The 112,219-nt window shown below is 72.1% G+C and carries 108 protein-coding genes, 3 pseudogenes and 2 riboswitches (1 of these 113 running past the window's edge); of the genes and pseudogenes, 51 read left to right on the forward strand and 60 right to left on the reverse strand.

The window, feature by feature from the left end:
- Nucleotides 1-41 carry the 3' end of a DUF5667 domain-containing protein gene (locus tag ACGFIQ_RS15910; RefSeq protein ID WP_393244708.1) on the forward strand. Its footprint begins 832 nt before the window's first position, so only the last 41 of its 873 coding nucleotides appear in the window; its start codon lies beyond the left edge, outside the window; its stop codon occupies nucleotides 39-41.
- Between the two features lie 96 nt (nucleotides 42-137).
- Nucleotides 138-1,043: an HAD family hydrolase gene (locus tag ACGFIQ_RS15915; protein ID WP_393244710.1), complete on the forward strand. Its 906-nt coding sequence runs from the start codon at nucleotides 138-140 to the stop codon at nucleotides 1,041-1,043.
- Nucleotides 1,044-1,049: 6 nt separating this feature from the next.
- On the opposite strand, the gene ACGFIQ_RS15920 is transcribed toward ACGFIQ_RS15915, so the two are convergent.
- The 9 genes and pseudogenes from ACGFIQ_RS15920 to ACGFIQ_RS15960 form a co-directional block, all read right to left on the reverse strand.
- On the reverse strand, nucleotides 1,050-1,907 hold the full coding sequence (locus ACGFIQ_RS15920; protein ID WP_357558694.1) for a lysophospholipid acyltransferase family protein: 858 nt from the start codon (nucleotides 1,905-1,907) through the stop codon (nucleotides 1,050-1,052).
- Nucleotides 1,908-2,128: 221 nt separating this feature from the next.
- The gene (locus ACGFIQ_RS15925; RefSeq protein ID WP_393244136.1) at nucleotides 2,129-3,205 is read right to left on the reverse strand and encodes an NAD-dependent epimerase/dehydratase family protein; all 1,077 of its coding nucleotides are present in this window, start codon (nucleotides 3,203-3,205) and stop codon (nucleotides 2,129-2,131) included.
- Nucleotides 3,206-3,320: 115 nt separating this feature from the next.
- Nucleotides 3,321-3,422 (reverse strand): 30S ribosomal protein bS22, encoded by a 102-nt coding sequence (locus ACGFIQ_RS15930; protein WP_007465623.1) that lies wholly within the window; start codon nucleotides 3,420-3,422, stop codon nucleotides 3,321-3,323.
- Nucleotides 3,423-3,637: 215 nt separating this feature from the next.
- Nucleotides 3,638-3,847 carry a helix-turn-helix domain-containing protein gene (locus tag ACGFIQ_RS15935; protein ID WP_110563213.1) on the reverse strand — a complete coding sequence of 70 codons (210 nt, stop codon included), beginning with the start codon at nucleotides 3,845-3,847 and terminating at the stop codon, nucleotides 3,638-3,640.
- Nucleotides 3,848-4,059: 212 nt separating this feature from the next.
- The gene (locus ACGFIQ_RS15940) at nucleotides 4,060-5,244 is read right to left on the reverse strand and encodes an ABC transporter permease (RefSeq protein ID WP_393244138.1); all 1,185 of its coding nucleotides are present in this window, start codon (nucleotides 5,242-5,244) and stop codon (nucleotides 4,060-4,062) included.
- A gap of 116 nt (nucleotides 5,245-5,360) precedes the next feature.
- A pseudogene (locus ACGFIQ_RS15945) lies at nucleotides 5,361-6,197 on the reverse strand (ABC transporter ATP-binding protein); the annotation flags it as partial.
- On the reverse strand, nucleotides 6,194-7,585 hold the full coding sequence (locus ACGFIQ_RS15950) for an efflux RND transporter periplasmic adaptor subunit (protein WP_393244140.1): 1,392 nt from the start codon (nucleotides 7,583-7,585) through the stop codon (nucleotides 6,194-6,196). The gene ACGFIQ_RS15950 and the pseudogene ACGFIQ_RS15945, both read right to left, overlap by 4 nt.
- A gap of 42 nt (nucleotides 7,586-7,627) precedes the next feature.
- Complete coding sequence (locus ACGFIQ_RS15955; protein ID WP_393244142.1) at nucleotides 7,628-8,920, reverse strand: hypothetical protein; 1,293 nt, start codon at nucleotides 8,918-8,920, stop codon at nucleotides 7,628-7,630.
- Nucleotides 8,921-9,021: 101 nt separating this feature from the next.
- Complete coding sequence (locus ACGFIQ_RS15960) at nucleotides 9,022-9,942, reverse strand: proline dehydrogenase family protein (RefSeq protein ID WP_393244144.1); 921 nt, start codon at nucleotides 9,940-9,942, stop codon at nucleotides 9,022-9,024.
- Nucleotides 9,943-10,049: 107 nt separating this feature from the next.
- On the opposite strand from ACGFIQ_RS15960, the gene ACGFIQ_RS15965 reads away from it, so the two are divergent.
- From ACGFIQ_RS15965 to ACGFIQ_RS15975, 3 genes are read left to right on the forward strand one after another with little or no spacing between them, the layout of a single operon-like run.
- A complete protein-coding gene (locus ACGFIQ_RS15965) occupies nucleotides 10,050-10,322 on the forward strand; it encodes a hypothetical protein (RefSeq protein WP_357068307.1) in 273 nt (90 codons plus the stop codon).
- A 1-nt stretch (nucleotide 10,323) separates the two neighbouring features.
- Entirely contained in the window at nucleotides 10,324-11,490 is a 1,167-nt protein-coding gene (locus ACGFIQ_RS15970; RefSeq protein ID WP_393244146.1) for a glutathionylspermidine synthase family protein, read from the forward strand.
- A 19-nt stretch (nucleotides 11,491-11,509) separates the two neighbouring features.
- On the forward strand, nucleotides 11,510-12,115 hold the full coding sequence (locus tag ACGFIQ_RS15975; RefSeq protein ID WP_393244148.1) for a CGNR zinc finger domain-containing protein: 606 nt from the start codon (nucleotides 11,510-11,512) through the stop codon (nucleotides 12,113-12,115).
- Nucleotides 12,116-12,147: 32 nt separating this feature from the next.
- On the opposite strand, the gene ACGFIQ_RS15980 is transcribed toward ACGFIQ_RS15975, so the two are convergent.
- Together ACGFIQ_RS15980 and ACGFIQ_RS15985 are read right to left on the reverse strand one after the other, a co-directional pair.
- Complete coding sequence (locus ACGFIQ_RS15980) at nucleotides 12,148-12,954, reverse strand: sugar phosphate isomerase/epimerase family protein (protein ID WP_393244150.1); 807 nt, start codon at nucleotides 12,952-12,954, stop codon at nucleotides 12,148-12,150.
- A 75-nt stretch (nucleotides 12,955-13,029) separates the two neighbouring features.
- Entirely contained in the window at nucleotides 13,030-13,974 is a 945-nt protein-coding gene (locus ACGFIQ_RS15985) for a Ppx/GppA phosphatase family protein (protein WP_393244151.1), read from the reverse strand.
- A gap of 80 nt (nucleotides 13,975-14,054) precedes the next feature.
- On the opposite strand from ACGFIQ_RS15985, the gene ACGFIQ_RS15990 reads away from it, so the two are divergent.
- The 3 genes from ACGFIQ_RS15990 to ACGFIQ_RS16000 are packed head-to-tail and all read left to right on the forward strand — an operon-like array spanning nucleotide 14,055 to nucleotide 15,471.
- Entirely contained in the window at nucleotides 14,055-14,852 is a 798-nt protein-coding gene (locus ACGFIQ_RS15990; RefSeq protein WP_393244712.1) for a hypothetical protein, read from the forward strand.
- A gap of 35 nt (nucleotides 14,853-14,887) precedes the next feature.
- Nucleotides 14,888-15,088, forward strand: a complete 201-nt coding sequence (locus ACGFIQ_RS15995) for a hypothetical protein (protein WP_393244153.1) — start codon at nucleotides 14,888-14,890, stop codon at nucleotides 15,086-15,088.
- Between the two features lie 32 nt (nucleotides 15,089-15,120).
- Nucleotides 15,121-15,471, forward strand: coding sequence for a type II toxin-antitoxin system death-on-curing family toxin (locus tag ACGFIQ_RS16000; protein ID WP_393244155.1), 351 nt, complete (start codon nucleotides 15,121-15,123; stop codon nucleotides 15,469-15,471).
- A gap of 259 nt (nucleotides 15,472-15,730) precedes the next feature.
- Here the strand turns inward: ACGFIQ_RS16000 and ACGFIQ_RS16005 are convergent, their stop codons facing one another.
- Both ACGFIQ_RS16005 and ACGFIQ_RS16010 read right to left on the reverse strand, forming a co-directional pair.
- Nucleotides 15,731-16,414, reverse strand: a complete 684-nt coding sequence (locus tag ACGFIQ_RS16005) for a response regulator transcription factor (protein ID WP_039906992.1) — start codon at nucleotides 16,412-16,414, stop codon at nucleotides 15,731-15,733.
- A gap of 23 nt (nucleotides 16,415-16,437) precedes the next feature.
- Nucleotides 16,438-17,721: a sensor histidine kinase gene (locus tag ACGFIQ_RS16010; protein WP_393244157.1), complete on the reverse strand. Its 1,284-nt coding sequence runs from the start codon at nucleotides 17,719-17,721 to the stop codon at nucleotides 16,438-16,440.
- 206 nt (nucleotides 17,722-17,927) lie between these two features.
- Between ACGFIQ_RS16010 and phoU the strand changes: the two genes are divergently transcribed.
- Entirely contained in the window at nucleotides 17,928-18,581 is a 654-nt protein-coding gene (phoU, locus tag ACGFIQ_RS16015) for a phosphate signaling complex protein PhoU (protein ID WP_393244159.1), read from the forward strand.
- A 49-nt stretch (nucleotides 18,582-18,630) separates the two neighbouring features.
- Here phoU and ACGFIQ_RS16020 read toward each other — a convergent pair whose 3' ends face one another.
- Complete coding sequence (locus ACGFIQ_RS16020; protein ID WP_357068292.1) at nucleotides 18,631-19,398, reverse strand: phosphoglyceromutase; 768 nt, start codon at nucleotides 19,396-19,398, stop codon at nucleotides 18,631-18,633.
- Between the two features lie 152 nt (nucleotides 19,399-19,550).
- Here ACGFIQ_RS16020 and ACGFIQ_RS16025 point away from each other — a divergent pair, with 152 nt between their 5' ends.
- Both ACGFIQ_RS16025 and ACGFIQ_RS16030 read left to right on the forward strand, forming a co-directional pair.
- Nucleotides 19,551-20,834, forward strand: coding sequence for an MDR family MFS transporter (locus ACGFIQ_RS16025; protein WP_393244161.1), 1,284 nt, complete (start codon nucleotides 19,551-19,553; stop codon nucleotides 20,832-20,834).
- Between the two features lie 75 nt (nucleotides 20,835-20,909).
- Nucleotides 20,910-22,175, forward strand: coding sequence for an MFS transporter (locus ACGFIQ_RS16030; RefSeq protein WP_393244163.1), 1,266 nt, complete (start codon nucleotides 20,910-20,912; stop codon nucleotides 22,173-22,175).
- 372 nt (nucleotides 22,176-22,547) lie between these two features.
- On the opposite strand, the pseudogene ACGFIQ_RS16035 reads toward ACGFIQ_RS16030, so the two are convergent.
- From ACGFIQ_RS16035 to mshA, 3 genes and pseudogenes are all read right to left on the reverse strand, one after another.
- A pseudogene (locus ACGFIQ_RS16035) lies at nucleotides 22,548-22,940 on the reverse strand (hypothetical protein); the annotation flags it as partial.
- A gap of 1,075 nt (nucleotides 22,941-24,015) precedes the next feature.
- Entirely contained in the window at nucleotides 24,016-24,531 is a 516-nt protein-coding gene (locus ACGFIQ_RS16040) for a YbjN domain-containing protein (RefSeq protein ID WP_357525642.1), read from the reverse strand.
- A 299-nt stretch (nucleotides 24,532-24,830) separates the two neighbouring features.
- Complete coding sequence (mshA, locus tag ACGFIQ_RS16045) at nucleotides 24,831-26,195, reverse strand: D-inositol-3-phosphate glycosyltransferase (RefSeq protein ID WP_393244165.1); 1,365 nt, start codon at nucleotides 26,193-26,195, stop codon at nucleotides 24,831-24,833.
- Nucleotides 26,196-26,398: 203 nt separating this feature from the next.
- On the opposite strand from mshA, the gene ACGFIQ_RS16050 reads away from it, so the two are divergent.
- Nucleotides 26,399-27,166, forward strand: a complete 768-nt coding sequence (locus ACGFIQ_RS16050) for an SDR family oxidoreductase (protein WP_393244167.1) — start codon at nucleotides 26,399-26,401, stop codon at nucleotides 27,164-27,166.
- Between the two features lie 138 nt (nucleotides 27,167-27,304).
- The gene (locus tag ACGFIQ_RS16055; RefSeq protein WP_393244169.1) at nucleotides 27,305-28,084 is read left to right on the forward strand and encodes a class I SAM-dependent methyltransferase; all 780 of its coding nucleotides are present in this window, start codon (nucleotides 27,305-27,307) and stop codon (nucleotides 28,082-28,084) included.
- A 199-nt stretch (nucleotides 28,085-28,283) separates the two neighbouring features.
- Here the strand turns inward: ACGFIQ_RS16055 and ACGFIQ_RS16060 are convergent, their stop codons facing one another.
- Nucleotides 28,284-29,366 (reverse strand): UDP-N-acetylmuramate dehydrogenase, encoded by a 1,083-nt coding sequence (locus tag ACGFIQ_RS16060; protein WP_393244171.1) that lies wholly within the window; start codon nucleotides 29,364-29,366, stop codon nucleotides 28,284-28,286.
- 69 nt (nucleotides 29,367-29,435) lie between these two features.
- Here ACGFIQ_RS16060 and ACGFIQ_RS16065 point away from each other — a divergent pair, with 69 nt between their 5' ends.
- The 4 genes from ACGFIQ_RS16065 to ACGFIQ_RS16080 all read left to right on the forward strand — a co-directional run bounded on the left by ACGFIQ_RS16065 (nucleotide 29,436) and on the right by ACGFIQ_RS16080 (nucleotide 32,863).
- The gene (locus ACGFIQ_RS16065) at nucleotides 29,436-30,194 is read left to right on the forward strand and encodes a maleylpyruvate isomerase family mycothiol-dependent enzyme (protein ID WP_393244173.1); all 759 of its coding nucleotides are present in this window, start codon (nucleotides 29,436-29,438) and stop codon (nucleotides 30,192-30,194) included.
- Nucleotides 30,195-30,473: 279 nt separating this feature from the next.
- Nucleotides 30,474-31,481, forward strand: coding sequence for a LacI family DNA-binding transcriptional regulator (locus ACGFIQ_RS16070; protein WP_393244175.1), 1,008 nt, complete (start codon nucleotides 30,474-30,476; stop codon nucleotides 31,479-31,481).
- 70 nt (nucleotides 31,482-31,551) lie between these two features.
- A complete protein-coding gene (locus ACGFIQ_RS16075; protein ID WP_393244177.1) occupies nucleotides 31,552-31,965 on the forward strand; it encodes a RidA family protein in 414 nt (137 codons plus the stop codon).
- Between the two features lies 1 nt (nucleotide 31,966).
- Nucleotides 31,967-32,863, forward strand: a complete 897-nt coding sequence (locus ACGFIQ_RS16080) for a GNAT family N-acetyltransferase (RefSeq protein WP_393244179.1) — start codon at nucleotides 31,967-31,969, stop codon at nucleotides 32,861-32,863.
- A 114-nt stretch (nucleotides 32,864-32,977) separates the two neighbouring features.
- Here the strand turns inward: ACGFIQ_RS16080 and ACGFIQ_RS16085 are convergent, their stop codons facing one another.
- Together ACGFIQ_RS16085 and ACGFIQ_RS16090 are read right to left on the reverse strand one after the other, a co-directional pair.
- Entirely contained in the window at nucleotides 32,978-33,493 is a 516-nt protein-coding gene (locus ACGFIQ_RS16085) for an O-acetyl-ADP-ribose deacetylase (RefSeq protein WP_393244181.1), read from the reverse strand.
- Between the two features lies 1 nt (nucleotide 33,494).
- The gene (locus tag ACGFIQ_RS16090) at nucleotides 33,495-34,286 is read right to left on the reverse strand and encodes an EI24 domain-containing protein (protein ID WP_393244183.1); all 792 of its coding nucleotides are present in this window, start codon (nucleotides 34,284-34,286) and stop codon (nucleotides 33,495-33,497) included.
- Nucleotides 34,287-34,349: 63 nt separating this feature from the next.
- On the opposite strand from ACGFIQ_RS16090, the gene ACGFIQ_RS16095 reads away from it, so the two are divergent.
- Nucleotides 34,350-35,318, forward strand: coding sequence for a helix-turn-helix transcriptional regulator (locus ACGFIQ_RS16095; protein WP_393244185.1), 969 nt, complete (start codon nucleotides 34,350-34,352; stop codon nucleotides 35,316-35,318).
- On the opposite strand, the gene ACGFIQ_RS16100 is transcribed toward ACGFIQ_RS16095, so the two are convergent.
- From ACGFIQ_RS16100 to ACGFIQ_RS16125, 6 genes are all read right to left on the reverse strand, one after another.
- Nucleotides 35,309-36,223: an SDR family oxidoreductase gene (locus tag ACGFIQ_RS16100; protein ID WP_393244187.1), complete on the reverse strand. Its 915-nt coding sequence runs from the start codon at nucleotides 36,221-36,223 to the stop codon at nucleotides 35,309-35,311. The two genes, ACGFIQ_RS16095 and ACGFIQ_RS16100, sit on opposite strands and share 10 nt — an antisense overlap.
- A gap of 46 nt (nucleotides 36,224-36,269) precedes the next feature.
- Nucleotides 36,270-37,007: an alanyl-tRNA editing protein gene (locus ACGFIQ_RS16105; protein ID WP_357068259.1), complete on the reverse strand. Its 738-nt coding sequence runs from the start codon at nucleotides 37,005-37,007 to the stop codon at nucleotides 36,270-36,272.
- 11 nt (nucleotides 37,008-37,018) lie between these two features.
- On the reverse strand, nucleotides 37,019-37,906 hold the full coding sequence (locus ACGFIQ_RS16110) for an alpha/beta fold hydrolase (RefSeq protein ID WP_393244189.1): 888 nt from the start codon (nucleotides 37,904-37,906) through the stop codon (nucleotides 37,019-37,021).
- On the reverse strand, nucleotides 37,903-38,217 hold the full coding sequence (locus ACGFIQ_RS16115) for a DUF2516 family protein (RefSeq protein WP_357068255.1): 315 nt from the start codon (nucleotides 38,215-38,217) through the stop codon (nucleotides 37,903-37,905). The genes ACGFIQ_RS16110 and ACGFIQ_RS16115 overlap by 4 nt, the downstream gene beginning before the upstream one ends.
- A 71-nt stretch (nucleotides 38,218-38,288) precedes the next feature.
- The gene (locus tag ACGFIQ_RS16120) at nucleotides 38,289-39,023 is read right to left on the reverse strand and encodes a hypothetical protein (RefSeq protein ID WP_393244191.1); all 735 of its coding nucleotides are present in this window, start codon (nucleotides 39,021-39,023) and stop codon (nucleotides 38,289-38,291) included.
- Entirely contained in the window at nucleotides 39,020-39,715 is a 696-nt protein-coding gene (locus ACGFIQ_RS16125) for a helix-turn-helix domain-containing protein (protein ID WP_393244193.1), read from the reverse strand. The genes ACGFIQ_RS16120 and ACGFIQ_RS16125 overlap by 4 nt, the downstream gene beginning before the upstream one ends.
- Nucleotides 39,716-39,826: 111 nt before the next feature.
- Between ACGFIQ_RS16125 and ACGFIQ_RS16130 the strand changes: the two genes are divergently transcribed.
- Nucleotides 39,827-40,624 carry an alpha/beta fold hydrolase gene (locus tag ACGFIQ_RS16130; protein WP_393244195.1) on the forward strand — a complete coding sequence of 266 codons (798 nt, stop codon included), beginning with the start codon at nucleotides 39,827-39,829 and terminating at the stop codon, nucleotides 40,622-40,624.
- 136 nt (nucleotides 40,625-40,760) lie between these two features.
- Here the strand turns inward: ACGFIQ_RS16130 and ACGFIQ_RS16135 are convergent, their stop codons facing one another.
- The 4 genes from ACGFIQ_RS16135 to ACGFIQ_RS16150 all read right to left on the reverse strand — a co-directional run bounded on the left by ACGFIQ_RS16135 (nucleotide 40,761) and on the right by ACGFIQ_RS16150 (nucleotide 44,203).
- On the reverse strand, nucleotides 40,761-41,720 hold the full coding sequence (locus tag ACGFIQ_RS16135; RefSeq protein ID WP_393244197.1) for an asparaginase: 960 nt from the start codon (nucleotides 41,718-41,720) through the stop codon (nucleotides 40,761-40,763).
- Nucleotides 41,721-41,814: 94 nt separating this feature from the next.
- Entirely contained in the window at nucleotides 41,815-42,642 is an 828-nt protein-coding gene (locus tag ACGFIQ_RS16140) for a 3-keto-5-aminohexanoate cleavage protein (RefSeq protein ID WP_393244199.1), read from the reverse strand.
- A gap of 23 nt (nucleotides 42,643-42,665) precedes the next feature.
- On the reverse strand, nucleotides 42,666-43,778 hold the full coding sequence (locus tag ACGFIQ_RS16145) for a YgfZ/GcvT domain-containing protein (RefSeq protein ID WP_393244201.1): 1,113 nt from the start codon (nucleotides 43,776-43,778) through the stop codon (nucleotides 42,666-42,668).
- Nucleotides 43,775-44,203 carry a Fur family transcriptional regulator gene (locus ACGFIQ_RS16150; protein ID WP_393244203.1) on the reverse strand — a complete coding sequence of 143 codons (429 nt, stop codon included), beginning with the start codon at nucleotides 44,201-44,203 and terminating at the stop codon, nucleotides 43,775-43,777. Before ACGFIQ_RS16150 ends, ACGFIQ_RS16145 begins: the two co-directional genes overlap by 4 nt.
- 69 nt (nucleotides 44,204-44,272) lie before the next feature.
- On the opposite strand from ACGFIQ_RS16150, the gene ACGFIQ_RS16155 reads away from it, so the two are divergent.
- On the forward strand, nucleotides 44,273-45,151 hold the full coding sequence (locus tag ACGFIQ_RS16155) for an aminotransferase class IV (RefSeq protein WP_393244205.1): 879 nt from the start codon (nucleotides 44,273-44,275) through the stop codon (nucleotides 45,149-45,151).
- Nucleotides 45,152-45,211: 60 nt separating this feature from the next.
- Here ACGFIQ_RS16155 and ACGFIQ_RS16160 read toward each other — a convergent pair whose 3' ends face one another.
- Entirely contained in the window at nucleotides 45,212-45,799 is a 588-nt protein-coding gene (locus tag ACGFIQ_RS16160) for an FABP family protein (protein ID WP_393244207.1), read from the reverse strand.
- A 55-nt stretch (nucleotides 45,800-45,854) separates the two neighbouring features.
- On the reverse strand, nucleotides 45,855-45,959 hold the full coding sequence (gene mtfM / locus ACGFIQ_RS16165) for a small membrane protein MtfM (RefSeq protein WP_030327764.1): 105 nt from the start codon (nucleotides 45,957-45,959) through the stop codon (nucleotides 45,855-45,857).
- Nucleotides 45,960-45,971: 12 nt separating this feature from the next.
- Here mtfM and ACGFIQ_RS16170 point away from each other — a divergent pair, with 12 nt between their 5' ends.
- The 3 genes from ACGFIQ_RS16170 (at nucleotide 45,972) to ACGFIQ_RS16180 (ending at nucleotide 48,857) form a co-directional block, all read left to right on the forward strand.
- Complete coding sequence (locus tag ACGFIQ_RS16170; protein ID WP_204942287.1) at nucleotides 45,972-46,346, forward strand: DsrE family protein; 375 nt, start codon at nucleotides 45,972-45,974, stop codon at nucleotides 46,344-46,346.
- Between the two features lie 79 nt (nucleotides 46,347-46,425).
- Nucleotides 46,426-46,806 (forward strand): SCP2 sterol-binding domain-containing protein, encoded by a 381-nt coding sequence (locus ACGFIQ_RS16175; RefSeq protein ID WP_393244210.1) that lies wholly within the window; start codon nucleotides 46,426-46,428, stop codon nucleotides 46,804-46,806.
- Nucleotides 46,803-48,857, forward strand: a complete 2,055-nt coding sequence (locus tag ACGFIQ_RS16180; RefSeq protein ID WP_393244212.1) for a glycogen debranching N-terminal domain-containing protein — start codon at nucleotides 46,803-46,805, stop codon at nucleotides 48,855-48,857. Before ACGFIQ_RS16175 ends, ACGFIQ_RS16180 begins: the two co-directional genes overlap by 4 nt.
- Nucleotides 48,858-48,876: 19 nt before the next feature.
- Here the strand turns inward: ACGFIQ_RS16180 and ACGFIQ_RS16185 are convergent, their stop codons facing one another.
- The 6 genes from ACGFIQ_RS16185 to ACGFIQ_RS16210 form a co-directional block, all read right to left on the reverse strand.
- Nucleotides 48,877-49,740: a hypothetical protein gene (locus tag ACGFIQ_RS16185; RefSeq protein WP_393244214.1), complete on the reverse strand. Its 864-nt coding sequence runs from the start codon at nucleotides 49,738-49,740 to the stop codon at nucleotides 48,877-48,879.
- Nucleotides 49,741-49,931: 191 nt separating this feature from the next.
- Complete coding sequence (locus tag ACGFIQ_RS16190; RefSeq protein ID WP_393244216.1) at nucleotides 49,932-50,252, reverse strand: DUF1416 domain-containing protein; 321 nt, start codon at nucleotides 50,250-50,252, stop codon at nucleotides 49,932-49,934.
- A gap of 2 nt (nucleotides 50,253-50,254) precedes the next feature.
- Nucleotides 50,255-51,103, reverse strand: a complete 849-nt coding sequence (locus ACGFIQ_RS16195; protein ID WP_393244218.1) for a sulfurtransferase — start codon at nucleotides 51,101-51,103, stop codon at nucleotides 50,255-50,257.
- Nucleotides 51,104-51,306: 203 nt separating this feature from the next.
- Nucleotides 51,307-51,384, reverse strand: coding sequence for an Ms5788A family Cys-rich leader peptide (locus tag ACGFIQ_RS16200; RefSeq protein ID WP_310503780.1), 78 nt, complete (start codon nucleotides 51,382-51,384; stop codon nucleotides 51,307-51,309).
- Between the two features lie 92 nt (nucleotides 51,385-51,476).
- Entirely contained in the window at nucleotides 51,477-52,265 is a 789-nt protein-coding gene (locus tag ACGFIQ_RS16205; protein ID WP_393244220.1) for a DUF2993 domain-containing protein, read from the reverse strand.
- A gap of 102 nt (nucleotides 52,266-52,367) precedes the next feature.
- Complete coding sequence (locus tag ACGFIQ_RS16210) at nucleotides 52,368-53,429, reverse strand: hypothetical protein (protein ID WP_393244222.1); 1,062 nt, start codon at nucleotides 53,427-53,429, stop codon at nucleotides 52,368-52,370.
- A 241-nt stretch (nucleotides 53,430-53,670) separates the two neighbouring features.
- On the opposite strand from ACGFIQ_RS16210, the gene ACGFIQ_RS16215 reads away from it, so the two are divergent.
- From ACGFIQ_RS16215 to pstB, 7 genes are all read left to right on the forward strand, one after another.
- On the forward strand, nucleotides 53,671-54,390 hold the full coding sequence (locus ACGFIQ_RS16215; RefSeq protein WP_192580148.1) for a response regulator transcription factor: 720 nt from the start codon (nucleotides 53,671-53,673) through the stop codon (nucleotides 54,388-54,390).
- A gap of 154 nt (nucleotides 54,391-54,544) precedes the next feature.
- Complete coding sequence (locus tag ACGFIQ_RS16220; RefSeq protein WP_393244224.1) at nucleotides 54,545-55,408, forward strand: polysaccharide deacetylase family protein; 864 nt, start codon at nucleotides 54,545-54,547, stop codon at nucleotides 55,406-55,408.
- Between the two features lie 58 nt (nucleotides 55,409-55,466).
- Complete coding sequence (gene mshD, locus ACGFIQ_RS16225; protein WP_393244226.1) at nucleotides 55,467-56,393, forward strand: mycothiol synthase; 927 nt, start codon at nucleotides 55,467-55,469, stop codon at nucleotides 56,391-56,393.
- A gap of 288 nt (nucleotides 56,394-56,681) precedes the next feature.
- The gene (gene pstS / locus ACGFIQ_RS16230) at nucleotides 56,682-57,788 is read left to right on the forward strand and encodes a phosphate ABC transporter substrate-binding protein PstS (protein WP_393244228.1); all 1,107 of its coding nucleotides are present in this window, start codon (nucleotides 56,682-56,684) and stop codon (nucleotides 57,786-57,788) included.
- A gap of 34 nt (nucleotides 57,789-57,822) precedes the next feature.
- The gene (gene pstC, locus ACGFIQ_RS16235) at nucleotides 57,823-58,914 is read left to right on the forward strand and encodes a phosphate ABC transporter permease subunit PstC (RefSeq protein ID WP_393244230.1); all 1,092 of its coding nucleotides are present in this window, start codon (nucleotides 57,823-57,825) and stop codon (nucleotides 58,912-58,914) included.
- Nucleotides 58,911-59,999, forward strand: coding sequence for a phosphate ABC transporter permease PstA (gene pstA / locus ACGFIQ_RS16240; protein ID WP_393244231.1), 1,089 nt, complete (start codon nucleotides 58,911-58,913; stop codon nucleotides 59,997-59,999). The genes pstC and pstA overlap by 4 nt, the downstream gene beginning before the upstream one ends.
- A gap of 17 nt (nucleotides 60,000-60,016) precedes the next feature.
- Entirely contained in the window at nucleotides 60,017-60,793 is a 777-nt protein-coding gene (gene pstB / locus ACGFIQ_RS16245) for a phosphate ABC transporter ATP-binding protein PstB (protein ID WP_393244714.1), read from the forward strand.
- Nucleotides 60,794-61,013: 220 nt separating this feature from the next.
- Here the strand turns inward: pstB and ACGFIQ_RS16250 are convergent, their stop codons facing one another.
- Nucleotides 61,014-61,847, reverse strand: a complete 834-nt coding sequence (locus tag ACGFIQ_RS16250) for an NUDIX hydrolase (protein ID WP_393244232.1) — start codon at nucleotides 61,845-61,847, stop codon at nucleotides 61,014-61,016.
- Between the two features lie 197 nt (nucleotides 61,848-62,044).
- On the opposite strand from ACGFIQ_RS16250, the gene ACGFIQ_RS16255 reads away from it, so the two are divergent.
- Nucleotides 62,045-63,013 carry a Gfo/Idh/MocA family protein gene (locus ACGFIQ_RS16255; protein WP_393244234.1) on the forward strand — a complete coding sequence of 323 codons (969 nt, stop codon included), beginning with the start codon at nucleotides 62,045-62,047 and terminating at the stop codon, nucleotides 63,011-63,013.
- 53 nt (nucleotides 63,014-63,066) lie between these two features.
- On the opposite strand, the gene ACGFIQ_RS16260 is transcribed toward ACGFIQ_RS16255, so the two are convergent.
- The 3 genes from ACGFIQ_RS16260 to ACGFIQ_RS16270 form a co-directional block, all read right to left on the reverse strand.
- Nucleotides 63,067-64,080, reverse strand: a complete 1,014-nt coding sequence (locus ACGFIQ_RS16260; RefSeq protein ID WP_393244236.1) for an anion permease — start codon at nucleotides 64,078-64,080, stop codon at nucleotides 63,067-63,069.
- Nucleotides 64,081-64,084: 4 nt separating this feature from the next.
- A complete protein-coding gene (locus ACGFIQ_RS16265) occupies nucleotides 64,085-64,711 on the reverse strand; it encodes a DUF47 domain-containing protein (protein WP_053655020.1) in 627 nt (208 codons plus the stop codon).
- A 128-nt stretch (nucleotides 64,712-64,839) separates the two neighbouring features.
- Nucleotides 64,840-65,781: a PPK2 family polyphosphate kinase gene (locus ACGFIQ_RS16270; protein WP_393244238.1), complete on the reverse strand. Its 942-nt coding sequence runs from the start codon at nucleotides 65,779-65,781 to the stop codon at nucleotides 64,840-64,842.
- On the opposite strand from ACGFIQ_RS16270, the gene ACGFIQ_RS16275 reads away from it, so the two are divergent.
- Entirely contained in the window at nucleotides 65,772-65,975 is a 204-nt protein-coding gene (locus ACGFIQ_RS16275; RefSeq protein WP_393244242.1) for a hypothetical protein, read from the forward strand. The genes ACGFIQ_RS16270 and ACGFIQ_RS16275 overlap by 10 nt on opposite strands.
- A gap of 13 nt (nucleotides 65,976-65,988) precedes the next feature.
- Here ACGFIQ_RS16275 and ACGFIQ_RS16280 read toward each other — a convergent pair whose 3' ends face one another.
- Complete coding sequence (locus ACGFIQ_RS16280) at nucleotides 65,989-66,495, reverse strand: DUF402 domain-containing protein (RefSeq protein ID WP_357068192.1); 507 nt, start codon at nucleotides 66,493-66,495, stop codon at nucleotides 65,989-65,991.
- Nucleotides 66,496-66,605: 110 nt separating this feature from the next.
- Here ACGFIQ_RS16280 and ACGFIQ_RS16285 point away from each other — a divergent pair.
- Nucleotides 66,606-68,801 (forward strand): annotated as a pseudogene (locus tag ACGFIQ_RS16285) (ATP-dependent DNA helicase); the annotation flags it as partial.
- Nucleotides 68,802-68,814: 13 nt separating this feature from the next.
- Here the strand turns inward: ACGFIQ_RS16285 and ACGFIQ_RS16290 are convergent.
- The gene (locus tag ACGFIQ_RS16290) at nucleotides 68,815-70,179 is read right to left on the reverse strand and encodes an AI-2E family transporter (protein ID WP_393244245.1); all 1,365 of its coding nucleotides are present in this window, start codon (nucleotides 70,177-70,179) and stop codon (nucleotides 68,815-68,817) included.
- A gap of 94 nt (nucleotides 70,180-70,273) precedes the next feature.
- Here ACGFIQ_RS16290 and ACGFIQ_RS16295 point away from each other — a divergent pair, with 94 nt between their 5' ends.
- Together ACGFIQ_RS16295 and ACGFIQ_RS16300 are read left to right on the forward strand one after the other, a co-directional pair.
- Complete coding sequence (locus ACGFIQ_RS16295) at nucleotides 70,274-70,612, forward strand: co-chaperone GroES (protein WP_145778711.1); 339 nt, start codon at nucleotides 70,274-70,276, stop codon at nucleotides 70,610-70,612.
- A 93-nt stretch (nucleotides 70,613-70,705) separates the two neighbouring features.
- On the forward strand, nucleotides 70,706-70,873 hold the full coding sequence (locus ACGFIQ_RS16300) for a hypothetical protein (RefSeq protein ID WP_393244247.1): 168 nt from the start codon (nucleotides 70,706-70,708) through the stop codon (nucleotides 70,871-70,873).
- Between the two features lie 16 nt (nucleotides 70,874-70,889).
- Here ACGFIQ_RS16300 and ACGFIQ_RS16305 read toward each other — a convergent pair whose 3' ends face one another.
- Nucleotides 70,890-72,371, reverse strand: coding sequence for a PrsW family intramembrane metalloprotease (locus ACGFIQ_RS16305; RefSeq protein WP_393244249.1), 1,482 nt, complete (start codon nucleotides 72,369-72,371; stop codon nucleotides 70,890-70,892).
- A 22-nt stretch (nucleotides 72,372-72,393) separates the two neighbouring features.
- Nucleotides 72,394-72,514, forward strand: a riboswitch (SAM riboswitch).
- Nucleotides 72,515-72,560: 46 nt separating this feature from the next.
- On the opposite strand from ACGFIQ_RS16305, the gene ACGFIQ_RS16310 reads away from it, so the two are divergent.
- Nucleotides 72,561-73,829, forward strand: a complete 1,269-nt coding sequence (locus ACGFIQ_RS16310) for an aminotransferase class V-fold PLP-dependent enzyme (RefSeq protein WP_393244251.1) — start codon at nucleotides 72,561-72,563, stop codon at nucleotides 73,827-73,829.
- A 25-nt stretch (nucleotides 73,830-73,854) separates the two neighbouring features.
- On the opposite strand, the gene ACGFIQ_RS16315 is transcribed toward ACGFIQ_RS16310, so the two are convergent.
- The gene (locus ACGFIQ_RS16315) at nucleotides 73,855-75,057 is read right to left on the reverse strand and encodes an aromatic acid exporter family protein (protein ID WP_393244716.1); all 1,203 of its coding nucleotides are present in this window, start codon (nucleotides 75,055-75,057) and stop codon (nucleotides 73,855-73,857) included.
- Nucleotides 75,058-75,269: 212 nt separating this feature from the next.
- Here ACGFIQ_RS16315 and ACGFIQ_RS16320 point away from each other — a divergent pair, with 212 nt between their 5' ends.
- Nucleotides 75,270-75,932 carry a metal-dependent phosphohydrolase gene (locus ACGFIQ_RS16320; RefSeq protein WP_393244253.1) on the forward strand — a complete coding sequence of 221 codons (663 nt, stop codon included), beginning with the start codon at nucleotides 75,270-75,272 and terminating at the stop codon, nucleotides 75,930-75,932.
- Here the strand turns inward: ACGFIQ_RS16320 and ACGFIQ_RS16325 are convergent.
- Entirely contained in the window at nucleotides 75,898-76,188 is a 291-nt protein-coding gene (locus ACGFIQ_RS16325; RefSeq protein WP_393244255.1) for a DUF4031 domain-containing protein, read from the reverse strand. The two genes, ACGFIQ_RS16320 and ACGFIQ_RS16325, sit on opposite strands and share 35 nt — an antisense overlap.
- A 56-nt stretch (nucleotides 76,189-76,244) precedes the next feature.
- Between ACGFIQ_RS16325 and ACGFIQ_RS16330 the strand changes: the two genes are divergently transcribed.
- Complete coding sequence (locus ACGFIQ_RS16330) at nucleotides 76,245-77,645, forward strand: FAD-binding oxidoreductase (RefSeq protein ID WP_393244257.1); 1,401 nt, start codon at nucleotides 76,245-76,247, stop codon at nucleotides 77,643-77,645.
- A 12-nt stretch (nucleotides 77,646-77,657) separates the two neighbouring features.
- On the opposite strand, the gene ACGFIQ_RS16335 is transcribed toward ACGFIQ_RS16330, so the two are convergent.
- Complete coding sequence (locus ACGFIQ_RS16335; protein WP_393244259.1) at nucleotides 77,658-78,191, reverse strand: hypothetical protein; 534 nt, start codon at nucleotides 78,189-78,191, stop codon at nucleotides 77,658-77,660.
- A gap of 88 nt (nucleotides 78,192-78,279) precedes the next feature.
- Nucleotides 78,280-80,094, reverse strand: coding sequence for a glycerol-3-phosphate dehydrogenase/oxidase (locus ACGFIQ_RS16340; protein ID WP_393244718.1), 1,815 nt, complete (start codon nucleotides 80,092-80,094; stop codon nucleotides 78,280-78,282).
- A gap of 193 nt (nucleotides 80,095-80,287) precedes the next feature.
- Between ACGFIQ_RS16340 and ACGFIQ_RS16345 the strand changes: the two genes are divergently transcribed.
- The 3 genes from ACGFIQ_RS16345 to ACGFIQ_RS16355 all read left to right on the forward strand — a co-directional run bounded on the left by ACGFIQ_RS16345 (nucleotide 80,288) and on the right by ACGFIQ_RS16355 (nucleotide 84,120).
- Entirely contained in the window at nucleotides 80,288-82,792 is a 2,505-nt protein-coding gene (locus tag ACGFIQ_RS16345; protein WP_393244261.1) for a S8 family serine peptidase, read from the forward strand.
- A gap of 68 nt (nucleotides 82,793-82,860) precedes the next feature.
- Nucleotides 82,861-83,793, forward strand: coding sequence for a GNAT family N-acetyltransferase (locus ACGFIQ_RS16350; RefSeq protein ID WP_393244263.1), 933 nt, complete (start codon nucleotides 82,861-82,863; stop codon nucleotides 83,791-83,793).
- A 78-nt stretch (nucleotides 83,794-83,871) separates the two neighbouring features.
- A complete protein-coding gene (locus ACGFIQ_RS16355; RefSeq protein WP_393244265.1) occupies nucleotides 83,872-84,120 on the forward strand; it encodes a hypothetical protein in 249 nt (82 codons plus the stop codon).
- Between the two features lie 58 nt (nucleotides 84,121-84,178).
- Here ACGFIQ_RS16355 and groL read toward each other — a convergent pair whose 3' ends face one another.
- The 3 genes from groL to ACGFIQ_RS16370 all read right to left on the reverse strand — a co-directional run bounded on the left by groL (nucleotide 84,179) and on the right by ACGFIQ_RS16370 (nucleotide 87,521).
- Nucleotides 84,179-85,801 (reverse strand): chaperonin GroEL, encoded by a 1,623-nt coding sequence (groL, locus tag ACGFIQ_RS16360; RefSeq protein ID WP_030490078.1) that lies wholly within the window; start codon nucleotides 85,799-85,801, stop codon nucleotides 84,179-84,181.
- 272 nt (nucleotides 85,802-86,073) lie between these two features.
- A complete protein-coding gene (locus tag ACGFIQ_RS16365) occupies nucleotides 86,074-87,222 on the reverse strand; it encodes a hypothetical protein (protein ID WP_393244267.1) in 1,149 nt (382 codons plus the stop codon).
- Nucleotides 87,223-87,317: 95 nt separating this feature from the next.
- On the reverse strand, nucleotides 87,318-87,521 hold the full coding sequence (locus ACGFIQ_RS16370) for a cold-shock protein (RefSeq protein ID WP_393244269.1): 204 nt from the start codon (nucleotides 87,519-87,521) through the stop codon (nucleotides 87,318-87,320).
- 284 nt (nucleotides 87,522-87,805) lie between these two features.
- Here ACGFIQ_RS16370 and ACGFIQ_RS16375 point away from each other — a divergent pair, with 284 nt between their 5' ends.
- Nucleotides 87,806-88,336: a GNAT family N-acetyltransferase gene (locus ACGFIQ_RS16375; RefSeq protein WP_393244271.1), complete on the forward strand. Its 531-nt coding sequence runs from the start codon at nucleotides 87,806-87,808 to the stop codon at nucleotides 88,334-88,336.
- A gap of 166 nt (nucleotides 88,337-88,502) precedes the next feature.
- Here ACGFIQ_RS16375 and paaN read toward each other — a convergent pair whose 3' ends face one another.
- The 4 genes from paaN to ACGFIQ_RS16395 form a co-directional block, all read right to left on the reverse strand.
- Entirely contained in the window at nucleotides 88,503-90,176 is a 1,674-nt protein-coding gene (gene paaN, locus ACGFIQ_RS16380; RefSeq protein ID WP_393244273.1) for a phenylacetic acid degradation protein PaaN, read from the reverse strand.
- A 67-nt stretch (nucleotides 90,177-90,243) separates the two neighbouring features.
- Nucleotides 90,244-91,263 (reverse strand): GNAT family N-acetyltransferase, encoded by a 1,020-nt coding sequence (locus tag ACGFIQ_RS16385; protein WP_393244275.1) that lies wholly within the window; start codon nucleotides 91,261-91,263, stop codon nucleotides 90,244-90,246.
- A gap of 502 nt (nucleotides 91,264-91,765) precedes the next feature.
- Complete coding sequence (gene thrC, locus ACGFIQ_RS16390) at nucleotides 91,766-93,052, reverse strand: threonine synthase (protein ID WP_393244720.1); 1,287 nt, start codon at nucleotides 93,050-93,052, stop codon at nucleotides 91,766-91,768.
- Nucleotides 93,053-93,063: 11 nt separating this feature from the next.
- Nucleotides 93,064-93,199: riboswitch (SAM riboswitch) on the reverse strand.
- Between the two features lie 100 nt (nucleotides 93,200-93,299).
- Nucleotides 93,300-94,268 carry a DMT family transporter gene (locus ACGFIQ_RS16395; protein WP_393244277.1) on the reverse strand — a complete coding sequence of 323 codons (969 nt, stop codon included), beginning with the start codon at nucleotides 94,266-94,268 and terminating at the stop codon, nucleotides 93,300-93,302.
- Between the two features lie 91 nt (nucleotides 94,269-94,359).
- Here ACGFIQ_RS16395 and ACGFIQ_RS16400 point away from each other — a divergent pair, with 91 nt between their 5' ends.
- Nucleotides 94,360-94,665: an ArsR/SmtB family transcription factor gene (locus ACGFIQ_RS16400; protein WP_393244279.1), complete on the forward strand. Its 306-nt coding sequence runs from the start codon at nucleotides 94,360-94,362 to the stop codon at nucleotides 94,663-94,665.
- A 97-nt stretch (nucleotides 94,666-94,762) separates the two neighbouring features.
- On the opposite strand, the gene ACGFIQ_RS16405 is transcribed toward ACGFIQ_RS16400, so the two are convergent.
- Nucleotides 94,763-95,218, reverse strand: coding sequence for a DoxX family protein (locus tag ACGFIQ_RS16405; protein ID WP_393244281.1), 456 nt, complete (start codon nucleotides 95,216-95,218; stop codon nucleotides 94,763-94,765).
- 421 nt (nucleotides 95,219-95,639) lie between these two features.
- On the opposite strand from ACGFIQ_RS16405, the gene ACGFIQ_RS16410 reads away from it, so the two are divergent.
- Nucleotides 95,640-96,296, forward strand: a complete 657-nt coding sequence (locus tag ACGFIQ_RS16410) for a DUF4232 domain-containing protein (protein ID WP_393244283.1) — start codon at nucleotides 95,640-95,642, stop codon at nucleotides 96,294-96,296.
- Between the two features lie 45 nt (nucleotides 96,297-96,341).
- On the opposite strand, the gene ACGFIQ_RS16415 is transcribed toward ACGFIQ_RS16410, so the two are convergent.
- The 3 genes from ACGFIQ_RS16415 to ACGFIQ_RS16425 form a co-directional block, all read right to left on the reverse strand.
- Nucleotides 96,342-99,611, reverse strand: coding sequence for an FG-GAP-like repeat-containing protein (locus tag ACGFIQ_RS16415; RefSeq protein ID WP_393244285.1), 3,270 nt, complete (start codon nucleotides 99,609-99,611; stop codon nucleotides 96,342-96,344).
- A 177-nt stretch (nucleotides 99,612-99,788) separates the two neighbouring features.
- Nucleotides 99,789-100,655 carry an ABC transporter permease subunit gene (locus ACGFIQ_RS16420; protein WP_357068151.1) on the reverse strand — a complete coding sequence of 289 codons (867 nt, stop codon included), beginning with the start codon at nucleotides 100,653-100,655 and terminating at the stop codon, nucleotides 99,789-99,791.
- Nucleotides 100,655-103,519 carry an alpha/beta fold hydrolase gene (locus ACGFIQ_RS16425; protein WP_393244287.1) on the reverse strand — a complete coding sequence of 955 codons (2,865 nt, stop codon included), beginning with the start codon at nucleotides 103,517-103,519 and terminating at the stop codon, nucleotides 100,655-100,657. The genes ACGFIQ_RS16420 and ACGFIQ_RS16425 overlap by 1 nt, the downstream gene beginning before the upstream one ends.
- Nucleotides 103,520-103,891: 372 nt before the next feature.
- Here ACGFIQ_RS16425 and ACGFIQ_RS16430 point away from each other — a divergent pair, with 372 nt between their 5' ends.
- From ACGFIQ_RS16430 to ACGFIQ_RS16460, 7 genes are read left to right on the forward strand one after another with little or no spacing between them, the layout of a single operon-like run.
- On the forward strand, nucleotides 103,892-105,070 hold the full coding sequence (locus ACGFIQ_RS16430; RefSeq protein ID WP_393244289.1) for a hypothetical protein: 1,179 nt from the start codon (nucleotides 103,892-103,894) through the stop codon (nucleotides 105,068-105,070).
- A complete protein-coding gene (locus ACGFIQ_RS16435; RefSeq protein ID WP_393244291.1) occupies nucleotides 105,057-107,582 on the forward strand; it encodes an ATP-binding protein in 2,526 nt (841 codons plus the stop codon). The genes ACGFIQ_RS16430 and ACGFIQ_RS16435 overlap by 14 nt, the downstream gene beginning before the upstream one ends.
- Entirely contained in the window at nucleotides 107,579-108,052 is a 474-nt protein-coding gene (locus ACGFIQ_RS16440) for a roadblock/LC7 domain-containing protein (RefSeq protein ID WP_393244293.1), read from the forward strand. Before ACGFIQ_RS16435 ends, ACGFIQ_RS16440 begins: the two co-directional genes overlap by 4 nt.
- A complete protein-coding gene (locus tag ACGFIQ_RS16445) occupies nucleotides 108,049-108,537 on the forward strand; it encodes a DUF742 domain-containing protein (RefSeq protein WP_393244295.1) in 489 nt (162 codons plus the stop codon). The genes ACGFIQ_RS16440 and ACGFIQ_RS16445 overlap by 4 nt, the downstream gene beginning before the upstream one ends.
- Complete coding sequence (locus tag ACGFIQ_RS16450; protein ID WP_393244297.1) at nucleotides 108,515-109,261, forward strand: ATP/GTP-binding protein; 747 nt, start codon at nucleotides 108,515-108,517, stop codon at nucleotides 109,259-109,261. Before ACGFIQ_RS16445 ends, ACGFIQ_RS16450 begins: the two co-directional genes overlap by 23 nt.
- A gap of 38 nt (nucleotides 109,262-109,299) precedes the next feature.
- Nucleotides 109,300-109,902 carry a hypothetical protein gene (locus tag ACGFIQ_RS16455; RefSeq protein ID WP_393244298.1) on the forward strand — a complete coding sequence of 201 codons (603 nt, stop codon included), beginning with the start codon at nucleotides 109,300-109,302 and terminating at the stop codon, nucleotides 109,900-109,902.
- 36 nt (nucleotides 109,903-109,938) lie between these two features.
- Nucleotides 109,939-112,164: an AAA family ATPase gene (locus tag ACGFIQ_RS16460; protein ID WP_393244300.1), complete on the forward strand. Its 2,226-nt coding sequence runs from the start codon at nucleotides 109,939-109,941 to the stop codon at nucleotides 112,162-112,164.
- Nucleotides 112,165-112,219 lie beyond the last annotated feature (55 nt).

Raw genomic sequence — 112,219 nt, forward strand, 5'->3', positions numbered from 1 at the left:
CCCTCGGCCCCGACCCGAGCACCTGCCCCGGTGCTCGCTGACGGCACGCCCCTATACCGCACCTCCGACCGGCCGCGCCGCAGTTCACTCTGTGCCCGGCCGGTCGACCGTGCGCGGCGGCTACCCTCGCTGGAGGCATCCGTCGTACCGGTGAGGAAGGGAGTCACGTGGCGCGCAGCCGTAAGGTGACGGTCAGCACCGACGCCGCGGGACACACCGCGGGCTGGGCGGAGACCGACCTGGCCCCGGCCGTCGCCCCCGCTCCGGACCCGACCGCCGCGGCCTTCTTCGACGTGGACAACACGATGATGCAGGGCGCGTCGATCTACTGGTTCGCCCGTGGGCTCGCCTCCCGCAACTACTTCACCACGAGCGACCTGGCCCGGTTCGCCTGGCAGCAGCTCCGGTTCCGGCTGTTGGCCCGGGAGCACGCCGGCGACATGTCCCTGGCCAAGGAGGCCGCGCTGGCGTTCGTCGAGGGCTGGCGGGTCGACGACGTGGAGCGCCTCGCGGAGGAGATCTTCGACGAGATGATGGCTCCCCGGATCTGGGCCGGCACCCACCAACTCGCCCAACGGCACCTGGACGGCGGCCAGCGGGTCTGGCTGGTCAGCGCCGCCCCGGTGGAGATCGGCCGGGTGATCGCCACCCGACTCGGTCTGACCGGTGCCATCGGCACGGTGGCCGAGGTCGTGGACGGGGCGTACACCGGGCGGTTGGTGGGTGAGCTGATGCACGGGCCGGCGAAGGCCGAGGCGGTCACCCAGCTCGCCGCGGTGGAAGGGCTCGAACTGGCCCGCTGCGCTGCCTACAGCGACTCGGCAAACGACCTGCCGCTGCTCTCCGCCGTGGGCCGGGCCGTGGCGGTCAACCCGGACGGCACCCTGCTGCGGCAGGCCCGCCAGCACGGCTGGGAGGTACGGGACTTCCGCACCGGCCGGCGGGCGGTCAAGATCGCCGTACCGTCCACGGCGGCGGCCGGGCTGGTCGTCGGCGCGGTCACCGCCGGGCTGGCACTACAGCGCCGCCGCCGCGGAGGCTGAGACGCGTTACGGGCCGAACGGGTCGGGCCGCCGCTCCAGCAGCGTGTGCACGGTCTGCTGGATCGTCTCCCGCACCTGGTCGGCGAGGTTGAAGACCACAAGCGGGTCGTCCGCCGAGTCGGTCAGGTGCGTGGTGGGGATCGGCGGACAGAACTCGATGAGCCACTTGCTGGGCAGCGGCACCATCCCCAGCGGCCCGAGCCACGGGAAGGTCGGCGTGACCGGGAAGTAGGGCAGCTTGAGCAGCCGCGCCAGGGGCTTGATGTCGGCGAGCATCGGGTAGATCTCCTCGCCACCGACAATCGCGACCGGCACGATCGGGGTGCCGGTGCGCAGCGCCGCCGACACGAAGCCGCCCCGCCCGAACCGTTGCAGCTTGTACCTGTCGGCGTAGAGCTTGCCGATGCCCTTGAAACCCTCGGGGAACACCCCGACCAGGTCGCCGCCGCCGAGCAGCCGCTCAGCGTCCGGGTTGCAGGCCACCGTGCCGCCGGTCTTGCGGGCGATCTCGGACACCACCGGCATCCGGAAGACCAGGTCGGCGCCGAGCAGCCGAAGATACCGGTGCGCGGGGTGCTTGTCGTGCAGCGCCGCCGAGAGGATCAACGCGTCCAGCGCCACAGTCCCCGAGTGGTTGCCGACCACCAGGGCCGGCCCGTCGACGGGCACATGTTCGAGGCCGCTGACCTCGGTGCGGAACCAGTCCCGGTAGAGCAGCCGCAGCAGCGGGTGGAAGACCGCGTCGGTCAGCTCCGAGTCGAACCCGAACTCGTCGACCTCGTAGTCGCCGGACAGACGCCGACGCAGAAAGGCCAGGCCGTTCGCGACCTTGCGGTCCCAGTGGTCCCCCGGCCGGTCCGGCACCGCCGGCCCGGTGCCACCAACCGGCGCGTCGACCCGGCCACCCGCGACCGCGGCGGATGGTGGCACCGGGTCGACCTCGTCGGTCGGCGTCGGCGTCGGCGCGACCTGGGCAGCCGGTCGATGTCCGTTACGCCGCGCCGGCTCCACGTCCACCACGGGCGGCTGCGGCGGTACGTCGAAACGCCCGACCCCCTGCGGGTCGCGCCCCTCCCCCGGCCCGGTCAAGATGACCGCTCCCGGACCGCGGAACGGACCTGCCGGATGCCGTCCAGGACGAGTTGCTCGGCGGCGGCCAACTGCCCCCGCGTGACCACCACCCCACCGTGGTGGGCGCGGATGAAGTCCTCGAACGCCTCGGCGGTGGAGCGGGGCGTGAAGTCGTACTCCTGCTCCAGTCGGGTGGTGTCGACCACCCGGCCGTGCACGAAGAGGTCGACCTGGTCCAGGCCGTAGCGGCCGAAGCCCATCGTGCGGGCCAGCGCGGCGGCCCCGGAGAGACCCGGCTCCAACACCGGCACGGCGACCCGGCCGGCCCGTCGGATCGCCTGGGACAGCGACAGCACCCCCGGACCGGCGACGTTGTAGGTGCCGGGGTGGTCCTCCACGATCGACAGGTGCAGCACCTCCAACGCGTCGTCGAAGTGCAGGAACTGCAGACGGGGGTCGCGGCCGAAGACGGTTGGCACGAACGGCTGCGCGAAGTAACGGGTCAACGTGGTGTCGGCGGTCGAACCGATGAACGGGGCGAAGCGCAGCACCGTCGCGGTGACGTCGGGCCGGCGGCGCCGGAAGCCACGGACGTACCCCTCAAGGTCGAGGATGTCGCGGCCGAAACCACCACGCGGCACCTCGCGGGGCTCGGTCTCCTCGGTGAAGACCGCCGGGTCCCGGAACGACACCCCGTACGCGGCGGTCGACGAACGGACCACGAGCTTGCGCAGCCGGGGTGCCCGTTGGCAGGCGGCGAGCATCTGCATGCTGCCGATGACGTTCTGGTCCTTCATCGCGGACCGGCCCCCGTGCTGCGGATCGGGGGAACTGACCAGGGCGAGGTGCACGACGGCGTCCACGTCCAGGTCGGCGAGGAGGCCACCGAGCGAACCGGTGTCGACGCGGATGCGTTCGACCCGGTCCAGGATGTCGGTGAACTCGGTGCCGGAGTCCGGTGCGTCGACCCCGATGACCCGTTCGATACGCGGGTCGGCGGCCAGTCGGGCCGCCACGTGGGCACCCAGGTAGCGACCCACCCCGGTGACGAGGACGACCCCCGGAGCACCTGAGGTGCCACCGGGGGTCATCTGACGCACCTACCCCGGCAGGAAGGACCGAGCCGGGACGACCACGGCCTGATCACCTGAGCCTCCGGGGGTCGACAGTTTGGCAGGTGACGCCGGGCTCAACGCCCGGCGGCGATCACTTGCCGAGACGGCGACGCTGGACGCGGGTCTTGCGCAGCAGCTTGCGGTGCTTCTTCTTAGCCATGCGCTTACGGCGCTTCTTGACCACCGAGCCCATACGACAGCCTTTCGATACAACGTGCGGGGCGGACCGGATGACACCACGCAGGTGGCGACGGCGACCGCTTGCGGACAACGGACCGGACCAGTCTGGGCGGCAGGACGCACCGGTGGGGTCTCGGTCGGGCTCCAGGGTAGCCGCAGGGCCGCAGCCGGACCAACGCGCCCCCGTCGATGCCGGTTAGGGCGGCACCGGGAGGGCGGAACTGTGGCTCAGGCGGTCTCCTGGAACGCGCCCCGCAGATATTCGTGCACCGCATGCTCGGGCACCCGGAATGACCGGCCGACCCGGACGGCGGTGAGCTCACCGCTGTGCACCAGGCGATAGACAGTCATCTTCGACACCCGCATCACCGTCGCCACCTCCGCGACGGTCAGGAACCTGACCTCCGACAGTCGCCCGTCGGACTGTGACCCGGCCATGGCTCACCAACCCATCCCATGCCCGGCGCGTGCCAACCCGACGGATGCTCCGGGTCGGGCGGCGACGCGCGTGTTACCAGTACGGTAGCGGGACGGCTGTGACCGGCGCGATCCCTTCGTACAACTGATCATGTTTCTCCTCGCCGTTCACCCGATCCACGCTCCCGAAATCGCCCCGCCCGCGCCCGGCGTCCCGATCGCGCCGACGCCGCTCACTCGGCGCGGAGCGCGACCACCGGGTCGAGTCGGCCGGCGCGCTGCGCGGGGACGACTCCGAAGACGATGCCCACCACCGCGGACACGCCGAAGGCCAGCGCCAACGACCACCAGGTGATCGCTGCGGGGATCGGCGACAGCGCGTCGATCAGCAGGGCGGCGCCCACACCCAGCGCCATCCCGGCCAGCCCACCGATCGTGGTGAGCAGCACCGCCTCCAGCAGGAACTGCACGCCGATGTCGCGCGGGCGGGCCCCGACGGCCTTGCGCAGCCCGATCTCCCGGGTCCTCTCCCGAACGCTGACCAGCATGATGTTGGAGACACCGACCCCGCCGACGAGCAGGGAGATGCCGGCGATGGCCGCCAGCACGCCGGTGAGGACGCCGAGGATGTCGCCGAGCACGCCGAGGATCTGCTGCTGGGTTACCGCGCTGAACTCGGTGTCCGGGTGCCGGCGGTTCAGCTCGGCGACGATCCGCTCACCCAGCTCGTCGATCCGTTCCCGGTCTGGGGCCTTCACGGCGATGCCGTCCACCCGCTGGGTGCCCCAGAGCCGCTGCGCGGCGGTCACCGGCACGTGCACCTCGTCGTCCCGGTCGACACCGAGGCTCTGGCCGAGGGGCGCGAAGATGCCGATCACCCGGAACCGCACCCCGGCCAGCGTCACCTGCTGGCCGAGCGGGTCCCGGTCGGGGAAGAGCGTGCGGGCCACCGAGTCACCGAGCACCGCCACCCGCCGGCTGGTGTCCACGTCGGTGCCGGTGAGGTAGCGGCCCCGGGCCAACGACCGCGTGAACACCGTCGGGGTGGTCTCCAGCACCCCCTGGACGGTGGTGAAGTCGGAGCGGGCACCGGCTCGCGCGGTCGCTCCGGAGGCGACGGTGACCGCCACCAGGTCGGGGTCGCCGACCACCCGGCTGACGGCGTCGACGTCCTTGAGGGTCAGCGGCGAGACCACCGGCGCGTTGCCCACCTCGATCCGGCCGGGGACGACAAGCAACAGGTTGGACCCGAGGCCCTCGACCTGCTGTTCGACCTTCTGTTTGGTGCCGGTGCCGATGGCCACCAGCAGGACCACCGAGGCGACCCCGATGATCACCCCGAGCATGGTCAGCGCGCTGCGCAGCCGGTTGGCCCGCAGGGCGTCCAGCGCGACCCGCCATGCTTCGGCGACCCTCACGCCGCGCCTCCCGGCCGCTCGACCCCGACCGCACCTGAAGCGACATCATGCGGAACGGCCTCGGGCGGAACGGCCTCGGGCGGAACGGCCTCGGCCGGGGCTGTCTCGCGCGGAAGGCGCCCGGTGGCTCCGGCGGCGCCACCGGAGCCACCGGACGGGTGCCCCGGGCCGCTTCCGGACGCGGACCGGGGCTCCGCGCTGGGAGCGGAGACAAGTGTCGCAGGTCGACCGAGATCGACGGACGGCGGTCGATCATGAGGGGTGTCGCTGTCCGCGACGACCACCCCGTCGCGCATCGTGATCCGGCGCTGAGCTCGGGCCGCCACCTCCTGGTCGTGGGTGACCATCACCAGCGCCACCCCGGACTCCACGTTCAACTGCTCCAACAGTTCCAACACCGCCGCGCCGGTGACGCTGTCCAGGTTGCCTGTCGGTTCGTCGGCCAGCAGCACCGTCGGCTCGGTGACGAGCGCGCGGGCGATCGCCACCCGTTGCTGCTCACCGCCGGACATCTGGTTGGGCCGGTGGTCCAGGCGGTGCCCGAGGCCGACGCGGCCGAGCATCGCCGCCGCCCGCGCCCGACGCTGCCGCGCCGGCACACCCCGGTAGACGAGCGGCAGGGCCACGTTCTCCACGGCCGAGGTACGCGGCAGCAGGTGGAACGCCTGGAAGACGAAGCCGATCGTCTCGTTGCGCAGGGCTGCCATGTCCGGCGGGGCGAGGGTGTCGACGTCCCGTCCGCCGATCACCAACCGGCCACCGGTCGGCCGGTCCAACCCACCGAGGAGGTGCATGAGTGTCGACTTGCCCGAGCCGGACGGGCCGACCAGTGCCACGTAGTCCCCCGGTTGCACGACAAGCGACACCCCGCGCAACGCCTCGACGGACACCCCGTCGAGTTGGTACGTCCGGGACACCTCCACCGCCTCGATCGCCGGTGGGGTGCCGGTCACCGCACCTCCTGGCCGTCGCGCACCTGGTCGGTGCCGCGCACCACGATCCGGTCGCCGGGCTGTACGCCGTTGAGGATCTGCACCAGATCCGACCCCTGGACGCCCACGCTGACCGCCGCCCGGTCGGCCCTGCCGTCGCGGACCACCCAGACCGCGTCCCGGCCGTCGGCGGAGAACACCGCCGAGGCGGGTACGGTCACCGCGTCGGCGGCCTCGCGTACCCGTAGGTGCACGATCGCGTTCATGCCCGGCCGGGGGCTCGGTGCCGGCTCGCCCTCGGCCAGCTTCCCGGCGCCCAACGCGAGGCGCACCCGGTAGCTCACCCCGCCCTGGGCGGAGTTGGTGGGCAGCACGTCCACCGAGCGGACCGTCGCGTCGTAGCTGGCGCCGCTGACCGCGTCCAACTCGACGGTGGCGGTCACGCCGGCCTTCACCAGCAGCACGTCTGTCTCGTCCACCTCGGCGAGCAACCCCAACTGCCCGGTGTCCACCACGGTCAGCACCGGTGTGCCGGCGGTGACCTGGGCGCCTACCGTGACCGCGTCGTCCACCCCGGCGGGCGGCCCGCCCTGGCCGGACGTCAGCACGGACGGGTCGATGCCGGCCGCCTGGGCGCCACCGGTCTGCTCCAACAGCCCCGCGAGGCCGCCGGTCGAGCCACCGCCGGCCCGGGTGCCACCCGGCTGCACGACACCGGCGATCGGGGCGCGCAGGGTCAGCGCGTCGACTGTCGCCTTCGCCAGGTCGTACGCCTGCTGGGACTGGAGCCGTTGCGCGGCGGACAGCGCGCCGACGGCGGAGCTCAGCCCGTCGATCCCCCGCTGCACCGCGCGGACGGCCTGGTCGGCGCTGCGCGCGGCGGCGGCGTACTGCCGCTGCGCGGACGTCACCTGGGCCCGCAGAGCGTCCCGCACCTGCGGGTCGGCGATCTTCTCGGCGGCCCTGCGGGCGGCGTCGAACGCCTCGTCGGCCGCCTTGTCGGTGCCGCGTCGACTGCTGGTCAGGTCACCCGTGGAGGCACCCCGACCGGCGCGCTTCGCGGCGGTCAGCGCATCCTTCGCCTGCCGCAGCCGCTGCTGGGCCGAGGGCGAGTCGACCACGGCGAGGACCTGACCACGCTTGACCCGCTGCCCCGGCTGGACCCGCAGGCTGGCCAGCGTGCCGTCGGCGGGAGCGGTGAGCGTGGCGGCGGCCCGGGCGGTCACCGTCGCCGGAGCGTCGATCACCTCGCTGACCTGGTTGCGGGCGGCCGAGGCGAGCGCCAGGTCGGGGTCTTCGTCGCCACAGGACGCGGCGGTGGTGGTGATCAGGACGGCGACGGCGGTCAGGGCGACGAGCAGGCGAGGCCGGATGGTGCGGCCCGGCCGAGGTGACTGAGGGCGGTGCACCCATCGATGGTACGGCGGACCGGCACACCACCCGCGGACCCGTCAGGCGGCGGCGGCGCGCACGTACGCGACGCACTCGTCGTGCAGCGTCGACCACTGCTCGCCGAACGCCTCCTCGGCGGCCACCTCGAGAGTCTTGCGCTCGTGCACCACGGCCTTGAAGAAGGTGAGCAACCGCTGTGGCCCGTACCTGTCGACGAGGTGCCGGACGGCCAGGTAGCCGACACCGTAGCTGCCGCTGACCTGCTCGGCGGACGCGTCGTCGGCCGGGTTGACACCGGACAACTGACCGTCCCATTTGGCCTTGACCAGTTTGCGCACCTCGGCGAGCCCCTCGTACCGGTCGACCGCCTGGCCGCCGGTGCCGGCGAACTCGGCCAGCCCTTCCACCAGCCACCAGGTGGTCTTGCCCGGGTAGCCGCGCTCCGGCAGTGAGGCCGCATGGGTCAGCTCGTGCCGGAGCAGGTCGTCGGTGCCGCTGCTGGGCAGCCCGTCGGCGTTGAGCACCACCTCGTGGTGGCCGCCCCCCACGGTCACCGCGTAACCGCCGGTCCACTCCGGTCGGTCGCCGCCGTACCAGCGCTTCCACTCGGCGCGACCGGCGTAGAAGATCCGGTAGCGGTCCGGCGGCGACGACCCGGCGACCACGTACCCGTCGGCGATCCTGGCGGCCGTCTCGGCCTGGGCGAGCAGGCCCGGCAGCTTGCCGCGCAGCGGCCGGGTGGTGGCGACGATGGTCCGCGCGCCGACGGCCACGACCAGGTCACTGACCTCCCACGGTCGGGTGCCGGTCTCCACCGACTTGGACTCCTCCATGGCGATCAACCGGGGCTGGTCGCCGGACTCCCGCCAGCGGGTGCCGATCAGCACCGGGCTGGGCCGGCAGTTCGGTGCGACGAAGCAGTACTGGAAGCGCACCAGGAGCCGCCACTCCCCCGGCTTGCCGACGATCGGCGCGGGCAGGCCACTCGGCTCGGCCCGCCAGACGGTGACCTTGAGCTCGCGTAGCGCGGCGAAGCGTCGGCGCAGCTCGGTGTGCGCGGCGGGGTCGGCGATGGCGAGGAAAGCAGCGCGGTCACCGCCGAGCAGCGCCGTGGACTGCCGGTCGAGCTGGGCGGTCATCCGGTCGGCCAACCCTCGGGCCAGCGCGGTGGCCGGGTCGTCAGCCGTCGAGGCACCGGCCCGACTGATCGTGGACCGGGCGCCGTTCTCCCGGACCACGCCGGCGACGAGCAATGCCGGCAGGCCGCAGCCCAGCAGCAGGAAGACCACCACGAGCACCGTCCACAGCGGCCAGAGCCGCCGTGGTGCGGGCCGCTGCACCCCGTCAGTCACCCGCCGAAGGGTACGACCATCCGGTGGACGGGGCGAGGCCGCCCCCGGGCCGGCGGTGACCCCGGAAGGTCAGCGCCGGCCCGTCGGCCGAGCCGGAGCTGTTACTTCTTGGAGATCAGGGCACGGCCGAAGAAGACCAGGTTGGCCGGGCGCTCGGCGAGCCGGCGCATCAGGTAGCCGTACCACTCGTCGCCGTACGGGACGTAGGTGCGCACGGTGTAGCCCTCGGCGGCCAGGCGGGCCTGCTCCTCCGGGCGGATGCCGTAGAGCATCTGGAACTCGAAGCGCTCCGGCCCCCGGTCGAACCAGCGGGCCCGGTCCTCGCCGATCGCGATCATCCGGGGGTCGTGGGTGGCCAGCATCGGGTAGCCGCCGCCGGACATCAGGATGTTCATGCAGCGCACGTAGGACTTGTCGACCTCACGGGCCGACTGGTACGCCACCGACTCCGGCTCCTTGTACGCACCCTTGCACAGCCGCACCCGCGACCCGGCCGAGGACAGCTCCCGACAGTCCGACTCGGTCCGGCGCAGGTACGCCTGGAGCACCGCGCCTGTCGACGGGAAGTCCTTGCGCAGCTTGCCCAGCACCTCCAGCGTCGAGTCGGTGGTGGTGTGGTCCTCCATGTCCAGGGTGACGGTGGTGCCGACCGCGTCGGCCGCCGTGCAGATCGCCCGGGCGTTGTCGTACGCCAACTGCTCGTCGAACATCTGGCCGAGGGCGGAGAGCTTCACGCTCACCTCGGCGGCCGGGGTGAGCCCGGCGGCACCGAGCATCTTCAGCAACCTCAGGTATTCGTCGCGGGTGGCGACGGCCTGTTCGGGGGTGACGGTGTCCTCACCGAGGTGGTCGAGGGTGACCGCGAGACCGTCGTCGACGAGCCCGCGGGTCGCGCGCAACGCGTCGTCGGTGGTGGCGCCGGCGACGAACCGGCGAACGACGTCCCGGGTGTACGGGGCGGTCGCGACGAGCCGCTCGACCTGGGTTGACCGGGAGGCGGCGAGGATGACGGAACGGAGCATGAGCCGAGCGTATCGCCCCTGCCAGGGGCCCCGCCGAGGGGCGGGGAGGACCGCTTCCCGGCGGGGGCGGGGCGGCGGTGGTGGCGCCGATCGGCTACAACGATGCCGTGGACCCACGCCCCCGCCGCCGGCTACGGTCGGCCTCCGTGCAGCTCGGCGCGCTCACCGCTCTCGCGCTCGCCCTCTCCGGCTGCAACATGACCTCGGACGACGACGATGACGACGACTGTGCCCTCGGGCCGGTCGGCGGCGGCGACACTGTCGCGCTGGCGATGCGGGTCCCCGACCCGGCCGCCGGCCGTGCCGCCCCGGAGCCGACCACGGCCGCCCTGCCCGATCGCGGCGGGTTCGGCACCCACCTCGCCTCCTGCGGCGGCTGAGGTGCGCCGCGAGACTGTCGCGCCCCGACCCGACTGGGACACCACCATCCGGGAGCAGGGGCTCGTCTACGTCGACACCGAGCTGCCCGACGGCGAGATCATGTCGTACTGGGACGAGACCGGCGCGTACGCCTTCGACCTCGACGAGGTGCTGCGGCTGGAGGAGGCCACCGAGGAGCTGCACCGGATGTCGGTGGCCGCCGCCGAGCACGTGGTGGCACAGCGCCGGTACGCCGAGTTCGGCATCCCGGACTGGGCGGCCGAGGCGGTGGCCCGGTCGCTGCGGGAGACGCCACCCACCCTCTACGGGCGTTTCGACCTGGCGTACGACGGCACCTGGCCGCCGAAGATGCTGGAGTACAACGCGGACACCCCGACCGCCCTGGTCGAGGCGAGCATCATCCAGTGGTATTGGCTGGAGCAGACCCGGCCGGAGCTGGACCAGTGGAACAGCCTGCACGAGCGGCTGGTCGGCGCCTGGGCCAAGATCGCGGCCGGGCTGCACGACCCACGGGTGCACGTGCTCTGGTCGAACGAGGAGGAGTCCGGCGAGGATCACATGACCGCCGGCTACCTGGCCGAGACCGCCCGACAGGCCGGTCTGGACGTCGAGTTGCAGCCCATCCAGCAGATCGGCTGGGACGGCCGGCGCTTCCTCGACGCCGCCGACCGTCCGGTGACCACCTGCTTCAAGCTCTACCCGTGGGAGTGGATGCTGGCCGAGCCGTACGGGCCGCCGGCCCTGGCCCCGGGCACCCCGACCACCTGGATCGAGCCGGCCTGGAAGCTGCTGCTGTCCAACAAGGCGCTGCTCGCCGTCCTGTGGGAGCTGTACCCCGACCACGAGTACCTGCTCCCGGCGTACCTCGACTCGCCGCGCGGCATGACGGAGTACGTGGCCAAGCCCCTGCTCGGGCGGGAGGGCGGTTCGGTACGCATCGTCACCGCCGAGCAGGAGATCACCAACCCGGGCATCTACGGCGACGAGGGCTGGTGCTACCAGGAGTTCCGGGCGTTGCCGCAGTTCGCCGGCAACCGGATGGTGCTGGGGAGCTGGATCGTCGACGGCGAGTCGGCCGGCGTGGGTGTGCGGGAGAGCGCAAGTCTGATCACCGACGGCTACGCGCGGTTCCTGCCGCACTACATCGACGCGCCGCGCACCCCGTGAGTCGTCTACCGTTGGGGGCGTGAACTTCGACGCGTACGCCCGGACCGGCGTTGACCTGGTCAACGCCCGCCTGGACGACCTCGACGACCTGCGGGCCCTCTTCCCCGACGACAACGCCTGGATGCGCGACGAGGTCGCGGACCGGGACGTCGCGATCTTCCGGCGGGCCCAGAAACGGTTGCGCGACGTCTTCGAGTACGGCACCTCGGGGCGCGACGGCCAGGCGGTCACCGAGCTGAACGCGCTGCTCGAGGCGTTTCCGGTGCAGCCGCGCATCTCCGGGCACGACTCCAGCGACTGGCACATGCACGTGACCAGCCGGGGCGCCTCGGTCAGCGCGGAATACCTGGCCGGCGCGGTCTGGGGGCTGTCGGTCTGGCTCTGCGAGTACGGCAGTGCCCGATTCGGGGTCTGCGCCGACGAGCGGTGCGGCAACGTCTACCTGGACACGTCGTCCAACTGCTGCCGGCGGTTCTGCTCGGAGCGCTGTGCCACCCGGTCGCACGTGGCGGCACACCGGGCCCGCAAGCGGGCGGCCGTCGGCGAGCAGGTGACTGTCGGTGAGCAGGTGACCGTCGCCGCACAGCCGACCGTGGGCGCCGACTCACTCTCGCCGGTGAGCTGACCCCGCCGCCGCCCGGTCGCGGGGCGGACGGGTCAGGCGTCGACCGGGGACGGCGCGGTCAGGTGCTGGCGGGCAAACTCCAACGCGGCGCGTAGGTCGGCCTCGCGCACCGCGCGGCTCTTCGCGCCCCGGGTGGCGACCTCCACCGCCACCGCCCCGGTGAATCCGCGCCCGGCCAGCGAGGAGAGCAGCTCCCCGCAGGGCTGGGTGCCGCGCCCGGGCACCAGGTGCTCGTCGCGGCCCTCGCCGGTGCCGTCACCGAGGTGCACGTGCGCCAGCCCGGCGCCCATCCGGTCGGCCATCTCCAGCGGGTCGCTGTGCGAGGCCGCGCAGTGCGACAGATCCAGGGTGTACGACGGGTAGCCGGTGTCGGTGGGATCCCACCCCGGCACGTACGGGACGAACTGTCGACCCGCCATCCGCACCGGGTACATGTTCTCCACGGCGAACCGCAGCCCGCTGAACCGGTCCGCGACGGTGGCCAGCCCCTCGGTGAAGTTGCGCGCGTAGTCGCGTTGCCAGGTGAACGGCGGGTGCACCACGACCGTCGGCGCCTCCAGCGTCTCGGCCAGCTCGGCGGCCCGGCGCAGCCGCTCCCACGGGTCCGGGCTCCACACCCGCTGGGTCACCAGCAGGCAGGGCGCGTGCACCGAGAGCACCGGCACCCCGTAGTGCGCCGACAGGCCGCGCAGCGCGCCCGCGTCCTGGCTGACCACGTCGGTCCAGACCATCACCTCGACCCCGTCGTAGCCGAGCGCCGCGGCCAGTTGGAACGCCGCCGCGGTCGGCTCGGGAAAGACCGACGAACTGGACAGGAGCACGGGAACGCGGGAAGTCACGTCAGCCAGCGTAGCCCGGCAGCGCCGGTGCCATCGTGACGAGTGCCAGCAAACAGGCCGAAACCGGCCGCCCGGTCAGATCGGTTCGAGTTGATCGAGTCGACGGAGGATGACGCCTTCGCGCAGCGCCCACGGGCAGATGTCCAGTGAGCCCAGATCCAGGCGGCGCATCGCCGCCTCGGCGACCACGGCGCCGGCCAGCAACTGGTGCGCCCGGCCGGCGCTGACCCCCTCCAACTCCATCAACTGGGCCGGTGGGATGTGCCGGATGAACCCGATGACCTGCCGCAGACCTGCCCGGGTCAGGCTGCGCCGTGCCCAGAGCCCGGCACCGGAGGGCGCGGCCCCGGCCAGCCGGGCCAGGGTCCGGAACGTCTTCGAGGTGGCCACCACGCGGTCCCAGCCGACCTGGGTGATCTGGTCGACCACCTTGTCCAGCCGCCCGTCCACGTACTCCCGGAGCTTCTCGATGGTCTCCGCCGACGGCGGGGCCGCGCTGGCCGGATCGACCCGCAGCCGCTCCCGGGTCAGCCGGCCGGCCCCGAGCGGCAGTGAGACCGCGAGGTCCGGGTCCTCGTCGATGCCGGCGGCGATCTCCAGCGAGCCACCGCCGATGTCCAGCACCAGCAACCGCCCCGCCGACCAGCCGAACCAACGCCGCACGGCCAGGAACGTCGACCGCGCCTCGTCCGCCCCGGAGAGCACCACCAGCTGTACGCCGGTCTCGTCCCGGACCCGGGCCAGCACCTCGGCCGCGTTGGTGGCGTCGCGCACCGCGGACGTGGCGAACGCGATCAGGTCGTCCGCCGCCAGGCCGGTGGCCGCCGCCTTGGCCATGCCCACGGCCTTGACCAGGCCGTCCGCACCCGCCTCGGTCAGCGCGCCGTCGGGGCCGATCTGCTCGGCCAGCCGGAGCACCACCTTCTCGGAGTGCGCCGGCCAGGGGTGCGCGCCGTGGTGCGCGTCCACCACGAGGAGGTGCACGGTGTTGGAACCGACGTCGAGGACACCCAGTCGCATGATGAAGACCATAGGTCCAACACGTTTGCGCGGCTCGCCGGCCTGCGGACGTCACCGCGCGTACGCTGGGCCGGGTGACGATGGAGCTCCGTGTGCTGGTGGACGACCCGGGCGATCCGCGCAGTCGCGAGGTGCCGCTGGACTTTCCCCGGGAGTGGATCGAGTTCACCGATCCGGCCGACGAGACGCACCTGATCCGCGCCGACCTGACCTGGCTGCTGTCCCGCTGGACCTGCATCTTCGGCAAGGGTTGCCACGGCATCATCGCCGGCCGGGCCGCCGACGGTTGCTGCTCGCACGGGGCGTTCTTCACCGACTCCGACGACGAGAAGCGGGTTCGCAACGCCGTCAAGCGGCTCACCCCGTCGACCTGGCAGCACTTCCAGCGCGGCTTCAAGAACTGGACCGCCGAGGACAGCATCGACGGCAAGAATCCGGCCCGCCGCACCGCCACCCAGGGCCCCGACGGCCCGTGCGTGTTCCTCAACGACGCCGACTTCGCCGGCGGAGGTGGCTGCGCCCTGCACGGCCAGGCGCTGCGCGACGGGGTGCACCCGCTGGAATACAAGCCGGACGTCTGCTGGCAGTTGCCGATCCGCCGCGATCAGGACTGGGTGAAGCGTCCGGACAACTCCAAGGTGTTGGTCTCCACCCTGTCCGAGTTCGATCGGCGCGGTTGGGGTGCCGGCGGGCACGACCTGGACTGGTGGTGCACCTCCTCGACGGACGCGCACGTCGGCACCGAGCCGATGTACCTGTCGTACGGGCCGGAGTTGACCGCGCTGATCGGCGCTGCCGCGTACGAGCGGCTGGCCGAGCTGTGCGCGGCGCGGGTCAAGCAGGGCATGGTCGCCCCGCACCCCGCCGACGAAATCTAACCGATCTTGGTAGCAATCTTGCTACCATTTGCGGCATGGCTATGACGCTCCGACTCGACGACGACCGCGAACGGCAACTCCGTCTCGCCGCGGACGAAGAGTCGCGCTCGATGCACGCCGTGGTCGTCACCGCGATCGACGACTACCTCGCACGGCGCAACGCCAAGGAGTTCGGCGGCCTCGCCGACGAGATCATCGAACGCCACGCCACCCTGCTCGCTCGCCTGGCGGAGTGATGTCGGAGGTTCGTTATCCCACCCTGGCGGACGTGGCGAGCATCGCTCGAAAGATCGGCGTCGGGATCAGGGACGCCGGCCTCGTGGAGTCGGCGGTGGCTCGGCCGCAGACGAGCGTTTTCGGGGAGGACGCCTACCCCGACCTCTGGACGAAAGCGGCCGCGCTGCTGCACTCGCTGGTCAACAACCACCCATTCGTGGACGGCAACAAGCGGATCGGCTGGATCGTCGCCGTCGCCTTCCTGCTCCAGAATCACGCCGTGACCATCGCTCAGCTCGACGAGGTCGACCAGAACATTGCGTACGACCTGGTCATCAGCGTTACGGAAAGCCGGCTGACGGAGGTGGCCGACATCGCGGCCGCCTTGCAGAAGTTGTCCTGAGGGCCCCCGACCGCGTCCACCTGGGTGTTTTGCGGGAGAGCCAGACCGAGCCGTGCAACCGGACGTACCGCGTTCATGAAAGTCGGGGCATCCGGTACGCCCGGACGCCCCGATATCAAAGAACCCGAGTCGATCACGAGCCCAGCAGCCACTCGAAGCCGGTACAGAATGGGCATATCGATCTTATTGGACAGGCTGGGCCAGCCGGGCAGGCCGAAGGGGGCCCGCGCCGAGCGCAGACCCCCTTCGGGTACGCCGATCACGGCTCGAACTTGTAGCCCAGGCCCCGGACGGTGACGATGAAGCGCGGTGCCGACGGCTCCGGCTCGATCTTGGAACGCAGCCGCTTGACGTGCACGTCCAACGTCTTGGTGTCACCGACGTAGTCGGCGCCCCAGACCCGGTCGATGAGCTGGCCGCGGGTGAGCACCCGGCCGGCGTTACGCAGGAGCAGCTCCAGCAGCTCGAACTCCTTCAACGGCAGCTGCACGGCCCCGCCCTCGACGGTCACCACGTGCCGTTCGATGTCCATCCGCACCGGGCCGGCGGCAAGCGTCGGAGCGCCCGCCTCGGCCACCTCCGGGCTCTGCCGGCGCAGCACCGCCCGGATCCGGGCGACCAGCTCCCGCGGCGAGTACGGCTTGGTGACGTAGTCGTCGGCGCCGATCTCCAGCCCGACCACCTTGTCGATCTCGCTGTCCCGGGCGGTGACCATGATGATCGGTACGGCCGACCGCTGCCGCAGTTGTCGGCAGACCTCGGTCCCCGACATCTCGGGCAACATCAGGTCGAGCAGCACGATGTCGGCGCCGGTTCGGTCGAACTCGGTGAGGGCATCGGTGCCGGTCGCAGCGACCGAAACCTCGAAGCCCTCCTTACGGAGCATGTACGACAAGGCGTCGGAGAACGACTCCTCGTCCTCGACCACCAGAACGCGGCTCAACGGGGATTTCCTTTCCATTGCTGTCAGACCTGCCGTAGCCCAGCCGGACCGGACTCGATCCCAACCGGCGGCAGTGTCGCCAGCAGGTCGTCCGGTGGGCTGGCGGGCAGCCGGAGGGTGAACGTCGATCCACCACCAAGAGTGCTCGACACCTCGACCCGTCCGCCATGGTTGCTCGCGATGTGTTTCACGATTGCCAGGCCGAGCCCGGTGCCGCCGGTGGCCCGTGACCGGGCCTGGTCGGCCCGGTAGAACCGCTCGAAGATCCGGTTCACGTCGGTCGGGGCGATGCCGATGCCCTGGTCAGCGACGGCGACCTCGACGTGCTCGTCGTCACCGCGCAGGGTGACCCGCACCGTGGTGTCCTCGCCCGAGTAGTTGATGGCGTTCTCGACCAGGTTCGCCACCGCCGTGGCGAGTTGGGAGTCGCTGCCGTAGGCGGTGAGGCCCCGTTGACCGTCCACGGTCACCTCGACACCCCGGGCGGAGGCCGTGGTGCGGGTCCGGTCGACCACCTCGGCGATCACCCAGTCCAGCGCTACCGGCTCGGGTGGCGGCTGTGGTTCGGCGCCCTGCAACCGGGTCAACTCCAGCAACTCCTGCACCAGACGACCCAGTCGGGTCGACTCGTGCTGGATCCGCTCGGCGAACCGGCGGGCGGCCACCAGGTCCTCGGAGAGGTCGGGCGCCGCCGCGTCGGCCGGCTCGGTCGCGTCCAGCAACGCCTCGGCGAGCAGTTGAAGCGCCCCGATCGGCGTCTTCAGCTCGTGGCTCACGTTGGCCACGAAGTCGCGTCGCACCCTGGTCAACCGGTGCGACTCCGTCACGTCGACCGCCTCCACCGCGATGAACCCGTTGCCGAGGCCCATCGCCCGCAGGTGCACGCCGAGCGGGTTCTCCCCCGCACTGTCGCGACCCCGGGGCAGGTCCAGCTCGATCTCGCGCCGCACCCCGGTGCGTCGCACCTGGCCGGCAAGGGTACGGATCAGCGGGTGCGCGGCGATCGAGCCGGGGGTGCTGCCGGTACGCAGAAGCCCCATCGCGCGGGCGGCCGGGTTGATCAGCACCGGCACGTCGTCGTTGTCCAGGACCACGACACCGGCCCGGAGCGAGTCGATCGTCCGGCGGCCGAGCCCGGCCTGCTGCTCGTCGGCGATCGCGGGCCTCCCCCTGCTCCAGCGGGGGCTCGCGCCGCCCGTCGACGTGGAGCGACCGTCCCGCGCGGGCAGGAACCGGGGCAGCAGGAGGCCGGCGGCCAACCCGGCCACCAACGCCACGGCCACCACGACCGCCACCGCCCACTCCACCCGGCGATCGTAGGGTCATTGTTAACCTGGCTACCACACAGAACGGGACGAACCACCCGCACTTCGAGAAGTGTTCACCCCCACGTCTGGCGTCGTTCACCGTGGTTCATCCGCGATCCGCCCGCGCCCCCATACCGTTGGCGTCGCACCTGCTCAACCCCCCTGCGCCGGCATCCGTCGGCGGCGACCGACCACAGGACGTGATGATGCGCGACGAGTTCCGGGCCGACCTCCAGATCGTCAGCCAACTGCTGGTGGACATGGCGGAGGGCGTCCGCGCCGCCATGCGCCAGGCCACGCGGGCCCTGCTCACCGCCGACCGGCAGTCCGCCGAGACGGTCATCGAGCGGGACGCCGAGATCGACGACCTCTACCGGCACGTCGAGGAGCGGGTCTGTGACCTGCTCGCCCGACAGGCGCCGGTCGCCTCCGACCTCCGGGCGATGATCACCGCGCTGCACGTGGCCGCTGATCTGGAACGGATGGGCGACCTCGCCGAGCACGTGGCGAAGACCGCGTTGCGCCGGCACCCCTCCCCCGCCGTCCCGGCCGAGTTGCGGACGGTGTTCACCGAGATGTCCGAGATCGCCGACCGGATGGCCGTGAAGATCGGCTCGGTGCTGGCGAAGCCCGACGCCGACCTGGCCGGCGAACTGGACCGTGACGACGACGCGATGGACGAGCTGCACAAGAACCTGTTCGCGGTGCTGCTCGGCGACGACTGGCCGTACGGGGTGGAGACGGCGATCGACGCCACCCTGCTGGGCCGTTTCTACGAGCGCTTCGCCGACCACGCGGTCAACGCCGGCGAGCACGTGATCTACCTGATCACCGGGCAGAGCACCACCTCGGCGAGCTGATCCGCGGCACGACGAAGCCCCCGGGAATCCCGGGGGCTTCGTCGTCGGCTCAGCGGCCCTGGTTGGCGACCGCGGCAGCGGCTTCCTTCGCCGCCGTCGGGTCGAGGTAGGTGCCGCCCAGGGTGAGCGGACGCAGCTGCGGGTCGAGGTCGTAGCGCAGCGGGATGCCGGTCGGGATGTTGAGCTTGGCGATCGCCTCGTCGGAGATCTGGTCGAGGTGCTTGACCAGGGCGCGCAGCGAGTTGCCGTGTGCGGCAACCAGCACCGTCCGGCCGGCCAGGATGTCCGGCACGATCGAGTCGTACCAGTAGGGCAGCATCCGCTCGACGACGTCCTTGAGGCATTCGGTACGCGGCATCAGCTCGGTCGGCAGCAGCGCGTAGCGGGGGTCGCCGACCTGCGACCACTCGTCGTTGTCGTCGATCGGCGGCGGCGGCGTGTCGTACGACCGGCGCCAGAGCATGAACTGCTCCTCGCCGTACTCGTCGAGGGTCTGCTTCTTGTTCTTGCCCTGCAGGGCGCCGTAGTGCCGCTCGTTGAGCCGCCACGACCGGCGCACGGCGATCCAGTGCCGGTCGGCGGCGTTGAGCGCCAGCTCGGCGGTGCGGATCGCACGGCGCATCACGCTGGTGTGCACGACGTCCGGCAGCAGGCTGTGCTCGCGCATCAACTCGCCGCCGCGCCGCGCCTCGCCCTCGCCCTTCTCGGTCAGGTCGACGTCCACCCAGCCGGTGAAGAGGTTCTTGGCATTCCAGTCGCTCTCACCGTGTCGCAGCAGGACCAGCGTCCCGACGGTGGGCCCTTCGCTCGCAGTCATGCCGATCATCCTGCCTCAACCGCCGCGGGGACACGCGGGCAGCCGTCGTGACGACCACCACGTGAAAAAGCGGGTGACCAGCGGATCGGCCCGCCACTAGGGTTGTAAGGCACCACAGTCATACCGGTCATTACTTGCAAGCGGGGCGCCAGATGCGGACGATGCGGAGTTGGTTCCGGGACACCACCGGCGGCCTGCCGACCACCTTCTGGTACCTGTGGTCCGGCACCCTGATCAACCGGCTCGGCTCGTTCGTCCTCGTCTTCCTCGCCATCTACCTCACCCAGGAACGCGGATTCTCGGCCTCGCAGGCCGGGTTGGTGATCGGCCTGTGGGGTGTCGGCGGCGCGTTCGGCACCACCGCCGGCGGCACCCTCGCGGACCGGTGGGGCCGCCGACCGACGTTGCTCACCGCGCACGTCGGCGCGGCCGCCATGATGCTCGGCCTCGGGCTGGCCCGGGACCTCTGGGCGGTGGCGCTGGGCGCCCTGCTGCTCGGCATGTTCGCCGAGGCGGCCCGGCCCGCGTTCGGGGCCATGATGATCGACGTGGTGCCGGCGAAGGACCGACTGCGCGCCTTCTCGCTCAACTACTGGGCGATCAATCTGGGCTTCGCCTGCGCCGCGGTCCTCGCCGGCCTCGCCGCGCAGGCCGACTACCTGCTGCTCTTCGTGGTCGACGCCGGGACCATGCTGGTCACCGCGCTGATCATCTTCACCCGGGTCCCGGAGACCCGACAGTCCCGTTCGGTCACCGCCACCGCCACCGCGGCTCCCCGCGGCGCCCTGCGCACGATCCTCACCGACCGCGTCTACCTCGGCTTCGTGGCACTCAACCTGTTCGCCGCGCTGGTCTTCCTCCAGCACATCTCGATGCTGCCGATCGCCATGGGCGACGACGGCCTGAGCCCGGCCACCTACGGCTCGGTGATCGCGCTCAACGGGGTCCTCATCGTGGTCGGCCAACTCTTCGTGCCTCGACTGATCCGGGGTCGGAGCCGCTCCCACGTGCTCGCGCTGGCATCCGTGGTGATGGGCGTCGGCTTCGGGCTGACCGCGTTCGCCGGCACCCCCTGGTTCTACGGGCTGACCGTGCTGATCTGGACGGTCGGCGAAATGCTCAACTCGCCGTCCAACTCCACGTTGATCGCCGAACTCTCGCCAGCCGAGCTGCGCGGTCGCTACCAGGGCGTGTTCTCCCTGTCCTGGCAGATCGCCGGGGCCAGCGCACCGATCCTCGGCGGCCTGGTGCGCGAGCACGCCGGCAACGACACGCTCTGGTACGGCTGCGCCGCGCTCGGCGTACTGACCGCGGTGGCCCACCTGGTGTCCGGCCCGGCCCGGGAGCGGCGGGCCGCCGCGCTGCGCCGCTCCGGCGAGGCGCTGGCACCTGTCGACACCAGCCGGACGCCGCAACCCGCCGAGGCGGCCGCCTGACGACTGGCGCCGGGGCGGCCTGAGTTCCTACTCTGCACCCGAAACAGTTAAGAAAGCGAACTGTCGGGAGGACGAGTGCACGCCCTGCGGCGCCTGTGGCACGACACCGCGGGCGGGCTTCCCGCCACCTTCTGGTACCTCTGGGCCGGGCTGCTGATCAACCGGGCCGGCGCGTTCGCCATGCTGTTCCTGTCGCTCTACCTCACCGACGTACGCGGAGCGAGCCTCGGGCTGGCCGGCACGGTCGTCGGCGCGTACGGGGCCGGCGGCGCGGCCGGAGTGCTCCTCGGCGGTGTCCTCGCCGACCGGTGGGGCCGCCGGGCGACCCTGCTCGCCGCGCACCTGACCTCGGCCGGCCTGATGGTGGTGCTCGCCTTCAGCAAACCCCTGCTCCTGATCGCGGCGCTCTCCGCACTCATCGGCGTGGTCCACTCGATGCCCAGCCCGGCGTTCGTCGCGGCGATCGTCGACGTGGTGCCCGCCGAACGCCGCTCACGCGCGTTCAACCTCCAGTTCTGGGCGTTCAACCTGGGCATGGCTGTCGCCTCGCTGCTCGCCGGGGTGCTGGCCGAGGCAAGCTTCACCGCGCTGTTCCTGGTCGACGCCGCTGCCACCCTGACCGCCGCCGCGGTGATCGGCTGGAAGGTGCCGGAGACCCTGCGGCTGGCCGCCCCACCTGCCGACAGTCCGACACCCACGGCGATCCGGCCCCGCCGACCGGGACTGCACACCGCGCTCACCGACCGCACCTTCCTGGTCTTCGTCGGGCTCACCTTCGCGCTGGCCGTACTCACCATGCAGACGTCGACGATCATGCCGCTGGCCATGCGCGCGGACGGCCTGGGCCCATCGGCGTACGGGCTGGTGGTGGCGCTCGGTGGTGCGCTGATCGTGACCGGGCAACTGTTCGTGCCCCGACTGATCGACAGGCACCGCAAGGACGTCGTGCTGGCCGCCTCCACCGCGCTGCTCGCGCTCGGTTTCGGGGCGCTCGCCGTCGCCGACGAACTGGCCGTCTACCTGATCGCCGCCGTGGTCTGGACGATCGGCTCGATGCTCGCCGCCCCGCCCAACGCGCAGATCAACGCCGACCTGGCACCGCCGCCGCTACGCGCGCGCTACCAGGCGGTCTTCTACCTGACGTTCCCGGCTGCGGCGTTCGTCGCTCCCACCCTCGGCGGGGTGAGCCTGCAGCACCTCGGCGAGGGGCACTGGCTGCTGGTGGGTGGGCTGGGCCTGGCGGCAGCGGTCGGGCACCTGCTCGCCGGACCACCCCGGGAGCGGCACGTCGCCACGCTGCGCCAGGAGCAGACGCCGTCCGCGGACCGGGTGAGCGCATGATCGGCGGAACACGGCAAAGCGCCCGCCACGGCCCTGAGGTCGTGGCGGGCGCCCGCCGGTGGGGCCGGCGGCGGCGGGCAACACTCACCCCCGTAAGCATCGCCCGCTCAGCCGCCGGTCCAAACAGGTGGGCACCGTCCCCCAACGGTAGATCCACCCGTCCCCTCGCGCCTCGCCTGGTGCGCGGATCTGATCGATCCGCCGCTCCCCCGAACGTTTCCAAGCGTGGCGCGGTGCAATAAAGCTAGTTCGCCCAGATTCTGGATTCAACCCAGAACGTCTGTCTCGCCGGTCACAACTGACGAGTATCCGCTGCTCGGGCCTCAGTGTCTGACAACAGCCGCGTACCCGTCAGCCATTCCCGCAAACGCCTCAGCCGTCCTCCCGATCGGGCGACTCGGTTCGGAAAAAGCTGCTCTGCCGGCCGTCGCGCAACTGTTCCTGATAAATCAGGTTCAGCCGCCGAAGGTCAAAGGTATAGAACCACTCATCCCAGGTGATCTCGCGAATTCGGCTACTTTCCCGGTAACCGGGGATGTTGAAGGTCAGAACGCCCGCACGGCCATCCCGCTCGGTCCCCGCGATGGTCGCCGGCCTGGCCCCGCGCTCCCGGGCCCAACGCTGGATCACCTCGTGGTTCGTGGTGATCAGGCTCCGCCCCGGCCGCTCCGGTCGGTCCTGGACCGACGAGATCACCTGCGAGCTACGGACCGACCGTCCGGTACCCCGTCCGGTCCGGATCCCACCGGTCGTCCTGCCGCTGCTGACCGACGGGGTCGCCGCGCGCTTGGCGGGTGCCGCCCGCTTCGCGGTGGTGCGCTTCGCGGGTGCCGCCCGCTTCGCGGTGGTACGCGTGGCGGGCGCCGCCCGCTTCGCCGCCGGCCGCGCCGGGGCCTTCTTCGCTGGCGCCTTACGCGCGGGCGCGGTACGGGCCGTCGTCGCCTTACGGGCGGGCGCGGTACGGGCCGTCGTCGTCTTACGGGCCGCCGTGGTCTTACGGGCGGCCGTGGTCTTGCGTGCGGCTGCCGTCTTACGGGCGGCCGTCGACGTCTCCGCTGTCGTCCTCTTCGCAGCTGTCGCCTTCTTCGCCGGTGCCCTCTTCGCCGCCGCCGACTTCCGCGCGGCGGTCGCCTTCGTCGCAGCGGCCCGCTTCGCGGGTGCGCTCTTGTTCGCTGGCGCCGCCTTCGCGCGGCTCGACGCCGGCCTGGCCGCCGACTTCCTGGTGGCGGCGGCACGACCCGCCGATGCCCTGGTGCCGGTGGCCCGGCCCGTCGGGCCGGTGCTGCTCCGACCCGCGCCGGCCCGCATCGAGCGGACCAGCTGTTTCACCAGGTCTGGCTTGCGCAGCGCGGAGATCCCGGAGACCCCACGTCTACGCAGTTGCCCGCGGATGTCATCCACCCGCATCCGGGAGATCTCCGACTCGGAGACTCCCGGGGTACCCGGCGTCTGGTTGCCGGCCTGTCGCTTCGTCCTGGTCGCAGTCGCGCCGCGACCTGAGCTGTTCCGCTGAGCCATGGGACGCTCCGCTCCTTGACACTCCGTCCTCGGCGCGCGGGGGTCCCTCGCCGCACCGCGCGGTGCGGCATACCCGTCAGGAGCAGTCCGAACCACCGACGACTCACCATGATCGTGCTCGATCCAGGATCGAGTGGCATCGGCGCGAGGCTGTGGCCACTACTTCCTGGTTCGAGCGTGACCGTGGCGGCGGTAGGCGCCCCACACTCCGGTCGGGGCGGTGTGAGTCGTCAAGATCCGGACAAGATCAGGGATGGTGCTGCCTCTCGGCTGTCGGAGGCAGCAACATCGGGGAAGTTGCGTAGAGCTTGGCGCGGGGCGGTCAGGCTGGGTCGGGGCCCGAACCGGAGGGTTCGAAGAGGTGGGCGAACGCGGCCAAATTGGCTGTCGACTCGCCACGCTTGACCCGCCACTCGTACTCGCGGCGGATCGAACTGCCGAAGCCGATCTCCAGCATCGTGTCGAACGACTCGTCGGCGTACGTGAGCACAGAACCGAGCAGCCGGTCCAACTCGTCCGCGTCCACGCCGGCCGGGTTGACCCGACCGGTCAGGTACACGTCGCCGACCGCGTCGGTGGAGAAGGAGACGCCGTACATCCGGGCGTTGCGCTGTAGCAGCCAGGCCCACAGCTCCTCGCGGCGCTCGTCCGGCTGGCGCATCACGAACGCCTCGATCCGCAGCGCGTGCTCGCCGACGATCAGGTTGCAGACCGTCTTGAGTTTGTGTGTGCCCGGCAGGGTCACCGCGTACGACCCGGGGCCGGTCGACTCCCAGGCCAGCTCCCGCTCGGCACAGACCGACTCGATCAGAGTCGCAAGATCGCTCTTCGGGCTCACCGGACCCACTCTACGACCGACCCGGCCCGCGCACCGGTTGGCGGCGACGCCCCCCGCTCAGGCGACGCCCGGGTCAGGCGACGCCCGAGTCACGCAACCTCCGGGTCAGGCGACGCCCGAGTCACGCAACCCCCGGGTCACGCAACCCCCGGGTCACGCAACCCCCGGGTCAGGCGACGCCCGAGTCAGGCGACGCCCGAGTCACGCAACCCCCGGGTCAGGCAACGCCCGGTCAGGCGACCCCCGGGTCAGGCGACGCCCGGTCAGGCGACGCCCACCGGTCATGGGACGCCACCGGGTCACCAGGAGCAGGAGAGTGCAGGGTCGCCTGCCAGGTCGGCCGCGAGCCGGGCCCGGTGTGCGGCGATCGCCTCGCCGTAGACGTCGAGCAGGCCGGCGACCGTCCGGTCCCAGGAGAAGTGTCGGGCGTGCTGCTCGGCCCCGCGGCCCAGCACCGCCCGGAGGGCCCGGTTCGGCAGCAGGCGGCCCAGCGCACGGGCCCAGTCGGCCGGGTCGTGGCCGTCGATCAGTACGCCACTGACCTCATCCCGCACGGCGGTGACCAGCCCTCCGACGGCGGCGGCCAGCACCGGCGTACCGCAGGCCTGTGCCTCCAGGGCGACCAGCCCGAACGATTCGTTGTGCGACGGGACCGCGACGAGATCGGCCGCCCGGTACAGGGCCGGCAGGTCGTCCCCGGTGAGCGGCGGCAGGAACCGCACCCCGGCGGCGACACCGAGCGTGGCAGCCAGCTCGATCAGCGCGGTCGGACGGTCCAGTCCGCTGCCGCTGGGCCCGCCGCAGCTCACCACGGTCACCTGGTCGGCCAGTGCCGGGTCGCGTTCGCGTAGGGCGGCAACCGCGCGGATCAGCACGTCGGGGGCCTTGAGCGGCTGGATCCGACCGACGAAGGCAACCACGTACCCGTCGACTGGAAGCCCCAGCCGACGGCGGGCCTCGCGGGCGGCCGCGGACCGGTCGCCCGGCGCGGGCCGGAACCGGCCCAGGTCGACACCCGGCTGTACGACGGACACCCGGGCGGGGTCGGCGTCGTACCTGTCGACGAGGTCGCTGGCCTCGACCCGGGTGTTGGCGACCAGGCGGTCCGCCTCGGCGACCACCTGCTCCTCGCCGATCACCCGGGCCTTGGGCTCTGGCCGGTCGCCGGCCGCGAGCTGGGCGTTCTTGACCTTCGCCAGGGTGTGTGCGGTGTGCACCAGCGGCACCCCCCAACGCTCCTTGGCCAGCCAGCCGACCTGGCCGGAGAGCCAGTAGTGGGAGTGGATCAGGTCGTAGTGCCCGGGCGGGCGGGACGCCTCGGCGCGCAGCACCCCGGCGCTGAAGGCGCACAGCTGACCGGGTAGCTCTTCCTTGGTGAGGCCCTCCAGGGGGCCGGACGTGATGTGGCGGACCTGCACCCCGGGTGCCATCTCGACGACCGGGGGCAGGTCGCCGGAGGTCGCCCGGGTGAAGATCTCCACCTCGACGTTGGCTTCGGCGAGTCGCCGGGCGACCTCGAGGATATAGACGTTCATGCCGCCGGCATCGCCCGTGCCGGGCTGGTGCAGGGGGGAGGTGTGCACCGAAAGGGTGGCGATACGGCGAGGCCGGGGCCACGGTCGGGCTCCTTGCTGACGCCCGACACCGGTGTGCATTTCCGCCACATCCGCTCCTTCGTCACGGTAGATGCCGTCTCGCACGACCGGCGCTTCTCGGTCAACCTGTACGCCAGGTGTCATCTTCCCCATCGGGCTTCGGAAATGCCCCGGCGCGGGTCCCGGGGGTGACGGACCTCATCACCGCACGCCCATCGATGGCCGCCCCGCCCGGTCCGCTCGGGTCCCACGGGCGGGGGGACAATGTCGCAATGACCCCTGTCGCCATCGTCACCGGAGCGTCCAGCGGAATCGGCGCGGCCACCGCCCGCCGACTCGCCGCCGAGGGCTTCCACGTGCTCGCCGCCGCCCGTCGCGCCGAGCGGCTCGCCGACCTGGTCGCCGACATCACCGCCGCCGGCGGGCAGGCCACCGCCGTGACCTGCGACATCACGTCGGACGAGTCGGTGGCCGGGCTGGCCGCGGCCGCCGCCCAGGCCCCCGGGCCGGTCACCCTGCTTGTCAACAACGCAGGCGGGGCGCGCGGGCTGGACCCGGTGGAGTCCGGCTCGGTCGCCGACTGGCAGTGGATGTACGACGTGAACGTGCTCGGCACGCTGCGGGTCACCCAGGCGCTGCTGCCGGCGCTCGAGGCGTCCGGCTCGGGCACCATCGTGGTGGTCTCCTCCACCGCCGGCCTGACGGTGTACGAGGGCGGGGGCGGCTACACGGCCGCGAAGCACGCGCAGACCGCCATCGCCGGCACGCTCCGTCTGGAGCTGTGCGGCCGGCCGCTGCGGGTGATCGAGATCGACCCGGGCATGGTGCAGACCGAGGAGTTCGGGCTGGTTCGCTTCGAGGGTGACGCGCAACGGGCGGCAGCCGTCTACGCCGGGGTGCCGGGGCCGCTGGTCGCCGAGGACGTCGCCGACTGCATCGCCTGGTGCGCCACCCGCCCCGAGCACGTCAACATCGACCGGCTGGTGGTCCGGCCGCGGGCGCAGGCCGCACAGCACAAGGTGCACCGGGTCGGCCAGTGAAGCGCGAGGAGTGAGCCGGGTTTGCGAGCCCCGCAGTCGCGAACGAAGACGACCCAGTGAAGCGCGAGGAGTGAGCCGGGTTTGCGAGCCCCGCAGTCGCGAACGAACGCCGACCGGGCAGCGTGCGGGGTGAGCGGCGTGGCGCGGCGCCGGCCGTTCGGTGTGGTCACGCGTGGCACGACCAACCCGAACCGGCTCCGTCGGGTGGACAACTGGATCGTCGCCACCTGCGCCGACCGGCTGTTGGCGGCGGAAGACCCCCTGGTGGTCGACCTCGGCTACGGCGCCAACCCGGTGACCGCTGTGGAGCTGCGCGCGCGGCTGGCGGCGGGGGTTCGTCCCGACGTACGGCTGGTGGGGTTGGAGATCGACCCGGCTCGGGTGGCCGCCGCGGCCCCGGCCGCCGACCCGCCCGGCCTGACGTTCGCCCGGGGTGGGTTCGAGTTGGCCGGGCTCCGGCCGGTGCTGGTCCGCGCGTTCAACGTGCTTCGACAGTACGACGAGAGTGAGGTCCCGGAGGCCTGGCGGACGATGACCGCCGCACTCGCCCCGGGCGGGGTGCTCGTCGAGGGCACGTGCGACGAGTTGGGGCGGCTCGCCAGTTGGCTGCTGATCGACGCCGACGGCCCACGGACGCTGACCCTGGCCGCGAAGCTCACCACGCTGGGCAGCCCCGCCGAGTTGGCCGAGCGACTGCCCAAGGCGCTGATCCATCGCAACGTCCCCGGTGAGCGGGTGCACGATCTGATCCGCGCCCTGGACGATGCCTGGCAGGCCGCCGCCCCGTACGCCGCCTTCGGCCCCCGGCAACGATGGCTGCGAGCGGTGACGCGTCTCCGCGAGTCAGGCTGGCCCATCCTGGGCGGGCCGTCCCGCTGGCGCCAAGGCGAACTAACCCTCCCCTGGCCCCTCCCATAACCCCACCCCGGCCCCGCCCCGCCCCGCCCAACCTCGTCGATCTTGCACTTTCTGTCGCTGATTTGCCCCGCTACACCCCTTATGCCCCGACAGAAACTGCAAGATCGCGTGGGATGGGGGTGGGGGTGGGGTGGGGGTGGGGGTGGGGGTGGGGGTGGGTTGGGGTGGGGTGGGGTGGGTTGGGGTGGGTTGGGGTGGGTTAGAGGGTGCAGTTGATGAGGACTGGTTCGGGGTGGAGGGTTACGCCGAAGCGCGCCCGCACCGTCTCGCGGATGTCTCGGGCCAGGGTGAGCAGGTCATCGGTGCTGGCCGTGCCGCTGTGGTTGGTCAGGGCCAGGGTGTGCTTGCTGGAGATCGAGACTCCGCCCTCGCCGGGGTGGCCCTTGGTGAAGCCGGCCTTGTCGATCAGCCAGGCCGCGCTCACCTTGACCAGACCGTCGGCTCCCGGCCAGGCGGGCGGGTCGCCCAGCTCGGCGGAGCGCTCCAGGAGTAGCTGGTACGTCGCCTGGTCCAGCACCGGGTTGGTGAAGAAGGAACCGACCGAACGAGTGTCCGGGTCGGTGGCGTCGAGCACCATGCCCTTGCCCGCGCGCAGCCGCAGCACCGCCGCTCGGGCGTCCGCCAACGGCACCTGGTCGCCCACCTCGACACCGAGCGCACGAGCCAGCTCGGCGTAGCGCACCGGGCCGGAGAGCGGGGACCGGGTGAGTCGGAAGTCGACGGACAGCACCACCCAGCGGTCCCGGTACTTGAAGATGCTGCCCCGGTAGGCGAACCCGCAGTCGGCGGCGGGGATGATGTGGCGGGTGCCCTCGACCCGGTCGTACACCTCGACGCCGGTGATCGTCTCGGCGACCTCCTGGCCGTACGCGCCGACGTTCTGGATCGGGGTGGCGCCGGTCGAGCCGGGGATGCCGGAGAGGCATTCCAGTCCGGCCCAGCCGTTGGCCACGGTGGCGGCGACCAGGTCGTCCCACGGCTCACCGGCGTCGACCCGTACCGTGACGGACCCGGCGTCCTCGGCGACGACGCTGAGGCCACGGGAGCGCACCAGCACGACGGTGCCGGGGAAGCCGGGCTCGCCGACCACGACGTTGCTGCCACCGGCCAGGATCAGGACCGGCTCGTCCGCGGCCCGGACGGCCCGGACGATCTCGTCGGCACTGCCGGCGGTCACGATCCGTTCGGCCGGCCCACCCATCAGTAGAGTGGTGTAGCTGGCCAGTGGACCGGGGATGGCACGATCGGCTTCGGTTGTCGGCTGGGCGGAGGCGTCTGGCACGCCCTTCACCTTAGGCTGACTGATAGCCGTGGCACCCACTGGTCGCCCGGCACCCCCGGGAGGATGGCGATGAGCAGACTGCAGGGCAGCAAGGATTTCTGGATCGGTGCGCTCCGAGCGGAGGGCCCGGCGTTCGCGGCGGCGGTGGCCGAGGCTCCGCCGGAGACACCGGTTCTGTCCTGTCCGGGCTGGACGGTCAACGACCTCACACTGCACCTCGCTGGCATCTACCACTGGGTTTCGTCGTTCGCCGGGTCCGGCCAGACCGCACAGCCGGCCCGCCGGGACCCGCTTGCGGCGGACCAGGGCGTGAGCCCGCTCCAGCTGTGGCAGCAGGGGTACGACAGGTTGATGACCGTCTTCGACGGGCTGGACCCGGAGGCACCGGCGTGGAACTGGGCCCCGCAGCCGAAGAAGGCCGGCTTCTGGCCGCGTCGGATGGCGCACGAGACGGCTGTGCACCGGTGGGACGCCCAACTCGCCATCGCCGCCGGTGATCCGGTGGAGGCGAAGCTCGCGGCCGACGGGGTGAGCGAGGTGCTGGACACCTGGCTGCCGGCGGGTCGGCGGCGGACGCCGGGCGACTGGCGCGGGGTGGTGCAGCTCACCGCGACCGACGCGGCTCAGGAGTGGTATTTGCGGCTGCGCGGCGAGGGGGTGGCGCTGCTCGACACGGCGACCATCTTCGACCACGACGATCATCACGCTCGGGCGCAGGTCAGCGGAACGGCGAGCGACCTCTTGCTGGCGCTCTGGGGCCGGGTGAGCTTCGAGACGCTTGTCGTTGCCGGCGATCGTGCCCTGCTGGACGGTCTGCGGGCCAAGTGATCGATTCGCCATGATCGAGGGGCGTCACCCCGCCGGGTGACGCCCCTCGATCGGGTCGGGAGCCGTGGACCCGAGAGAGCGCTCTCTTGACAGGACGTGCCGCATCAGCCACCCTCGGCGGGGCGCTCTGCCGTGGCGGTCTTCTCGTATGGTCATTCCTGGACACCTCTACCGGCCGGGGGCACCGCAAACGGTTCGGGACGTGGCGCGTCGACCACCTGACCCAGCGGCGCGGGGTGTTTCCCGGAACGGCCTGTGACGAGCGGGGGGAAAGGCACGATGACGACGGCGCAACGGCCGACGCTCGAAGCGGTGGCGGCGCGGGCCGGGGTGTCCCGGGCCACCGTGTCCCGGGTGGTCAACGGCTCCACCACCGTCGCCGAGCCGATCCGGGAGGCGGTCACCCGAGCCGTCGCCGAGTTGGGGTACGTGCCCAACCTCGCCGCCCGCAGCCTGGTCACCCAACGCACCGACTCGGTCGCCCTGGTCATGCCGGAGGCGGCCACCCGGGTCTTCTCCGACGACCAGGTCTTCCCCGGCATCATCCGCGGCGTCAGCCAGGAGCTGGAGGCGGCCGACAAGCAACTGGTGCTGATGCTCGCCGGCTCACCGGCCGGGCACCACCGGGTCGAGCGGTACACCACCGGTCGGCACGTCGACGGGGTGCTCTTCGCCTCGCTGCACGGTGCCGACCCGCTGCCCGGCACACTCGCCCGGCTCGGCATCCCGGTGGTGGTCAGCGGCCGGCCGCTCGGCGACGTGCCCGTGCCGTACGTCGACGTCGACCACGTGGCCGGCGTAACCGCGGCCATCCGATACCTGATCGACAGCGGTCGTCGGCGGATCGCCACCATCGCCGGCCCGCAGGACATGGTCGCCGGCATCGAACGGCTCAGCGGTTACCGCAGCGCGGTCGCCGACGCGGGGCTGCCCGAGCTGATCGCCGTCGGTGACTTCACCCGGGAGTCCGGGTCGGCGGCGATGCGTCAACTGCTCACCGAGCACCCCGATCTGGATGCTGTCTTCGCCGCCTCCGACCTGATGGCGCACGCCGCACTGCGGACGCTGCGCGAAGCCGGCCGGCGGGTGCCGGCGGACGTCGCCGTGGTCGGCTTCGACGACATCGAGACCGCCGCGTACACCGAGCCACCGCTGACCACCGTCCGGCAGCCGATCGTGGAACTCGGCCGGCGGATGACCCGTCAACTGCTCAGGCTGGCCGCCGGGGAGACGATCGAGCAGGCGGTCATGCTCCCCACCGAGTTGATCCGCCGCGCCTCCGCCTGACCGGTCGCACCCGCCCGCGCACGGGCTTAACTCCTCGCTGCGGCGGGCGATCGTCGTTAGCCTCGCCAACATGCCTGATCATGTCGCGTTGCTGCGCGTCCCCGCACTGTCCGACGTCGCCGAATACGCGTACGCGGCCACCGTCGAGGCAACCGCCCGACTGGTCTTCACCGCCGGCGCCTGCCCGCTGGACGCCGAGGGTCGCACCGTCGCGCCGGGCGATCACGCCGCACAGGCCCGGCAGGTGCTGGCGAACCTCCAGACCGCCCTCGTGGCCGCCGGTGCCACCCGCACCGACGTCGTCAAGACCACCGTGTACGTGGCGTCCTCCCGGCAGGCCGACCTGGTGACCGTCTGGGAGGTGGTGCGCGACTTCTTCGGCGACCACGACCCACCCAGCACCCTGCTCGGGGTCACCGTGCTCGGCTACCCCGACCAGCTCGTCGAGGTCGAGGCCGTCGCCGCCGTACGGACGGGGGCCTGACATGCGGATCCGGGTGGCGCAGCCGGACGACGCCCCGGCGGTGGTGGCCCTTCGGGCGGTGATCTTTCCGTACCTGGTGCGCGGGGTCGAGTCGACCCGGAAGATGATCGCCGAGCCGCCTCCCGGGGAGGACTGGACCGCGTTCGTCGCCGAGGCCGACGATCGCGTTGTCGGTTGGGTGTCCGCCGAACGTATCGGGACGACCGCAGCGGCGGACGTCGGTGGCATCAACCTGCTGCACGTGCACCCGGAGCACCGGCGGCGGGGCATCGGGACGGCATTGCTGACCACCGCGACCGACTACCTCCGCCCGTTGGGGATCCGCCGGGTACGGGCGATGGCGCTGCCGGATGCGCTGCCGTTCGCCCGTCGACACGGCTACGAGCCCAGCCGAGAGGTTCGCTACTCGGCGCTCGACCTGAATCCGGCGCCGGCGCTGCCCGAGCCGCCCCCGGGCGTACGACTGCGTCCGATCGCCGATGTGGACCCGCACCTGCTGTACGTGGCGGACGTGGCCTCGGCCGTCGACGAACCGAGCGACGTGCCGGTCGACGCGAAGAGCTACGAGAGCTGGCAGTACGACGTGTGGGACAACCTGGGGCTGGACAAGACGGCCAGCGTCGCCGCCGAGGTCGACGGTGCGGTGGCCGCCTTCAGCCTCGTGAAGCGGGACGGGGACCGGATGTGGTCGGACTACACGGGCAGCGTTCCGGCGTACCGGGGACGTGGGCTGGCCCGGCTGGCCAAGACGGCGGCGCTGCACCGAGCGGCCGCCAACGGCGTGCGCGTCGCGTACACCTCGAACGACGAGGCCAACGCGCCGATGCTGGCGATCAACGCCCGACTGGGCTACCGACCGGTGACATCCCAGTGGTCCTGCCTGGCCGACCTGACCTGACCTGACCGAGGCGGGGTGATCAGGTGATGAAAAGTAGGTCAGAATCGCCTCGGAGACCTACTTTTCATCACCTGATCGAGGAGGCAGGAGCCGGAGCGGCGGAGGGGGCCGGCGTCAGGGAGCGTCGAAGACCTGGCGGGCTGTCGCGTGGGTGTCGGCGCCGAAGAGCACCAGGCGTGTCTCGGTGACGGCGACCGGCGTGGCCGAGCGCAGCACCGACAGTGCCTGCCGGACCGCGTCGTCGAGCGGCCAACCGTAGATGCCGGCGGAGATCAGCGGGAACGCCACAGTGGACGCCCCCAACTCGTCGGCCACCCGCAGGCTGTTGGCGTAGCAGTCGCGCAGCAACGCCGACCGGTCCTCGCTGGCCGACCAGACCGGCCCGACGGTGTGGATCACCCAGCGGGCCGGCAGCTCCCCGGCCGTGGTCGCCACCGCCTGACCGGTGGGCAGGCCCCTGCCGTAGTGGGACGCCCGCAGCGCCCGGCACTCGGCCAGGATGGCCGGCCCGCCGCGCCGGTGGATCGCGCCGTCGACGCCACCGCCGCCCAGCAGGGAGGAGTTCGCGGCGTTCACGATGGCGTCCACCCGCTGGGTGGTGATGTCCCCCTCGACCAGGGTGATCTCCATGTCAGTCCTTCTCGATCGATTGGCCCAACGATCGACGGGCCAGCAGGGTGGCGCCGGCGACCGCCGCCGGCATGATCAGCACCGCGCCGAGCGGGATGAGGAAGCAGAGGAAGACCGCCACCCCGAAACCGAGCGAGGTCGCCCGGTCGGCCTTCAGGATCGTCCGGCGCTGCGGCAGCCGCATCCCCCGCCGGTAGAACGGCGCACCGACCAGCTCCACGGCGAGGAACCACCCGCCCACCGCCGCCCCGATGACCGGCACGACCGTCTGCCCGACCACCGGGATGAAGCCGGCGAGGAACAGCGGAATCCCGACCAGCGCCGTGAGCGCCACCAGCCGTACCGAGTCGGCGAGGCTACGGCGCAGCGACGACCAGAAGGGCACGTCCACCGCGCCGGGCGTGCCGCCGTACCGTTGCTCGACCTGCTCGGAGATCTTCTCGTAGAACGGGTCGCCGATGACCAGGGTCACCGCGGTGAAGGTGAGCACTCCGAGCAGGCCACCAACCCCCAGGAAAGCCAGCCCGGCGATCACCCGGACCAGGCTGCGGGAGGTGCTCGACCAGTCGTCGGCGAACGGGGTGACGAGCGCGGCGAGGTCGTCCACGAAGTACACGAGCGTGGCGAGCGCGGCCAGGAACAGCGCACCGGAGATCAGCGCCGGCACGACGCCGAGCAGCATCAGCCCCGGGCTGCGGACGTAGAGGCCCAGCCCGCGCAGGAGCAGCCCGGCCCCGGCGAGGAAGCGTCCGACGACCCCGGTCACCGGGCTGGCGATTCTGCTGGCATCCACGATCGAGCAGCCTAGCGAGCGGTGATCGGATCCGCCCGACGGTGAGCGGGGCAGGATGGGCGGGTGCGTGCCTCCCGACTGATCTCGTTGCTGTTGCTGTTGCAGTCGCGCGGGTCGATGACCGCGAGCGAGCTGGCGCGGGAGTTGGAGGTCTCCGAGCGGACCGTCTACCGGGACGTGCTTGCCCTCTCCGCCGCCGGGGTGCCGGTCTACGCCGACCGGGGTCGGGCCGGCGGTTACCGGCTAATCGGCGGCTACCGCACCCGACTGACCGGCCTGACCCGGGACGAGGCGGAGGCGCTCTTCCTCGCCGGGCTGCCCGGGCCGGCCGGTGAGATGGGCCTCGCCGACGCGGTCGCGTCCGCCGAGCTGAAGGTGCTCGCCGCACTGCCACCCGCCCTGCGCGACGCCCCGGCCCGTGCCGGGCAGCGGTTCCACCTGGACGTACCGGGCTGGTTCCGGGAGACCGCGTCACCGCTCTGGCTTCCCGAGCTGGCCCGGGCGGTCTGGGCGGACCGGGTGGTGGAGTTGCGCTACCGGCGCGGCGAACAGGAGGTGAGCCGCCGGGTCGAGCCGTACGGCCTGGTCCTCAAGAGCGGGGTCTGGTATCTGGTCGGCCGGGTCGGCGACGATGTGCGCACCTACCGGGTGGACCGGGTCACCGGGGTCGAGGTGGGCGAGGAGCACTTCGACCGCGACGAGGGCTTCGACCTGGCCGGGCACTGGCGCGAGCAGGCCGGGTCGTTCCTGCGGACCATGCTGCGGGCCGAGGTCGCCGTCCGGCTCAGCCCCGCCGGCCTGCGCCAGCTCCGGCGCCAGGTCGATGCCCCCTTCGTGTACGACGAACTGGTCGCCGCCGCCGGCCCGCCCGACGGGCAGGGCTGGGTGGTGGCGCGGCTGCCCGTCGAGTCGGTACAGGTGGCGTACCACCAACTGCTGGGGCTCGGCCCCGAGGTGGAGGTGCTCGATCCACCCGAGCTGCGGAAACTGTTCGCCGAGGCGGCCGGCCGCCTCAGCGCGCTCTACCGGTAGCCGGTCACGTCCGACGGCTTGCCCGCGTCGACCACCTCGGTGATGTAGCGGAAGCCCTCTGGTTGGCTGCCGTCGAGGTCGGTGAACCCGTACACCTTGGACAGGGTGCCGGCGTCGACGGACCTGCCGTTCCAGCGGTCCTTCTCCTCGTCGGCGGCGAGCGCGGCCACCGCCCGGCCGACGAAGGCCGGGGTCTCCGAGATGAGGAAGTTCGGGTCGGTGGCGGCACCGTCGCGCCAGTTGTCCTCGGTGACGCCGAAGTGCTCCAGCATCGCCTCGGAGCGGATCCACCCGGGGGTGAGCGCCACCGCCGTGCAGCCGTGCGGCCTCAGCTCGTGCGCCTGACTGAAGGCGAGCCGGTTGACCGAAACCTTGGCCAGGTCGTAGAAGACCGACAGCCGGTAGTTCTCGTCGTTGTACGCCTTGGTCCCGTCGCCCATCTCCACCACCAGACCGCCGGGCCTGCGGATCAGCAGGGGCAGGGCGAAGTGGCTGGTGATGATGTGCGTGTCGATGGCCAGTCGCAGGGTGCGGAAGCCGGCATCGAGCGGCTGCTCCCAGACCGGCTTGTCCCAGGTGACCAGCGGGTCGCCGCCCCAGATGTCGTTGACCAGCACGTCGAGCCGGCCCTGCTCGGCGTCGATCCGGGCGACCAGGTCGCGGACCTGCTCCGGCACCAGATGATCGACCCGCACGGCGATGCCGGTGCCACCGGCCGCGGTGACCAGATCGGCGGTCTCCTCGATGGTCTCCGGCCGGTTCATCTCCGAGCGGCCGGCGCTGCTGCTGCGGCCGGTGGCGTAGACGGTGGCACCAGCGGCACCGAGCTGGACCGCGATCTGTCGACCGGCACCCCGGGTGGCGCCGGCGACGAGCGCGATCTTCCCTGTCAGCGGTTGTGTCATACCCGCGAGGTTGTCAGCGATACCTGACAACCGGCGTCCGAATTTGTCAATCCACGAGTCTGACGCGGACCCGGCGGTTGGCCCGGCCCTTGCTCTCCACCTTGACCACCTGCACCTTGCCGATCTGCGCGGTGGACGCGACGTGGGTGCCGCCGTCGGCCTGCACGTCCAGCCCGACGATGTCGACGATGCGGACCTCCTGCTCGTCCGGCGGGATGAGGTTGGACTGGGTGCGGATGATGTCCGGCAGGGCCAGCGCCTCGGTGCGTGGCAGCACCCGCGTGGCGACCGCCCGGTCGGCGGCCACCTCGGCGTTGACCAGCTCCTCGATGCGGCTCTTGAAGTCCGGTGGCACCTCGGGGAGGTTGAAGTCCATCCGGGCCTCGCCCGGCTCCATCGAGTTTCCGGTCACCAGCGCGCCGAAGTCGCGGAACACCACACCGCAGAGCACGTGCAGCCCGGAGTGGGTACGCATCAGCCGGCTGCGGCGCTCGTCCTCCAGCGCGCCGACGACCTCGGTGCCGGCCGGCGGCAGCGGGTCACCCTCGGCGGGGATCAGGTAGAGGTCGTCACCCTTGCGGGTGCCGACGATCCGGGTCTGCACGCCCTGCCACAGCAGCACGCCGTGGTCCGGTGGCTGGCCGCCGCCGCCCGGGTAGAACGCCGAGCGGTCCAGCACGATGCCCTGCTCCGGGTCGGCGTGCAGGACCGTACAGGTCCACTCGCGCAGGGTCGGGTCGGCGAGGTCGAGTCGGTGTGTGCGGCCGTGTTGTGTGACACCCATGGCAGGGCACGTTACTCGTTGAGGAAGCCGGCGATGCGGTCCCGCAGGTCGGCGCGCTCCGTCCAGAGGACGCCTGGCCTGTCGTACACGTGCAGGGTGGCCTGCGGCAGCGCGGCGGCGAGTCGCTCGGCGACCTCGACCGGATGCAGGTCGTCGCCCACGCAGCCGATGACCAGTGCCGGCGCGGTGACCGCCGCCAGGTCACCGATCTGGCGCAGCGACGTCTGCGCCGCGAGCGCGGCCAGCCCCTCGGCCAGACCGTCGCGCAGCAGTTGGTCGAGCCGCTGGCGCAGGTATGCCCAGCCGGCCGGAGTGTTGCGCACCGCCGGGGGCATCTCCAGGGAGACGACGTCGGCGACCGCCGAGGCGTCCCCGCTCTCCACCGCCTCCAACAGACCCGTGATCCGTTCGGGGGCGACCGGCCCGCGCGGCTCGTCGAGCACCGCCGGCAGGAAGAAGACAAGCTTCTCGAAACGCTCCGGGCTCTCCGCGAGCAGGCGACAGAGGGCACCCGCACCGAGGCTCGCGCCGAACGCCCGGCTGGCGCCGCCGAGGTCCGCGATCGCGCGCAGATCCCGGGCCAGGTCCAGGTAGTCCCACGGCCCGTCCGGGGCATCGGAGCGGCCGTGCCCGCGGAACTGGAAGAACACCTTGCGGCCGGTCACCCCGCTGCCGAACGGGCGGGTGGTGGCGATGCCGTTGCCCAGCCCGTGCGCGAAGACGGTGACCGGGTTACCGGTGCCGGTGACCAACCGCTCCAGCCGGACGCCGTGCGGGGTGGTGACCAGCTCGGTCTCCGGCTCCGGCAGCGCCGGTCGGCCGGTCCGCGGCCCACCGGGGCCGGGACCCCAGGTGCGGGGCCCGCTGTCCGGTGGGGGTGGCCAGCGGAAACCTCTCACCAGGACCCTTTACCGTCACCGAGTTCGCGGAGGCCGACTCGGACATCGAGGAGGTAGATCAGACCGGCGGCGATGCCGACGAGTCCGAAGAGGCTGATCGGGCCGAAGCCGAGCAGGGTGAGCACGAGGCAGACCGCCAGGATGGCGATCCAGCCGCCCTTGGGTAGCGTGCCGATGGCCGGGAAGGCGTCGGAGCGCTGCGTGATCGCGTGCACCAGGGCGACACCCTGGACGATCAGCGCGAAGACGAGCAGGATCAGCTGGATCACTTCACGGACGGCGAAGGCGAAGATCGGCGCGGCGTTGGCCATGCCGGCAAGTTTATGTCCACGACCCCGGCTACGTCCGACAAGGACGCCGCCGGGGTCGTCGACCGGTCGAACTACTCGGCCGCCGGGCGGGTCCGCTTGGTCGCCCCGGGCAGCTTCGCCGACGGGGTCGCGGTCGGCTTGGGGGCCTTCGGAGCACGGGCTGCCTTCTTGACGGCAGCCGGCTTGGCCTCGGCGATCTCGGCCACGTCGGCCGGGGTCGGCACCTCGGCCGGGGTCGCCACCTCGGCCGACGCGGTGGCCGTGGCGGCCGGGGCCGTGGTGACGGGCGTCACGGCCTGGGTGGCCTCGATGTCGGCGTTGACCGTCTCGGCGGCCTCCAGCACACCGGCGCCGACGACCCGCTCACCACGGGCGACAAGCGCACCGTACGCGGCAAAGGCCCGCTCCTGGGCGGCCTGCGCGCCCGCGAACACCATAATGGCGTTGCGGGTCGCGGCGGCACGCAGCTTGTCGAGGTCGGTGACCTCGCGGAGCTTGGCCAGGTCGGCAACCTCGCGGAGCTTGGCCAGGTCGGCCGACTCACGGAGCTTGGTCAGGTCCAGTTCGGCCTGCGCCCGGTCGCGCAGCGTCCCGGCCGTCTCATTGGCGGTACGCAGCGTCTCGGTGGCCTTCTGACGCAGCTCGAAGCCGGTCAGCACGGCCCGACCGCCCAGGTCGGCGACGACCCGGGTGCCGAGGACGCCGACGACGGCCGGCAGCTTGCGCAGTTGCTCGATGGCCAACTCACCGGCTCCGGCAGCGGCGTAGATCGGGGCGGGGATGCGGTTGGTCTTCGGCTCGCTCATGACGTCTCCTCTTCGGCCGCCGCGGCGGCCTTCTTCTCGGGGGTGCTGGTGCTGGTGCTGCGCGGGGCGGGGGCGGCACCCGCCTCGGTGACGGCAACCGACTCGAGCACGGCCTCGGTCGGGGTGCCGCCTGCGGTGGTGGGGCCGGTGGCGGCCAGGTTGGCCACATCGGCGGGCTGGTCGGCGACGTCGGTCGGGGTGGTCGCGCCGGCCGGGGTGGCCACGTCAGTCGGGGTGGTCGCGATGGTCGCGCCGGCTGGGGTGGCCACGTCGGTCGGGGTGGTCGCGATGGTCGCGCCGGTCGGGGTGGCCGCGCCGGTGCCCTCGGTGTCGGCCCGGGCCTCGGCCAGCCGGGCGTTCTCCCGACGGAACGTCTCGTAGATCTGGCTGAGCGACTGCTTCTGGGCCATCGTCAGGTCGGCGTCCACGGCGATGGCGGCGAGCACACCGTGGCCTTCCTTGTCGTCGAGCAGACCGGCGCGCAGGTACATCGCGGGGGTGGACACCCGCAGCGCGCTCGCCAGTTGCTGAAGCACCTCGGCGCTCGGCTTGCGCAGGCCGCGCTCGATCTGGCTGAGGTACGGATTGCTGACCCCCGCCTGCTCGGCGAGCTGCCTCAGCGAGATCTTGGCGTTGCGCCGCAGATCGCGGATGAACCCGCCGACGTCGGGAAGGTCCTTCGGTGTGGCCATGACAGCGACGCTAACCGGCCGCGCTAGCTCTTGCAAGCAAAACGCTAGCCATAGTTAGCAACGTCTCAGCGCCCGTTTGCGCACTGCTTCGCCGATCCGTACGGTCCGTTCGTGCACAAGATCACAGTCAATGGAGCAAGCATCGCGTACGACGAGGCCGGCACGGGTTCGCCCGTCGTGCTGCTGCACGCCGGCATCGCCGACCGGCGGATGTGGCGGGGGCAGCTGCCCGCGCTCGCCACCCGGCACCGGGTGATCGTTCCGGACCTGCGCGGCTACGGAGACTCGGAGCTGCCCCCGACCCCGTTCGCACACCACGACGACGTGGCCGGACTGCTGGACGCGCTCGGCCTGCCCCGGGCCGCCCTGGTCGGCTGCTCCTTCGGCGGGTCGGTCGCCATCGACACCGCACTGGCCCACCCCGACCGGGTGAGCGCGCTCGCGCTGTTCGACACCGCGGTCTCCGGCAACGAGTGGTCCGAGGAGGCCAACGACCTCTGGGACAGCCTGGTCGGGGAGGTCGATCCCGACGACTTCGTCGCCGGTGCGGCCGGCGAGGTGCGGTTCTGGGTGGTGGGCCCGGCCCGCCGACCGGAGGACGTCGACCCGGAACTGCTCGCGTTCGCGCAGGAGATGGACCAGCGCGCCCTCGCCGCCGAGTTGGCGCTCGGCGCGGTCGAGGTGGGCGAGCTGACGCCACCGGCGATCGGCCGCCTCGGCGAGCTGAAGATCCCCGTCCTGGTCACCGCCGGTGCCGCGGACGTGCCGGACATCAGTCGACTCGCCGACCGGATCGCCGCCGAGGTCCCCGGCGCGGTACGACTGCCCGACGTGCCGGACGCCGCGCACCTGCTGCCGCTGGAGCGTCCGGAGCCGGTCAACGCCGCACTGCTCGACTTCCTGAGCTAGCAGCCCCGACCGCGGCGACGTCAAGGGGCCCGAGAGCACCACCCGCCGACGGACCCACGCGACGAGCGCTACACCCCGTGCGGTGTGGCGCTCGTCGCGGCGTTGGCCGCCGAGCCACGCCGCCGGACCGGTGGTGTCACCAGAGCGGGCGGACCGCGCCGACCGGGACCCCGCCGCCGAAGAGCGGCACCTCCGCGTACTCGGTCAGCACCGGCGCGTCCACGCCGAGCCGGCGCAGCGCGGAGACCAACACCGGCATCCGGGCGCGGTCGGCACCGTCGTCGATCTTCAGCGCGACGGCGCCGACGCCCGGTAGCGCCACCGCGAACACGCCCTCGGCACCGACCTTGGCCAGCAGGCCCGGGACGCCGCGCATCAGCCGGGTGTCGTCGGCCTGGGTGCCACCGACGATCTCCGGGTGCGCGCGCATGGCATCGGCCACCACGCGCGGCGCCGAGCCGGGCTCGGCGTCGACAAGCCGGAGGTACGCCCCGGCGAGGCCGGTCAGCGACACGGCGAGCACCGGGGCGCCGCAACCGTCCACACCCACCGCCGCCGCCTGCTCGCCGGTGAACTCCTCGATGGCCGCCCGCAACCGCTGCTGCAACTGGTGCTCCGGCCGCCAGTAGCCCTCCCGCGGCCAACCGGCGGCCTCGCAGGTCAGCAGCATCCCGCTGTGCTTGCCGGAGCAGTTCATCTGCACCCTGCTCGGGCCGCCACCGGCGCGCAGCACCGCCTCCCGGGCGGCCGTGCCCACCGGCAGGTCGGGCGGGCAGTGCAACGCTTCCGCGTCCAGCCCGGCGCGCTCCAGCAGCGCACCGACCCGGGCCAGGTGGAAGTCCTCACCGGCGTGACTTGCCGACACCAGCGCCAGGTCGGCCGGGTCGGTCAGGGCCAGGCCGGCCCGGAGCATCCCGATCGCCTGCATCGGCTTGCTGGCCGAACGGGGGAAGATCGGCGAGGTCACGTCCCCGGCGGACGCCACCGCGACACCGGCGGCGTCCAGCACCACCACCGAGCCCCGGTGCGCACCCTCCACGAACCCGGACCGGACCACCTCGGCGAGCGGCGCGCCGCCCTCGTACGTCTTCGTCACGCGCTGGACGGTACCGACGGTCCGGGGGTGCCCGGCGGCGGGGTGACCAGGAGGTCCACCGCCCGGGTGACAGGGGCGCGGGACGGACCCGTCCTTACAGGCCGAGCAGCTCGCGGGCCTCGGTGGTGGTCAGCGGCGGCCGCTGGGCGAGCTGGGCGAAACCCACCGCGCGGGCGACCAACTGCATGTTGGACTCCACCGGGCGGCCCTTCGCGTACGTCACCGTGTCCTCCATACCGACGCGCAGGTGCCCGCCCGTCGACAGCGCGGCCAACAGCACCGCGATGGTGCTGCGGCCCACGCCGGTGGCCGAGAAGGTGGTGCCCTCGGGCAGGTCGCGCAGCATCCGATGGGCGGCGACAAGCGTCTCGGTGGTGCCCGGCATGCCGCCCGGCACTCCCATCACGAAGTCGACGTGCACGTGCCCGCCGGCCGGCAGCCCGTACTTGCCGAGCAGCCGCTGCAACGCGGACAGGTGGCCCAGGTCGAAGATCTCGTACTCCGGGACGATCCCGCGCTCCTGCATCCGGGTGTGCAGGTCGACGATGAACTCCCAGCGGTTGAGGAAGACGTCGTCGCCGAAGTTGACGGTGCCCATGGTGCAGGAGGCCATGTCCGGCCGGGCGTCGAGCACGGCCAGCCGGGCGGCCTCCGGGTCGGTCACCGCACCGCCGGAGGAGAGCTGGACGATCAGGTCGGTGCTGGCCCGCAGCGCCGCCACCGTGTCGGCCAGACGCACCGGGTCCAGCGTCGGCCGGGCCTCGTCGTCGCGGATGTGGACGTGGATCACGGCGGCGCCGAGCGCCTCGCACTCCTTGGCGGTGAGCAGCAGCTCGTCGAGGGTCACCGGCAGGGCCGGCACCTCCGCCTTGGCCGACTCCGCGCCGGTCGGGGCCACCGTGATCAACGTCCCTGTCGTCATGCCGGCGATCCTAGACGGCCCGCTCAGGAGGGGTCGATCGCCGCCGCGGTCTCCCCGATCATCAGCGCGGCGTCGTCCGGGACGTTCCGCTTCAGCACGGCGAGGGCGACCTGGCCCAGCTCGTGGTGCAGCACGGCGGTGCCGACGAAGCCGACAGCCCGACCGTCGAGGGTCACCGGCGTACCGGCGGTCGGCGGCTGGTCGGTGGTCACCCCGTCCAGGTGCAGCAGGACGAGGCGACGCGGCGGCCGGCCCATGTTGTGCACCCGGGCCACCGTCTCCTGCCCCCGGTAACAACCCTTGTCCAGGTGCACCGCCGGGCCGATCAGATCAACCTCGGCCGGAATGGTCCGGTGGTCGGTGTCCACCCCGACCCGGGGCTGGCGGGCGGCCACCCGAATCGCCTCGTACGCCCACAGGCCCGCGAGCGGCACGCCCGCGCCACGCAACTCGGCCACCACCTGCTCCATCGCCGGGCGGGGCACCAGCAGGTCCACCCCGAGCAGACCACGTCGGGCCCAGCCACCGATCGGCAGCGGTTTGACGTCGTACCGGACGCTCGCCCGTGGTGGGACGGCGCCGGCGGCGAACTTCGGACCGGGCACCGCGACCAGGTCCGGTGCGGCCAGCCCGGTCACGCCGAGCGTGGCCAGCGCCTCCGTCGCCGCCGGACCGACAAGCGACAGCAACGCCCGTTCGGCGGTCGCGTCGCGCGGGTCGACCCGGCTGAAGAACCGCATCTTCTCCAGGTAGGTCAGCAGGCCCTCGGTCGCACCCGGCTCGGTGTCCAGCCACGCGGTCTCGCCGTCCTCGGCGACGAGGGCGTGCTGCTCGACGTGGCCGTGCGGGGAGAGCACCAGCAGCTCGGTGCCCTCACCGGCGGCCAGCGTCGTCAGGTGCTGCGAGGTGATCGTGTGCAACCACCCGGCGCGCTCCTCCCCGGGCACCGCGATGACCCCCCGGTGCGACCGGTCGACCAGGCCGACCTCGGTGTCGAGGGTGCGCTGCTCACGCAGCGGGTCGCCGTAGTGCGCGGCCACCCCCCGCACCCCGGCCGCGACGTGCGCCGGATCCGGCTGGTCGCGGCTGGCCTCGTCGATGCTCTCGACGGCCACCGCACCCGCGATGTCGATCATTTGTTGTCCCCGTTCTCGCAGCGTGCGCAGACGCCGAAGAGTGAAACGTGCCCGATATCCACCCGGAACCCGCGCTGCGCGACCAACTCGTCGGCGAGTGGGCGGAGCAGCACCGGATCGATCTCGTCGATCGCCCCACACTCCCGGCAGACCAGGTGGACGTGCTGGTGCTCACCCGCTGCGTGATAGGTCGGTGAGCCGTGCGACAGGTGCGTGTGGGTGACCAGGCCGAGCCGTTCCAGCAGCTCCAGCGTGCGGTAGATGGTGGTGATGTTGACGCCGGCGGCGACCTCCCGGACCGCGGTGTGCACCTGCTCCGGTGTGGCGTGGCCCAGATCGAGCACCGCCTGGAGGACGAGCTGCCGCTGGGCCGTCAGCCGCAGCCCACGGGCCCGCAGCATTTCCGCGAGGGAGGATTCGGACACCCTCCGATCATAGTTCGGCCACCATGCCGGTCCGCGCACCGCGATCGACCGCCGCTACGCTCGACCGTCATGGTGATGACGCCCACCGGCAAGGCCGCGGTCCAGCCGACCACGCGAATCGCCGTCCTCGGGCGCGGCCCGGTGGCGGCCGGCGATCCGGTGCTCCGCGGTGACGACCTCGGCGTCCTCCGTGGCGACGGCCTCTTCGAGACCATGCACCTCCGTCAGGGCCGGCCGTGGCTGCGCGACGAACACCTGGCCCGCCTGGTCGCGGCGGCCCACGCCGTCGAACTGGCCGTGCCGCCCACCGCGGCGCTGATCGACCTGCTCGACGAGGTACGCGCAGGCTGGCCAGCGGCTGTGGAAGGGGCACTCCGGCTGGTCTGCACGCGAGGCCCGGAGAGCGGCGGAGCGCCGACGGTCTACGCCACGCTGGCCGAGGTGCCGGCAGCCTCCCGGGCAGCCCGCCAGGACGGGATCGGGGTGGCCACCCTGCCGCTCGGGGTGCCCGCCGACGCCCGCAACGGGCTGAGCTGGCTGCCCGCCGGGATCAAATCCACGTCGTACGCGGTGAACAGCGCCGCCCGCCGCTGGGCCAACCGGGCCGGGGTGGACGACGTGCTGTGGGTCTCCTCCGATGGATACGCCCTGGAGGGCCCCTGGGCCAACGTGGTGTGGCTCACCGACGACACGCTCTGCACGGTGCCGGCCGCCACCACCGGCATCCTCGCCGGCACGACAGTCGCCTGGCTGCTCGCCCACGCCGGCGAACTGGGCCTGAACGCCGCCGAGCGGATGGTCACCACCGCCGAGCTACACGCGGCGGACGGCGTGTGGTTCACCTCGTCCGTGCGCGGGGCCGTCGAGGTCCACACGCTGGACGGGGTGCGTCGGGACCGCTGCCCGCGCACCCCCGCCCTACAGGCCCTGCTGGGTTACCCCGTCTAGCGCTGTGTCAAAGCCCCTGGCCGGCCTGCGGGCGGCCCAGGGCGTTGACGCCGACCCTGGTCAGCCGCCGACCCGGACGAGCCGGGCGGAGAGGTGCGGGCTGAGCCCGTGCCCCATCGCAGCCATCTCCTGGGCGTAGAGCAGCGCGCCCTCGACGATGCCGAAGAGCCGCTTCCCGCCGGTGACCTCCTTGGCGGTCGGAGTGCGTACCACCGCGTCGGTGGCCAACTCCACCTGCGTGCCGGTGCGCTTGCCCAGGTGCAACTCCATCACCCCCGTGGGCGTGGTCAGCAGCACCTCCAGCTCATCTGTCGCGCGTCCGTCCACCAGCACCGGTCGCCACCAGCCGATCTCACGACCGGCCGGACGGACCGGCCTGCTCTGCTCGTCCAGGATCCAGGCACGGGACTCGTAGTGCAGGAACGGTCGGCCGTCGTGGCTGATCCGGATCTCCTGCGCGTAGTCGAAATCCTCGATGGTGGGGAAACCACCCTTGCCCCGGCCGCGCCACAGACCCACGTAGGGCAGCAGGCCGTCCAGCGCGGGGTGCAGCTTCGGCCCGACCCGCAGGTCGTGGCTCTCCTCGAACGGGTACTCCTCGACCGGCGGCGCGTTCAGCCACGGCGGCTGCAGCGGATTCTCGCTCACAGGGCCACCTTCGTTCGCGACTGCGGGGCTCGCAGACCCGGCTCACTCCTCGCGCTCACCAGCGTCCTCTCGAAATGCGTACGGCAAGGTAGACCAGGCCACCGGCGAGCCCGCCCAGGCCAGCGACCAACAGGCTGACAAACCCGATCTCGGTAACCATCCCGGCCATCCTATGCTGGGCCACATGGCCCGCACTCTCGTCGTCAAGGTCACCGCGGGGGCGGACGCCCCGGAGCGGTGCGCACAGGCATTCACGGTCGCCGCGACTGCCGTCGCGGCCGGGGTGGACGTGTCGCTCTGGTTGACCGGTGAGTCGACCTGGTTCGCCCTGCCCGGCCGTGCGCAACAGTTCGAGCTGCCACACTCCGCGCCGCTGGCCGAGCTGCTGCACGTCATCCTGACCAGCGGCCGGGTGACCGCCTGCACCCAGTGCGCGGCCCGCCGGGAGATCGGCCCGGACGACGTCCTGCCCGGGGTCCGGATCGCGGGCGCCGCGGTCTTCGTCGAGGAGGCGATGGCCGAGGGCGCGCAGGCGCTCGTCTACTGACCGGCCCGACGCGGTCTGTCGATTCGAGCGGAGTGCCGATACCGACCCGACAACTCGGGCGGCTGCCTACGATTCGGATGTGACCGAGGCGACGGAGAGGTTCTTCGAAGCACTGCCGTCGCGCGCCCCCGACGTCCTGGGCGGCCTGGCCGACGGAAGCCTGCAGATCGACCTCGGCGACGACCACCGGACCGAGCACTGGCTGGTCCGGATGCGGCCCGGGTCGGTGCAGGTCAGCCGTGGGCGTGGGCCGGCCGACGCGATCTGGTACAGCAGCGCCACGCTCTTCGACCGGCTGATCACCGGTGAGGCGCAGGGTGTCGCCGCGGTGCTGCGCAACGAGAGCACGTTCAGCGGCAACGTGGTGCTCTTCCTCGCCTTCCGGCGGTTCTTTCCGAACCCGCCCGGCACCCGCGACCCCCGGGAAACGGCGCGCCGCGCAGCCGGACGGCCGGCGTGAAGGAACTCGTCAGCATCCTGGACGGCAACACCTTCCTGGTCAGCGACCGGCGGGGAGACATCGAACCCTCCTACGACTTCCCCACCGGGCTGTTCTCCTTCGACACCCGGTTCCTGTCCACCTGGGTGCTCACCCTGAACGGCGAACGGCTGCACGCCCTCTCCGTCGACGACACCGAGTCGTACCGCACCAAGTTCTTCCTCGCCCCCGGGGAACCCACGCACTATCTGGACGCGAAGGCGTCGGTGATCCGCAGCCGGGCGATCGTGGGCAGCTTCGAGGAGGAGCTGACCGTGCTCAACCACCTCGGCGCGGAGTCCGAGTGCACCATCCGCATCGAGGTCGGGGCCGACTTCGCCGACCTGTTCGAGATCAAGAACTCTCGGCAGAAGCGGGGCCGGACCACCGTCTCGGTCGCCGAGAACGAGCTGCGGCTGACCTACCGGCGGGAGGCGTTCCACCGGGAGATGGTGGTCACCACAAGTACGCCCGCGCAGGTCGACGCCACCGGGATGACCTTTCAGGTCCGGATCGCCCGCAACGGCACGTGGACCACCCGGCTGCACGTGTCAAGCGTCGTCTACGGGGCGCGTGGCGAGGACATCCGGGCCACCCTGCCGTACGGGGGCAGCCGCAACGCGGACGCCATCCGGGCCGAGCAGCAGGAGCTGATCGACCGGGCGCCGAAACTCGGGTGCGACTGCGAGCCGCTGGCCGGGGCGTACCGGCGCAGCCTCAACGACCTGGCCGCCCTGCGCTACGAGTCGATCGCCCTGGGCGTACGGCTGATCGCCGCGGGACTGCCCTGGTTCATGACCCTGTTCGGCCGGGACAGCATCATCACCTCGCTGCAGGTGCTGCCGTTCCTGCCGGAGCTGGTCCCGCCGACAATCCTGATGCTGGCCGGACTACAGGGGCACCGGGTGGACGACTTCCGGGACGAGGAGCCCGGCAAGATCCTGCACGAGCTGCGGTACGGGGAGACCGCCGGCTTCGAGGAGCAGCCACACTCGCCGTACTACGGGTCGGCCGACTCGACACCACTGTTCGTCATCCTGGTCGACGAGTACGAGCGTTGGACTGGTGACTCCACGCTTGTGCGCCGGCTGGAGCCGCAGGTCCGCGCGGCGTTGCAGTGGATCGACACCTATGGCGACCTGCTCGGCACCGGCTACCTGTGGTATCAGACCCGAAACCCGGAGACCGGCCTGCAGAACCAGTGTTGGAAGGACTCCTGGGACGCCATCTCCTACGCCGACGGCCAACTGCCCGACTTCCCCCGGGCCACCTGCGAGTTGCAGGGGTACGCGTACGACGCGAAGATCCGGGCCGCCCGGCTGGCCCGGACCTTCTGGAACGACCCGGAGTACGCCGACGAGTTGGAGCGGCAGGCCGCCGATCTCAAACGGCGGTTCGACAGTGACTTCTGGATCGCCGACCGCGAGTACTACGCGCTCGCGCTGGACGCCGACGGCCGGCAGGTGGACGCGCTGACCTCGAACATCGGGCATCTGCTGTGGAGCGGCATCGTGGACGAGTCGCGTGCCGGCAAGGTGGTCGAGCACCTGCTCGGGCCACGCCTGTTCTCCGGCTGGGGGGTGCGGACGCTCGCCGCGGACCAGGGGCGCTACAACCCGATCGGCTACCACGTGGGCACGGTGTGGCCGTTCGACAACTCGATCATCGCCTGGGGGTTGTGGCGGTACGGCTTCCGGGAGGAGGCCGGCAAGCTCTGCGACACGATGCTCGCCGCGTCCCGGTACTTCGGAGGGCGGCTGCCGGAGGCGTTCGCCGGCTACGCCCGGGACCTCACCGACTACCCGGTGGAGTACCCGACCGCGTGCAGCCCCCAGGCCTGGTCGACAGGCACCCCGCTGCTGCTGCTGCGGGTGATGCTGGGGTTGGAGCCGCAGGGCGAGCACCTGATCATCGACCCGGCCGTGCCGCCGGGGATGGGCCGGGTCGAGCTGCTGGACATCCCCGGCCGCTGGGGCATGGTCGACGCGTTGGGCCGCAGCCGTGGCCCGGAGGACCAGCCGGGCGGCGGCTGACCCGGGCGGGTTTTCCGGCTCAGCTCGGGCAGCCGACCGTGGCGGCCAGCCGGGTGGCGTCCGGCGCGAGGTCGGCGAGCACCGTGACCGGGCCGACGCGGTACGCGTACACCGGGGGTTGGTCCAGCAGAAAGGCGTTGCCGGCCAGCGGGGCGAGGGCGTCCTTCGACGCGACCGGGCCCGGACCGCCCGCGGACCGCGCGGTGCGGGCCAACCCGCCGCCCGGGCAGGGCGCGACGACCAGTTCCGGCGGGGCGTCACCGGGCCGGCCGAGCGCCGTCAGCGCGGCGGTCAGGGCCGCGGCTTCCGGGCCGGCAGCGGGCGACAGGCCCGGCCAGTAGCCGGAGCCGACCGGCCGGCAACCGGTGTCGACGAACAACGACACCCGGCCGTCCGCGGTCGGGCGCCCCACGACTGCCACGAACTCGCCGGCGTCGGCGTGCAGCTCGGGGCCGTCCAGCCCGGGGCCGACCCCGGCCCGCCAACTCGCCGGCAGCCGATCCGCGATGCCGGCCAGGACGGCCTGCTCGCTGCCGGTGGGCGCGAGCACACCGACCTCGCGTCGCAGCCTCGCCCCGTCGGCGAACGGGGTGACCCGGCAGCCCGACACGACCCGCGGTGGGCTCAGCTCCAGCAGCCCGCCCACACCGGCCGCCCGGGCAAGCTCGCCGACCGCCCGGTCGACCACCGGACCGGCCTGGTCCAGGGAACGCTGCTCGCGCACGGTGGGCGGATCCTCGCGGACCGACATCCAGGTGAGCAGGGCCAACAACACGGCCCAGGCCACGGTCGCGGCCAGCAGCCAACGCCGCCACGACCGGGCGGGTGCCGGCGCGGCGGGACCGGCCGAGGAGGCCCAACCCGTCTGGACAGCACCGCTCACCCGGCCATCGTGTCACGCCTGCGCCGCCGCCCCGGCGGCGGAGGCGGTGGTTCCATTTCCCGCTCGGTGGTTGCGCCGGACTCGGCCCCCGCCGACAACCAGAGCAGGATGCGCGCCTACTGACGTGGCGGGAAACGACCGGGGCCGGTCACCCGTGTGGGTGACCGGCCCCGGTCGATCAGAGCGGTGGGTCAGGCGACGGTGACGGCAACCTCGTTGACGCCCCGGCCGGCGGTGATGGCGGTGTCGCCGTTGCCGTGCCGGGACAGTGCGCGCAGCGTCCAGGAACCCGGCGCGGCGAAGAACCGGAACTGACCGGCGGCCGAGGTCACCACCTCGGCGGTGAACTCGCCGGTCGAGTCGAGCAGTCGGACGTACGCGCCCGGCACCGGCTCGTCCTCGGCGGAGCGGACGATGCCGGTGATGACGGTTTCCTTCTCCAGGTCCAGGCTGGCAGGCAGCGGCGCGGCCTGGTCAGGTGCGGCGCAACCAGCGGCGGTGGGGAGAGTCATGATCAGGCCTCCCCGGGTTCGTCGCCGAGCGCGACCGGCACGCCGACCAGCGAGCCGTACTCGGTCCAGGAGCCGTCGTAGTTCTTGACGTTGCGGTGACCCAGCAACTCCTGCAGCACGAACCAGGTGTGCGAGGAGCGCTCACCGATGCGGCAGTAGGCGATGGTCTCCTTGCCGTCGTCGAGGCCCGCGTCGCCGTAGATCCGGCGCAGCTCGTCGTCGGACCGGAAGGTGCCGTCCTCGTTGGCCGCCTTGGACCACGGGACGCTGATCGCGGTGGGGATGTGGCCGGCCCGCTGCGCCTGCTCCTGGGGCAGGTGGGCGGGGGCGAGCAGGCGGCCGGCGAACTCGTCGGGGCTGCGCACGTCGACCAGGTTCTTGGTGCCGATCGCGGCGACGACCTCGTCGCGGAACGCCCGGATGGAGGTGTCCGGCTCCTGCGCGACGTACTGCGTCGCCGGGCGGGCCGCCGCCTCGGTGACCAGCGGGCGGGCATCCAGCTCCCACTTCTTGCGACCGCCGTCGAGCAGCTTCACGTCGCGGTGGCCGTAGAGCTTGAAGTACCAGTACGCGTACGCGGCGAACCAGTTGTTGTTGCCGCCGTAGAGGATGACGGTGTCGTCGTTGCCGATGCCCCGCTCGGAGAGCAGCGCCTCGAACTGGGTCTTGTTGACGAAGTCCCGGCGGACCTGGTCCTGCAGGTCGGTCTTCCAGTCAATCTTGATGGCGCCGGCGATGTGGCCGGTGTCGTAGGCCGAGGTGTCCTCGTCGACCTCGACGAAGACGACGCCCGGGGCGTCGAGGTTCTTCTCGGCCCACTCGGCCGAAACGAGTGCGGTGTCGCGACTCATCGAATCACTCCCTGGTGAGGATGGATGGTGAGCCAACGCGCGAGATCGATGGGTGTAACTGTCGCACCACGCGCGGACCCAGCGGAAGGACGGATCACGGGTTCGTGCGACGGCGCCGCTGCCGGGCGTTCGGTGGGATTACCGGAGGGTGCGAGAACCCTGTGCCGGTGGCCGCCGTAAGGCGGCCGGAGACAGCCCCGCCGTCAGATGACGGGGCGACACAGGCAGGTGGCCACGCGGCACAGGTCGACCGCGCGCCGTTTGGTGAGGTGGGTCCCCATGAGCAGGGAGCCTACCAGCCGGTGACCATGCTGCCACTGAGCCGACCACCATCCGGGAACGACCCGGACCGGCGCGCGGCCCGGGTCGCGGCTCAGCTGGCCGAATTGATCGGCACGTTCTTCGCGTCGGCGGTGACCGCCAGCCCTTCCGGCAGTGGACGGACCTCCCGGACGGCGAGCTGGAACGGCAGGTCCGGCAGGGGCACATCGATGGAGATGCTCTTGGCGTAGTTGCTCACGAGGGCCCGGGCCAGCGGCAGGTTCGGCAGGCCCGCGGCGTCCAACTCGTTGAAACGCAGGGCGACCGCGCCGTTGTCGGCGACCGTGACGTCGGCGGTGCCGCTGACCGTGAGCTTCTGACCGAGGATGTCGACCGGGGCCGTGACGGCGAGCTTGCCGTCCTGCTCGCCGAGGGTGAGGCCGGGTCGCTTCAGCAGCGCGGCAAGACTCTCGTAGCTGATCGTGCCGGTGCCGTTGACGGTGTCCGCCACGACGTCACCCTGGCCGCTGCGCAGGGTGTCCAGCGAGGCCCGCACGTTACGAGCGTCCACGTTGAGCACCGGCAACAGCACGGTGTCGCCCTGGACCGGGGCCTGCACGTCCCGCAGTTTGATCGAGATCCGCTCATAGCGGCCGTCGAGCACCTGGGTGAGGAACGGGACTCCGGCGACCTCCACGTCCGGCTTGGTGGACTGCGCGCCCTGCTTGGCGACCTCCTGCTGGACGCGGTCACCGATCATCCGCTCGGCGACCCCGACCGCCACCCGGTCGGCGACCACCAGCAACCCGGCCAGCAGCAGGAGCAGCACGAACAGCCCGACGAGCAGCTTGCGGCCACGGCGTCGGGGTCGCGCCTCGTCCACCGGATAGTCCTGCGCCACGCCGCCTCCTGTCTCCGCCCGCCGAGCTGACGGGTCGTCCGTGCCGGTGCCGCAGCGCGGCGCACCCATAGGTACCCGACCGACTCCGGGCTCAACCGTGACTCAGAGGAACAGCATGCACATGGCGTACGCGGCCGGCGCCGCGAGGGCGAACCCGCCGAGCGGACCCTGCATGTGCCGAGCCACCCACATCGTGGGCGTCTCGCCGGCCATCAGCCGGCCGGCCTCCGCGTACCCCACGGCGAGATCGGAGAGGACGGCGGTGACCGCCGCGACCAGGCCGATCACGGCGGCCCGGGTCGGCGTGAAGGGAGCCACCAGGTAGCTGCCCAGCAGCGCGCTGGTGAGCGTGCCGACCATCGCGCCGGCGACCACGCCGGCGGCGCCCCGCGGCACCTGGGGAGCCAGCCGGGGCCAGGGCAGCACGGCGTCGGTCAACCGGGCGACGGTCAGCGCGACGCCGCTCGCCGTCAGGCAGACGGTGATCGCCTGGGTGCCGGCCGGAATCCGGCTGAGCACGATCAGGGTGCCGAAGGCCACCACCCCGACCACGATGAGCAGCGTGGCGCCGAGTGAGTCGGTGACCCGGACCCGGTCGACCCGGCGGACCAACTGGCCGAGCACCGCGGCGAGGAACCCACCGGCGGCCAGGTAGCCGAGCGGCGCCAGGCCGGCGACGTCGGTCTGCACCGCGGCGATGTCGACGAGCGCCGCGACCGTGGCGCTGATGCCGGCGACCACCAGCAGCGCCGGCGGTCGCATCGCCATGGTCCAGGCCAGCACGAACAGCAACTGGACGCCGAAGATGATGAAGGCGAACGGCAGGCGGTGACCGGGACCGGACGTCTGCGCGCCGAGCACCAGACCGACACCGAGCAACGCGGCGAAGCCGGCGATCGTCACCGCCAACTGGCGGCGCACCTCGACCGGGGGTACGACCTCCTCCTCCGGCTCGTCGACCTCGTCCTCGGAGCGACGAGCCGGCTCACCGGCGCGACGGGCACGACGAGGCCCACCCCGCTCGCGGCGTTCGCCATCGGTGGTGGTGGCCGGACCGGTACGCGGCGCGGGCGGGTGGCCGCGGGACGGTGTGGCGGCCGGACCCGGGTGGGGCCCGGCGGGCCACGATTCGCGGCCGGCCTCGGGCGACGTGGAGGGAAACACGACCCGATCGTGCCAGACCGACCGCCCGACGCGGTGGTCATGGGTTTCGGCAACGTTAAAACCTGGGCCACGATCAGGGGCAAGATAGACAAACGGGAAATGGCCTGGCGGCGCGGCCGAGGCGATCGGTTACGCTCAACCCGTTACCCGCCCGTCAGCGACGCCGGGACCACGCAATTTCTCAGCGCGCTCCCTCGTGAGTGTGTCTGGTCGCGTGCGGCCGTGCGCCGCCGGGACGGAGGTGATCGTGGAAATCCTGCTGTTGGTGACCGCACGCGCAGGTGAACCGTCGGCTGTGCTGCCGGCACTCGACCTGTTGCCGCACTCGGTCCGCACCGCGCCGCGTGACGTCCGCACACTTGTCGCGGGCCCCAGCCCGGACGCGGTGCTGGTGGACGCCCGATCGGAGCTGAGCGAGGCCCGCGCGACCTGTCGCATGCTGCACGCCACCGGGCTCGGCGTGCCGCTTGTCGCGGTGGTGACCGAGGCCGGCCTGATCGCACTCAACGCCGACTGGGGCGTCGACGACGTCATCCTCGCCTCGGCCGGCCCCGCCGAGGTCGAGGCCCGGCTGCGGCTGGCGGTGGGCCGGCTGAGCAACGCGACAGCTGGCGCGGGCGGCTCGATCCGGGCCGGCGAGCTGAACATCGACCCGGACACGTACGCGGCCAAGCTCAAGGGTCGCCCGCTCGACCTCACCTACAAGGAGTTCGAGCTGTTGAAGTTCCTGGCCCAGCACCCGGGTCGGGTGTTCACCCGGGACCAGCTCCTGCGCGAGGTCTGGGGCTACGACTACTTCGGCGGCACCCGCACGGTGGACGTGCACGTCCGGCGGTTGCGCGCCAAGCTCGGCTCGGAGTACGAGTCGATGATCGGCACCGTGCGCCAGGTCGGCTACAAGTTCGTCGTCCCGCCGTCGCGTTCGCTGCCCGAGGCGGAGCACGCGCCGCTGCCCGTCTGATCCGCGAGTCGCCCCGGGCAATTTTCCATATGCCCTTTTTGCGCAGCTTGGCAGTTTTATTCTGACTGCCGGGTTTGTCGGAGAAAGGGGCGACTGTGCGTGCAGTGACCACGGGGGCGACGGGCCGGCCTGACCGGCCAGCCGGGCAGCAGTCGTGACACGGGGCAACTCGACCGTGCGGGCGGCGGGGATCGTGACGGTGGTGGTGGCGGCCCTGCTCGGCTCGGCGTACGCGCTGGGCCGCAGCCTCGTCCCCGACCAGGTCCCGGGGCACTCCACCGGGGCCACGACGAACGCCGACGGGCCGCACTACGCCGACCAGCCCGGCGGCGGCGAGCCGGGCGGCACCCCGAGTGCCGGCTCCGGCCCCGCCGAGACCGGTCAGGACGGTACGGGGCAGGACGCCGGCGGCGACAACCTGTTCGGCGCGCACGCCACCTCCGGCTCCCGGCGGCTCGCGCTGACGTTCGACGACGGGCCGGACCCGCGGTACACCCCGCAGGTCCTCGCCACGCTGCGCGAATTCGACGTGCGGGCCACGTTCTGCGTGGTCGGCGAGAACGCGCAGAACCACCCCGACCTGATCCAGGCGATCGTCGACGAGGGGCACACCCTGTGCAACCACTCGTGGCAGCACGACGTCGGCCTGGGTGCCCGATCGGCCGACGCCATCCGCTCCGACCTCCTGCGCACCAATGAGGCGATCCGGACGGCGGTGCCGAACGCGCCGATCGTCTGGTACCGCCAGCCCGGCGGCGCCTGGACGTACCCCGTGGTGACGATGGCCCGGCAACTCGGCATGACCCCGCTGCACTGGTCGGTGGACCCGTCGGATTGGGAACTCCCCGGCGCCAGCAAGATCACCGCGACCGTCTTGACCCAGGCCGCACCGGGCTCGGTGGTGCTGCTGCACGACGCCGGCGGCAACCGACAGGGCACGGTGGACGCGCTGCGTCGGATCCTGCCCGACCTGACCGCGCGGTTCGAGTTGGAGGCACTGCCCACCGACCCGACGTGAGGCCCGGCTTTACGGCGACGGTCCGGGCGTTGCGAGACGCAGCGGATACGGTGACGGGATGAGCAGCGCGGAGCCGACCAGCGACCAGGTGACCCGGACCGACCGACTGGCACCGGCGGAGATCGCCGACGTGTTGGCCCTCGCCAGCGCCGCGGGCGACACCGACGGCGCGGACCCGCTCGACGAGCACGTCCTGCTCCGCCTCCGCGACCCGGACGCCCCCGCCCTGCACCTCATCGCCCGCGCCGACGACGGCACCCTCACCGGGTACGCGCACCTGGACACCACCGACCCGGTCGGCGGGATCGGGGTCGAACTGGTGGTGCACCCCGCGTACCGGCGGAGGGGCACCGGTCGCGCGCTGGCCCGGGGCGTACTCGCCTCGGCCACCGGGCCGCTGCGGGCGTGGGCGCACGGCGACCACCCGTCCGCCGCGGCGCTCGGCGTCGACCTCGGGTTCACCCGGGCCCGGGTGCTCTGGCAGTTGCGCCGGCCGCTGGCGGCCCCGCTGGGCGAGCCGCGCCTGCCCGACGGGGTGGTGCTGCGCGCGTTCCGACCCGGGGCGGACGACGCGGCCTGGCTGACCCTCAACTCACACGCCTTCGCCGAGCACCCCGAGCAGGGGCGGTGGACCTCGGACGACCTGCGCGTCCGCCTCGCCGAGCCGTGGTTCGACCCGGCCGGCTTCCTGCTCGCCGAGGAGACCGCGACCGGTCGACTGCTCGGCTTCCACTGGACCAAGGTGCACGAGCGCCCGGGGTCGGCCCGGACCGGCGAGGTGTACGTGCTGGGCGTGGAGCCGACCGCGCACGGCGGCGGGCTCGGCCGGGCCCTGACCACCGCCGGGCTGGCGTACCTGCGGGACAGTCGGGGCCTGGACCGGGTGATGCTCTACGTGGACGAGTCGAACACCGGGGCGGTCGCGCTCTACGAGCGGATGGGCTTCGCCCGCTGGTCCGCGCACATCAACTACCACCTGGGCTGACCGCCGACCCGCTCCCGCCGATCACCGCGCGGTAACGGCCGGGCTTCGGCGGCATAACAGCGAACCGGAAATATGCCTATACATCCGACAGGTGTACCCCCGTTCACTTAACGGACAACTCACCCTCAGCAAGCGGTCACCTGAGCGGCCGTACGTGTTCACCTCGCGTTCACTTGCGACCGGCGAACCGGCTACCTGGCACTTCTAACTTTCGTGTCAGCCGGTCAGTGCCGGTCCTCGGCCCCCGGGATCGGGGCGCCAAGTCAGACGCGAAGGGAAACCCCTCAGGTGAAGCTCCAGCGGTACGGCACTATTGCCTGCCTCGCTCTTGCCGCGACGCTCGGCCTCAGTGCATGCGGCTCGGACAACAACGAGCCCGCCTCCGGCGCGAACGCTTCGGGCTCGGCCGCCGCGGTCGACTGCGCTACCGGCACGCTGAACGCCCAGGGCTCGTCGGCGCAGAAGAACGCCATGGCCGAATGGATCAAGGCGTACCAGCAGAAGTGCCAGGGTGTCACGATCAACTACGAGCCCAGCGGCTCGGGCGCCGGCATCCAGGCGTTCATCGCCGGGACGGCCGACTTCGCCGGCTCCGACTCCGCGCTCAAGCCGGAGGAGCAGCCGCAGGCCGACGCCAAGTGCGTCGGTGGCAAGGCCATCCACCTGCCGATGGTGATCGGCCCGGTGGCCGTCGCCTACAACGTGAGCGGCGTGGACAACCTCCAGCTCAAGCCGGCCACCCTGGCGAAGATCTTCGCCGGCAAGGTCACCAAGTGGGACGACGCCACGATCAAGGCCGACAACCCGGACGCCAAGCTCCCGGCGACCACCATCCAGACCGTCCACCGCTCGGACGAGTCGGGCACCACCGACAACTTCACCAACTTCCTCTCCAAGACCGCTGAGGCCGACTGGACCCTGGGCAAGGCCAAGGCGTGGAAGGCCCCGGGCGGCACCGGCGCCAAGGGCTCGGACGGCGTGGCCAGCCGGGTCAAGGGTGCCGACGGCTCCATCGGCTACATGGAGTGGTCGTTCGCCGAGAACGCCGGTCTGAAGATGTCGAAGATCGGTAACGGCGCTGGCGAGTTCGCTCCGCTGACCGCCGAAGCGGCCGGTAAGACCATCGCCGGCGCCAAGGTCGATGGCCAGGGCGACGACCTCAAGCTGTCGATCGACTACAACACCAAGGAGGCCGGGGCCTACCCGATCGTCCTGGCGACGTACGAGATCGTCTGCAGCAAGGGCCTCGCTGCCGACAAGCTGCCGCTGGTCAAGGGTCTGCTGGGCTACGCCGCCAGCACCGAGGGCCAGGCTGCCATGACCGAGCTGGGCTACGCCCCGCTGCCGGAGAGCGTCCGCACCAAGGTCGAGGCCGCAGTCAAGAACATCTCCTGACCGACACCACTCCGCAATCGAATCGAGCGAGCAGATGGGTGACACCCCCCACCGCTCGGCCGACGCCGGCACCGGCGGGACCCGCGTGACCCAGAGTCACGAGTGGCCCGCCGGTGCCTCGGCGCGTGTGGCCGAGGCACCAGTCAGCACCCGTTCCCCGGGCGGCACCGGGCTGGGCGGCGGCAGCGCGCTGCCGCGCAGCCGTAAGTTCGGCGCCGAGCGGGCCTTCCGCGGTCTCACCCTGGCCGCCGGCACCGCCGTTCTGGTCATCATCGCCGCCATCGCGATCTTCCTGGTCGTCAAGGCGGTGCCGGCCCTCCGCGCCAACACCGAGAACTTCTGGTCCTACGAGGGCTGGTCGCCCAACGAGACGGAGCCGAAGTTCGGCATCGGTGCGCTCGCCTTCGGCACCGTGCTCAGCTCGGCGCTGGCACTGCTCATGGCGGTGCCGGTGGCGCTGGGCATCGCCCTCTACCTCTCGCACTACGCGCCGCGCCGGCTGGGCACCGCGCTCGGCTTCCTGGTTGACCTGCTCGCCGCAGTGCCTAGCGTGGTCTTCGGCCTCTGGGGACGGGACGTCTTCAGCAGCCCCGTCCGGGACTTCTCGGTCTGGCTGAACCAGCACTTCGGCTGGATCCCGCTCTTCGGCGGCGACGGCCCGTTCGGAGCGTCCGTCATGCTCGGCGCCCTGGTACTCGCGATCATGGTGTTGCCGATCATCACCTCGCTCTCCCGCGAGGTGTTCCTCCAGACGCCGACGGCGAACGAGGAGGCCGCCCTTGCCCTCGGCGCCACCCGCTGGGAGATGCTCCGCACCGCGGTGCTCCCCTACGGCCGTCCCGGCATCATCGCCGCGATGATGCTCGGCCTCGGCCGGGCGCTCGGCGAGACCATCGCCCTGGCGCTGACCCTCGGCATCACCTTCGGCATCTCGTTCAACCTGATCCAGAACGGCGGCAACACCATCGCCGCCAACATCGCCAACGCGTTCGGCGAGGCGAACGAGACCGGCCGGGGTGCGCTCATCGCCTCCGGTCTGGTGCTGTTCGCCATCACGCTGATCGTCAACATCACGGCGCGGGCGATCATCTACCGCCGCCGGGAGTTCACGGAGTCGGCCGCATGACCACAACCGTCACCTCCCACCGCACCCGGCCGCCGGCCCAGCCCGACTCGCTGCGGGCCAAGCGGCTGCCCTGGTACGCCGCCCCGGCCATCGCCGTCGCGGCCCTGGCGCTCTCCGCCGTGATCGTCTACGGCACCGACATCGGCGGCCCGGTCCTCGTGGTCGCCCTCGGCGCGATCCTCTACCTGGTCGGGCTCTTCGCCGCGGCCAACGCGGTCGAGGGGCGCCGATCGGCTCGCAACCGCACCTGGAGCGCGCTGATCCACTCCGCCTTCGTGCTGGCGGTGCTGCCGCTCATCTCGGTGGTCTGGACGCTGGTCAGCAAGGGCGCCGAGCGACTCGACGCCAACTTCTTCCAGACCTCGATGAACAACATCGGGGCCCGGGACGCCAACGGCGGCGCGTACCACGCGATCGTCGGCACCCTGGAGCAGGTCGGCATCGCCACCCTGATCACCGTGCCGCTCGGCGTCCTCTGCGCGATCTACATCGTCGAGTACGGGCGGGGCAAGTTCGCCTTCGCGATCCGCTTCTTCGTGGACGTGATGACCGGCATCCCGTCGATCGTCTCCGGCCTCTTCGTGCTGGCGTTCTGGGTGCTCGTGGTGTCGCCGTGGTTCAACGACGGCCGGCCCAGCTTCTCCGGCTTCGCCGCCGCGCTCGCGCTGAGCGTGCTCATGCTGCCCACCATCGTCCGGTCCACCGAGGAGATGCTCCGCCTCGTCCCGCCGCCACTGCGCGAGGGCGCCTATGCGCTCGGCGTACCCAAGTGGAAGACCATCCTGCGGGTGGTTTTGCCGACGGCGCTGCCCGGCATCGTCACCGGCGTCATGCTCGCCATCGCCCGTGCGGCCGGCGAGACCGCGCCGGTGTTGCTGGTCGCCGGCGGCGGCGCCGCGATCAACACGAACCCCTTCGAGAACAGCCAGTCGTCGCTGTCCCTCTTCGTCTACCAGCAGGCCGGTGACGCGTCGAGGTACGCGCCGGAGCGGGCGTGGACCGCGGCACTCACCCTGGTCGCCCTCGTGCTCATCCTGACGATCGCGGCGAAACTGCTGGCCCGTCGCAACAGGCTCAGCCGATGAACCCCGGAGGTACCACCATGGCCAAGCGCGTCTCCGCCTCGAACGTCACCGCGTACTACGGCGGCTTCAAGGCGATCGAGAACATCAACCTGACCGTCGAGCCGAAGACGGTCACCGCCCTGATCGGGCCGTCGGGTTGCGGCAAGTCCACCTTCCTGCGGTCGATCAACCGGATGCACGAGGTGCTGCCGGGGGCCCGGGTCGAGGGCAGCCTGACGATCGACGACCAGGACATCTACGACCGGGATGTGGACGTCACAGCGGTCCGGCGCACGATCGGCATGGTCTTCCAGCGGCCGAACCCGTTCCCCACCATGAGCATCTTCGAGAACGTGGTGGCGGGCCTGAAGCTCAACGGCGTCCGCAAGAAGTCGATCCTGGAGGAGGCGGCCGAGAAGGCGCTGCGCTCGGCGAACCTGTGGGACGAGGTCAAGGACCGGCTGGGCAAGCCCGGCGCGGGCCTATCCGGCGGTCAGCAGCAGCGGCTCTGCATCGCCCGGACGATCGCGGTCGAGCCGCAGGTCGTCCTGATGGACGAGCCGTGCTCGGCCCTGGACCCGATCTCCACGCTGGCGATCGAGGACCTGATGTTCCAGCTCAAGGACAAGTTCACGATCATCATCGTGACGCACAACATGCAGCAGGCCGCACGGGTCTCGGACCGGACCGCCTTCTTCTCGATCGAGAAGACCGGCGACCCGGGCCGGCTGATCGAGTACGACAACACCCAGAAGATCTTCAGCAACCCGAGCGTGAAGAAGACCGAGGACTACATCACCGGCCGCTTCGGCTGAGCCGCTGGTTCCCGGTCCGCGAGGGGCGCCGGTCAACCTGACCGGCGCCCCTTCGCGTACCCGAGGCCGTTCCGGCGCGACCCAGACCGGCCCAGCGCGGCGCGGCCTCGCCCGACCGGCCCGGTCCGTGCTCGATCAAGGATGTAGTGGCCTCACGCGCAACGGAGGCCACTACATCGACGTTCGAGCGCGACCTTCGGCGGGAGCGGGCCTGCTGCGGTCAGGTCAGCAGGAAGCGGGGCTTGCCGTCCGGCGGCAGGTCCAGGCGTGGGGTGACCGGGGTGGCGGCGTCGCGATTGGCCGCCGCCTGGGCCACGCCGGGCAGGTCGCCGGCCGCCGCCACCTGCGCCAGCGTGACAAGCGTGGGCGGCAGCATGGTCAGCTCGCCGGCCTGGGCCCGGGTCAACGCGTCCGCCGGGCGGATCCAGAGCGTGTGGTCGGCCTCGCCGGAGACGTCGCGGGTCCGCTGTCCCGCCGGCAGCAGGGCCACGAAGAAGTACGTGTCGAAGCGGCGCGGCTCGAACTCCGGGGTGATCCACCGGCTCCACGGCAGCAACAGATCCGATCGCAGCGTGAGCTGGCGGTCGGCGAGCAGCTCGGCGAAGCCCAGCTGACGCCCCTCCAACCGCTGCCGGGCGGTCTCCCAGTCGTCCCCGCTGACGTCGCCCACCACTGTCGCCGGGTCCGGGCCGGCGAGCAGCACGCCGGCCTCCTCGAAGACCTCCCGGGCGGCGGCGCAGACCACCGCCTGGGCGGCGTCCGGCGTCACCCCGAGCCGACCCGCCCACTCGGTCGGTGGCGGGCCCGCCCAGTCCAGGTGTGCCGCGGAGTCGGAACGGTCCACCCCGCCGCCGGGGAAGGCGTACATCCCGCCGAAGGTCATGGCGGCGACCCGGCGGATGACGTACACCTCGAAGTCGGCGTCGGTGGGACGCAGCAGCAGCACGGTGGCCGCGACCCGCGGCGTCGCCGGGGTCCCGCCCTCGGCCCGGAACCGGCGGGCGTGCTCGACCAGGGCGGCCGGGGCGGCGAAGCCGTCGCTGTCGATCCTCATGCCGCGAGCCTAGTTCCCGGCAGCGCGACCGCCGGCAGCGCGCCAGCCTCGTCGATCATGAAGTTGTTGCCACGACACGCCGGGCCGCCGGGCAACAACTTCATGATCGACGAGATTGGTCGGCCCGAGGACGTGCGAGGCGAGGCGAGGGCGGGCGGGGGGCGGGTGGTTCACCTGGCTCGACTAGCGTTCCGCGCATGACTCGTTGGGGCATCCTGGCCACCGGCCACATCGCCAGCCGTTTCGCCGAAGACCTCCGGCTGGTGCCGGACGCCGAACTGGTCGCGGTCGGTTCCCGCGCCGCCGACAGCGCGCGCCGCTTCGCCGACACGTACGGCGCGAAGCGCGCGTACGGCTCCTGGGTGGAGTTGGCCGCGGACCCGGAGGTCGACGCGATCTACGTGGCGACTCCGCACTCCGCGCACCACGAGGCGGCGATGACCTGCCTGACCGCCGGACGGGCGGTGCTGCTGGAGAAGCCGTTCACCCTCGACCTGGCCACCAGCACCGAGTTGGTGGACACCGCCCGCGCCGCCGGGGTCTTCCTGATGGAGGCCATGTGGATGCGGACCAACCCGCTCATCCTCCAGGTGGTCGAGCTGATCGCGGAGGGGGCGATCGGCACGGTGACCGGTGTCCGGGCCGACTTCGGGGTGGCCGGGCCGTTCCCGCCGGAGCACCGGATGCGCAACGCGGCGCTGGGTGGGGGTGCCCTGCTCGACCTGGGGATCTACCCGATCAGCCTGGCCCACCTGCTGCTCGGCGTGCCCCGGCACATCCGGTCCTGGGCGCAGCTCGGCCCGGAGGGGACGGACGAGAACACCGGCATGCTGTTCGGCTACGACACCGGAGCGCTGGCGACGCTGAGCTGCGGCATGGTCGGGTTGAGCGGGCAGACCGCCTCGATCACGGGCACCACCGGGCGGATCGACCTGCCGGAGCCGTTCTTCCGGCCGGGTTCCGTGCTCCTGCACCGGGCCGGCGCTGAGCCGGAGACGATCGTCGCCGACGGGGCCGGCAACGGCTACCAGTACGAGGCGATCGAGGTGCAGCGCTGCCTGGCGGCCGGGCTGACCGAGAGCCCGCTGGTGCCGCACGCCACGACCCTTGAGGTGATGGCGCTGCTGGACACGGTGCGGGAGCAGATCGGCGTGCGGTACGAGTGAGACGACGAACGGCCCCGGTCACGGTGACCGGGGCCGTCGAGGTGCCGTGACGGTCAGCCGAAGAGCGGCCGGACCAGCAGGTAGGTGACGCAGGCGATCAGTGCGGCGGCCGGGAACGTGATGATCCAGGCGAGCACGATGTTGCCGGCGACGTTCCAGCGGACCGCGGAGAGCCGCTTCGTCGCGCCCACGCCCATGATCGCCGAGGTGATCGTGTGCGTGGTCGAGATCGGGGCCTTCAGCACCAGGGCGTTGAAGTAGAGCACCGCGCTGGCGACCGTCTCGGCGGCGAAACCCTCCGGCGGTCCCAGGTCGATGATCTTGCGACCGAGGGTGCGGATGATCCGCCAGCCACCGGCGTACGTGCCGAGGGCCAGCATCGTCGCCGACGTCCAGAACACCCAGCCCGGGATGTGCGTCTTGCTCTCCTGGAAACCACCGGTGTAGAGCGCCAGCACCACGATGCCCATGGTCTTGGCGGCGTCCTGCATGCCGTGGCCCACCGACATGGCGGCGGCGGAGACGGTCTGCGCCCACCGGAAGCCCCGGTTGAGCTTGCCCGGCTGCCCCTTGCGGAACAGCCAGAGGATGGCAAGCATCAGCAGGTAGCCGAGGGTCAGGCCGACGATCGGCGAGAGCACCATCGGCAGCAGCACCTTCTCGCCGATGTTGCCCCACTGCACGATGCCGCCGGCGGACAGCAGGGTCGCGCCGACCAGCCCACCGAAGAGCGCGTGCGAGGACGACGAGGGCAGACCGAAGTACCAGGTGATCAGGTTCCAGGCGATCGCTCCGAGCACCCCGGCGAAGACCACACCGAGGCTGTTCACCCCGGTCGGCAGGGTGACCAGGCCGTCGCCGACGGTCTTGGCCACACCGGCACCGAAGTGTGCACCGACGAAGTTGCCGACGGCGGCGAGGCCGAGGGCGATCCGGGGGGTCAGCGCCCGGGTGGAGACGCTTGTCGCGATCGCGTTGGCGGCGTCGTGGAAGCCGTTGGTGTAGTCGAACGCCAGGGCTACCCCGATCACCGCCAGGACGGCGATGAGTTCGGGTGTGAAAGTCACCGGATCAGGACTCCTTGACCGCGATGGTCTCGACCGTGTTGGCCACGTGCTCGAAGGCGTCGCAGGCGGCCTCCAACTCGTCGGCGACCTCCTTCATCTTCAGCACCGTCAACGCGTCGTACTCACCGGAGAAGAGGCGCACGAGCAACTGCCGGTTGATCCGGTCGCCCTCGTTCTCCAGCCGGTTGCACTCGATCCAGTAGTCCTCGAGATCCTTCATCGACTTCAGCCGGGGCATCGCGTCGGCGGTCAGTTTGGCCTGCTGGTCGAGCACGTTGACCATCTCGTGCAGCTCGCGGGGCAGCGCCGGCAGCTCGGTCAGCCCGTACAGGTAGAGCAGGTCGCCGACCGCTTCCAGATGGTCCATCACGTCGTCGAGCAGCGAGCCGAGCCGGTAGATGTCCTCCCGGTCGAACGGCGTGATGAATGTGGAGTTGATCTTCTTGTACAGGTCGTGGGTGATCTGGTCACTGTCGTGCTCGACCTCGGTCAACCGCTCGCTGACCGACTGCACGTCCACGCCGGGCAGGGCCAGCTCGTTGAGCAGCGCGGTACCCCGGACCAGGTTCTGCGCGGCCCTGGTGAAGAGCTCGTAGAAGGCGCCCTCGGTGGGGCGGAAGGAAAACTTCACAGCACAGACCTCGTCGCGTCGGTGGAAGGGTGGCGGCACCCGTCGGGCACCCGCTCGGTGAATGCTAGGAAACGGCGGAACCGTGAATTCGCCGGCCCACCCCTGGCCAGGCGTCATTCACCGGTCGTTCACCTGCTGTTCATCTCGACAGTCCCACCCGCACCCACTCCCCCAGCAACCAACCGCTCCCGCTCGTGCTCGACGTCGAAATCGGCAGCCGGATACCCCAGGTCGAGGGTGTCGAACGTCTCACGCAGCAGATGGGCCACCGCCCAGTCCCGATACCACTTGCGGTCCGCCGGCACCACGAACCAGGGCGCGGCGTCCGTGCCACACCGGCTGAGGGCCTCGGCGTACGCGGCCTGGTAGTCGTCCCAGTGCGACCGGGAGTCGACGTCGGAGGGGTTGTACTTCCAGTGCTTGTGCGGGTCGGTGAGTCGTTCCAGCAGGCGCTTGCCCTGCTCGGCGTACGAGATGTGCAGCATCACCTTGATCACGGTCACCCGGTCCTCGGTCAGCTTCCGCTCGAACGCGTTGATCTCGTCATAGCGGGCCCGCCAGGTCGCCTCCGGCACCAACGAACCGACCCGGGCGATCAACACGTCCTCGTAGTGCGAGCGGTTGAACATCCCCACGTACCCCGGCGGCGGCAACTCCCGCCGGATCCGCCACAGGAAGTCGTGCCGCAACTCCTGGCGCGTCGGCGGCCCGAACGAGCGGATGTGCAGGCCCAGCGGGTTCATCGCGCCGGCCACCCGCTTGATCGTGCCGTCCTTGCCACCGCAGTCCATCGCCTGGAGCACCAGCAGCACCCGGCGTGGCGGCCGGTCCGACCCGGTCTTGGCCATCGCGAAGAGCATCTCCTGCTGTCGGCCCAACTCGCCGCCGACCAACTCCACCTGCTCCCGCGCCCAGGCCTTACGGTGCTCGCCGCGCCCCGCCGTGCTCGGCACGCCGGGCGTGGAGCGCGGGTCGACCGCGCTGAGATCCACAGGTGCGCTGACCCGCAGCAGCTCCCGTACCGAGCCGCCGTCCGGTGCCACGATCTGCCCTTGCTGGGGTGCGCTCATCCACGGATCATCGCCCACCCGCAGGCGATCCGCGCGCCGGGGCCCGCCCCACCCCACCACCGGTCGGCCCGGTCCGCGCACCGGCTGTCCGTCAGGCGCGGGCTGCCGGCACGCGCTACAACCAGATCAACCCGGAGAAGCTGGCCGACCTGCCATCGCTGCTCGACGACGACCGCTGGCCGCCGCGCTGGTGAGCCGGCCGGGGTGTCAGACCACCAGGGCCAACCACTTGCGGTACGAGGTGGCGAACGGCTCGGTGCCGTCACCGAGCGCCCCGAAGAGCCGTTGCGCCGCCGCTTCGGCCTCGGCGACCACGTCGTCCGGGTAACCGAAGCGCGCCCGGTGCTCGGCGAACTCGTCCTCGTCGAGCAGCTCCACCAGGCCGGTGGCGCGACGGCGGACGACGTCCAGGTCCAGATCGATCAGGTGGACGGTGTCGCCGGACTCCCAGCGGGCCGGGGTGGTGATGTCGCAGTAGACCTCGCTGGTGCGCGGCGGCGGGTTGAACATCGCCGTCCACCAGGCGCGGTGTGGCACCAGCAGGACGAACGGGATCTTCTCCACCGACGGCCGGCCATGGTAGACCGACTCGGTGCCCTGGGGGACGCCGAGCCAGATGCCGAGGTCGTCCTCGGTGAGCCGGCGGGCCGGGTAGTCGCGGTGGGCGCTGCCGTCGTACTTGCGGTAGATCACGCGGACCATGTCGCTCGGCATGATTCGCACCCTAACCGATACCGGCCACGCGTCGTAGCGCGGCCGTAACCGGACGACGTGCCCACGACGACCAGCCCGGTCGGCGGCGCGCCACGCGGCGGATGGGCGCGTCCGGTGTCGGCGGCGGCGGGTACCGTCGCACGGTGACTCCGCCCCGCACCGCCACCGGTTCCGCCACCCCATCGGCCCGTGCGAAGGGTCGGCGCCGGGGTGCCCGGCCCAGCGGCACGGAGCTGCTGGCGGCTGCGGTCGGCGCGGTGCCCGGCGGTGCGGAACGGCCCGGCCAGCTGCAGATGACCACGGCGATCGAGGAGTGCGTGGCCGGCGGCGAGCATCTGCTCGTGCAGGCGGGCACCGGCACCGGCAAGTCGTTGGCATACCTCGCCCCGGCGCTCACCGTGGACGGCCCGGTGGTGGTCTCCACGGCCACCCTGGCGTTGCAGTCCCAGCTCGTCGACCACGACCTGCCCCGGCTCGCCGACGCGGTCGAGCCGGTGCTCGGCCGTCGGCCCACCTTCGCGGTGCTCAAGGGTCGCCACCACTACCTCTGCCTCGCCCGACTGGACAACTCCACCGAGGAGGAGCCGGAGGACACGCTCTTCGACGCCCCGGCGGCCCGCCCCGGCGCCGGGACGAAGTGGCTCGGTGAGGCGGGCCGGTTGGGCAAGCAGGTCGAGCGGCTGCGCGACTGGGCCGAGAAGACCGCCACCGGCGACCGGGACGAGCTGGACCCAGGCGTCGACGACCAGGCCTGGCGGCTGGTGTCGATGCCGGCCCGGGAGTGCGTCGGTGCGACCCGCTGCCCGTTCGGGCAGGAGTGCTTCGCCGAGGCGTCGCGGGCCCGAGCCCGGGAGGCCGACATCGTGGTGACCAACCACAGCCTGCTGGCGGTCGACATGCTCGCCGACCGGCACATCGTGCCACCGCACAAGCTGCTCATCGTCGACGAGGCGCACGAGTTGGCCGACCGGGTCTCCTCCGCCGCGCAGTCGGAGCTGGTGCCCGAGTTGATCGACCGGACCACCCGCCGGGCCCGTACGCTGCTGCGGCCGGAGACCGCCGAGTCGCTCACCGCGGCCGGTGACGCCCTCGCGGTCGGGCTGGCCGAGGCGCCGGCGGGGCGGCTCACCGCCGGGCTGCCGACGCCGTTGCGGGAGGCGTGCACGCTGCTCGACGCGGCGACCCGCTCCGCACTGGACGCGATCGGCGACATCAAGGCCGATGACCCCGACCCGGTCCGCAAGCAGCAGGCCAAGGCAGCACTGGACGAGCTGTCCACCACCGCGCAGCGGCTGCTGGAGGAGGCCGAGCACGACGTGGCCTGGGTGGAGAAGAACGACAGCGGCAGCCGCCGGGCACTCGTGGTCGCGCCGCTGTCGGTCGCGGGCACCCTCGCCACCCACCTGTACGACGAACGCACAGTCGTCGCCACCTCGGCAACCCTGGCGTTGGGCGGCCGGTTCGACACGGTGGCCCGCGCCCTCGGGCTGGACGCGCCGCCGCCCGCCCCGCCGTCCCCCGCCGCGGCCGCACTGGCCGCCCGCACCGGCCCGGGTCGCCCGGCCGCCGAGGCGCCAGGCCGTCGGCTTGCCGGCGAGGCCGCCCCCAGTGCCGTCGTCCCGGCGACCGAGGGACCCGGTTGGCGGTCGCTCGACGTCGGGTCGCCGTTCGACTACGCCCGCCAGGGCATCCTCTACGTCGCCGCGCACCTGCCCAGGCCCAGTGTCTCCGGGCTGCCCGACGCCGCCGGGGAGGAGCTGCTGGCGCTTGTCGAGGCACTCGGTGGTCGTACTCTGGGGCTCTTCTCGTCTCGGCGGGCCGCGCAGCAGGCGGCGGAGCTGCTGCGCGCGCGGACCGACCTGCCGGTGTTGTTGCAGGGTGAGGAGGCGCTGCCGCTGCTGGTCCGGCGCTTCCGGGAGGATCGCGCCAGTTGCCTGTTCGGGGTGATGTCGCTCTGGCAGGGGGTGGACGTGCCGGGTGACGCCTGTCAGCTCGTCGTCATCGACCGGCTGCCCTTCCCGCGGCCGGACGAGCCGTTGGCGGCGGCCCGCGCGGCGGCCGTGGACGCGGGTGGCGGTTCCGGCTTCTCCGCCGTGAGCGTGCCCATCGCGGCGGTGCGGCTGGCTCAGGGTGTGGGCCGGCTGATCCGGGCGACCGGCGACCGGGGTGTGGTCGCGGTGCTCGACTCCCGGCTGGAGACGGCCCGAGGCTACGGGCCGTTCCTGCGCCGTTCGCTGCCGCCTTTCTGGTACACGACCCGTCCCGAGGTGGCCCGCGGCGCCCTGGAACGCCTCGCCAAGTCCTGAACCCGCCAGTTGGTCAGGGGGCGTGGGAGGCGACGACCACGGCGTCGGGCGGGGTGTCCGGGACCCGGCGGGCGGCGAGCCGGCGGACCGCGGTGTTCAACACGGCGATGAGCGGCACGGAGACGAGCGCACCGGTGATGCCGGCGAGGACGACACCGGCGGCGATGCCGATGATCACGGCAAGCGGGTGCAGGGCGACCGCCCGGCCCATGATCAGCGGTTGGAGGACGTGCCCCTCGATCTGTTGCACGGCGATCACCGCTCCCAGGATGATCAACGCGATGCCCGGGCCGCTGTCGACGAGCGCCACCAGCACCGCCACGCCACCGGAGAGCGCCGCGCCGACGATCGGGATGAACGCGCCGAGGAAGACGAGCGCGGCCAGCGGGAAGGCGAACGGGATGTCGAAGACGACCAGGAAGATGCCGATGCCGACCGCGTCGATGAAGGCCACCAGCACTGTCGCTCGGACGTAGGCGCCGAGCGTGTGCCAGGAGGCCCGGCCCGCGTCGTCGACCTTCCACCGGGCGGCCACCGGCAACAGCCGGACCAGGAAGCGCCAGATCCGGTTGCCGTCACGCAGGAAGAAGAACGTCGCGAACAGCACCAGCAGCGTGCCGGTCAGCACTTCCGCCAGCGTCGCGGCGGTGCTCAGGGCACCGCTGGTGAACTTCGAGGTGTTGTCGTTGATCCAGGCCTGCGCCTCGTCGATGTAGCGGTCGAGCTGCGTGTCGGAGAGGTGCAGCGGGCCGGTCTTCAGCCAGTTCTGGATCTGCCGGACGCCCTCCGAGGACTTCTCGCTCAGCTCCGGCACACCGCGGATGAACTCGTTGACCACAAGCGTCAGCGTGCCGATCACCGCGGCGAGACCGCCGACCAGCACCACCGCCGTCGCCAGCGACCGGGGCAGTCGGGCCCGCAGCAACCAGCCCACCGCCGGCGCGAGCAGCGCGGAGAGCAGCAACGCGATGGCCAGCGGAATGATCACGATCTTGACGGTGCTGACGATCCGGAGCAGAGCCCAGGCGACCACACCGATCACGATCAGCCGCCAGCACCAGGCCGCGGCGATCCGCAGCCCGTGTGGGACGTCCGCGTCGTCCCGGCTGGAGGTCGAACTGTGCAGGTCCACCGAGGGTTCCGCGCCGACGACAGTGGCGGTCGGTGGCGCGACCGGCCCCGGCGCGGCCGGCGACGCCACCCGTGCCGCCTCCGACGCGTCGCTCACCGCGTCAGCCGGCACGCTCTCGTCGGCCCGCGCCGACTCCTGTCGTGACTGGTAGACGCGGCGGAGCCGCCCGCGTACCCGCTCGAAGCGGCTCAAGCGCACCTCCTGGCAACGAAACCGGTCCGCCCACGGCGGCAGGTCGGACAGCATACGTCCGTTCTCGGCACGGTAGGGCAGTTCCGCCACACAATGCCCCGACCACCACCGGCGTAACCACCGCTGGCGACACGGTAGCGTCTGCGGCGTGACCGCCGACAATGATCTCGACGCCGGCCTGCCGATCCGCCTGCTGCACGACCGCGTGCTGGTGCGGATGGAGGGCAGCGAGGGCGAGCGTCGCTCCACCGCCGGCATCGTCATCCCGGCGACCGCCGCGGTGGGCAAGCGCCTCGCCTGGGCCACGGCAGTCGGGGTGGGGCCGAACGTTCGCGCCATCGTCTCCGGCGACCGGGTGCTCTTCGACCCGGACGACCGCTCCGAGGTCGAGCTGCACGGCCGCGGGTACGTGCTGCTGCGGGAACGCGACGTGCACGCCGTGGCCGCCGAGCGGATCGAGAACGACCCCACCGGCCTCTACCTCTGACGTACCTCCCCCGGTCACCGGGCCGCGCCGCGCATCGTTTGCCCGGCCGCACGACGGGAAGCCATCCGGCGACCGTGGCCCTGGGGAGGGACGATGCCAGTATTCGTCAAGAAGCTGCTGACCTGGGGCAGTGTCGCGTTCCTGATCTACTTCGTGGCCTTCCGGCCGGATGGCGCCGCGCAGATGTTCAAGACCATCGGGGGCGCGCTGATCGCGATGTTCCAGGGCTTCGGTGACTTCCTCACCACCCTGATGACCTGAGGCCGCCGACCGGCCGTCAGGGGTGACCCGGCGGCCACGGGGCCGCCGAGCGCAGGCCGGGCCAGCCGGGCGGGGCATAGCCCACCGGCGGCGTTGGCGCGGGGACCAGCACCACCGGGATCGGCACCACCGGCTCGTCCGGCGCGTCCACCGCCCGCTGCGTACCGTCGGGAAAGCGCAGGTGGTAGCGGCTGCCGTCCCAGACCCCCGCCGGGGCCTGCGGGTCCCGACCGACGAAGTACGACCGGTACGCGCCGATCGCGTCCAGCAACTCCCGCTCCTCCCGCGCGGTCCGCTCCTGGTCGGCGGGCTGGCGGTCCAGGCCGCGCAGCGTCCCGTCGCGCAGGAGGGCCAGTCGGGTGGCGGCGGACTGGTAGCCGCGCATCGCCCGCACCCCGGCGTCGCCGGCCACCCGCCGCGCCCAACTGCGGGCCGCGTGCCGCCTGCCGAGGCTGCTCAGCGCGGCCACCTCGGGCGGGGTCAACCAGCCGGCGCGTACGTAGTCCGGCAGGGTCCGCTCGGTGAGCCGCCCCTCCCAGGCGCGCAGCCAGAGCGCGAGACCCACCACGCCGAAGAAGACCGGCACCATGAGACCCAGGAAGCCGTACAGCATGATCAACGCCTCGCCGGTGGCCTGGGTCAGCGTGGGCAGCAGGTTCCACGTGCCGTGCAACATCATCGCCAGCAGCAGGCCGGCGATCGGGGCGAGCACCCGGACCCGCCGGTCCGCCGTCCGGGCCGCGATGCCCAGCCCCACACCGGTCATCGAGGTGAAGAGCGGGTGGGCGAACCCGAACAGCAGGATCCGCAGGATGAAGATCCCGATGACCTGCTGGATGCCGGTGACCGGGCCATAGCGCTCGACACCCGCCGCATAGCCCAGACCGCCCAGGTAGAGGATGTTCTCCACCATCGCGAAGCCGACCGCGGACAGCCCGCAGTAGACCAGGCCGTCGGTGATCCCGGACCACTCCCGCCGGCGGAACACCAGCAGCAGGATCGGGCCCAGCGCCTTGGTCAGCTCCTCGATGAAGGGTGCCACCAGCACGCCGGTGAGCGCGTCCGGCAGCCCCCAGTCGGCGAACCGCCCGGCGGCGAACCCGTTCACCTTGAGTGAGGCCGCGGTGGCGACGAACGCCCCCCAGGTGAAACAGAAGACCAGGTACCTCAGTGGCTCCGGCTCGTACCGGTCCAGCCAGAGGAAGCAGGCGACCAGCACCGGCACCGGCAGGACGGCCGCGAGCAGGCCGACGAGCAGCGCCTCCAGCCCGAGCGACTGGCCGAGCTTGAGGACGATGAACGACGCGCACGCGGCGATGAACACCGCCACCCCGGCCAGCGCCAGGAACCGCCAGACCTTGCTGTGCTGCGGCATCGGGGGCGCCTCGCCGGTGGACTGGGCCGCGGGCACGGGCGGCGGCGACGGCAGCGGTGAACCGGGCGGGGTGTCGGCCATGCGGTCAGCGTAGCCATCCGCCGCCGGCTGGTCCGGTCGCATCGGCAGCGCTATGCTGCGGGCAGGTCACGAGCGCCAGCGTCAAGCCCCGGCTTGCTGGCCGGCAACCCTCGTCGAGTTCGCGGTGGGGTGCCCCGGGTGATGACCGGGCCCAGCCCGATCGGCGTGCTGGGCAAGCGCGGACCCCGTCCCGATGCCGCACCCGGGGTCCCTGACCCCGGAGGTTCCGGCGTGCCCGTCACCCTCGTTCCCTCGCTGCCCACCCTGCCCACCGTCGCGCCCGCCTCGTCGGCGCCCCTCGACGTCCTCGGTGTGCCTGGTGAGACCAACCTGGACTACGCGGCCACCGCACCGTGCGCGCGGGCCGCCGCCGACGCCGTGGCCGAGCTGCTGCCCTGGTACGCCAGTGTGCATCGCGGCGCGGGAGCGCTGTCCCGGCGCTGCACCCTCGCGTACGAGCAGGCCCGGCAGACGATCGGTGACTTCTTCGGCGCCCGCGCCGACGACCACGTGCTCTTCACCCGCAACACCACCGACGCGCTCAACCTGCTGGGGCGGGCGCTGCCGGCCGGCACGACAGTCGTCACCTTCGCGGGCGAGCACCACGCCAACCTGCTGCCCTGGCCACGCGGCTCGGTGCGACTGCCGGTGCCCGGCGATCCCGCCGGGGCGGTACGCGACCTCGCCGCCGCCCTCACCGAGTTGCGCCGGGGCAGCAGCCCGGCGTTGCCGGTGCTGGTCGCGGTGACCGGTGCGAGCAACGTGACGGGTGAGCGGTGGCCGGTCGCCGAGCTGGCCCGGGTGGCCCACCGGCACGGTGCCCGGATCGTGCTCGATGCCGCGCAACTCGCCCCGCACGCCCCGGTCGACCTGCCCACGCTCGACGTCGACTACCTGGCCGTGTCCGGCCACAAGCTGTACGCGCCGTTCGGCGCGGGCGTGCTGATCGGCCGGGCGGACTGGCTGGACGCCGCCCCGCCGTACCTGGCGGGTGGGGGCGCCACCAGCCACGTCGGGCCGGCCACCCACGACGTGACCTGGACGACCGGCCCGGCCCGACACGAGGGCGGCACCCCGAACCTGCTGGGCGCGGTGGCGCTGGCGGCGGTGTGCGCGGCGCTCGACGACGCCGACCGGGTCGCGCTGGCCGCCCGTGAGCAGGCGCTGCTGGCCCGACTGCGGACCGGCATCGCCGCCCTGCCGCACGTGGTGGAGCTGCGCACCTTCGGCCCGGACGCGCCCCGCGTCGGCATCGTCTCGTTCGTGGTGGCCGGCTGGGACTCCGCCGACGTGGCCGCGCGGCTGGCCAGCGAACACCGGATCGGCGTACGCGACGGGTTGTTCTGTGCCCACCCGCTGGCCCGGCGGCTACTCACCGAGGCGGCCGGGCGCAGCGGCCGACGGGACCTTCCGCCCACCGCGTTGCGCGCCAGCATCGGCCTGGGCAGCACCGTCGACCAGGTGGACCGGCTCCTCGCGGCGCTCGCCGAGTTGGGCTGAGGCCCGGCCCGGCAACGGGGGCCGCTCAGCCGACCGGCGGCGCGGTGGGCGGCTTCGGTGCCTCGCCCGCCTCGGCCGGCTCACCGGCCGGTCGCTCCTGCTCGCCGAAGGCGGTGCGGATCCACCGGTTCGCCTCCTCCTGCTCGATGCCGGAGGCCACCAGCAGGTCGCTGGCGGTGGTCCGGATCTGGGCGACGATCACGCTGCCGGAGAATCCGACGCCGGCACCGTACGCCCGGCCAGCCTCGCTGACCGCCCGCAGCGACCGCTCCCGGGCCTTCGCTGGTTCCTCGCCGACGGCGAACTCGTGTTTGAGCAGCCGGACCGACTCGGCGAGGTGACCGATCGCGTCCGGCATCGGATCCGGCACCGGTTCCTCGTCCTCGACAAGCGTGACGGACCGGCGGATCAGCGTGCCGCTGTTACGCATCGCCCGGTCGATCGGTTCGGCCGCCTCCGCGTAGTGGGTCAGCTCGCTGCGGCGGTGCCAGCGGGCCGGGGAGAGGGTGGCGGTCTCCTTCGCGCCCTCGATCGCCTCGGCCAGCGTGGCCAGTTCGTCCTTGTTGTTGCGCAGCCGGTCCAGGGCCCGCTGGATGCTGGCCCGGTCCCGGCTGCGCAGCCCGTCGGCGGTGGCGTCGAGCTGGGCGGCGAGCAGGTCCAGGGCGGGTCGGGCAGCCCGGTTGATCACCCGGAGCGGGTTCAGCGGCAGCAGCACCGCGGTCACCAGCAGCGCGATCCCGCCGCCGAGGAACGCGTCGACGAAGCGGGGGATCTCCAGGTTCTGCGTCGAAGGGCTCAGCGTGACGATCAGCACCGCCGTGGCCGCCGCCTGGATGACGATGGCGACGCTCGCTCCGGCGAAGATGGTGAGCAGGATCGCCACCGTGACCACCAGGCCGAGCTGCCAGGCCCCGGTGCCGAGCAGGTAGATCAGCAGGTCGCCGACGAACACCCCGACCCCGACCCCGACGATCAGCTCGACGGTCCGGCGGAATCGCTGGCCGACCGACGCGGCCAGGGTGCCGACCGCGGAGATCGGCGCGAAGACCGGTTGCGGGTTGCCGAGCAGCTTGTGCGAGATCAGGTACGCCAGCCCGGCGGCCAGTCCCGCCTGCACGGCCAGTCCACCGGCCATCCGGACCCGGTGCAGCCGGTCGTGCAGGGTGGCCCGGCCGCGATGGCGCAGTTGCTGGGTGGCCTCGGCGATGCGTGCGCCGTCGACGTCCACCAGCCCTTCGCGTAGTGCGGTGCGTCGCACCACGGGTGGTCGCTTGTCCCGGGCCACGGCCATGGGCGCGACTACCCGGGACAGGCCCGCTGAATCCTGCCGCGCCGCGCGCCCTGACCGGGATGCGGCATCCTGCCGCGCGGCGCGCCCTGACCGGCCCGCTGAATCCTGCCGCGCCGCGCGGCCTGGGTGGGATGCGGCAGACTCGGGCGGTGGTCGATCTCCTGGAACGGTGGCGGGCGGCAGCCCGGGGTGCTGGTGCGAGGGCGGACGCGGGGTCGACCCGTGCCGGCGAGCAACTGCTCGACCGGTGGCGGGAGCCGCACCGGCACTACCACACGGTGACCCACCTGACGGCTGTGCTCGACGTGGTGGACCAGCACGCCGGGCTGGCCGACCGGGCCGACCTGGTGCGGCTGGCGGCCTGGTGGCACGACGCGGTCTACGACCCCCGGGCCGCGGGTGACGCCAACGAACAGGACAGCGCCGCGCTGGCCGAGAGCGTGCTCACCGGGCTCGGGGTGCCGATGTCCACGGCGGCCGAGATACGCCGGCTGGTGCTACTGACGGCCGGACACGCCGTGGGCCCGGACGATCGGGACGGCGCCCTGCTGTGCGACGCGGACCTGGCCGTGTTGGCCGCACCTCCGGCCGTCTACGACAGGTACGCGGCGGCGATCCGACGGGAGTACGCGCACGTGCCGGAGCCCGCGTTCCGGGCTGGGCGGGCCGCCGTGCTGGGCGGCCTGTTGGCGCTGCCCGCGCTGTTCCGGCTGGCGCCGCTGGCCGACCGGTGGGAGGAGCCCGCCCGGGGCAACGTGCGCCGCGAACTGGCCACGCTCACCGCTGCGGTGCCGCCGACGGGTGCGGGCTGACCAGGTGTTTCGGGCGGCGCAGACCGGCGGCGCGGAGCAACTGGACCAGCTCCCGGCTCGGCACCACCTGCGCGCCCAGCCACACCGCCGCCGCGAACCGGTCGGCCGGGATGTCGTAGTGGTCCCGGTCGAAGCCGCGTCGGGGCGCACCGAGTGCCTCGGCGAAGGCGTGCAGTTCGGCGTACGAGACGTCGCTGATCAGGTGCGACCAGAGCCGACCGCGCCACGGCCAGGCCGGCCGGTCCAGGTAGAGCATGGTGCCCAAGCTAGCCCGCGTTGATGATCGGTGGTCGGCGACCTAGCCTCGGCGGTATGGCCCCCACCGGACTCCTCGACGACCTGCGTGCCGCCCTGGGCGAGAACGCCGTGCTCACCGACCCGGATCTGCTGCGCACGCACCAGCGGGACGAGGCCGACCTGTGCCCGGCCGGCACCCCGCTGGTGGTGACCCGCCCGCGCAGCACCGAACAGGTGGTCGCGGTGGTCCGGGCGGCGGCCCGACACGGCGTACCGGTGGTGCCGCAGGGCGCGCGGACCGGGCTGGCCGGCGCGGCGAACGCGGTGGACGGCGCGGTGGTGCTCAGCACCGTCGCGATGAACGAGATCCGGGAGATCGACCCGGTGAGCCGGATCGCGGTGGTCCAGCCGGGGGTGGTCAACGCGGCGTTGGCCGGGGCGGTGGCCAAGCAGGGGTTGTGGTATCCGCCGGACCCCGGCTCCTGGGAGTCGTCCACGATCGGCGGCAACGTGGCCACCAACGCCGGCGGCATGTGCTGCGTGAAGTACGGCGTGACCACCGAGTACGTGCTCGGCCTGGAGGTGGTGCTCGCCTCGGGTGAGGTGCTGCGCACCGGCCGGCGTACCGCCAAGGGGGTGGCTGGCTACGACCTGACCCGGCTCTTCGTCGGCTCGGAGGGCACCCTCGGCGTAATCACCGAGGTGACCGTGGCGCTGCGGCCCGCGCCGGCCGACTCGCTGACCATGGTGGCGGTCTTTCCGTCCACGGCGGCGGCCGGCGCGGCGGTGGCCGAGATCGCGGCGCGTGGGCTCACCCCCAGCCTGCTGGAGTTGCTCGACCAGACCCACCTGGCCGCGATCGAGGCGTACCAGCCGATGGGGCTGCGGACCGACGCGCAGGCTCTGCTGCTGGCCGCCACGGACACCGGCACCCGGGCCGCCGACGACCTGGCCGACCTGGCCGAGGTGTGCGTGGCGGCCGGCGCCGACGAGGTGTACGCGGCCACCGACGCGGTGGAGGCGGCGGCACTGTTGCAGGCGCGGCGACTGGCCCACCCGGCGATGGAGAAGTTCGCGGCCGACACCTACCCGGGCGGCAACGGCGGTCTGGTGATCGACGATGTGGCGGTGCCGCGTGGCTCGCTCGCCGCGCTGCTGGACGGCGTGGCCCGGATCGCGGCGGAGTGCGAGGTGCCGATCGGCGTGGTGGGGCACGCCGGGGACGGCAACATGCACCCGAACATCGTGGTCGACCGGGCCGACCCGGCGAGCGTGCGGCGGGGCCGGCGGGCGTTCGACGAGATCATGCGGCTCGGCCTGGACCTCGGCGGCACCTGCACCGGAGAGCACGGGGTGGGACTGCTCAAGCGGGACTGGTTGGCCCGGGAGATCGGGCCGGTCGGCGTCCGGGTGCACCAGGCGATCAAGTCGGCGTTGGACCCGGCCGGTCTGCTCAACCCGGGCAAGGTGCTCTGAGCTGGCCCGGAGTCAGCCCTTGATCTCGGCCGGGGTCGCCTGCGTGAGCAGCAGCAGGATCTCCCCGGCGACCGGAGTGCGCTCCTCACCGGGGCAGTCCTGCGAGGTGATCAGCCCGGTGGAGGTCAGGAGGCTGGACGTCAGCGCGTCGATGCAGGTGGTCCGGTACCGCCGGGCCTGATCTGTCTCATCGGCCAGCGCCGGGGTCGCGAGCAGCACCTGCAGCCGTTCGGTCAGCTCCCGGGCGAGCGTGCCCCGGGAGGTGACCCCGTCGCCGGCGCAGTCGACGCACTGCCACGCGCCGTCGCGCTCGACGCTCAGGGTGCGCAGTGGGCCGTCCTCGCCGAGCCGCTGAATCAGGCTGACCTGGCCGGCGGCGACCGTGGTGGGGATCTCCAGTTGCGCGCCGCCACCGGCCGAGACGGACGACTGTGCCTGCGGTGTGCCCGGCTCGTCCCGGTCGAAGAGCGAACACCCGGCCAGGGCACCGCCGAGCGCGACGGCGAGAAGAGGTACGAGCAGACGAGGGTGCGCGCGGGGTAGCACGCGCGGAAACCTACCCCACCGTAGGTAGCGTTCGAAACCACCATCCGGGCCGGTATCGCCGGTTACCCTTCGGTAACGTCGCAATTCGTCACAGAGCGGACGGACGCAGCCAAGCCTGGTCGTCGCCACCCCGGTCGGCCGCGTAACCCCGGACGTCCGGAGCGCCCAACCGGGCCGCGTCCGCCGCGGCGTCGTCCGGCATCAACTGCGACTGCCGCTCCGCCTCCACCCGGGCGCGGTAGTGCTCGACCTCCCGGGCCCGGGTCGCCGCGTCCCAGCCGAGCACCGCACCCATCAGCTCGGCGGTGTGCTCCGCCGACTCCAACCCTCGGTGGCTGGTCTCGAACGAGATCCGGGTCCGCCGGGTCAGCACGTCCTCCAGGTGCAGCGCACCCTCGGCCCGCGTCGCGTAGGCGACCTCCGCGGCCAGGTACTCCGGGGCGCCGGCCAGCGGGGAGGCGAGCAGCGGGTCGGCGTTGACAAGCGCCAACAGGTCCAGGGTGAGGGTGCCGTACCGCTCCAGCAGGTGCTCCACCACGCCCACCGGCACGCCGTGCCGGCGGGCCAGGTCGGCCCGGTCCCGCCACATCGCCGGGAACCCATCCGCTCCCAGCAGAGGCAGATCGGCGGTACGCGACGAGCGCGCGCCGCCGAGCCGGCGGACGGCGCGGTCGACCACGTCGGACGCCATCACCCGGTACGTCGTGTACTTGCCACCGGCCACCAACAGCAGCCCGAGCATCGGCTCGAAGACCGCGTGCTCCCGGGAGAGTTTCGAGGTCGAGTCGGCCTCGCCGGCCAGCAGTGGTCGCAGCCCGGCGTACACCCCCTCGATGTCGGCGGTGGTCAACGGGCGGTCCAGCACGGTGTTGACCTGCTGCAACAGGTAGTCGATGTCGCGGGCCGAGGCGGCCGGGTGGGACCGGTCCAGTCGCCAGTCGGTGTCCGTCGTGCCGATGATCCAGTGCCCGCCCCACGGGATGACGAAGAGCACCGACTTCGCCGTACGCAGGATGAGCCCCGTCTCGCCGGTGATCGCCGAACGGGGCACCACCAGGTGCACCCCCTTGGAGGCGCGCACCCGGACGCCGGGCCGCAGGCCCACGTCGTTGAGCATCCGGGACATGTCGTCGCTCCACACCCCGGTGGCGGCGATGACGGTACGGGCCTGCACCTCGAACTCCGCGTCCGGTGAGCCCGCCGGCATCTCCAGGTCCCGGACGCGTACGCCTGTCACCTCACGCGCCTGCCGGATCAGCCCGACTGCTCGGGCGCTGCTCACCACCGTGGCGCCGAGGCTGGCCGCGGTCCGTGCCAGGGTGACGACCAGCCGGGCGTCGTCGACCTGACCGTCGTAGTAGCGGATCGCCCCGGCCACCGCGTCGGCCCGCAGACTCGGAAAGATCCGCCGGGCGCCCTCCCGGGTCAGGTGCCGGTGCAGTGGCATGCCCCGGCCGGCGCCGAAGACGCCGGCGAAGGCGTCGTAGGCGGCCACGCCGGCGCCGTAGTAGGAGCGGCGGAAGATCCGCGCCGGCAGGTCCCGCAGACCCCGCCCGGCGGGCAGCGGCACCAGGAAAGGCACCGGCCGCACCAGGTGCGGGGCGAGTCGGGTGGCCAGCAGCCCGCGCTCGGTGAGCGCCTCGTGGACCAGGTGGAACTCCAACTGCTCCAGGTAGCGCAGGCCACCGTGGATGAGCTTGCTGGACCGACTGGACGTGCCCGCGGCGAGATCGCGCGCCTCGACCAGGGCCACCTTCAGGCCCCGGGACGCCGCGTCCAGGGCGGCACCCGCACCGGTCACCCCGCCGCCGATGACCAACACGTCGAAGCGCTCGGCGCGCAGTCGGCGCAGGTCGGACGCACGGCGGATCGGCGAGAGCTGACCGGCGACGGATCGGGAGATACTGGGGTCACGCACAAGTCCACCGTAACCGCAGCGGCGGCATGTCGACATTCGCCGCCGCCGGTCCTGCTCCTCGATCAGGTGCTGAAAAGTAGGTGCCAACGGCGCTTCTGACCTACTTTTCAGCACCTGATCACCACACGTCACGTCGACGCCGGACTGGAACTGTTCGTCGTGGTCGTAAGGTTCTCGGATGCACGCTGAGCCTGCGTACCCTGGAAGCAGCGACCACAGTTCTCCGTGGCCGGTGGTCGCGGCCGTGTTCGTCGGCTGTTGGACGGTCGCGGTCACCGTCGCGGCGCAGGCCGGTGGCTGGCTCACCGATCAGGTGCTGTTGGGCTTCGGACGCGACCGGGTCGGCTGGCTCTGGCCGGTGCTCGGCCTGGCCACCGTCGTGCTGGTGGGCACACCCGCCCTGCTGTTGGCCGTGCTGCCCCGGTCCACGGCGGTCCGGGCCACCGGGCGTGTCTGGCTGGCCGCCACACTCGTCCTCGGCGTGTCGACGCTGCTGCGGGTCGTGCCGCCGGTGCACCACGAGGCGTACCTCGCCGCGCTGGCCGGCGCCGCGCTGCTCAGCGCGCTCGCCGTGCGCCTGTCGGCGCGCCGGCAGGCGTACCCCGGGCTGGTTGCCTCGGCCGGCGGCCCGGCACCCGCCGGAGACGGCGACGCCACGCGGACCGAGGCCACCGGGAACGTGGAGTCGGTGGGGCAGTCACGGCGGCGGCCCGGTGCGGTGCCGCTGCTCGCGGTCGCCGCCGGGTTGGCGCTGCTAATGCCGTGGGCCTGGCTGGGCGCGCTCGGCGGGCTGCTGGAGACCGCGCTCGCGGTCCTGGCCGCCGCCGCGCTCGGGGTGCTGGCCGCGACGCTGCTGGACGCCACCTTCTGGTCCCGGTTCGCGACCGGCCGACCGCCCCGGCCGGCTCGGCTGGTGCTGGTCGGAGGACTGGTCGCCGGGGTGGCGCTGCTGCTGCTCGCGGCCGGCACCGGCCAGTCCGGCGCACAGTTGCCCGCGCTGCTGATCCTGCCGCCTGTGGGTTTCGCGCTGGCCGCGCTGTGGGCGGCGGCCTGGCGGCCCGCCGTCGACCCGGCCGACGCCACCCGGGCCGGCCGATCGGCGACCGGCTGGCTGGTGGGCCTGGCCGCACTCGGCCCGCTGGCCTTCACCGACCCGGAAGAGATCACCCTGCTGCTGGTCGGCACCCGGGACATCCCGTTCTGGGTGGCGGTCGCCGCCGGCGCCGGGCTCGCCGTCGCGGTCCTGCTCGCCATCGGGTACGCGGTGCTGCTCGCCCGGCCCACGGCAGGCACCCCGAACCGGCGGGTCGCCGCGGTGGCGGCCGTGGTGCTGCTTGTGGCGTTCGGCGTGGTCGACCTCGGCCCCGGCCAGCCCGGCCTGCACGGCGAGCGGCTGTTCGTGGTGCTGCGCGCGCAGGCCGACCTGAGTGACCTTCCGGCCGGCCAGCCCGGTCGGGCCGGGCGGGACGCCCGCGCGGCGGAGGTCTACCGGCGGCTGGTGACGACCGCCGAGCAGAGTCAGGGTGACCTGTTGCGGGGGTTGCACCGGCTGCGCCTCGACCCGGTGTCGTACTACCTGGTCAACGCGGTCGAGGTGGACGGCGGCCCGGCGGTCCGGGCCTGGCTCGCCCGCCGACCGGAGGTGGCCCGGGTGCTGGTCAGCCAGCGACTGCGCCCGCTGCCGGCCCCGGCCGGGCAGAGCCGGGGCACCGCGCCCACGCCCACCGGCCCGGAGTGGAACATCCGCCAGATCGGTGCCGACCGGGTGTGGTCCCAGCTCCGGGTCACCGGCACGGGCATCGTGGTCGGCAGCTCGGATTCGGGCGTGGACGGCACCCATCCGGCGCTGCGAGCCGGGTTCCGTGGCGGGGACGACTCCTGGTACGACCCGTGGGACGGCAGCCGCAGCCCGACCGACACGGGCGGGCACGGCACCCACACGGTGGGCAGCGCGGTCGGGCGCGACGGCATCGGGGTGGCACCGGACGCGCAGTGGGTGGGCTGCGTCAACCTGGACCGCAACCTCGGCAGCCCCGCGCACTATCTGGCCTGCCTCCAGTTCATGCTGGCGCCCTTCCCGGCCGGCGGCGACCCGTTCACCGACGGCCGCCCGGAGCGGGCCCCGCAGGTGCTGACCAACTCGTGGGGCTGCCCGCCCATCGAGGGGTGCGACAACCGTGTGCTGCGGCCGGCCACCGCCGCGCTGGACGCCGCCGGGATCTTCGTGGTCGCCGCGGCCGGCAACACCGGCCCCTGGTGTGCGTCGATCGACGACCCGCCCGCACCGTACGCGGACGTGCTGACGGTGGGCGCTGTGGACGACCAGCGGCGGGTCGCCGAGTTCTCCTCGCGCGGGCCGGTGCCGGGCGGCACGGGTAAGCCGGACGTGTTGGCACCGGGTGTGGGTGTGGTGTCGGCGATGCCAGGAGGCACGTACGCGGCACTGGACGGCACCTCGATGGCGACCCCGCAGGTGGCGGGGGTGGTCGCGCTGATGTGGTCGGCGAACCCGGCGTTGGTCGGCGACGTGGACCGCACCCGGCGGATCCTGCGGGACACCGCCACGGCGGCGACGCCCACGTACCGCTCCGACGACCCGTCCGACGCCTGTGGTGCTCCGGCGAACGTCACAGGCGCCGGCCAGGTCGACGCGTACGCCGCCGTCCGCGCCGCCCAACAATAGGCAGGTTTCCTTCCTGATCCGGCGGGCGGGAGCGCGGGCCGGCACGCGGTCATCTATGGTCGGCGACCATGGACGCCGAGATCACCGTCACCGAGCTGACCGCCGACCTGGCCCCCACCGTGGTGCGGCTCTGCGAGCAGGCCCTCGACCTGCCCGAGGACGCCGCTGAGGCCGCTTGCATCGTGGACGTGCTCTGGCCCCGAGCCAGCACGGACCGGCCCGTGGTCGGGCTGGGCGCGTACCGGGGTGTGGAGCTGGTCGGGGTGCTGTTCTGCTCGGTGTCGTCGACCGAGCCAGGGAGCGGGCACGTGGACCTGGTCGCGGTCCTCCCGGAGCACCGCCGCCGGGGCGTCGGCCGGGCACTGCTGCGGCAGGCCGAGCGGGTGCTGGCCGAGCGCGGGGTGACGGAGGTGCTGCTGGTCGGGAACCCGCCGTACTACGCCTGGCCGGGCATCGACGTCCGCTACACCCCGGCGGTCTGCACCGCCCTCGCGCTGGGCTACCAGCAGGACCGGACCGCCTGGAACATGACCGCCGACCTGTCGTACGACGGGTCGCCGGCGCTGCGGTCCACCGAGACCGCCGAGCGGCGGCTGGCCGATCAGGGCGTCACCGTACGCCGGGCGGAGCCGACGGACCTGCCGGCGCTCACCGCGTTCGCCCGGTCCACCTTCGGCGGCACCTGGGACGGTGAGCTGGCCGGTTCGGTGGGTCGGGACGGCGCTGGCTGCCACCTGGCGGAGCGGGGTGGCGAGGTGCTCGGCTTCGCCGCCTACGGGTCGTCCCGGCCGAGCTGGTTCGGGCCGATGGGCACCGCGCCGGCCGCCGAGGGGCTGGGTATCGGTGGTGTGCTGCTGCGACGCTGCCTGGCCGACCAGCGGGCGGCGGGGCTGACCAGGGCGGAGATCGGCTGGGTAGGGCCGGTGCCGTTCTACTCGGGCAGCGCGGGTGCGCGAATCGAGCGGGTCTTCTTCCTGTACCGACGAACCCTGTCCGCATAAACGGGGCAAATAGGATATAGATCCATTCGCCCGCATCGGCCATCGACGCCCCCTACCGTCTTGGTAGAGGAGGCAGCCATGACCACGGATGACGACCAGACCGAGGACGGCCCGCCGATCACCTGGAAACCGGTCGGCGAACTCCCCGGCCAACTGCCGTTCGACCGACTCGACTACGGCGACGCCGAGCAGCTGGCCGAGATGACCACCGACGGTGAGTCGCCGGTGGTCGAGCAGCCGCAGGAAATGGTGGACGCGCCGATCCAACTGCTCCCGCCGTACGACCGGGCACACAAACGGCGCAACCAGCGCCCACTGCCCACCTGACGACGAACGGGGCGGACCGCGTCAGCGGCCCGCCCCGTTCGGTGTGTCGGAACTGGACTCAGAAGTCCATGTCCCCGCCACCCGGGCCAGCCGGGGCAGCCGGGGTCTTCTCCGGCTTGTCCGCGACGACGGCCTCGGTGGTGAGGAACAGCGCCGCGATCGAAGCGGCGTTCTGCAGCGCCGAGCGCGTCACCTTGGCCGGGTCGATGATGCCCGCGGCCAGCAGGTCGACGTACTCGCCGTTGGCGGCGTTGAGGCCGTGACCCGCTTCGAGGTTACGGACCTTCTCCACCACGACGCCGCCCTCAAGGCCGGCGTTGACGGCGATCTGCCGCAGCGGGGCGTCCAGCGCGACCTTGACGATGTTCGCACCGGTCGCCTCGTCGCCGACCAGGTCGAGCTTGTCGAAGGCGGTCTTGCCGGCCTGGACCAGCGCGACGCCACCACCCGGGACGATGCCCTCCTCGACGGCGGCCTTCGCGTTGCGAACGGCGTCCTCGATGCGGTGCTTGCGCTCCTTGAGCTCGACCTCGGTGGCCGCGCCGACCTTGATGACCGCAACGCCGCCGGCCAGCTTGGCCAGCCGCTCCTGCAGCTTCTCCCGGTCGTAGTCGGAGTCGCTCTTGTCGATCTCGGCCCGGATCTGGTTGACCCGGCCCTGGATCTGCTCGGCGTCACCGGCACCGTCGACGATGGTGGTCTCGTCCTTGGTCACCACGACCTTGCGGGCGCGGCCCAGCATGTCGAGGCTGGCGGCGTCGAGCTTGAGGCCGACCTCCTCGCTGATGACCTGGCCACCGGCGAGGATGGCGATGTCGGTCAGCATGGCCTTGCGGCGGTCACCGAAGCCCGGCGCCTTGACGGCGACCGACTTGAAGGTGCCACGGACCTTGTTGACCACCAGGGTGGCGAGAGCCTCGCCCTCCAGGTCCTCGGCGATGATCAGCAGCGGCTTGCCCGACTGCATGACCTTCTCCAGGATCGGGAGCAGGTCCTTCACCGACGAGATCTTGCTGTTGGCGATCAGGATGTACGGGTCGTCGAAGACGGCCTCCATACGCTCCGGGTCGGTCATGAAGTAGGCCGAGATGTAGCCCTTGTCGAAGCGCATACCCTCGGTGAGCTCCAGCTCCAGCCCGAAGGTGTTGCTCTCCTCGACGGTGATGACGCCTTCCTTGCCGACCTTGTCCATCGCCTCGGCGATGATCTCGCCGACGGTGCTGTCGCCAGCGGAGATGGAGGCGGTGGAGGCGATCTGCTCCTTGGTCTCGACGTCCTTGGCGAGCTTGGACAGCTCCTCCGAGACGCTCGCGACCGCGGCCTCGATGCCCCGCTTCAGGGCCATCGGGTTGGCACCGGCGGCCACGTTGCGCAGGCCCTCACGAACCAGGGCCTGGGCCAGGACGGTCGCCGTCGTCGTGCCGTCACCGGCAACGTCGTCGGTCTTCTTGGCGACCTCCTTGACCAGCTCAGCGCCGATCTTCTCGTACGGGTCCTCGAGCTCGATCTCCTTGGCGATGCTCACACCATCGTTGGTGATGGTGGGGGCACCCCACTTCTTCTCGAGCACGACGTTGCGGCCCTTGGGGCCGAGGGTCACCTTTACGGCGTCGGCGAGCTGGTTCATGCCCCGCTCGAGGCCGCGGCGAGCCTCTTCGTCGAAAGCGATCATCTTGGCCATACGGCGTTGTCCTCCTGGACACTCACGGGCCACCCGAGATGTGTGCCTCGGATGGGCCGCCTGGTGTGCGCACCTTGGGACGTCGCCACCTGGCGACGACGACGTCCTTCGGCCGGGCCGGATAGCCCGCGACGACCGGCCATGTGCTGCCCCGGTGTCTCCACACCGGCACAACCTGGCCCCACCGTCCCGACCGCTGGCACTCACGGTATGCGAGTGCCAATGACTTGTTTAGCACTCTCCCCTGCCGAGTGCAAGCACGATGGGGCCGCTCAGCCGAGTTCCGTCGCCAGTCCGGCAGTGTTCACCGGCGCCTCATGGGCGCGCTGCTCGGCGTACGTCACCAGCAGACCGACCTGCTGGGCGAGGTAGGCCGGCAGGACCAGCACGGCGGTGACACCGATCACCACCACCGCCCCGATCGCGGTGCCCGGCGACGAGAGGGGATCCGTGCCGAACGCGGCAGTGCCCGCCCCCTCCAGCCCACCGGAGATCACGTTGACGACGATGACCGCCAGGGCCACCAGGGCCACCCGCCCGAGCAGGAGGCCGAGCCGGTCGTGGAACATCCGAAACGACCGGCCGATCGGGTTGCGGCGTTCGAAGAGGTAGACCGGGCCGGCCATGCTCAGCGCGAACGTCAGGTAGATGCCGGGCAGCACGCAGAAGCACACGCCGATGCCGACGAGCAGGCCGATCAGCAGGGTCCATCCCCACAGTCCGAGTGCCCGACGGAGGCCGTAGCGCAGCGCGGCGTCCAGGCTGCCCGGCTGACCCGACGCCTGCTGCGTGATCACCCAACTGCCGGCAGCCCACCCGACGGCCTGCACCAGGCCGACCAGCAGACTGCCGCCGACCAGCACCACGAGAAGGCCGACCAGATCAGCGACGAAGGTGTCCGGCAGCACGGGAGCCGACTCCGAGCCGACCTGGGCCTGCCATTTCGCCGTCGGGTCGACCCCGAGGGAGATCACCGAGAGGGCGGCCGCCGGCAACGCCTGGGTGAGCAGCATGATCGGCACCAACTGCCGCCAGCCCCGGCGCAACGCTCCCGCACCCCGGTTGAACCAGCCGCCCAGACCGGCACCGGGTGGAGTGACCAGGGGGTCGTTCGGGTCGAACCCGTGGCCCGGCGGGTACCAGCCGACCGGCGGCCCCGGATACCACGGCTGCGTACCGTAGGGACCCGACCCGGGCGGGTAGCCGCCGGTGGGCGGGAACGTCCAACCCTGCGGCGGTGGACCCCAGGCGCCCTGCGCCGGGTCCCAGCCGGGTGGCGGGCCAGCCGGAGGTACGTCCGGCCGCCACTCCGAGGGGGTCTCCGGCGCCGCGCCGGAGCCGCCGTACGACACGGTCGGATCGGACGGACCCGACTCCCCCGGCCCTGAGGGTGGGTTGGGCGGGGGCGACTGGTCAGTCATGAACGCTCCTCAGCATCGGCTGGAACGGGCACGATCTTCCCGGTTGCGCGCCCCTGCCGCCAGCCCCGACGTGCCGGGCCGATCGAGGAGGGAACTCAGGCGACGACGCGGACGTGCTCGGCCTGCGGGCCCTTCTGACCCTGGGCGATCTCGAACTCCACCCGCTGGCCGTCGTCCAGCGCCTTGTAGCCGTCCATCTCGATCGCGGAGAAGTGGACGAACACGTCCTGACCGCCGTCGACGGCGATGAAGCCGTAGCCCTTTTCGGCGTTGAACCACTTCACGGTGCCCTGTACCACGGTGCACTTCCCCCCTCTGTGCGGTGTTGCCTGAGCTGGCGCTCGGCACGGCCGGACGCCCACCGGCCACCACCTCAGCGATCGATGGTGACCATTGAATAAGGTGACCGAAATCGCACGCTACACGAGGAGTGACGGCCGCGCACGGCCACAAATCTGACACATTCCGGGGAAGTCCGACCGCCCCCGACCGGCCGGTTTTTTCGCTCCACCGGATCCACGTCGATGACTGCACGTGCCAGCTCGGCCGCGCCGGCCACCGACCCTGTGGTAGGCATGCGGGCATGACCACCGATACGGGCGCGACCGCCCTGCGGCGGGCGGAGATCCGCCGGGTCCGACCGCAGGACGCCGCCCGGATGCGGGCACTGCGTCTGGAGATGCTCGCCGACGCACCGTTGGCCTTCCTGGAGACCCTGGCGGACGCGGCGGCCCGACCGCACGCCGAGTTCGCCGCCCGGGTCGCGTACACCTCGACCGGCCCCGGCAACGCGCAGTTCGTCGCCGACCCGGGTGGCCGGCTGGTCGGACACGCCGGTGGCACGGTCGCCCCGAACGAACCCGGGCTCACCGTGATCTACGCCGTGTACGTCACGCCGGCCTGGCGGGGCAGCGGCCTGCTCGGCGAGCTGATCGACGGGGTGGCTGCCTGGTCACGGGCCTGCGGCCGGCCGAAGCTGCTGCTGGAGGTGGTGGTCGGCAACGACCGCGCCTACCGCGCCTACCAACGCCTGGGCTTCAAAGACACCGGGGTACGCGTCCCCCACCCCACCATCCCAGCCCTGACCGAGCTACAAATGCGCCGAACTGCATAACCCAAAGAACCTCTCCCAAGGCAAGACCCCGGTGCTGCCCCAAAGCCAGATGGTCCGGGACGACCGTGCCCACAAAGGGTCTCCGGGGCAGCCCGCCCCGCGCAGGGATCAAGCCTGACCGCCCGGAGCGGGGTGGGCTGCCCCGGAAACCCACAACCGCAACCACCTACACGTGACGCCGAGACTGCACGATCCGGAACCGGTTGGCCACGTACGCCCCGTCGGTCAGCGCCGAGTTCGCCGCCGCGTTGGCGCCACTGCCGTGGAAGTCGGAGAACGCCGCCGACTGGTTCACGAAGACCCCGCCGGTGAGGTTGCAGGACAGGTGCACACCGACCTCGACCGCCACCGCCTCGGTGGCGTCCAGCACCGCCTCGTCGGTGGAGTAGACCCCCGCCGTGAGCGCGCCCTTCTCGCCGACCGTCCGGCGCAGCAACTCCAGGCTGTGCGCGGTGGAGTCGGTCGCGATGGCGAACGAGATCGGCCCGAACCACTCCCGGCCGTACGTCTCCGCGTCGTCCGCGGTCAGCTTCACGATCGTCGGCGTACGCACCACCGCGTCGGCGTACGCCGGGTGGGTCACGGCCCGTGACTCCAGCACCGGCTCGCCCACCTTGGTGACCTCGGCCAGCCGCTCCAGCACCCCGTCGTTGACGATGGCGCCGGTCAGCTCGACGCCCCGCGCCGGGTCGGCGGTCAGCTTGCCGACGGCGGCGGCGATCCCGCCGGCCACCTCGTCGAAGCTCTTGTGCCCCTGGTCGGTCTCGATGCCACCGGCCGGAATGAGGATGTTCTGCGAGGTGGTGCACATCTGGCCGCTGTAGAGGGTCAGCGTGAAACCGAGGTTGCGACACATCCCGGCGAAGTCGTTGGTGGAGTCGATGACAACCGTGTTCAGACCGGCCTTCTCGGTGTAGACCGAGGCCTGCCGGGCGTGCGTCTCCAGCCAGTCGCCGTACTCGGTGGAGCCGGTGAAGTCGACGATCTTCACGGCGCGGTGCAGGGCCAGGTCGCTGGCGAGCTTCTCACCGGGGGCCTCGGCCGCCAACATGATCAGGTTCGGGTCGAAGCCGGCCTCGGCGAGCACCTCCCGGGCGTACCTCACGGTGATGGCCAGCGGCAGCACCGCGCGCGGGTGCGGCTTGACGAGCACCGGGTTGCCGGTGACCAGCGAGGCGAACAGCCCGGGGTACGAGTTCCAGGTCGGGAAGGTGTTGCACCCGATCACCAGCGCCACCCCACGCGGCACCACGTGGAACGTCTTGGTCATCCGCAGCGGGTCGCCCTTGCCGGCGGCCTTCTCCCAGCCAGCCGTGCCCGGGTGCCGGGTCATCTCGGCGTACGCGTACGCCAGCGCCTCCAGCGCCCGGTCCAGCGCGTGCGCACCACCGGCCTGGAAGGCCATCACGAACGCCTGCCCGCTGGTGAACTGCACCGCGTTGGCCAGCTCGAAGATGTGCTTGTGCAGCCGATCGAGGATCTCCAGGCAGACCCCCACCCGGGCCTGCGGGCCGGCGTCACGCCACGCCGGCAGCGCGGCGCAGGCGGCGTCGACCAGCTCGCCGGGGCCGGCATGCGGGTAACGCACCGCCAACTCCACCCCGAACGGGCTCGTCTCGGTGGCGACCCGACCGCCGCTGCCCGGCTGGTCGAGCGGAAAGTCACCACCGAGGTACGCCTCGAAGGCGGCCTTGCCGTCGGCGGCGGCGGTCTCGCCGTAGACCCGGGGGCTGGGAGATTCGGGATAGGCGGACCAGTAGCCCCGCTCCGTGATCGCGGTCAGCGCACGGGTGAGGGTGTCGGCGTGCCTGTCGTACAGGGGATGCGGGGTCTCCGTCATGCCAGCCATCATGCCTGAGCCGCCTCCGGGAGCAGTAGCGCGAATGCCCGGCAGCGGCGCATGCCGGTCAGAGCGTGAGCTGCCAGTCGGTCCAGGCGTCCACCGGACGGAAGCCGAACTGCTCGTTGATCGCCACCATGTAGCTGTTGCTGGCCGCGTTCCAGGTGTCGATCACGCGGACTGCGGGCTCGTGGGTGAGCAGGTGGTGCAGGTTCTCGGCCTTGGCGATGAGGCCGAGCCGGTGCCCACGGTGATCCGGGTCGACGATGGTGATCTGCTGGTACGCGTGCCAGTCGGCGGAGGCGCCCACGTCCAGCAGGGTCCAGGCGACCAGCCGACCGGACGCCTCGTGCCGCATCCCGAGGTGGTAGCACCGCCGGCCCCGGGCGTCCAACGCCCGTTCGTTGCCACGGATGCGCTCGGCGTCCACCCGCTCCGGTTCCCACTGCACGTCACCCATGGGCGCGTCCATGAGCAGCCGGCCGTCCAGGTAGGCGATGTCCGCGACGTACTCCTGCGGGGTTGCCCCCTGCCAGCAGACCGACCGGTAGCCCTCGGCCCGCGGTCGAGCCTCGGCCAGCGCCGCACGCAGCGCGACCCGGTCGATCTCCTCGACCTCGAGCCGGCGCCGCACCTCGGCGAGGGCGGGCTCGGCGCCGATGGCGGCGGCGAACGCGTCGCCCGCCCCGCTGCGGGCTGGCCCGTCGGGCAGCGCGGAGACGGCCATCGCGACCACCCGCTTGCGGCCGTGCTCCCGCAGCAGGTGCACGCCGTGCTCGTGCAGCGCCCGGCCGACGCCCCGCCGCCGTAGCTCGGGATGCACCGTCAGCTCGACAGTGGCGTTGTCGGGGTTGTCGAGGTACGGCAGGTCCAGCTGGAGGAAACCGGCTGCCACCCCGTCGAGCCGGGCCAGCGCCCAGAGCGACCTGGTGCCGGGCATCGGCGTGTGGAAGTACGCGTCGAAGCGTCGCCGGCAGAACGGGGGCAGATCCGGCAGATCGGCGTCGTTGGCCGCCGCGCCAATCCGGTACGCCTCGTCGACGGCTGCTCGGTCGGTGCCGTCGAACGACGCGATCGTGATGCTCATGCGGTGAGCGTGCGCCTCGGGAAAGCGATCGGGCCAGCGATTTATTCGCTGGCCCGATCGGACGTGGTCGGGAGGGACACTCGCACAACGCCTCCGGCGTTGGGTCGCAAGAACTTCAAAAGTCTTCGGCGAAATGCCCTCCCGCACGGAGCATCTTGCGCCGTCCGGTTCCTGCCGTCAAGTCCGTAGCGGTGGGTTTTCCATACTCACAGCGAAAGCCCAGTTACACGAATGATCAACCCGGTCCCCCGTTCGGGCGATCCCCCACCCCCCGCCAAGCCAGCTCGGCCCGCCGGGCCGGGCCCGGCACGGCGGCACGGCACGGCGGCATGGCGCTTGATCCACTCGGGTTTCCGGAAAGCGCGGTGTCCGGGCCGGGCGGATACCGCGCCTTTCAGGAACCCGAGTGGATCAACCTGCCCGACAGCGGCCGGCGAGCCACGGGCCGAGCGGCGGAGCGACGGGGCGACGGGGCGACGGAGGCGGCGAGCGGCGGGGCGGGTCAGCCGAGGAGGCCGGCGTCGCGGGCGGCGCGCAGCGAGGGCTTGATGTGGTGGGTCGGCCCGACCTGGCCGGCGACGGCGTCGATGGTCTTCAGACCTTCGCCGGTGTTGAACACGACGGTCTCCACGGTCGGGTCGAGCCGACCGGACTCGACAAGTTTGCGAAGCACCGCCACGGTCACGCCGCCAGCGGTCTCGGCGAAGACACCTGTGGTGCGGGCCAGATCGCGGATGCCGGCGCGGATCTCGTCGTCGTCGGCGTACTCCATCCAGCCGCCGGTGCGGCGGACCGCCTCCAGGGCGTAGAGGCCGGCGGCCGGGTCGCCGATGTTGAGCGACTTGGCGATACCGGTGGGCTTGACCGGGATGATCGTGTCGGTGTCGGCGTGCAGCGCGGTGGCGATCGGGTTGCAGCCGGCGGACTGGGCGCCGAACACCTTCCAACCGCCGGCCGGCGCCTCGACCAGGCCGATCTCGACCAGCTCGGAGAACGCCTTGTCAATCTTGGTGAGCAGCTCGCCGCTGGCCATCGGAATGACCACCTGCGCCGGGATACGCCAGCCGAGCTGCTCGGCCACCTCGTAGCCGAGGGTCTTGGAGCCCTCCGCGTAGTACGGCCGGACGTTCACGTTGACGAACGCGGTGTCCTCGAATTCGTCGGTCTCCACCAGCTCGCCGCAGAGCCGGTTGACATCGTCGTACGAGCCGTCGATGGCCACCAGCTCGCCACCGTAGACAGCGGTGGTGATGACCTTGCCCTGTTCCAGGTCGCTGGGGATGAAGACCACCGAGGGCGCCCCGGCGCGGGCGGCGTGCGCGGCAACCGAGTTGGCCAGGTTGCCGGTCGACGCGCAGGCGAACCTGGTGAAGCCGAGCGCCTTCGCGGCGGTGAGCGCCACCGAGACGACCCGGTCCTTGAACGAGTGGGTCGGGTTGGCGCTGTCGTCCTTGACCCACAGCCGTGCGGAGATGCCCAGCTCGGCGGCGAGGTGCGGGGCCGCGACCAGCGGGGTCAGCCCCGGGTCGAGGGTGACCCGACCGGCCGGGTCCTGACCGGCGGGGAGCAGCGCGGCGTACCGCCAGATGTTCTTCGGGCCGGCCTCGATCTGCTCGCGGGTGACGGTGGCCAGGGCGGCGGTGTCGTAGTCGACCTCCAGCGGGCCGAAACACTCGTAGCAGGCGTGCTGGGCGACGAGCGGGTAACTGGCTGAGCAGGCGCGACAGACCAGGGCGCGGGCGGGGCTGGCGGAGGTGTCGATGCCGGAGGCGGCGAGCGTCGACGTCATGTCGAGAAGTCCTCTCATCTTTCCCCACATCGCACCGTGCGGCGGGGACGGAATTGGCACCTGCCCCGCGGGTCGCTCAGCGGTGAGCGCGCGGGGTGGTTGCCGGGGCGTCGTCGGGCCGTATCCCTCAGCCCCTCTGGATGAGGTATGCAGTTGTGCTGCCGAGTCTAGGCAACTCTGCCCGCCGCTTCCACCGCGGATCCCACGCTGTGAGCCGACCGACTCAGCCAGTTACCGGCAGGTGGGGTCAGCGGGCGCTCACCGCCACCGGGTCGACCACCGCGATCCGGTCCGTGGTCGCGGTGGACTGCGGCGGAGCCGAGGGCCGGGTCCGTGGCCTGGTGGCGAGGTTCGCGGCGACCAGCGCACCGATCGTGATGGCCGCGCCGACCAGCTCGATGGGCTCCGGGCGGTAGCCGCGGGCGATCTGCACCGCGAAGGTGACGACCGGGACCAGGTTCATGAACAGCGCGGCGTTGGCGGCACCGAGCCGCTGCACACCGGTGTTCCAGGCCAGGACGGCGATCACCGCGCCGATGACCACGGCGTACGCCAGCTGTGGGGTGACCGCCGCGAGGTCGGCGGCGGACGGCGCGTGCTGCCAGCCGACGGCGTCGGCGGCGATGCTCGCGGCCAGCATGGCTGCCGTGCCGGCGAGCGCGGTCAGGGTGGTGAAGCGCAGCGGTGACCAGGCACCGAACCGGCTGGCACCGTGCGTGTAGATGCCCCAGCCGAGCACCGCGCCGACCATCATGAGCCCGCCGAGACCGAACTGGCCGAGCCCGGCCAGGCTCCCGCGGGTGATCACCAGGCCGACTCCGAGGAGCGCCACCAGGGAGAGGACCAGCAAGAGCGGCTTCGGCCGTACGCCGTCCCGGGCCCAGCGGACCAGTTGGGTGATCAGCGGGGTGGTGGCCACGAAGAGAGCGATCTGCTGCGGGGCGGCGTGTTCGAGCGCCAGGTTGGTGAGCAGGTTGAAGCCGGCGAAGCCGACCACACCGAGCACCACGATCTCGCCGGTGCGGCCGCCGTGCCGCAGCGCACCGGCGCCTTCGCGCAGCAGCAGAACGGCGACCAGGATGGCGGCGGCGAGCAGGTAGCGGGCGGTGGTCAGGTTGAGCGGGTCGACCCGGGTCAGCGCACTGGCCAGGACCGGAAACATCACGCCCCAACCGAGCACGGCGAGCAGCGGATAGGCGGCGGCGCGGGATCGCATCGTCAGCTCCAATGTTCGAGTATCGTCGAACCAACGACACCGACCATAGGGCGTTGTTCGATTCTTGTCGAACAAGCGTTACACTGGTCACATGGAGCCGCACGAACCCGACCTAGCCGACATTCCGGTCACCGCTGTGCTGGCCGCACTCGCCGACGACGTGCGGCTACAGATCGTTCGGGCGCTCGTCGAGAATGGCGAGGCCGCCTGTGGCAGCTTCGACTTCGGCGTCTCCAAGGCGACCCGCAGCCACCACCTCAAGGTGCTGCGCGAGGCTGGCCTGACCCGCACCCGAGCCGCCGGCACCAGCCGCCTGGTCCGGCTGCGCCGCGACGAGGTGGACCGCCTCTACCCCGGCCTCCTGGACGCGGTGCTCAGCACGCGCACCTCGGCCTGACGCTCCCGCCCTCCCCTGCCGTCGCTCCAGGCACCCGGACCGGGCGCGTCGCCGAGCCTGCCTCGTCGAGGCCCGGCGACGCGCGGTACGGGTGCGGTCAGATGACCATCGAGCTGGACTCGACCACCGGCGCCGCCGGGGCGGGCCGAACGTCGCGGCGACGGGCGAGCAGCGTGTCGAGTGCCCAGGAACCCGGACCGAGGGCCGCGACCAGCAGGAACGACCAGCAGAAGAGCGCCGACAGCTCGCCGCCGTTGTGCAGCGGCAGCAGATCGTCCGGCTGGTGCACCACGAAGTAGGCGTATGCCATCGAGCCGGAGGCGAGAAGAGCGGCGGGTCGGGTGCAGAGCCCGGCCAGCACCAGTGCGCCGCAGGCCAGTTGAATCAGCGCGGCCCACCAGCCCGGCCAGGTGCCGAGGGGTATCGCCGCACCGGTCACCGGGTTGCCGCCGAACAACCCGAAGACCGAGGTCAGGCCGTGCAACGTGAACAGCAGGCCGATCACGATGCGGAACAGGGACAGGGTCGGCCCGCCGAGCCGAGAAACGTCCATGGGAACCTCCATCGAAGGAATCTGATCTCTTCAATGTGAGGCATGAAACTATCGACGCCCATAAATTCCTTGCTAGTGGGAAAGTCCCCGCTCGGAATGTACCGGTGTCCACGGTCCCGCGTCGAGCACCGCAGCTTCCTGGCTGCGCCGCCCGAGCCCCTGAGCTGCCACTACACCCGGATTCCGGCAGCGCGACCCGCCGTGGGCCCGCTCCCACACTGTGGGTACCGCCTGTCGAGCTGCCCCAGACACGGGGCAAACCCGAGCACTTGCCTCCGTGGTGAGGACAGTGCAGCCGGCCCAGATATGGGGCAGCTCGACACGACACGCGACTGTGGGCCGGACGCTGGCGGCAGGGACCGGACGGCGGCGCACAGGGGCCGGGCGGCGGCGGCACGCCCACGTGGGCGAGGATCAGGCAATGGTCTCCCGCGACACGGCAGCACGGTGGCGCATCAGCGCGACTGTCGCGATGGCTCTCGCACTCGGCGGCTGTGCTGTCGACGACCATCACGGCCAGGGCGGGGACCCGCCGAGCCGGCCGCGGACCGCGCCGAGCCCGTCGGCGAGCACCGATCCGCCGCCCGACTGCCCGGCCTCCGGTGTCCGGATCCGGTCGACCGGCGGGGACGCCGCGATGGGCCTGCGCGCCCTCGGCCTGGAGCTGGTCAACTGCGGTGACCACCCCTACCAGCTCAACGGGTACCCGGTGCTGCACGTGTTCGACGAGCAGCGCGAGCCCGTCATGCTGCGGGTGGTCAACGGCGCCAAGGAGATCACCTCGGGGTTCGACCAGCCACCCCGGCAGGTCACCCTCGCCGCCGGGGAACGGGCCACCGCCGTGGTGCTCTGGCGCAACCTGGTCACCGACTCGACAGTGGTGGCCACCAACGGCGAGTTCCTGACCGTGGCGCCCGCAGCCGGGCAGCCGGCCGAGGAGGTCGACCCGGACGGGCCGATCGACCTGGGCAACACCGGCCGGATCGGCGTCAGCGCCTGGACGAAAGCAGAGCCGTCCACGCCGCCGACGCCGAGTGCGGTGCCGTCGTCGGTGAGCCCACCCGACAGGCGGCTCTGAGCCCGCCCGCTAGGACGTGATGTCCTGCGGGTGAAGCGGTGAAGTTCAGAGGTTGCCGCCTCGGTTGAGCCAGGCGCGCACCGCGCCCTGGTGGTAGACGACGAGGTAGTCGGCCTTCCCGTCCCCGCTGATGTCCTTGAACTGAACCAACTCACCGGGATAGTTGGACTCGTTGGCGAAGTTCAGGTGCGCCTCGAACCCACCGGCATCCTTGCCGCCCCTGTTGAGATAGGCGTGGACGTTGCCGTTCGAGCCGACCGTCAGGTAGTCGGCCCTGTTGTCGTTGTCGACGTCGGCGAAACGCAGGTTGTTCCGGCTGGCGCCGGTAGCCCCCGGCGCCCAGTTCAGCTTCTCTATCCATACCGGTTTCGGGTTGTCACTCGCCAACCCCGTGTTGGTGTACGCGTGCACCTGGCCTGCCGCGCCCACCCGGAGGTAGTCGTCGCGGCCGTCGCCGTTGATGTCGGCGAAGCGTATGTCGCCACGGGCGACGTCGTTGACCGGTGCGATGTTGCCGGCCTGGTGGACGAAGCCCGGCAGACCCTCAGCTGTGAGCAACCTGTTGAAGAAGACCTCCATCTCGCCGGACGCAGACAACTGGATGAAGTCGTCGCGGCCGTCGCCGTCGATGTCGGCGAACCGGATGGAGTCGGCGAAGCCCATGTCCGCCGGATCCGCGGGCACCGCGGCGAGGTTGCCGGTGGGGACGAACTCTCCGGTACCGCCGCCCCACGGCAGCCACGTGGGTTGTCCGGGTTGGTCCTCGGTGTTGATGCCGACCCGGATCGAGCCGTCCTTGCGGATCTGCACGTAGTCGGCCCGCTTGTCCCCGTTCATCTCGGCGATCTCGGTACGGGCGTAGGCGGCCGGCCGGGGCATACCGGGCGCGATGACACCCAACCTGCTCCAACCCGCGCCGAGCGCGGTGGTGGTGGTGTCGAGGTTGCCGCCTCTGTTGAGCCAGGCCCGTACCGCGCCCTGGCGGTAGACGACGAGGTAGTCGGCCTTCCCGTCTCCGCTGACGTCCTTGAACTGGACCAACTCGCCCGGATAGTTGGACTCGTTGGCGAAGTTGAGGTGCGCCTCGAACCCACCGGCGTCCTTGCCGCCCCTGTTGAGATAGGCGTGGACGTTGCCGTTGGAGCCGACCGTCAGATAGTCGGCCTTCCTGTCGTTGTCGACATCGGCGAAACGCAGGTTGAACAAGCTGGCGCCGGTGGCACCCGGCGCCCAGTTCAGCTTCTCCCGCCACGTCGGCCCGGTGAGGGGGTCGGTGGGGTTCGGCACGTTGGTGTACGCGTGCACCGCCCCGGTGGCGCCCACCCGCAGGATGTCGTCGTACCCGTCCCCGGTCACGTCCGCGAAGCGGAGATTGTCGCGGCTGAACGACACGTCGTCGAAGACGATCCCCCAGTAGACGAAACGCATCCTGCCGCCCGAGCCGGGAAGGTTGAGGAAGGCCCTCGTCAGGCTGTTGGATCCACCCACGGCGAGGAAGTCGTCGCGGCCGTCGCCGTTCAGGTCGGCGAACCGCACCTCGTCGGCGTTCATCTTGAGGATCCCGCCGTCCAACCCGGGCTCGACAGCGGGTTCGTACGCGCCCGCGTCCACCCATTCCGGGAAACCGGGCTGGCCGACGGTGTTGATCGAGGCCCGGAAGCTGCCGTCGGGGTAGATTTGCAGGTAGTCGGCGCGATCGTCGCCGTTGAGCTCGGCGAACGCCGGCTGGTACGGCTCGCCCTCGAAACCGGGCACGATGACGCCCAGCCTGCTCCAGCCCTCGCCGAGCGCCGTGGCCGGCGAGGTGGGCGTGGGCGACGTCGGTTGGTCCCGCATGCAATTGCCGGGCACCACTTCAGGCGTCTGGAGCCAGCCCTTGCCGTCGGCCGCCAGGATGCCCCGGAAGAAGTCGTAGCCGAGCTTGGCGTAACCGCCGTCGTCCGGGTGCGAATCGTTCTGTAGACCCTCACTGACCTTGATGTCGGACGTGTCCACCAGCAGGACGTGTTTGTCCTGGGCTTGGAGATCCGCGACCATGCCCGCCAAGGCTCGGTTGATGTCGTCGATCCGCAGCTGCAGCCCGGCCTTCCCGGTCGGGAGCAACCGAGCCACGGCGACGACCGCTCGGGGCGAGTCGGCCAACACCTGGTCGATCAGGTCTCTCAGCCGGGCCGGGGCGGACCACATGGCGAAGTCCTGGTTCGCGTCGTTGGTCCCCGCGTGCAGGGTCACCACGTTCGGCTTGTACTGGGGAACCGTGCACTCGGCGACGTCCGCGATCTCGTCGATCCGTTTCCCAGGATGGCCCTCGTTGCGATTCTCGGCCATCGTCCCGGTGGTCCGTGAGCCGACGAAGGTGACGCGGTCATCGCCCCACACCATGCTCAGCGCGTCGTGCAGCTCATCGCGGTAGCCGTTGTTGTCCGAGCTTTCCAGGCCCGCCGTGATGGAGTCGCCGAGAGGCATGACCCGCAGGTCGGGCCGCTGCGTCCCGCCTCGCGCGGCCCCGCGTCGGATGGCCGCGACGGCATCGGCCGCGTTGTTGTAGAACCAGTCGCCGAAATCGGTGGCGATGTCACCGACCGCCCTGCCGAACCAGCGCAGCCCGTTGGCCGCCGCCCTGAGGGCCGCACCGATGCCTTGCATCATCTCCACGCCGTGGTCCCTGACCCACGGCCCGAGGTACTTCTCCCAGATCCCCGGGCCGACCGCCGCGACCAGCGAAGTCCCGAGCGCTTCGAGCCACGTCCTCCAGTCCCGTTGCTGCCCGTTGAGCTTGATCAGGATGGCCTGCGTCGTGAACGTGCCCAGGAACACTCCCAGGGGCGAGCAGATCACCTGGGAGGGCTGCCACGGCATCTCGAAGAAATAGGCCATGGCCGCAGAGCAGGCGAAGCGGACGAAATATCCGACAGCCGCCCCGGCGACGATCGCGCCGAGGGTGGCAAAGTGGCCCACGTCCGTGGTGGACACGTCGGACACGACAGTGACCGTCAAGCCGGTGGCCGTGAGCGCGAGCTGCCCGTCGAAGTCGGGCCACCGGACATCCGCGGTCCCGCCCGGCAGAGCCAGATCGTCGCTGTCGACCTCCTCCCTGAGGGAGTCACTCAACAACGGGTTGCGCTCGTTGACCTCGCTCACCCACGCCGCGGCCTTGGCGTGGTCCAGTCCCTCGGGTAGATCGAACTCGAACACAGCCGTGTGTGTCGTCGCGGCCTGCGCCGGCGACGCCGCGCCGGGCTGGACCGCCACGATCAGGGCGAGGAGCAGAGCTGTCGCGGCGTGACCCCATCGCCGGGCACGCCTGGACCGCACGATCGTCTTCCTGCCGGAACCGGGCACCGAACCTCCGCACTGCGCAAGCGACGAGCCGTCAGGCGGTGCGCCCAGGGCCGCATCGAATCCAATCAGGACCGTCTTGCGTGGGAGATGATCGCCGCGTGAACGCCCGATGAAGGCGGCGGCGGGCATACCATCAATGAGCCCCGCCGCCTACGACGTGATGTCCTTGCGGGTGAAGCGCCAGAACGCCAGCCCCCAGAACAGCGTCGCGTAACCGATCGCCGAGATGCAGCCGCGCACCACGTCGTCGGTCTGCACCGGGGTGGAGAGCAGCCCCAACCAGGCGGTGCTGAAGTGGGTGGGCAGGAAGTCCCGCAGCGCGCCCAGGGCGGTGATCTGGTCCAGGATGCTGGACAGGATCCAGAGCAGCACCGCACCGCCGACCGCGCCGAGTGCGGCGTCCGTGGTCACCGACAGCAGGAACGCCAGCCCGGCCACCACCAGCAGTACGACAGCCAGGTAGCCGAGCACGGCCAGCAGCCGCAGCAGCCCCTCGGTGGGTTCCAGCTCGGCGGCGACGGTGCTGCGCAGCGGCGACCAGCCGTAGCGCAGGGTGCCGGCCAGCAGCGCGGTGCCGGCCAACAGGACCAGAGCCAGTCCGGAGTACGCGAGTGCGACCACCAGCTTCACCGTCAACAGCCGGGCCCGGGGCACCGGGATCGCCAGCAGGTAGCGCAGGCTGCCCCAGCTCGCCTCACTGGCCACCGTGTCGCCACAGAACAGCGCGACGACGACCACCAGCAGGAACGACGCCGACACGAAGATCGAGAAGAGGGTGAAGTTGAGCCCGCCGGAGGTGGCCAGGTCGACCAGACTGGCGAACTCGTTGTTGCCGTTGTCGTCGTCGCCACCGGAGTTGAACTGGAACGCGATCAGGATGATCAGCGGCAGCAGCACCATGAACCCGAGCGCCAACTGGGTGCGCCGCCGGGACGCCTGCCGACGGAACTCCGCCGCGAACGGCATGGTGGCCGACGGCCGGTAGCCACGGGCCGCACCCGCGTCGGAAACAACCATCACCGGTCACCGCTTCCCCGAGAGTTGTCGCCCACCAGGGCGAGGAACGCGTCCTCCAGGCGGCGCCGGGGCACCACCCGGTCCACCCCGATGCCGGCGCGCACCAGCTCGGCCACCACCTCGCTGCGGGCCGTGCCGTTGGTGTCGACCACCAGCTGACCGTCGCTCTCCGGCAGCACCCGTACGCCGTGCAGGCGGTCCAGCACCACCCGCGCCGCCGCCGGGTCGCTGACGTCGAAGAGCACACTCGGCGACTCGCCCACGATCTCCTCCACCGGCCCGGACGCCACGATCCGGCCCTTGTTCACCACCACGGCGTGCGTGCAGGTCTGTTCCACCTCGGCCAGCAGGTGGCTGGAGACCAGTACCGCCCGACCGTCGGTGGCGTAGCGCTGGAGCACCCGGCGCATCTCGGCGATCTGCGGCGGGTCGAGCCCGTCGGTCGGCTCGTCCAAGACCAGCAGCTCGGGCAGGCCCAGCATGGCCTGGGCGATGGCGAGGCGCTGGCGCATACCGTGGCTGTAGTTCTTGATCCGCCGCTGCACGGAGTCACCCAACCCGGCGATCTCCAGGGCCGCGTCGAACTGGGCGTCCTCCCACGGCCGGCCGGTGGCCCGCCAGTACGCCTTCAGGTTGTCCAGACCCGACAGGTGCGGCAGGAAGCCGGGCCCCTCGACAAGCGCGCCGATCCGGGACAGCACCGGTGAGCCGGGCACCAGCCGACGACCGAAGACGTAGATCTCCCCGGCGGTCGGCTGGGTCAGCCCCATCAGCACCCGCAGGGTGGTGGTCTTACCGGCGCCGTTGGGCCCGAGCAGACCCACGACCTGACCGGGGTGCACCTCGAAGTCCACGTTCGACACCGCCACGAAGCCGTCCGCGTACTCCTTGCGCAGTGCGCGCACGGCCAGCGGCGTGTCCGCGTACTCCGGATGCACCGACCGGTCCTGGCGGCGATGCCGGCGGCGGAGCACGGCGACGACCACGACGAGCCCGATCACGATGGCGGCGAGCAGGCCGGCGAGCACCCAGCGCCAGATCGTCGCCGCGGTGGGGATCGGCTCGCCGCTGACCGTGGGCAGGCTGACCGTGCCGTCCGCGGCCACCGTGTAGACGGTCGGTTCGGCGGGCGTGGTGTACGCCTGGTCGGAGGTGGCCACGACCAGGCGCAGTCGGTGCCCGGCCTCCACCCGGCGGACGATCCCGGGCAGCGTCACGGTGACCGGGCGGGCGTCCTGCACCTGTCGCGGCAGGCCGGTGAGCCGGATCGGGGCGACCAGCCCGTTCGGCAGGGTCGCCGCGCCGTCCTTGTCGACGTCGTAGAGCTTGACGAAGAGCACCGCCGAACCGGTCGGCGAGGCGGCCCGCAGGGTGATGGTGGGCGCACCTGCCACGTCCACCGCCTCGGTCAGCGGCGTCGACTCGAACCGGGCGTGTTGGCCGGGCACGTCGCCGGCCACGCCGTCCAGCAGCGAGGTGAGCCCGCTGGCGAACGGGATCGAGGAGATCGCGGCCGGGTTGCCGTTCGGTGGGTTCGCGATCGGCTGGGCCGGGCCGGCGACCGTGACCTCCCGGCGGGCGTTGCCGGTCAGGCCCGGGTAGTCGGCGCGGCGGAAGCCGGTGGCGACCAGACCCCGGTCGAGCGCGTCGAAGCCGGCGATCCGGGACCAGGTGAAGTCGTCGCCGGGCGCTTTGCCCTCGCCCTTGACGTAGTGGTCGAGCCACTGGACGGTCAGGAACTTCACCCGGTCCTCGTCCGAGCGAGGTCCGCTGCCGCCGTCGTGCCCGCCGGTGAACCAGGCGACCCGGACCGGGGTGCCGGTGGCGGCGATGCCCCTCGCGTTCGCGTCCGCCTCGCCGAGACCGAAGAGCGTGTCCGCCTCGCCCTGCACCAGCAGGGTGGGTGCCGTGATCCGGTCCAGCACGCCGGCCGGGCTGGAGCGGCGCAGCAGGTCCACGGCCGCCTGGTCGGCCCGCCCGGTGGTGGCGATCCGCAGGTAGGCGGCGCACACGTCGGCGGCGAAGCGCCCGCAGGACGGGTCGGCCGCACCCGCCGGGGCACCACCGGGACCGCTGCCCGGGCCGGCGCCCGGTGCCGGGCTGGGTGGGCCGGCCGACGCGGGCGCGCCCTGCGGTTGGGCGGCGGTCTGGCCGGACAGCCCGGCCGGGCCGGAGCCCACGTTGCCGCCACCGCCGAAGAAGAGACCGGCCCAGCCCTTCTTGAACACACCCTCGGTCGGCGCCCCACCGGTGCTCTCCGGCAGGAAGGCACGGGACAGGTCGTTCCAGGTGATCATGGGGACGATCGCGTCGACCCGACGGTCCTGGGCGGCCAGCAGCAGTGCGAGACCACCGCCGTACGAGCCGCCGACCACGCCGACCTTCGGGTCACCCGCGGCGTCGGTGCGGACCTCCGGTCGCGCGGCCAGCCAGTCCAGCAACCGTTGCGCGTCGCGCACCTCGTAGTCCGGGCTGTCCAGGTGGATCTCGCCGCCGCTGCGGCCGAAGCCCCGCGCGGTCCAGGTGAGCACCGCGTAGCCGCGCCCGGCGAACTCCTCCGCGTCGGAGCGCACCGACTCCTTGGTGCCGCCGAACCCGTGTGCCAACAGCACCGCCGGGACCTTCCGACCGGACGACGCGTCGTCGGGCAGGTAGAAGGTGGTGTCCAGGTCCACCGGTTGGTCGTCGGACGGTCCGGAGCGGACGGTGAGCATCGCGCTCTCGGTGCGGACGCCCGGCCCCTGCGGCCACACCGCCCAGGTCACGGCGGCGGCCAGCAGCACGACGACCGCCGTTGCGGCGATCGCGCGACGGCGGGTGGGCAGGGCACGCCGGAACCACGCGGCCGGCGACGGCGATGTCATGCGGCACACGGTACGGCTCGAAGCCTGAGCGTTGGCTGAGATCCGCCGTACGTCCGTCCGGTTGCCCCGATCGGTGCCCGGTCGGCTGCGAGCGCGCGATGTCCGACGCGGCCCAGTGAGTTGAGTTCGGATCCCGTGAATTCCGATATTTCACGGATATCGCCTCGATCACCACATGTTCCACCCACGGACGAAACAGAGCGTGTCGGGAACGGCCGCAAATGGTGACGTTACTCGAACTGACGCGAACCTGACTCGTCGACTGAGGTCTGACCAGGGAAAGAGTCGGTTAGTTTCCGGTCCGGTGCACGGGACTTGTCGGGCCACCCGACACCGCGCCGATCCGCGCCCCATGCCGGAGGAGACACACACATGACAGTCCCCGCGCCGCGGGCCCGTCGACGTCCGTCCACCCTGGGCCGACTGCTGCCGCTGCTCCTCATCGGGGCCTTACTGGCACCGGTGGGTCTGCTCGGCACGTCCGCCTGGCGGCAGACCACCGCCGACCGGGACCTGGCCGTTCGGGAACGGCTCGGCGTGCGGTACCTCACCGCTCTGGGCTCGGTCACCGACGCCCTGGTGGAGGCCCAGTCCGCCGCGGTCAACAACCGACAGGTGTCCAGCGACGCGCTGAACCGGGCGGTCGAGGAGGCCGCAGCGGTGGACGCCCGCATCGGCACCGAGCTGCTCAGCCAGGAACGCTGGGCCGGGGTGCGGGCCAAGCTGGAGGCACTGCGCGGGCGCAGCCCCGCCGACCCGGAGTCCGCCTACACCGCGTACGGGGAGGTGTCGGACCTGCTGCTGGCGCTGCACCGCAAGGTCCGGGAGAGCTCCGGGCTGGTCCGCGATCCCGTCGCCGACTCCTACTTCCTGCAGGACAGCGCCGGCCAGGAGTTGCCCGAGGCGGTGGTGGCCACCGGCCGGCTCGCCGATCTGAGCACGCTTGTCGCCCGCCGGCCGGCCGCCGAACAACCACGCGGCCTGCTGGAGCTGACCGGGCTGCGGGTGGCCGCCCTGGCACCCGCCAGTGACGCCGTCGACAACCTGCGTTCCGCCGTGGACGGCTCGGAGAACACCGACCTCGGCGCCAACGTGCTGACCCCACTGGACACCTACCAACGCTCGGTGGAGGCGCTGGCCGCGTACTCGGCACCGGCCAGGGGCACGAGTGTGGTGGACCCGGGCCAGTTGAGCGCCGCCGGGCTCAACGCGCACCGCGCGGCCCGCCAACTTCAGCCGGTCATCCTCGCCGAGCTGGACGCCCTGCTCGTCGAGCGCATCGACGAACTCGACCGGGACCGCTGGCAGACCGTCGCGGCGACAGCGCTCGCCGTGCTGTTGCTGAGCTGGCTCGCCGCGCTGCTGTTCGCCGCTCGCGGTCGGGCCCGACGCCGGGCGACCATGGCCGCGACCCACGCGGAGACCGCCGACACCCCGCCGCCCCCGGACGCCTGGCAACCGGTGCCGGGCGACCTGCGCGGGCTGCAACCCGCCGGTACAGCCCGTGACCCGGAGCCCGCACAGTGGGGGGCCTTCGATGCTGCTCGGTAGGCTCCGGATCCGCGGCAAGCTCGCGCTGCTCGTGGTGATCCCGCTGCTCAGCATGGTCGGCCTGGCCGTGCCCGTGGTGCTCGACCGGGTGGCCGCGGCGCAGCGGGCCAGCGACACCGCCGAGCGGGTACGGCTCGCCAGCCGGGTCGGCAGCCTGGTCCAGGACCTCCAGCAGGAACGCATCCTCTCGGTCGGTTTCCTGCTCGGCCGGGTCGAGCGCAGCGAGGTGGTCCGCAAGTCCGCAGACGTGGACGACCGGGTGGCCGACCTGCGGGCCGGCGGGAGCGACGCGCTGACCGACCAGGTCGACAGCGCCCTGGACGGGGTGTCCAGCCTCATCGACCTGCGCACGTCCGTGCTGGCCCGGGTCGCGAACCCGGGCCAGGTGATGGAGGCCTTCGGCCCGGTGAACGTGGGGCTGATCGAGTCGCTGCGGCTGGCCTTCGGTGTGAACACCGAGACGTTGCCGGGTCGTCAGGTGCTCGCCCTCGACGGGCTGCTGCGCGTCGACGAGGGCCTGGGCGCCTGCGCCACCCTGAGCCTGCTGGTCAAGGCGATCGGCAGCTCGGACACCATCACCGGGTACGTGGCGTGCATCGCCGCACTCATGGTCGACAACTCGCGCTTCCGCAGCCTGATCACACCCGAGCAGCTCAAGGTGGCCCAGCTCAACGACGCGGCAGTGGCCGCGCGTACCAGCTCGGACTTCCTGGTCACCAGTGCCCGGGACCCGGCCGCCGCGGTCCGCGACGTGCCGATGGAGGCGCTCTTCCCGGCCGTCCGCACGATGATCCGGCTCGGTCAGTTCGTGGAGAAGAAGCTGGTCGCCGACGTGCTCACCGAGGTGACCGCCGACCAGCGGCGCGCGCTGACGGCCGCGTACCTGGTCGGTGCCGCGGCGGCACTGATCCTGGCGTTGGTGGTGCTGCTCAGCGCGGCGGTCGCGCGGACGGTGGCCCGACCGCTGACCCGCCTCACCCACTCGGCCGACCGGGTCGCCCGGGTCGCCGAGGCGGAGCTGGTCCGGGTCACCGACGACGAGGGCGAGAGCCCGCAGCCGATCCGGCTGGAGCCGGTGGACATCCGGGCCAACGACGAGATCGGCGACCTGGCGCGGGCCTTCGACCGGGTGCAGAGCACCGCCGCGCGGCTGGTCGAGCGGCAGGTCGCCGGCCGACGCAACGTGGCCCAGATGTTCGGCCACGTCGGGCGGCGCACCCAGAACCTGGTGGGCCGGCAGATCGCCCTCATCGACCGGCTGGAGCAGCAGGAGGTCGACCCGGGTCGGCTGGAGCACCTGTACCGGCTCGACCACATCTCCAGCCGGTTGCGACGCAACGCCGGCAGCCTCGTGGTGCTCTCCGGCTCGGCCGGTGCCGACGCCCACACCGCACCGGTGCCGCTGGCCGACGTGGTCCGGTTGGCGCTCGGCGAGATCGAGGACTACACCCGCGTGGAGGTGCGGGTGCCGGCGGGCATCTCGGCCGCGCCGGCCGTGGTCGGTGACCTCATCCTGGCGCTGGCCGAGCTGATGGAGAACGCCACCGCCTTCTCCCCGCCGCACACCCGGGTGCTGGTGACCGCCGAAACGTCAGGCATCGGCGCGCGGATCACCGTCGTGGACCACGGCATCGGCATGGGTGAGCAACGGCTGGCCGAGGAGAACGCCCGGTTCACCCGCCGGGAACGGCTCGACCTGGCACCGACCGAGGTGCTCGGTCTCTTCGTGGTGGGCCGGTTGGCCCGCCGCCACGGCTGGGAGGTGGGCCTGGCCGCCACCGCCGGCGGTGGGGTGACGGCATACCTGGAGATCCCGTCGGCGGCACTGGTGCTGCGCCGCGCCGACCGGGCCGGGAGCACCGTCGCCCGGGCCGCGGTGCCGGAACGGGACAGGCGTACGGCGGCAGCCTCCGACCGCGGCGCGCGGTCCGGCACGGCGGCCGTCGCCGAGCCGGCCCGCTTCGACTCGGACCTGCTCAGCCGGGCCACCCGCAGCCTGGACGCCAGCCCGTCCTGGAACGCGTTCGGCTCCGGCCAGCCACCGCAGCCCGTCCCCGCACCCCCGGAGCCGGAGCGGTCGGGCCCGGCGAGCGCGCCGCGGATCCGGCAGCGGGTGCCCGGGGCCAGCCTGCACGCCGCCGCCGCACCGACCCGGCCGGTGGACGCCACCGGCGCGGACCCCGCCGCCGCCCGCGCGCTCGTCGAGGCGTTCCAGGCCGGTGTACGCCGGGCCGAAATGCAGACCGTCGACCTGCCGAGCACACCCGGAGGCGTCGGCCCGACGGCGGCCGGTGGCGTCGGCCCGTCCGACACCACACCGGATCGACCCCGACTGAGCCGACGGGTGCCGGGGGCGAACCTCACTGTCGTCCCGGCCTGTCAACCGCTCAGTACGCACCTCGGTGACCCGGCCGAGGTCCGCAAACTCATCACCGACTTCGAGGAGGGCGTCGCCCGTGCTCTCCGCGAAGTCAGCCCAGACCGCCGGAACGAAGAAGGATCATCACGGTGACCAGCCCCTTCCTGCACGAAAACATCGATCAGACCCAGTCCGGCGTCAGCGGGGACCTCAGCCCGGAGGCCCGTACGTTCAACTGGTTGCTGGACTCCTTCACCTCCGGCACCGCAGGGGTCCTGGAGGCGATCGCGGTCTCCTCGGACGGCCTGTTGATGGCCATGTCGGCGATCAAGGACCGGTCCAACGCGGAACGGTTGGCCGCGGTGGTCTCCGGGATGACGAGTCTCGCCGGTGGGGCGGCCAGTTGGTACGCGCTCGGCGGCCTCAACCGGGTGATCGTCGACATGGCCGACGGCTACCTGCTGATCAGCGCGATCAGCAGTGGTTCCGTGCTCGGGGTGGTCGCCGACCGGTCGGCCAACCTGGGCACCGTCGCGTACGAGATGACGCTCTTCGCCGGTCGGGCCGGTGGTGCCCTGACCCCGCGGCTGATCGTCGAGTTGAAGAACGCCGCTCAGCAGTGACCCCCGACGTCGCCGGCGAGGACCCGGACCCGGAACCGACGGTCCGGATCCGTCCGTACCTGCACACGGCCAGCCAGGCCGAGGCCGACGTGGTGGAGACACCGGCCCAGCCGGAGCCGGAGGCGGGTGGCGGCCGCCCGGCCAGCCCCCGCCCGTTCGTGCTCACCTCCGGCCGGGTCGCGGGTGCCGACCCGGCGATCGGCTTGGAGACGCAGGTGACCGTCCGCACGGACAGCGGCTGGTCGACCGGCCCAGCCGGTGCCCTGCTGGCGCCGGAATTCCAGGTGATCATCGCGCTCTGCGCGGAACCGATCTCGGTCGCCGAGATCTCGGCCCGCGCCCGGTTGCACCTCGGCGTGACGCGGGTGCTGGTCGGCGACCTGCGGGCGGCCGGACATCTGGACGTACACGTCAACGACACCAACGACGCCGTCGACCCCGACCTCATCCTGCGAGTGATTGATGGACTCCGTGCGATCTCCTGAATGGCCGGTCGCCCCGCTCGGCGGGGTTGCCGGAAACAGCGCCGCCGGCCGTTACGCGGTGCCGGGCACCGGGCCGATCATCGGGCGTGCCGGTCCACCGCCGCCGCCGTACCAGCCGCCGTCCGGCGCGGGAGCGTCGGCGCCGCCGGTCGGCAGGCCGGCGGCACCGCCGATCCCGGTCAAGATCCTGGTGGCCGGTGGGTTCGGGGTGGGCAAGACCACCACCGTGGGTGCGATCTCCGAGATCGCTCCCCTGACCACCGAGGCCGAGATGACAAGCGCCGGGATCGGCGTGGACGATCCGGGTGTCCGGTCCACCAAGACCACCACGACGGTGGCGATGGACTTCGGCTGCGTGACCATCGACCGCAGCCTGAAGCTCTACCTGTTCGGCACGCCGGGGCAGGCCCGGTTCGGCTTCATGTGGGACGACCTGGCCCGGGGGGCGCTCGGCGCGCTTGTGGTCGTGGACAGCGCCCGGCTGGACGACTGCTTCCCTGCGATCGACTTCTTCGAGCGGGCCGGGCTGCCGTTCGTGGTCGGGGTCAACGCCTTCGACGGGCGGTTGGCCCTGGAACTCGGCGAGATCCGCTGGGCGCTGGCCATCGGCGACCATGTGCCCCTGGTGCAGTTCGACGCCCGGGACCGACTGTCGGTGCGGGACGCCCTGTTGGTCGTCCTGGACCGTGCGCTGGAACGTGCCACCCGGGAGAGACAGGCCTGAGCCGACCGGCTCGGGCCGTGACGGGAAGAGGTGATCTGGTGAGGGGCGACCTGGACGAGACGCTGGCCCGATTGGCCCGGCGCGAGGAGGCGCTGCGCCGGCGGGCCAACGACCGTGACGACACCGCGCCACCCTCGGGCCTTCCCGGTCCGGGCGGCGACGCCCCGAACGCCGGGCCGAGCCGCGGCGACGCCCCGAACGCCGGGCCGAGCCGCGGCGACGCCCCGAACATCGGGCCGGGCCGTAGCGACGCTCCGAGCGCCGGGCCGGGACGGCACGACGCCCGGCACGCGGGGGCGGACCCTCCGGGCGACGGGGCCGGATGGGGGCCGGTCGAGGAGGTGGCCGAGGCGGTCCGTCAGGTCGTCGGCACCTATCCCGGGCTGGTCGTGACCGTGCAGGTGCAGCACGAGGGTCGGACGTACCCCCTGCGGGTCTCCTGGGACGGCCCGGACGTCACGGTCGGGCCGGTGCCCCCGCCGGCGCCGGTGGAACCCCCGCCGGCGTGGCCCCTGTCCGGCCGGACGGTGCCCGGGTGGGCGCCCGGCCCGGACGGGTTGACCCCGGACCCGGCGGCCCGGTTGGCCGAACTGATCCGGCGGGACCCGTCGTTGTTGGACGAGTTGGATCCGCGGCGCTGACCGGCGGGGCTGGCCGACGGCGGCTACGGTCGGGCGGTGGCGCAACCCGACCTGACCCTGACGGCGAGCCTCCGGCCGGCCGCGCTGGACGCCCGACGGGGCATCGTGCGGCTGCATCCGGAGGCGCTGACCGCGCTGGGGCTGCGGCCCGGCGACCCGGTCCGGCTTGTCGGCCGCCGGGAGACGGCGGGGATCGTGGCGACCGCCGCGCCGGGCGCGAGCAGCGCCCTGCTGTACGCCGACGATCTGACGCTGGGCAACCTGGGCGTGCGCGACGGCGCTCAGGTGCGGGTCAGCCCGGTGCCGCTGGTGCCGGCGGGTCGTGTCGTCCTGGCCGGGCCGGTCGGGGTGGTCGCGGCGGTGAGCCCGGAGATGCTGCGGCTGGCGCTGCTGGGCAAGGTGCTCACCGCCGGCGACGACGTGTCGCTGCTGCCGCAGGACGTGCTGCCGGACGCCTCGGTGCGCAGCCTCATCGAGGCGGCTCGGGGCAGCCTCGCCAACACTGTCGGTTTCGCCTGGACCAGCACCCTGCTCACCGTGCGCACGGTCGACCCGGCCGCCGGCGCGCTCGTCACCATGGACACGGTGGTCGGCTGGGAGCACGGGCCGGCCACCCACGGCGGGCCCGCCCCGGTCGACGCCGAACGGGCGCGGCCACCCCGAACGGCCGACGCGGCACCGAGGGCGGACCAGCCGGACGACACACCGGACGTGGACGAGTTGCCCGGGTTGCGGGCCCAGGCCGAGGAGCTGACCGAACTGCTCGACCTCGGCTTCCACCACCGGGAGGTGTTGGGCCGGCTGGGCACCACCATCTCGCTGGGGGTGCTGCTCGTCGGCCCGGCCGGCTCCGGGAAGTCGGCGCTGGTCCGGGCCGTGGCCACCCGGGTCGGTGCCCGCGTACATCCGCTGTGGGCGCCCGAGCTGGCCGCGTCGACCAACCAGGCCGCCGCCGACCGGCTGCGCGGTGCGGCGACGGCGGCCCGAGCCGGTGGGCCAGCGGTGCTGCTGGTCAGCGACGTCGAGGCGCTCGCACCGGCGGACGTGCCCGGCCCGGTGGCGACGGTGTTCCGCCAGGTGCTCGCGGAGTGCGTCCGGGCCGGTGTCGCGGTGGTCTGCACCACCGGCCGACCGGAGGCGGTCGACCCCGCGCTGCGCGCACCCGATCTGCTGTCGCTGCGGATCAGCATCCCACTTCCCGACCAGGCGCTACGCCGCGAACAGCTCACCGTGCTGACCCGGCAGGTGCCGTTGGCCGACGACGTCCGCCTGGACGAGGTGGCCGCGCGTACCCCCGGGTTCGTCGCGGCGGACCTGGCCGCGCTGGTCCGGGAGGCCGGGGTACGCGCGGCCCTGCGGCAGAAGTCCGCCGAGACGCCGACGGTGTCGATGGCGGACTTCACGGCCGCCCGGGAGGTGGTCCGGCCGACCACGATGGCGGCGTCGACCCTGGATCTGGCCTCGGTGACGTTGGACGACGTGGGTGGCCTGGACGAGGTCAAGCAGACGTTGACCGAGTCGGTGCTGTGGCCGTTGACCTACCCGGACACCTTCGCCCGGCTCGGGGTGCAGCCGCCGCGTGGCGTGCTGCTCTACGGGCCACCGGGCTGCGGCAAGACCTACCTGGTCACCGCGCTGGCGGGATCGGGGCGAGCCAACGTGCTGTCGGTGAAGGGCGCGGAGTTGCTCTCCAAGTGGGTCGGCGAGAGCGAACGCGCCGTGCGCGAGCTGTTCCGCCGGGCCCGGGAGGCGGCCCCCACCCTGATCTTCCTGGACGAGGTGGACGCCCTGGCGCCGGTACGCGGCCAGGCCACCGACGGAGGCACCACCGACCGGGTGGTCGCCGCGCTGCTCACCGAGTTGGACGGGGTGGAGACGTTGCGCAACGTGGTGGTGGTCGGCGCGACAAACCGCCCCGACCTGGTCGACCCGGCGCTGCTGCGGCCGGGCCGGCTGGAGCGGCTGGTCTACGTGCCACCGCCGGACGGTCCCGCCCGTGCGGAGATCCTGCGAGCCGCGTCCCGGCAGGTGCCGCTGGCACCGGACGTCGACCTCGCCGCCCTCGGCGACGAGCTGACCGGCTTCTCCGCGGCGGACTGCACGGCGCTGGTCCGGGAGGCGGCGCTGGCCGCGATGCGGGAGTCCCTCGCCGCCGCCACGGTCACCGCCGGGCACGTCGCGACGGCACGGGCACGGGTACGCCCCTCGTTGGACCCGGCCCAGGTCGCCGCGCTGGCCGCGTACGCCGCCCGGCGGGATTGACCACCCCACCCAACCTTTTGGCCGCTGCGGAGTGTTCTTAGGGCGTCACACTCCT

The organism is Micromonospora sp. NPDC048898 (assembly GCF_043198035.1).
GTDB lineage: Bacteria > Actinomycetota > Actinomycetes > Mycobacteriales > Micromonosporaceae > Micromonospora.

Coding starts and splice junctions, on each gene's coding strand:
- ACGFIQ_RS16430 (WP_393244289.1), top strand. CDS start 103,892: ATGACAGTCCCCGCGCCGCGGGCCCGTCGACGTCCGTCCACCCTGGGC.
- groL (WP_030490078.1), bottom strand. CDS start 85,801: ATGGCCAAGATGATCGCTTTCGACGAAGAGGCTCGCCGCGGCCTCGAG.
- ACGFIQ_RS16195 (WP_393244218.1), bottom strand. CDS start 51,103: ATGAGTCGCGACACCGCACTCGTTTCGGCCGAGTGGGCCGAGAAGAAC.
- ACGFIQ_RS16125 (WP_393244193.1), bottom strand. CDS start 39,715: ATGGCCACACCGAAGGACCTTCCCGACGTCGGCGGGTTCATCCGCGAT.
- ACGFIQ_RS16025 (WP_393244161.1), top strand. CDS start 19,551: ATGCGGACGATGCGGAGTTGGTTCCGGGACACCACCGGCGGCCTGCCG.
- ACGFIQ_RS16290 (WP_393244245.1), bottom strand. CDS start 70,179: ATGCTGTCCGACCTGCCGCCGTGGGCGGACCGGTTTCGTTGCCAGGAG.
- ACGFIQ_RS15985 (WP_393244151.1), bottom strand. CDS start 13,974: ATGCGACTGGGTGTCCTCGACGTCGGTTCCAACACCGTGCACCTCCTC.
- ACGFIQ_RS16385 (WP_393244275.1), bottom strand. CDS start 91,263: ATGAGCATCACGATCGCGTCGTTCGACGGCACCGACCGAGCAGCCGTC.
- ACGFIQ_RS16140 (WP_393244199.1), bottom strand. CDS start 42,642: ATGACGACAGGGACGTTGATCACGGTGGCCCCGACCGGCGCGGAGTCG.
- paaN (WP_393244273.1), bottom strand. CDS start 90,176: ATGACGGAGACCCCGCATCCCCTGTACGACAGGCACGCCGACACCCTC.
- ACGFIQ_RS16280 (WP_357068192.1), bottom strand. CDS start 66,495: ATGCCGAGCGACATGGTCCGCGTGATCTACCGCAAGTACGACGGCAGC.
- ACGFIQ_RS16420 (WP_357068151.1), bottom strand. CDS start 100,655: ATGGTTGTTTCCGACGCGGGTGCGGCCCGTGGCTACCGGCCGTCGGCC.
- ACGFIQ_RS16120 (WP_393244191.1), bottom strand. CDS start 39,023: ATGAGCGAGCCGAAGACCAACCGCATCCCCGCCCCGATCTACGCCGCT.
- ACGFIQ_RS16450 (WP_393244297.1), top strand. CDS start 108,515: ATGGACTCCGTGCGATCTCCTGAATGGCCGGTCGCCCCGCTCGGCGGG.
- thrC (WP_393244720.1), bottom strand. CDS start 93,052: ATGACGTCGACGCTCGCCGCCTCCGGCATCGACACCTCCGCCAGCCCC.
- ACGFIQ_RS16070 (WP_393244175.1), top strand. CDS start 30,474: ATGACGACGGCGCAACGGCCGACGCTCGAAGCGGTGGCGGCGCGGGCC.
- mtfM (WP_030327764.1), bottom strand. CDS start 45,959: ATGGTTACCGAGATCGGGTTTGTCAGCCTGTTGGTCGCTGGCCTGGGC.
- ACGFIQ_RS16115 (WP_357068255.1), bottom strand. CDS start 38,217: ATGGCCAACGCCGCGCCGATCTTCGCCTTCGCCGTCCGTGAAGTGATC.
- ACGFIQ_RS15925 (WP_393244136.1), bottom strand. CDS start 3,205: ATGACCCCCGGTGGCACCTCAGGTGCTCCGGGGGTCGTCCTCGTCACC.
- ACGFIQ_RS16050 (WP_393244167.1), top strand. CDS start 26,399: ATGACCCCTGTCGCCATCGTCACCGGAGCGTCCAGCGGAATCGGCGCG.
- ACGFIQ_RS16155 (WP_393244205.1), top strand. CDS start 44,273: ATGGTGATGACGCCCACCGGCAAGGCCGCGGTCCAGCCGACCACGCGA.
- phoU (WP_393244159.1), top strand. CDS start 17,928: ATGCGCGACGAGTTCCGGGCCGACCTCCAGATCGTCAGCCAACTGCTG.
- pstA (WP_393244231.1), top strand. CDS start 58,911: ATGACCACAACCGTCACCTCCCACCGCACCCGGCCGCCGGCCCAGCCC.
- ACGFIQ_RS16100 (WP_393244187.1), bottom strand. CDS start 36,223: ATGACACAACCGCTGACAGGGAAGATCGCGCTCGTCGCCGGCGCCACC.
- ACGFIQ_RS16350 (WP_393244263.1), top strand. CDS start 82,861: ATGGACGCCGAGATCACCGTCACCGAGCTGACCGCCGACCTGGCCCCC.
- ACGFIQ_RS16255 (WP_393244234.1), top strand. CDS start 62,045: ATGACTCGTTGGGGCATCCTGGCCACCGGCCACATCGCCAGCCGTTTC.
- pstC (WP_393244230.1), top strand. CDS start 57,823: ATGGGTGACACCCCCCACCGCTCGGCCGACGCCGGCACCGGCGGGACC.
- ACGFIQ_RS16020 (WP_357068292.1), bottom strand. CDS start 19,398: ATGACTGCGAGCGAAGGGCCCACCGTCGGGACGCTGGTCCTGCTGCGA.
- ACGFIQ_RS16065 (WP_393244173.1), top strand. CDS start 29,436: ATGAGCAGACTGCAGGGCAGCAAGGATTTCTGGATCGGTGCGCTCCGA.
- ACGFIQ_RS16085 (WP_393244181.1), bottom strand. CDS start 33,493: ATGGAGATCACCCTGGTCGAGGGGGACATCACCACCCAGCGGGTGGAC.
- ACGFIQ_RS16080 (WP_393244179.1), top strand. CDS start 31,967: ATGCGGATCCGGGTGGCGCAGCCGGACGACGCCCCGGCGGTGGTGGCC.
- ACGFIQ_RS16200 (WP_310503780.1), bottom strand. CDS start 51,384: ATGGGGACCCACCTCACCAAACGGCGCGCGGTCGACCTGTGCCGCGTG.
- ACGFIQ_RS15960 (WP_393244144.1), bottom strand. CDS start 9,942: ATGCTCCGTTCCGTCATCCTCGCCGCCTCCCGGTCAACCCAGGTCGAG.
- ACGFIQ_RS16435 (WP_393244291.1), top strand. CDS start 105,057: ATGCTGCTCGGTAGGCTCCGGATCCGCGGCAAGCTCGCGCTGCTCGTG.
- ACGFIQ_RS16250 (WP_393244232.1), bottom strand. CDS start 61,847: ATGAGGATCGACAGCGACGGCTTCGCCGCCCCGGCCGCCCTGGTCGAG.
- pstB (WP_393244714.1), top strand. CDS start 60,017: ATGGCCAAGCGCGTCTCCGCCTCGAACGTCACCGCGTACTACGGCGGC.
- ACGFIQ_RS16305 (WP_393244249.1), bottom strand. CDS start 72,371: ATGCGACCGGACCAGCCGGCGGCGGATGGCTACGCTGACCGCATGGCC.
- ACGFIQ_RS15935 (WP_110563213.1), bottom strand. CDS start 3,847: ATGGCCGGGTCACAGTCCGACGGGCGACTGTCGGAGGTCAGGTTCCTG.
- ACGFIQ_RS16400 (WP_393244279.1), top strand. CDS start 94,360: ATGGAGCCGCACGAACCCGACCTAGCCGACATTCCGGTCACCGCTGTG.
- ACGFIQ_RS16375 (WP_393244271.1), top strand. CDS start 87,806: ATGACCACCGATACGGGCGCGACCGCCCTGCGGCGGGCGGAGATCCGC.
- ACGFIQ_RS16075 (WP_393244177.1), top strand. CDS start 31,552: ATGCCTGATCATGTCGCGTTGCTGCGCGTCCCCGCACTGTCCGACGTC.
- ACGFIQ_RS16270 (WP_393244238.1), bottom strand. CDS start 65,781: ATGAGCGCACCCCAGCAAGGGCAGATCGTGGCACCGGACGGCGGCTCG.
- ACGFIQ_RS16365 (WP_393244267.1), bottom strand. CDS start 87,222: ATGACTGACCAGTCGCCCCCGCCCAACCCACCCTCAGGGCCGGGGGAG.
- ACGFIQ_RS16190 (WP_393244216.1), bottom strand. CDS start 50,252: ATGACTCTCCCCACCGCCGCTGGTTGCGCCGCACCTGACCAGGCCGCG.
- ACGFIQ_RS16330 (WP_393244257.1), top strand. CDS start 76,245: ATGGCCCCCACCGGACTCCTCGACGACCTGCGTGCCGCCCTGGGCGAG.
- ACGFIQ_RS16355 (WP_393244265.1), top strand. CDS start 83,872: ATGACCACGGATGACGACCAGACCGAGGACGGCCCGCCGATCACCTGG.
- ACGFIQ_RS16300 (WP_393244247.1), top strand. CDS start 70,706: ATGCCAGTATTCGTCAAGAAGCTGCTGACCTGGGGCAGTGTCGCGTTC.
- ACGFIQ_RS16345 (WP_393244261.1), top strand. CDS start 80,288: ATGCACGCTGAGCCTGCGTACCCTGGAAGCAGCGACCACAGTTCTCCG.
- ACGFIQ_RS16410 (WP_393244283.1), top strand. CDS start 95,640: ATGGTCTCCCGCGACACGGCAGCACGGTGGCGCATCAGCGCGACTGTC.
- ACGFIQ_RS16425 (WP_393244287.1), bottom strand. CDS start 103,519: ATGACATCGCCGTCGCCGGCCGCGTGGTTCCGGCGTGCCCTGCCCACC.
- ACGFIQ_RS16105 (WP_357068259.1), bottom strand. CDS start 37,007: ATGGGTGTCACACAACACGGCCGCACACACCGACTCGACCTCGCCGAC.
- ACGFIQ_RS16405 (WP_393244281.1), bottom strand. CDS start 95,218: ATGGACGTTTCTCGGCTCGGCGGGCCGACCCTGTCCCTGTTCCGCATC.
- ACGFIQ_RS16325 (WP_393244255.1), bottom strand. CDS start 76,188: ATGCTCTACCTGGACCGGCCGGCCTGGCCGTGGCGCGGTCGGCTCTGG.
- mshD (WP_393244226.1), top strand. CDS start 55,467: ATGAGCAGCGCGGAGCCGACCAGCGACCAGGTGACCCGGACCGACCGA.
- ACGFIQ_RS15930 (WP_007465623.1), bottom strand. CDS start 3,422: ATGGGCTCGGTGGTCAAGAAGCGCCGTAAGCGCATGGCTAAGAAGAAG.
- ACGFIQ_RS15995 (WP_393244153.1), top strand. CDS start 14,888: ATGGCTATGACGCTCCGACTCGACGACGACCGCGAACGGCAACTCCGT.
- ACGFIQ_RS16145 (WP_393244201.1), bottom strand. CDS start 43,778: ATGATCGACATCGCGGGTGCGGTGGCCGTCGAGAGCATCGACGAGGCC.
- ACGFIQ_RS16395 (WP_393244277.1), bottom strand. CDS start 94,268: ATGCGATCCCGCGCCGCCGCCTATCCGCTGCTCGCCGTGCTCGGTTGG.
- ACGFIQ_RS16170 (WP_204942287.1), top strand. CDS start 45,972: ATGCTGGGCCACATGGCCCGCACTCTCGTCGTCAAGGTCACCGCGGGG.
- ACGFIQ_RS15990 (WP_393244712.1), top strand. CDS start 14,055: ATGGAGCTCCGTGTGCTGGTGGACGACCCGGGCGATCCGCGCAGTCGC.